Origin of the sequence: Methylobacterium sp. J-067 (assembly GCF_022829465.1) — a bacterium.
Classification (GTDB): Bacteria; Pseudomonadota; Alphaproteobacteria; order Rhizobiales; family Beijerinckiaceae; genus Methylobacterium; species Methylobacterium litchii.
In genome coordinates this window covers 1-110,502 of record NZ_JAKSXZ010000143.1, presented here as the reverse complement: position 1 = coordinate 110,502, position 110,502 = coordinate 1, and the positions used below count along the sequence as shown (strand labels likewise).

Here is a 110,502-nt window from a genome sequence, read left to right as displayed (position 1 = left end):
AGTACGGTGTCCAGAACGGCCGGGTGCTCGACACCCAGAAGTTCAACTACACCGCCGCCCAGGTGAACTCGGGTATCCCGGTGAAGACCATCACCAGCACCGACGTCTTCCAGGCGCGCTTCCGCGTCCAGCGCGACTTCTGATCACCAATTGCGATCGGGGTTCTCCAAAGTCCCGATCGTGATGTCCCCGTGCAAAAGGGATAGAGACTGCCCGGCCCCCGTGCCGGGCATTTTTTTACGCGTGGCCCGCCTCGGCGAGATAGGCCCAGGCCGAGGCTTCGTCCTTGAGGTCGAAGGTCTTCGTCTCAACCGGCAGGACCAGCCCGGAGAGCTTGATCATCGCCTCCGCGAAGGCCGGTGCGCCGACGACGACGTAGTGCCGGATATGGGCGACCGAGCGCGCCTTCACGCTGTTGGCGTAGCCGTCGAACTTCGTGCCGAAATCCGAACCCTCGTAGTTCGACATGATGAGGAGCATGTCGATCTTGTCGTGCGTCTGCATGGCCCGATCCGTCACTGCCGACATCCATTCGATGTCCGCCTTGGTGATCGTGTCCTTGATCTCGAAGGCCACGAGATCGGGGCGCGGCGCGTCCCGCTGGATGACCGAGCCGTCCGGTGCTGCGTTCATGTCTCTCTCCCAGTCACGACCGTCGTCGTACCACCTGCGGCCGAATCAGCGCTCGGCGCGCAGGCTGCGGATGAACTTCCGGGCGATCTCCCGCACGGCCTCGTCGTCGCGCGCCTCGCCCTCGGACTTGTCCCAGAGATGCCTGAGGCTCCCGTCGAGCTCGTCCAGCAGCTCCGGATGGCGCTGCGCCAGGAAGCGGATCGTGCCGAAGAGCAGGTGCTCCACGGCCATCTCGCGCCGACGGGCGTCGGCGACCTGATCCAGGGGGGCGGGCGAAGGCTGATCTGTCATCAGCCCCCAACGGGATACGCCGGGGTTGGTTCGATCACGGCGCGACATGCGACGTTTTGGGAAAGGCGGCGCGGCCGGGCGGGATTAAGCCCGGCGAGCGCCCGTTCACTCCTCGGCACGCACACCGTCCCGTCGCCGCTGTCACTCACCGCTGTCGGCCGGCGAGGAGGGGTGTGGCCCATCAACAAACACGAGGAAAACGATGCGTTCACTTGCGTTCGGCGCCATCCTGGTCGCCCTCACCGGCCTGTCGGCCCAAGCCCAGGACGCCGGCGATGTCGCGGCCGGTGAGAAGGCGTTCGCGCCCTGCAAGGCGTGCCACAACTTCCAGAAGAACGGCGTCGGCCCGGACCTGAAGGGCGTCGTCGGCCGCAAGGCGGGCACCTACGAGGGCTACAACTACTCGGCCGCCCTCAAGAACTCGGGCCTGACCTGGGACGAGGCCAACCTGCGCGAGTGGCTGAAGAACCCGAAGGCCAAGGTGCCCGGCAACAAGATGATCTTCCAGGGCATCGCGGACGACAAGAAGCTGACGGACCTGATCGCCTACCTCAAGTCCCAGTCGTAACGGCGCCCGCGCGTGCGACGGCCGAGGCGGGTTGCCATCGCGATCCGCCTCGGCTCGGTTTGCGCCTCAGGCCGCCCGCACCGAGGCCAGGAACCGGCCCATCTCGCCGGCCAACTCCTCCGATTGGCGCGACAGGGCGGAGGCCGCCCCGAGCACCTGGCTCGCCGCCGCGCCGGTATGTTCCGCCGCGCTCGCCACGCCGGCGATGTTGCCGGTCACCTCGCCCGTGCCGGCGGCGGCCTGGGTCACGTTGCGCACGATCTCCTGCGTGGCCGCGCCCTGCTGCTCCACGGCGGCGGCGATCGAGGTCGAGGTCGCGCTGATGTCGCGGATCCGCTGGGTGATGCTGGCGATGGCCGCGACCGCTTGGCCCGTCGAGCCCTGGATCCGCCCGATCTGGACCGAGATGTCCTGCGTCGCCCGGGCGGTCTGCCCGGCGAGCTCCTTCACCTCGGCGGCGACGACCGCGAAGCCCTTCCCCGCCTCCCCGGCCCGCGCCGCCTCGATGGTCGCGTTGAGTGCGAGCAGGTTGGTCTGGCCGGCAATGGAGGAGATCAGCCCCACCACGTCGCCGATCCGCTCGACGGTCTCGCTCAGTTCGTGGACCAGCACGCCGGTCCGGTCGGCATCGGTCACGGCCTGTCGTGCGATGGTCGCGGAGCCATCGACCTGCCGGCCGATCTCCTGGACGGAGGAGCCCAGTTCCTCGGCCGCCGCCGCGACGGTGTTGACGTTGCTCGCGGCCACCTCGGCCGCCGAGGCCACGGCCGAGGATTGCGCGGCGGTCTCGGCGGCGGTGCCGCTCATCGCGCCCGCCGTCTCCTGCAATTCCGTGGCGGAGGCCGAGACCGTCGCGATGATCCCGCCCATCGCGGATTCGAAGCGGTCGGCCAGCTGGCGCATGCCGATCTTGCGCTGTTCCTCGGCGGCGAGACGCGCCTGCGCCGTCTCCTCCTCCAGGTGGCGCATCCGGATGAGCCCGTCCTTGAAGACCCGGATCGCCTCGGCGATCGTGCCGATCTCGGTGGTGGCGCGGTAGGCGGGGATGCGCGCGTCGAGGTCGCCCGCCGCCAGAGCGGTCATGGGGCGGACCACCGAGGCGATGCCGCGGCCGATCCCGCGCACGATCACGATGGCGAGGCCCGCGCAGACGAGGAGGCCGCAGGCCAGCACGCCGAAGACCACCTGCCGCACCTGGGCATAGTCCTCGTCCGACTGGACGCGTGACGCCTCCGCCCCCCGGACGTTGAACGCCACGAGGTCCTGGATCGCCTGCGTCGCCGCGATCTGCAATTCGTTCAGCTTGCCGCCGAGGGTTTCGATGGCCTGGGCCTGCTCGCCGTCGCGGGCGAGCGCCATCACGGGCTCAACCTCGCGGTGATAGGCCGTCCAGGCCGCCTTGAGCTTCTCGAAGGCCTGCCGCTCCTCCGCCGAGTCGACGAGGCCGTCGTACTGGCCGATCAGCTTCTGGATCTTCACGCCGAGATTACCGACCAGGGCGTCCATCTTCAGCCGCGTGCCCATGCCGTCGGCCGTGACCTGCCGGAAGCTGGCGATGGTGTAGCGGGCGAGCGTCGCGTTGATTTCGCCGGCCTTCTGCTCGCTCGGCAGCCAGTTCGTGTTCACCCGCACGAGTTGCGCGTTGATGGACGCGGTCGCCGTGAGGGCGACGCAGCCCATGCCCAACAGGAGCAGGGCGACGACGCTGAATGCAGCGATAAACTGCGTGCGAATGGAGAAGCGTTGCATACGCAGAGGTATCCTGACGACCTCCGCACGATGCGGGGTCGGTTCTGGCGTTCCGCAGCGTCGTACAAACAGATTAAAGACTGATCACAACTTCGGGACCGCATGAACAGAGGCGGTGTCTCGGACGCCACGGCAAGCACTGCCGGTTCGGCGACGGGGCGATGGAGAAACCTGCTTATGCGCCGAGGGCCGCCGAGTTTGCAGTCGTCGCGCTGGCGGCTCGGCCTGTTCACGCTCCTCTACCTCTATCAGGGGCTGGTGGCGGGGTTCGCCCTGACAGCGCTGGCGAACCATTTCGCGGCGGCCGGCGCCACCACGGCGGAGGTCGGCCGCCATCTCGCCCTCGTCGGCCTGCCCTGGGTGTTGCAGCCGCTGCTCTGGGGGCCGGTGATCGACCGCGCCACGCCCCATCGCATGGGGCCGCGCCGCTTCTGGCTCGTGCTGTCCCTGGCCGTCGCGCAGGTCTGCCTCGCGGGCCTCCTTCTCCTCGGGGCGGAGCCGGGGCTCACGGCGGTGAGCGCCGTCCTGTTCCTCCACAGCCTCGCCGCCTCCCTCGCCGATACCGCCACCGACCGCATGATCGCCGGCACCGTGCCGGCCGACGAGTTGGGACGCACCAGCGCGGGCACGCGCGCGGGCTTCGTGATCGGCAGCGCGGCCGGCGCCGCGATCTTCGCGTGGCTTCTCACGACCGTCGGCTTTCCCGGCGCGGCCGGGGCCCTCCTCGCCCTGACCCTGCCGCTGGCGCTGATGCCGATCCTCGTGCGCGAGACTCCGGACGACCAGCTCCTGTCGCTGCGCCGGGACGCCCCAGCGCGGGGGGCGGAGCGGGGGCGGCTCGATGAGTCCTTTCGCTTCGCGCGCGGGCTCCTGGCGTCGTTCCGGGGGCGCGACGCGGCGATCCTGCTGGCGATGTGCTTCGCCATCGATTTCGGGCTGGCGCTGTTCCAGGTGCCGTTCGCCGTCGCCCTGGTGCAGGTCCATGGCTGGGACGCGGACGACCTCTCCCGCCTCCAGGCCGGGCTCGCGCTGCTCGGCGGGACGATCGGCGCGGCGGGCCTCGGCGCCGCCGTCGACCGGATCGGGCCGCACCGGGCCCTGCGCGGCCTCCTCGTCGCCTGCGCGGTGGCGTTCGGGGGCGCGGGGGCGCTGATCGGGGCCGGGTGGGAGCCCGTGGCGGGGCCCGTCATCCTGGGGCTCGCCAGCGTCGTGCCGGCCCTCCTCTACGTCGCGCTGCTGCCGACCGTGCTGCTGGCGAGCCGCACGGGACAGGCCTCGGCGACGCAGTTCCAGGTCTACATGGCGGCGATGAACTTCGGCGACGTGGCCGGCTCGGCGCTGGCAGGCCCCTTCGCCGCCGGGGTCGGCTCGACGCTCACCGCCGCCGCCGTCGCGGCGCTGTTCCTCGCCTGCGCCGTCCGTGGCGTCCCTGCGCGCACGTAGACGCCAAACCCCGTCTGTGGTCTCATCCATTCGCGTTTCATCTGGCTTGGGTCATGGAGCTTCGGCATCTCCGGTATTTCACCGCCGTGGCGGAGCACCTGAGCTTCACGGCGGCCGCCAACGCCCTTGGCGTCTCTCAGCCGCCCCTGAGCCAGCAGATCCGCGATCTCGAACTCGAAATCGGCGTGAACCTGTTCGAGCGGACGAGCCGGCGGGTGGCCCTGACGGCGGCGGGAGAGGATTTCCTGCGCAATGCCAGGGCGATCCTCGTCCAGGCGGCCGACGCCGTGGACCGGGCGCGCACCATCGGCACCGGCACCGCCGGCATCCTCAACATCGGCATGACGAGTTCGGTGCTGGTCGGCCCCCTCGGCTCCCTGATCCGCGCCTTCGAGGAACGCCACCGGGGCGTCGACGTGCGCATCCACGAGATGTCGCCGGGCGATCAGATCGCGGCATTGAAGGCGCACCGCACCGACCTCAGCTTCCTGCGCAGCCCGCCCGACGATCCCGACCTGACCGGCGAGGTCGCATGGCGGGAAGGGCTCTGCGTCGCCCTGCCGGTGGGGCATCCCCGCGCCTCGGGGCGCAGCGTCCCGGTGGAGATCTTCCGCACCGAGCGGCTGATCTCCCTGCGCCTCGACAGCTCGCGCTTCGCGGAGGAGATCCACCGAGCCTGCGTCGCGCGGGGCTTCACCCCAGTCATCTCGCAGCAGGTGCGCGAGGCCTCGTCGCTCGTCAGCCTCGTCGCCGCCGGGTTCGGGCTCGCCATCATCCCGGAATTCGTCGGGCGCCTGAACCATCCCGGCGTCATCGTCCTGCCCTTCGATCCGCCGTTCCTGTCGGCGGATGTCCACGCCCTGCACCATCGGCGGAAAAGCCCGGTGGTGGACACCTTCCTCGCCCTGCTCCGCGCGGAGGCCCCAGACCTGGCCGCGCGCTTCCAGGGCGCATGACCCTTCCGCCAAACCTATCAATCGAGCCGAACAACATATTGGACCAAGGCTCGATGGCCGGCTTATCATCGTCTGGGACGGGGGATCACGCCATGGTCCCCCGCCGTCCCGTCCGGGATCGCCGACGCTTCTTCCAAGGCTCGACACGGGGCCGGTGAGGCTTCACGCGGCGCGGCGCACACGAGAAGGCCCGGCAACAGGGCTGCCCCACCACCAGGGAGACACGCGATGTACGCACACGTGGAAGCGGCCGGGATCAGCGCCGCCGTGTCGGACGGGCCGGAAACCGTCGTCATCAAGCCGGGCTACGATCCCGACCTCGTCAACGAGGACCTTGCGCCGCTGCGCAAGCAGACCTGGGGCACCTACAACATCTTCGCCTTCTGGATGTCCGACGTGCACAGCGTCGGCGGCTACGTCACCGCCGGGAGCCTGTTCTCCCTCGGCCTCGTGAGCTGGCAGGTGCTGATCGCCCTCCTCGTCGGCATCGTGATCGTGCAGTTCTTCTGCAACCTCGTCGCCAAGCCGAGCCAAGTCACCGGCACCCCCTATCCCGTGATCTGCCGCGCCTCCTTCGGCGTGATGGGCGCCAACATCCCGGCGATCATCCGGGGGCTGATTGCGGTGGCGTGGTACGGCATCCAGACCTACCTCGCCTCGGCGGCGCTCACGGTGGTCGCCCTGCGCTTCTACCCCGAGCTGATGCCCTACGCGGACGTGGCGCGATACGGCTTCGCGGGCCTTTCGGCTTTGGGCTGGTCCGCCTTCATGACCCTCTGGGTGCTGCAGGCGCTGGTGTTCTGGCGCGGGATGGAGGCGATCCGCGTCTTCATCGATTGGGCGGGGCCGGCGGTCTACGTCGTCATGATCGCGCTCGCCGCCTACCTCGTCGCCAAGGCCGGCTTCGACCGGATCGGCCTGAACCTCGGCGCCGTGAAGTACACCGGCTGGGACGCGCTGCCGGTGATGATCAACGCCGTCGCGCTGGTCGTGTCCTACTTCTCCGGCCCGATGCTGAACTTCGGCGACTTCTCCCGCTACGGGTCGAGCTTCGCGGCGGTGAAGAAGGGCAATTTCTGGGGCCTGCCGGTGAACTTCCTCGGCTTCTCGCTCCTCACCGTCATCACCGCCTCGGCCACCGTCCCGGTCTTCGGCCACCTCATCACCGATCCGGTCGAGACGGTGAGCCGCATCGACAGCACCTTCGCCGTGGTGCTCGGCGCCCTCACCTTCATGACGGCGACGATCGGCATCAACATCGTCGCGAATTTCGTCTCGCCGGCCTTCGACTTCTCGAACGTCTCGCCGCGCCGCATCTCCTGGCGGATGGGCGGGATGATCGCGGCCGTGGCCTCGATCTTCATCACGCCGTGGAACCTCTACAACAATCCGGCGGTGATCCATTACACGCTGGACGTGCTCGGTGCCTTCATCGGCCCGCTGTTCGGCATCCTGATCGCCGACTTCTACCTCGTGAAGAAGGAACAGGTCGTCATCGACGATCTCTACACGATGAACCCCGCCGGCACGTACTGGTACCGGAACGGTTACAACCGCGCGGCGATCGCGGCGATCGTGCCCTCGGCCTTGATCCCGGTGCTCTGCGTGATCCTGCCCGGCCTGGAGAGCGTCGCGAACTTCACGTGGTTCATCGGCTGCGGCCTGGGCTTCGTGCTCTACGCCCTCATCATGCGGCGCCGCCCGGCGTCGGTTGCGCGCCCCGCCTGAGAGACGAGACCCCGATGCGGATCCTCCTGCTCAACCCGAACACCAGCGTCTCGGTCACCACCCTGGTGGCCGACCGGGTCGCGGCGGTGGCGGGCGACGCGGCGACCTTCGTGCCGGTGACGGCCCGCTTCGGCGCCGCCTATATCGCGAGCCGCGCGGCCCTGGCCATCGCCGGACACGCGGCCCTCGACGCCTTCGCGGAGCATGCGGCGGGGTGCGATGCGGTCTTCATCGCCTGCTTCGGCGATCCCGGCCTCCTCGCCCTGCGCGAGATCTCGCCGGTGCCGGTGGTGGGGATGCTCGAAGCCTCCTGCCTCGAAGCGCGGCACGGCGCGGGCCGCTACGGCATCGTCACGGGCGGTGCCCTGTGGAAGCCGATGCTGGAGGAGATCGTCGCCGGGTTCGGGCTCGGCGACGGCCTCGCCGGCATCCGCACGGTGGAGCGCACCGGCGGGGAGATCGCGAGGGACCCGGACGGGGCCCTGGCGGCCCTCGCGGCGGCCTGCCGCGACTGCGCGGAGAAGGATGGCGCCGAGGCGGTCATCCTCGGCGGCGCGGCCCTGGCCGGCTTGGCGTCCCGGCTGCAGCCGCAGGTGCCGGTGCCGGTCCTGTGCTCGGTGGAGGCGGGCGTGCGGGCCTGCCTCGCGGTGGCGCGCGCGCCCTACGCCCGCCCGGCCCCCGTCACCATGGAGACCGTCCATCTCGCTCCGGCGCTCAGTACGCTGCTCGGCTAGGCCGTCATCCCAAGATATTTGATGTCCCGATCTTTTCCGAGGCGCGAAGGCAACAACTTGTAAACGCCTGCTGGCCGTAATGTAGACAGTATTGTACTCGTCTAGCACTTGCGGAAACTTAACCATGATGGGGCCGAAGGTCGGAGGGGCATCTCTCGTCTGGCGGGCCGTCACGGACCCGGCCGAACTCTGGCGCCTCAAGCCGGACTGGGATGCCCTGTGGCGCGTGGCGGACGGCGCCCACGTGCAGACGGAGCGGGCCTGCTTCCATGCGTGGCACAATGACAAGGACCCGTCTCCCCGCCGGCTCTGCGCCCTCACCGGCTGGCAGGACGGCCGGCTCGTCTTCCTCTGGCCGCTGGTGATCCGGCGGCGGCACGGGTTGTGGAACCTCGCCTCCCAATTGGGCCCGCAGGCCGCCGAACTCACCGCCGTGCTCACCGAGCCGGGGCCGGAGCGCGAGGCGCGCACCCAGGCCGCCTGGGACTTCCTGCGGCAGACCGGGCAGGCCGACATCGTCTGGCTCGACTACATCACCCTCGGCTCGCCCCTCCACCACGTCATGACGGAATCCGCCGACAGGCGCGGGCAGGCCGGGGCGAACCCGGATGTCGCCCCCTACCTGCGCTGGGACGAGGGCACCGGCTGGGCCGAATACTATGCATCCCTCAGCGCCTACACGCGCAAGATGCAGAACAAGAAGCATAGGGGTCTCGCCAAGACCGGTGAGGTGACGTTCGAGGCGGCGTCCGATCCGCAGCGGCGCTCCGCCCTCGCGGGCTGGCTCCTCGAACAGAAGCGCCATTGGGCCCGCAAGACCGGCAAGGACGGCCCCTGGCTGACGGCGCCGGAATACGACCGCTTCCTGCGTGAGCTGGCCGGCGATCCCGGCGCGAAGGATTGCGTCGTCTACACCCTGTCGGTGAACGGCGCGGTGATCGCCGCGCTCCTCGCCAGCGTCGGCACCCGCCACGTGGACTGGATCATCGCGGCCTTCGATCCCGCCTGGGGGCAATACTCGCCCGGCTTGCTGTTGAACGAGTATTGCGTGCGCTGGGCGATGGAGCGCGGGCTGGCGGTCGAATTCGGGCGCGGCCTGGAGAACAACAAGAGGTTCTGGAGCCGGGGAATCTGCCACGACGTCCTCTGCTACCGCGTCCCGGTCTCGCGCCGCGGCGCCCTGGTCGAGGCGGCGCGGCATCGGTGGGCTCAGGCGCGGGCCCTCGGCGGCCTCGTCTTCGGGGATGTCCCCGTCGAAGCCGGCGAGGTCCCCGCCGCCGAGGCGCCGGTCGGCTCCGAGCCTAAGCCGGCTTGACGAACTTGCACTTGCCCCGCTGCGACCACGGCCCCTCGACGCCCTGCTCGGCGCAGAAGGCATCGACGGCCCGGGTCACGCCGGGGAAGCGGCCGCCGAGGCGGTCGTAATCGTCGGCGATGAGCAGGCCGCCCGGCCGCAGGATTGGCCACCACGCGCGCAGATCCGCCACGACGGAGGCCTCCTCGTGGCCGGCATCGAGGTGGATCACGTCGGCGGCGACGCCGCGCAGCCGCAGGAGTTCGGCGGCGTTCACGGAATCGAGCGGCAGCGGTAGCACGCGCCCGGTCATGCCCTCGCGCACCACGTTGGCGAGGAAGGTGCGGTAGAGGCTGGGGAAGCCGTGCTCGGTGGCGAGTTCCGCGAAGAGGGATACATCGGCCCAGTGATCGACGGCGCCGAGCCACGTATCGACGGCGATGACCGTCCCCTCGACGCCCTGCTCGGCCATGGTGCGGGCGAGGTAGAGAGCGCTCGCCCCCTTCCACGTGCCGATCTCGACGACGACTTGAGGGCGGAACTCGCTCACGGCTTCCGCGAGATAGGGGTGCACGCTGCGCCAGCCCTGCAGGTCGAGGGGGCGGAGATCCGCCGGGGGATCGGCGAACGGGTCGCGTCCGTGCCAGAGGGCGGCGATGAGGTCCTGTCGGGTCATGTCTCGCTTGGGATCAGGTGTTGGGCATAGAGCGCCTCGCAGCGGTCGAGCCACAGGTCGCGGGTGAAGAGGCGCAGGACCCGCGCGCGCGGGACTGTCCGGGGGATCGCCAGAGCCTCGCCGAGGGACGCGGCCAGCGCGTCGTCATCGCCGCAGCGGACGAGGCGGCCCGCCTCGCCGACGACTTCGGCGGCGGCGCCCCTGGCGAAGCCCGCCACCGGCAGGCCGCAGGCCATCGCCTCGACGGCGGCGAGGCCGAACGGCTCGTCCCAGCAGGGGGTGAACAGGAACACCGACGCGCGGCCGATCTCCGCCGCGAGATCCGGGCCGGCGAGATGGCCGCCGTAGCGGATCGCCCCGCCGAGTGACGGCGCGATTCGCTCCGCCCAGTAATCCGGCTCCTCGATGGGGCCGAACAGGGTGAGGGCGAGGCCCGCGCGTCGCGCCGCCGCGATGGCGTGATGCGCCCCCTTCACCGCCGCGAGCCGCGCGCACCAGACGGCACTGCCGTCGCCTTGCGCGACGAAGGGCCAGGCGGCCGGATCGATGCCGTTGTGGAGCACAGAGGCACCCGGCGGCGGGCCTTCCGGCCACCAATCCCGCAGCAGCGCGGCCGAGGTCGCGGTGATGCGGTGCCCCGGCACGGCGCTCGCGTGAACGAACCAGCGCAACGCGTCGTAGGGCGGCACGTGCAGCGAGGTGACGGTCGGCGTCGCCGCGAGACGCCGGGGCTCCAGCGGCAGGCGGCTCAGGCTGTTGTTGTGCAGGACGTCGAACCCGCCCGCCGCGATCCCGTCGCAGGCGGCGGCGTATCCCCCGTCGAGATGCGCCCTAAGGCCCGCGTCGCCCCGGTGTTCGAGACCGGGAAAGCGAGCCTCCTGATGGACCGGGATCACCGGATCGCGGGCGAAGCGCGGGTCGCTGTCGCCGGAGGCGAACAGCACTACGTCGTGGCCGCGCGTGCTCAAGCCCTCGGCGAGGTGCCAAGTATAGGATTCGAGCCCCCCCGCGAAGGGCGGGGCGATCGGGTGGCGGAGATGAGCGAGGAGCGCGATCCTCATGCCGTCAGGGCGGCCTCCCGCGCCTCGATGGCCCGGATGACCGAGGCGGAGTTCGTATAGGGCTGGTCGCTCTGCTGGCCCGTGAGGGCGAGGTCGGCGGCGTCGGGGCGGCGCAGGATCGTGATCGGCCGGTCGGGCGTGTCGTCGATCAGGCCCATCACGCGGAACGCGTAGAGCCAGTGGCCCATGGTGCGGTAGCCCCACTTGGCCTCGAACAACTCGGCGTTGCGGACCACGCTGTCGAGATGGTGGACCGGCGGCATGTGGTGGGGGTGGTACTGGTGATAGGCCCGCGCGCCCTTCGTCCAGGCGATGGGGATGCCCTGCGTGTCGAGGATCTTGCCGAAATCGGTGTCCTCGCCGCCATAGCCGACATAGCGCTCGTCGAAGCCGCCGGTGGCCGCGAAGGTGGTGCGGCGGATCGCGAAATTCAGCGACCAGAAGCAGCGGTAATCCCGGCAGATCTCGATGCCGGAGGCCGGGGGGCCGCGCCGGTCGGAATGCCGCTCGGCGACCCCGTCGAGATCGGGGTAATCCCAGGCGCCGGCCGTCGCGCGCTCGGGCAGGTGCAGCACCTCGCCCATCATGAGGCCGTCGAGCTCATCGAGGGCCCGCGCGTAGTCGGTGACGAAGTCCGGCGCGGGGATGCAATCGACGTCGAGGAAGGCGACAATGTCCCCGCTCGCCGCCGCCACGCCCTGGTTGCGCGCCGCCGCCAGGGGGAGTTCCCGCCCCGGCACAAGGATCTGGCGTACGGGGAAGCGCGTCTCCGGCAGGTCGTAGGGCGCGTCCTGCATCACCGCGACGATGAACTCGACGGGGGGCTGGCTCTGGCGTTCGAGGCCGAGCAGCACGTTGCGCAGGTGCGCCGGCCGGCCCTTGGCAAGGGTCACGACGGAAACGGTGGACATGCGGGCCTCGGGCTCCGATGGGGGCGGGCAGGGGGCGGTCATTCGGCCGCGACGGAGTGGAGCGGGGCCGCCTCGGCCCCGTCCCAGAGGGCGTCGGTGAGGCCTTCGAGCCAGGAGGCGGCGTGCGCCGCCGCGTCCGGCGCGTAGAGGCTGCGCAGGGCGGTGCCGTCGAGGCCCCGAGCGCGGTCGAGGAGATCGCGCCAGCCCTGGAGGTCGCCCGGCCAGACGGGGGCCTGCACGGCGGCCCCGAGACGGACCAGCGCCTCGGCCTTGCGGGTCTGCTCGGCGAAGTAGCGCCATTCGGGCATCACGACGAGGCGCCCGCCGACGCGGGCGACCTCGTGCACCGTGTTGTCGCCGGCCGAGGCGATCACGATGTCGGCCGCCGCGAGGTAATCCGTGACGGAGGGCACCCAGCCGAGCTCGCGCAGGTTGGCGAAGTCTGTCTCGTGGCCCTCGCGATGGGTCGGGCCGAGGGTGAGCCAGAGGGCGTCCGGCGCGGCGCGGGCCGCGACCGTCAGCGGCGCGTAGGGCGTGCCGCTGCCCCCGCCGCCGGTCACGGCCACGACGATCTCCCGCGCGGGATCGAGGCCGAGCCGCGCCCGCGCCTCGGCGCGCTCCGGCACGCGGTCGACGCTGGTGCACAGGCCGCCGCTGTAGAAGGTCTTGGCGCGCAGGCCCGCCGGGTAATCGTCCTGCTCCAGGCGCTCGTCAAAGGGGGCCAGCATCCCGACGCAGGCCTCGTAGGCGCCGACATGGCCGATATCGGAGCGGTCGCCATGCATGCGGATCTGCACGGCGGGCACGCTGGCGATGCGGGACAGGAGCGCGATCTCCGCCGAGACATCGACCACGAACAGCCCGACGCCCCGGTCGTCGAGATGGTCGAGGATGGTCCGCATGGTCCGGCGCATGGGGGTGAGGCCCAGCGGCACGCAATGCATCACCTGCGGCGTCGGCTCGGCATAGAGCCGTGGGGTCGGCACGGCGGCTCCGATCATGTTCGGCAACGGCACGATCTCGATGTCGCGGGAAAAGCCGTCGAACAGGCTCGGATCCGCCGTCAGCACCGAGACCGGGCGCTCGCGGGCGAACTCGCTCACCACCGCCCTGGTGCGGTTGGCGTGGCCCCGTCCCTGGTGGTGGACGAAGAAGGCGATGGGCTTGGTCATGGGGCTCGCGGTCAGGAGAACAGGGCGTCGGGCCGCAGGGCGGCGGCGATCTCGGCCTCGGTCGGAGGGCGGATCGGGCGGATTGCGGAGGCGTCCTCGTCCCAGGCGATGAGGCCGGCGTCGCGGAACTGGCCAAGCCAGTAGGTCATGCACCAGCGCCCGTGGCGGGCATGGAAGCGCGCCGCGTTCGCCAGGATAGGCGTGAAATGCTGCAACGGCGGCACGTGGACCGGGTGATGCTGATGGTAGGCGCGGGCGCCCCCGACCCAGAAAGTCGGCAACCCCGTCGCGGCGAGCCGCGCGGCGAAATCGGTCTCCTCGCCGCCATAGCCGTCATAGGCCTCGTCCATGCCGCCGACCGCGCGCCAGTCCGCCGCCGCCACCGCGAAGGACAGCCCCCAGAGCTGGCCGGCATCGGGTTCCGGCCGGAGGCCCGAGGCGGGCGGCGCCGGCCGGGCGGGATGGGCCTGCGCAAGCCGGTCCAGGGTCGCCGGATCGTGGGCCGACGCGCCGGGCGGCAGGTAGACGACTTCACCCAGCAGCAGGCCCCGCGCGGTGGCGGCGGCCTCGGCATAGGCCGCGACCAGCGTCGGCGAGGGGATGCAATCGACGTCGAGGAAGACGAGCAGGCCGTCGGACGCGGCGTCGGCGGCGCGGTTGCGGGCCGCCGCCAGGGGCATCCGCTCGCCGGGGACGATCACATGGCGGACCGGGCAGCCCAGATCGGGCAGGTCCGGCGCCGGCTCCGGCTGCATCCAGGCGATGACGAGTTCGTGCTGGCGCAGGGTCTGGCCCGCGAGGCCGCGCATGAGGTTGCGCAGGCACTCCGCCCGGCCCCGCACCAGGGTCAGCACGCTCGGCGCGGCGTCAGCCGACATGCGCCAGCATCCGCCGGAAATGCGAGACGCCTTCGATGATGCCGCGCGCATGGGTCCGGCGGGCGACGTAGGAATGCTGGAGGGCGGCGTTGCTCGCGAGGTCGTCGGAATAGTTCGCCACGATGATCGCCTGGGTGCGGACCCGCAGCATCTCGATGTCGTTGCCGGAATCGCCGGCCACGAACACCGCGTGCTCCGGCAGGGCATAGAGCGCGCGGACGTGATCGACGGCGGTGCCCTTCGAGGCGGCGGCCGGCAGCACGTCGAGATAGCGGCCGTGGCTGTGGATGACGCGGGCGGGAAGCCCCGCCTCGTCCAGCAGGTCCCGCACCCGCCGGGCCACCGCCGCGTCACCGAAATAGCTGAGCTTCAGCGCCCGCTGTTCCAACGGACCCTGGGGGACGAGCCCGTCGAGGCCGCACAGGGCGTCGTGGACCCCCGCCCGGTCCCATCCGGCGGAGATGGTCTGCCGCCAAGCGAGGTCCACCGTGTAGGTCACGCCGTTCCCGTCGAGATGGTAGATCTCGGAGCCGACCGACGTGATCATCACCTGCGGCCGGGGGCTCTCCTGCTGCTCCAGCACCGCCATGGCGCTGTGGAAGGAGCGGCCGGTGGCGACCCCGAAGGCGAGCCCGGCCTGCCGGCTGCGCCAGCGGCGGAAGATGCCGAGGGCCGCCTCGCAGCCGATCAGCGTGTTGTCGATATCGCAGACGAGGAGCTGCCGCGTCGGCGGCGCGACGGGTCGCGGGGCCAGCAGATCCCGCAGCAGCCCATGGTAGCGCGCGGCGTGCCGATCCCAATCGTAGGTCGCCGCAGCCCGCGCGCCGCCGGCCACGCAGCGCGCGTAGAGGGCGGGATCGCCGAGGATCCGCAGGCAGGCGGCGGCGATGGCGCCGGGGGCGCGGGGATCCACCAAGAGCCCGTTGCCGCAGGTCTCGACGATGTCGTTCGGCCCGCCGCTGTCGGTGGCGACCAGCGGCAGGCCGGCGGCCGAGGCTTCCAGCAGGGTCAGGCCGAAGGGCTCGTTGAGGGCCGGGTTGACGAACACGCCGCCCCGGTCGCGGGCATAGGCGTAGATCGCCGGCACGTCCTCCGGCCGGTGGGTCTTGGGGTAGGCGACGCGGCCGTACAGGTCGTAGCGGTCGATGAGGACCAGCAGGTCGCGCATCGTCTCGGCCATGTCGCCGTCGAGGGCGTCGATGTCCTCGCGGGTGCCGGCGACGATCACGAGGTTGGCCCGCGCCCGGAGCGCGGCACTCTCGCCATAGGCCCGCACCAGCGCCGCGAGATTCTTTCGGGCGACGGGCCGTGCGAGGGCGAGGATCGTGGGCTTGGCCGGGTCGTGCAGGAAGCGGTCGATGGCGGCATCGACGCGGGGATGCGGACGGGCCGCCGCGAAGCGGGCGAGGTCGCTGCCGGGGGGCAGCACGCGGACCCGGCCGGGATCGTAGGTATCATAGCCCGCGTATTGCACCTCCGCCTCGTCCCGCGAGGAGGCGATGACGAGGTGGGCCCGCGCCAGGGCGTCCTCCTCGGTGGCGATGCGGCGGGCGAGATCGGGGCGCACGGGGGACGCGCCCAGCATCATCGCCTTCACCTGCCCGAGGGAATGGGCGGTGAACACGAAGGGGATGCCGAGGCGATCCTCCACCAGGGCCGCCACCGTGGCCGCGTCCGCGTAATGGGCGTGGATGAGATCGGGGGCGCAGTCCTGCGCGGCGATCCAGGCGACGAGGTTGTCCGCGAAGCACGCGACCTCGGCGTGCATCTCTTCCTTCACCCGGTATCCCGGGGACGCGCTCGCGAGCCGCACGAGCGTGGCCTTGTCGGAGAGCCGCTCTTCGGGCACGGCGTAGGCGGCGCCGAGCGGGCCGGTGAACCGGCGGGTCGCCACCACGATCCGCGTCACATCGCGATCCTGCGCCGAGGCCGCGACGAGATCGAGCAAGTACCGGATATGGCCTCCGGTATCGGCGGTGAGGCCGTAGACGACATCGTCGCCGCGCAGGCAGCCCTGCAGGGCGATGTGCAGGACGAACATCAAGCGGACGCTTTCACACGTCTCCGACGACTTAACCTATGTAAAGAGCACCCCGTGATTCGCGTTGCCCAAGTTGCGCCTAACATTTTTCCTGTTCCCCCAAATCATCACGGCGGCACAGAACGAGTTGTGCACGATCTATGTGTGGCATTGCGAAGCTTGGGCATTGAAATAACTCTTTTTGCGCCATCGGACAGTGCGACAGACTTACCTCGCATCGGTGATTATCCGAGCTTGTCGGCCTTCGAACGGGTGCACGGTCGCGTCGCGCCGGGTGTCCCGGCCGCCCTGGATGCCCTGCAATTGGAAGCACTCCGCCTCCGTCTTGGGTTGTTCGACATCGTGCATTGCCATGGCGAGTTCGCCCATGCGGCGCTGCTCGGGCCGCATCGTCGCCGCAGCCTGACCACGGTGCATTGGCGGGTGGACGAGCTCGACCGGGCGCTGTTCTTCGCGGGGTTTCCCGATTTGCCGGTGGCCGCCATCTCCGCCGCGCAGGAGGCCGGCATTCCGGCGGCGAACCGAGCGGGCGTCGTGCATCACGGCATCGACCGGGACCGCTACGCTTTCTCGGCGCGGCCGGGCGACCACGTCGCCTTCGTCGGCCGGATGACCGACCAGAAGCGGCCCGATGTCGCGATTCGCGTCGCGCGGGCGGCGGGGGTGCCGATCCGCCTCGGAGGCACGATCGACGTCGGCAACCCGGAATATTTCGACCGGCAGGTGAGTCCGCTGCTTGGGCCCGACGCGACCTATCTCGGGCCCGTGGACGACGCCGCCAAGGGCGCCCTCCTCGGCGGCGCCCGCGCCCTGCTGTTTCCCATCGACTGGCCCGAGCCGTTCGGCCTCGTGATGATCGAGGCGATGGCCTGCGGCACGCCGGTCATCGCCTGGAACCGGGGTTCGGTGCCGGAGATCGTCGAGGACGGGGTGACGGGCTTCATCGTGTCGAGCGAGGACGAGGCGGTCGCCGCCCTCGCCCGCGTCGGGGGGCTCGACCGCGCCCTTGTCCGCCGCCGGTTCGAGGCGCGCTTCACCGCCGAGCGCATGGCCCGCGACTACCTCGCCGTCTACCGGCAGCTCCTCGCTGCCTGATGCGCACCGCCCTCCTGGCCTGGGATTATCCTCCGGCCCCGAGCGGTCTTTCGACCGCTGCCCGCGAGATCGCCGAAAGCCTCGCCGAGGCCGGCGCCGAGGTCACGGTCTTCACCCTCGACCGGGCCGGCGAGGCCAGGGCCGGCGGCGTCACCGTCGTCGGGCTCGCCCTGCCGCCCGGCGGGGCGCTGGCGCGGCTGCGCCTGTGGGGATCGGCCGGGCATCTCGCGGCGCCCCTCGCCTTCCGTCGCGCGGTGCTGGACGCCCATGCCCGCGCGCCCTTCGCCATCATCGAGGCGACGAACTGGTACGCGCCGGCCGCGCTGCTCGCGTCCCGCCCCGGCCTGCCGCTGGTGACGCGCAGCTCGACCCCCGCCGCCTTCACCCGCGACCGGGCCACGACGCTGCGCAACCGCCTCGACGGGTGGACGGCCGACGCCCTCGAACGGCGGCAGGCGCGGGGCAGTGCCGGGCTCATCGCCAACACCGCCGCGCACGGGGCGGTGATCGCCCGCGCCTACGGCCTCGACGGCGGGCAGCCCGAGGCAGTGATCGGCCTCAGCCTCCCGCCGGAGATCGCGGCCGGCGCGAGCGGTGCCGCCTACCCCGACGCGGCGGAGCCGGTGCGCCTGCTCTTCGTCGGGCGGGCGGAGGCGCGAAAGGGGTTCGACGCGGTGATAAGTGCGGTGGCCCTCCTCGCCGAGGACCATGCGCGGGGGGCCGTGCCGGCCTTCCGGCTCGACTGTGTCGGCGTGGCGCCGGGCGATCTCCCGGCGGACCTCCCCGAGGCGGCGCGGCGGCATCTCCGGGCCTGCGGCCGCATCGACGGGCCGGCGTTGGCGCGGGCCTACGCGGAGGCCCATGCGGTGGTCGCCCCGTCCCGCTACGAGAGCTTCGGCCTCGTCTATCAGGAGGCGATGGCCTATGGCCGTCCGGTCGTCGCCTGCGCAGAGGATGCGAGCGCCCGCGCCTTCGTCGGCGAGCCAAGCGCCGGCCCCCTCGCCGAGGCTGCGACCGGAGTCGCGCTCGCGGACGCCTTACGCCCCCTCCTGCGCGATCCCGCCCTGCGCCGCGCCTATCGGGACAAGGCCCTCGCCGCGGCCGGTCGCTTCAGCCGGGACAGCCTCGGCCGGGACACCCTGGCGCTCTACCGCCGCGCCATCGCGGCCTCCCGTCACTCGGCGTAGGGGCGCAGCAGAGCCTCTTCCTCCTCCGGACGGCCGCGACCGGGGTCGAGGGCTTCGTAGCGGCGGGACCGCGCCCGCACATGCGCGCCGCTCAGGTGATGCACGATGGGGCCGTGCAGGCTGATGAAGCCGCGCGGCCAGCCGCCCTCCAGGACCGGCCGCTCGTGTACCCGCCCGGCAAAGCGCACGCTCCTCCGGTTGAGCCGGTACTGCACGTCCGGGAAGACGTCGGACAGCACGCCATCGACGTGGTTTGCACGTGCGAACCCGACCGAGACCCCCTCCCCTGCCTCGGCCAGGGTGGCGAGGGCCGGCATGAGAAGGCCGGTCTCGGGGCTGAGGGATTCGTCGGCGTCGAGCTGCAGCATCCAGCCATGGCGCGCGAGGTCCTGAAGGGCGTTCCGCTGCGCGGCGAAATCGCCGTCGAGGGGGCGGGCGGCCACGCGCACCGCCCCCTCCGGGAATCCCGCCACCGGCACCGAGCGGGGGGGGCTCGCCGGCCTGTCGAGGAGGATCGCGACGTCGTCCGTCCAGCCCCCCTGCCCCGGCAGGGCGGCCAGGACCGCGTCGCATTCGGCCGGGCGGCAAAGGAGCCCGAGGGAGACCGGGCGCCTCCCCTCCCCCGCGAGGGCGGCGAGCCCGGCCCGCGCCGCATGGTCGTCGTGGGGATGGCGCAGGGCCGCGTGTCCCGCCGCGTCGAGGGGGCGGATGCCGAGCCCGAGGCGGGTCGCGGCGGTTCGCAGCGTGTAGAGGTCGAGGCCGTAGGGCGCCTCCGGGTCTGACACGAAGACCGGCGCCGACAGGCGATGCGTCAGGTGCTCCCGGCACGCGGAGCGGTCCGCGTCGTCCGCCAGCAGGACGCCGCAGGATTGGCAGGCGCGCCGGAAGGCGCGCGCGCGGCCGTCGGAGAAGATCAGCCGGCGCGTGGTCGACCCGATCATGGCGGCATCGCAGACGAAGCAGCGGCGCATGATCGTCAGGCCGCGTGGGGCGATTTCGCGCCAATCGGGTTGTCGGAGGCCCGCGCCCTCCCCCGGCCGCACCCTCCGCGCCTTGCCCCTGATGTCATCGACCACCGCCCTCCCCTCCCCCGACACCCTCGGCCTGCCCACCGGCCGGACCCTCGCCATCGTCGGCAACGCGCCGGGGATCGGTGATGTAGGGCGAGCCGTCGATGCGGCGTCCAGTGTGATCCGCTTCAACAACGCCGCCGGGTTCGGCGGGTCGACAGGCCGGCGCGTGACGCATCTCGCCCTCGTCAATCGCGGCGGGCAGACGCGGGAATGGCTGGAGGATCCCGGTTTCCTCGACCGCCCGGTGATCCGCGCGGCGGAGAGCTTCATTCTGCCCTTCCCGATGCTGCCGGCGGAGCAGAACGTCCCCGAGCCAATTTGCTGGACCCGCGAGATGCTGGCCCTGCTGCGACCCCTCGGGCGGCCGATCCACATCTTATCGGAGGCCCTGCACGGGCATGCGCACGCTCTCCTCGCCGCCGGGACGGAGGGCGAACCGAACCCGAGCACAGGCTTCCTCGTCACCCTCGCCCTGATTCTCGGCCGCCCGGCGCAGGCGGCGGCAGCGGAGGCCTACGGCTTCGGCTTCGATGGCTGGCCAGGCCATCCCTGGGCGGCCGAGCGGGCGTGGTTCGCCGCCGCCGAGGCCGCCGGGCAGATCCGTCTCCACCCCCTGAAGGACTGAACCCGATGGCCACGCTGATCACCGTCCTGAAGGGCGGCGGGCGCTACGACGCGACCTGGGTCGAACGCCTCGCGTGGGGTTTCAGCCGCCATGCGCCGGCCTTCACACGAATCCATTGCCTCACCGACCTCCCCCTGGCGGTCGAGGGGGTGGAGCGGGTGCCCCTGCTGCACGACTGGCCGGTCTGGTGGGCCAAGATGGAGGCGTTCCGGCCCGGCCTCAGCGAGGGGCCGACACTCCTCTGCGACCTCGACACGGTGCTGACCGGCCCGGCCGATGCCCTGGCTACACCGGGCCTCGCGGCGATGGAGGATTATTTCCATAAGGAGAGGCTTTCCAGCGCTCTGCTGCGCTGGTCCGGCGATGACCTCGCATCGCTCTATGAGACCTTCGCAGCCGAGCCGGAGCGGTGGATGGCGCCCGGCTCCTGCGGCCCCGTGCCGAACGCGGTCCACGGCGATCAGGTCGTCATCGACCATCTGCTTCGCCGTTGCGGCCGCCGGCCGGATTTCATCCAGCGCCTCCACCCGGACCTGCTCGACTTCTACGATCCACGACGCGACGCCCACGGGCCGGTCGTGATCTTCATCGGCGACTCGAAGCCGGATACGGCCACGGGCTCCGTCCATGCGGCGTGGACAGGCTGACGCGCGGCCCCCTCCTCCCCATATGCGGAGGATGGCCTTGCCGCGCACACTCCTCGACCCGAAGCGGATCTACCTAGAGCCCGCCATCCGGTCGTATGAACGGGGCCGCGCTGTGCTCGCGCGCTTCCCCGACGCCGAGCTCGTCGAGGTGGCGAGCCACTGGAAGATCCCCGAACTGACGGACGACCCGGAACTGGCCGGCGATTGGCTCCGCATGAAGCGGGACGTCCTCGTGCTGGGCGTCAAGAAGGGGCTCACGATGCGGCCGAACGGTCGCTCGGCGGATTTCATCGCGCCCTCCTCCTCGAACGGCTGCGCGATGGCCTGCTCCTATTGCTACGTGCCGCGCCGGAAGGGCTACGCGAACCCGGTCAGCGTCTTCGTCAACGTGGACGAGATCGCCGCCGCCATCGGCCGCCACGCCAAGCGCCTGGGGGTGAAGCCGGAGCCGAACACCATCGACCCGGTCGACTGGGTCTACGACCTCGGGGAGAACGGCGACCTCTCCCTCGATGCCACCGTCTCGGACAACATCCGCGATCTCGTCGCGGCCTTCCGGGGCATCCCGAACGGCAAGGGCTCCTTCGCGACGAAGCTCGTCAACCGCGACCTCCTCGACTACGACCCGCAGGGACGCACCCGCATCCGGTTCTCGCTCATGCCGGAGGCCGTCTCGAAGGTGGTGGATGTCCGCACCTCGCCCATCGGCGAGCGCATCGCGGCCATCAACGACTTCGTGGAGGCCGGCTACGAGGTGCATGTCAACTTCAGCCCGGTGATTGTGCACGAGGGCTGGGAGCCCGAATGGCGGGCGCTGTTCGCCGAGATCGACGGCACCCTCTCCGACCGGGCGAAGGCGCAACTCAAGTGCGAGATCATCATGCTCACGCACAATGAGGCGTTGCACGACACGAATCTCGCCTGGCACCCGAAGGGCGAAGACCTGCTCTGGCGCCCGGACCTCCAGGAGACGAAGTGGAGCCAGAGCGGCATGCGCAATCTGCGCTACCGGTCGGGCTGGAAGCGCAAATGGCTTGACCAATTGCTTGCCTGGCACGGGGCCGCCCTCCCCTATTGTGAGGTGCGGTACGCGTTCTAGGTCGCGGACTCATAAAGTTCGAAGCCAGACGCGGACGGCTGCGAGCTTGACGCTGGCGAGGAAGTTTTCCGGGTCCTTGTTGTAGCGGGTTGCGACCGCACGGAAGTGCTTGATCTTGCTGAAGAACCGCTCGACCTGATTGCGGTACTTGTACAGGAAGGCACTGAAGGCGGGCACGTTCTTGCGGTTGGGCATCGGCTTGACGTTGGCCCAGGCCCCTTGCTCGGCCAGACGCTCGCGCCGCGCGTCGCTGTCGTAGGCCCGATCGCCCAGAAGGGTCTGCCCCGGTCCAAGACCGCCGAGCATGTCGTCGGCGGCCCGGCCATCGTGCGCTTGGCCTTCGGTGATCTTGAGCGCGATGGGCCGGCCCTCGGCATCCACCAACGCGTGGATCTTGCTCGTTAGACCACCCCGTAAGCGACCCATGCCACGGGATCGATCGTCTTTTTTTGGGCGCAGCCGGCGTGCTGATGCACCCGCACACTGGTGGCGTCGATCATCTGCAGATCGCCCTCGTAAACCTCGGACACAGCTTTTAAAAGTCGATCCCAGACGCCACGCTTGCGCCAGCGCCGGAAGCGGTTGCTGCACGTCGTGTGCGGGCCGTAGCGCGCTGGAATGTCAGCCCAGGGCGCCCCGGTGCGCAGACGCCAGAAAATGCCGTTCAGCACCCGCCGGTCGTCCGCCCGTTCCTTGCCGCGCACGTCCGTTGGAAGAACCGGCTCAATCGCCGCCCACTCCGCGTCCGTCAGGTCAAATCGCGCCATTCACAACCCTCCATGGCTGAAGGATCAACGATCAGGCTGCGAAGCCGTGCCAACCGTTATGAGTTCGCGACCTAGGGCGCAGCCCACGCCGATTCGCCCACAGGCGAGTCTCCGGCCAAGCTTGCCTTCCCGCGACGGGGGACTCGACTCTCGCTTGCGAATCGTGGCTGCTTAGGGTCAGTTGCAGTTTGTTCGCCATTCTGGCGCTTTTTCTGCAAGCGGGGCCCGAGAGGATGAACCAGCATACGGGCGCGCACAGCGTCGCCCCCCCTCCCCCCGTGTCGCCTGCCGCCATGATCGGCGGGCATGCCACGATCCTGCGCGAGCAGCTTCAGGCCATCTCGTCCGGCCTGTTCCCGCCGAGCTCGGCCAAGACCCTGCGCCGCTTCACCTCGACCGAGGTCGCGCGGATGGTGGGTGTCACCGTCTCGCGGATCCAGCAACTCGCGGCCGAAGGGCTCGGCCCGCAGCCGGAGGTGTCCTCGACCGGTCGCCGGTCCTACAGCCTCGCCGATGTCCACGCCCTGCGCGCCTATCTCGATGAGAACACCCGCGGCGGTCGGCGCTACCAGCCGCGACGGGGCGAGGACGATCACCTGCAGGTTATCGCGATCGCCAACTTCAAGGGCGGTTCCGGTAAGACCACCACCACCGCCCATCTCGCCCAACATCTGGTCCTCAAAGGTTACCGGGTCCTTGCCCTGGATCTCGATCCACAGGCCAGCATGTCGGCTTTGCTCGGCGTGCAGCCGGAGCTGGAAGTCGGCGAGAACGAGACCCTGTACGGCGCGATCCGCTACGATGCGGAGCGTCGCCCGCTCGAGGCGATCATCCGGCAGACCTACTTCACCGGGCTCGACCTCGTACCTGCCAACCTCGAACTGATGGAGTTCGAGCACGAGACCCCCCGCGCCCTCGGTGAGCGGCGCCCCGGCGAGCCTCTGTTCTTCGACCGGGTGGCGCGCGCCCTCGAATCGGTCGAGGACCGCTACGACGTGGTGGTGATCGATTGCCCGCCGCAGCTTGGCTACCTCACCCTCTCCGCCCTCTGCGCCGCCTCGGGGCTCCTCGTGACCGTGCATCCGCAGATGCTCGACGTCGCCTCGATGAGCCAGTTCCTGGCCATGACGGAGGACCTGCTCGGCGTGGTGACGGAACACGGGGGCAAGCTGCAATACGATTGGCTGCGCTACCTCATTACCCGCTACGAACAGCACGACGCGCCGCAGACTCGCATCGTCGGGATGCTGCGCACGCTGTTCGAGGACGCGGTGCTGACGGCGCCGATGCTGAAATCGTCGGCGGTGTCGGATGCCGGCCTGTCGAAGCAGACGCTCTACGAGATCGGCCGGGAGGGCGTGACCCGCTCGACCTATGACCGGGCGCTCGAAGCCCTCGATGCCGTGAACAGCGAGATCGAGAGCCTGATCCGCGCCGCCTGGGGGCGGGCATGAGCCGACGCTCCAATCTCGACGCCCTGTTCGGGGCCAAGCCGGCGCCGAAGCCGGCCGCGAGCCCGGATGCGTTTGCAGATGCAAACCCGGAGGAGAAGGCGACGGAGTTTGCACCTGCAAACCCCCCTGCCCCGCCGCCCGAGCGCCGTCGCAGCGGCGCCATCGGCGCGATGAGCAACACCCTTCGCGGGCTCGCGGCGAAGGCGGATGCCGCCGCGATCCTCGAACAGGGCGCGGCGGTCATCGACCTCGACCCGAGCCTGATCGACGCGTCGTTCATCGCCGACCGCGTGGCGGATGCGAACGATGTCGGGCTCGGCTCGCTGGTTGAGAGCATCCGCGAGAGCGGGCAGCAGGTTCCCGTGCTGGTGCGCCCTCACCCCACGGCGAGCGGCCGCTACCAGATCGCCTTCGGCCGCCGGAGGACGCGGGCCGCCCAGGTGCTGGAACGGCCGGTGCGGGCCATCGTCCGACCGCTCACGGATGCCGAGCTCGTCATCGCGCAGGGCAAGGAGAACCTGGAGCGGCGGGACCTCAGCTATATCGAACGCGCGTTCTTCGCCCTGCGCCTGGAGGAGCACGGTTTTCCGCGCGAGACGATCACCGCCGCGATGGGCGTGGGCAAGGGCGACCTCTCGACCCTGATCTCGGTCGCGCGCAGCGTGCCGGAGGATGTCCTCACGGCGATCGGCCCGGCCCCGGCCGCCGGACGGCCGCGCTGGATGCTGCTGGCCGAGCGCATCAAGGGTGCCGAGCGCGCCGTGCTTACCCGCCTGATGGGCGATCCGGCGTTCCTGGCCAAGGGCACCGACGAGCGCTTCGCGGCGATCTTCGCGGCCCTGGCTCCGAAGCAGGAGCGCAAGCCCAAGGCGCAGGTCTGGAAGGACGACCGGGGGCGGAAGCTCGCCCGCGTGGAGCGTTCGGCCGACCGGGTGGCGCTCGCCTTCGATGAAACACTCGAGCCGGGTCTGGCGGACTACGTCCTCGACCGGCTTCCCGAGATCCTTGCGGCCTACCGGCAGAGCAAGGGCTAACCCCGACCTGCGGCACCAACGAAAGGAGACGAGATCACCGCAAAAAGAAAGGGCCCCCCGAACCGCGTCCGGAAGACCCTCTCTCGTCCTAAGCAAACGTAGAGAATCACATCTCCCGGCACATCGTCAAGCAGTTTGACGTCGATTCGGCGAACGCCCGGTCTTTGCCCGGTGCTCGGCCAGACGATGAACCTGCATCTCACGACGCCCTTTGGGCGGCGTCCGCTGACGGCTGCGCAGATCGATGCGCAGGCGAAGGCGGCCGGCTGCCCGGACGCGATCACCGTAAACAAGTGGTCCGTCTTCCGTGACATCGCCGCCGCGCGGGCGAGGCTCGGCCTGTCCGACCGGGCGCTCGCCGTCCTAGACGCGCTCTTGACCTTCCACCCCGATACGACGCTGACGCGCGGGGAGGGGTGCGAACTCGTGGTGTTCCCCTCGAATGCCGCCCTGTCCCTGCGGGCGCATGGCATGGCCGAGCCCAGCCTTCGGCGGCACCTCGCGGCCCTGGTCGAGGCCGGCATCGTCATCCGTCGCGACAGCCCGAACGGGAAGCGCTACGCGCGCCGGGGGCAGGGCGGTGAGGTCTCGCAGGCCTTCGGCTTCGACATCACGCCCCTCGTCGCCCGCGCCGCCGAGTTCGCAGCCGAGGCCGAGGCGGTGCGTGCTGCAGCCCTGGCCCTACGGATCGCCCGTGAGCGCCTGACGCTGCTGCGGCGGGACTGCATGAAGCTGATCCTGGCCCTGGAGGAGGCGGAAGGCGGGGAGGGGAGCGCGGAGCCCCTGCGGACCCGGTACCGGACCATCCTCGCGGCCCTCGGTCGGTCGGCCGGGCTCACCGATCTCGGCACGGCGGCGGAGGCCCTGTCCTCGTTGAGCGTCGATGTGGGCAACCTGTTGCTCGCGCACGCGGATGTGCCGAAAACGAGCGGCAATGCCCCTCAGGATGAGCGGCACAAACAGAATTCAAAACCCAACCTCCCTGATTCTGAACCGGCCTTCAAAATGGTGAAGAAGGAACCGTCGGCGGGTGTCGAACCGAAGGCGGCGGAAGCGGGACGCTCCGGCGGGGTGAGGGGGGACACGTATCCCCTGGGCATCGTCCTCGATGCCTGCCCGGACATCACCGACTATGCGCGGGAGGGCATCCGCACCTGGCGCGACCTCGTGGAGACGGCCAATGTCGCCCGCTCCGCCCTGGGGATCAGTCCCCAGGCGTGGCGCGAGGCGCAGGACGTAATGGGGGCGGATACCGCCGCCGTGACGGTGGCGGCGATCCTGCAGCGCTGCGAACAAATCAAGAGCCCCGGCGGCTATCTGCGGTCGCTGGTGGAGCGGAAGAGGGCAGGGGAGTACAGCCTCGCTCCGGTCCTGCAGGCCCTGATCCGGGCGCGGTTGAAGGGGCGGGAGAACCCCGTGCCGGCGGATGCAGTGAATCGGCATCTGGGGCGTTAGCGTGGGCAGAACACGGGTGAGGGCGATGGAACGGTCAACGCAAGCCACGGGCACGACCCCGGAAATGGACGATCGACGGGACGGGCCGGTCGAGGCGGCGGAGGATGCCGTGCTCGAGCCGTTGGCGGATTTCCCGCGCATCAACCTGCGGGCCGGCGTCGAGCCGTGGGACAAGCGCCGCGCGGCCGGCAAGTCGCTGCGGATGGAGATCCCGCACGCCGCCCATGCCATCCTCGCGACCGGTCCGGACCGGCCCGATCCGGTGAGCCTGATCGAGGCGGCGCATGAGGGGCGGCAGGCGCATCTCCTCCCCTTGCGCGTCGCGCGCATGGCCTCCTCGCCCTTCGCATTCCTGCGCGGGGCGGCGCAGGTCATGGCGTGGGATCTGGCACAGGGCCCGCGCACCGCGATCAGCGTGGTGATGAACGGGGACGCCCACATCTCCAACTTCGGGCTTTTCGGCTCGCCGCAAGGCGACGTGGTGCTCGATCTCAACGATTTCGACGAAGTCACGGTCGGCCCCTGGGAGTGGGACCTGAAGCGGCTCTGCGCCAGCATCGAGGTCGCGGGGCGCGACGCTGACCTCCCCGTCGCCGAGCGCCGGGAGGCGGTCGTGAGCGCGGTCTCGGGCTACCAGTTCACCATGGACGACCTGGCGCCCTGCGGGTCGCTCGATGTGTGGCGGCGGGCGTCACGGGCGGACGACCTCACCTTCGCCGGCGTCGAGATCGATGCCCGCTCCCAGGCCGTCGTGGCGAAAGCCGTGGAGAAGGCGCGGCGGAAGAACAACAAGAGCCTCCTCGACCGGGTGGGCGAGCGGCGCACGGACGGGGGCTGGCGCTTCCGCGAGGAGCCGCCGATCCTCGTCCGCGTCGATGAGGCCACCCGCGAGGCCGTCACGACGGGCCTGGAGCGCTACGCCGAAACCCTGCCCCGCGAGCGGCGCTTCATGCTCAGCCGCTATCAGGTGGTGGATGTGGCGCACCGGGTCGTCGGCGTCGGCAGTGTCGGCACCCGGGCCTATGTCGCCCTGCTCTTCGGCAATTCGGACCAGGATGCGCTCTTCCTCCAAGTGAAGGAGGCCGTGCGCCCGGCCCATGCGCCCTACCTGCGCGGCATGCCGGAACCCTATGCCAGCCACGAGGGTGAGCGGGTGATCTACGGGCAGCGCCTGTTGCAGGCGGTGGGCGATCCGCTCCTCGGGTGGACCACGATCGAGGGGCGCCCGTTCTACGTGCGGCAGATGAAGAACATGAAGGGCGAGATCCCGATCGCCCGGATGACGGGGCAATCCCTGCTCTACTTCTCCCACGCCTACGGGGCGCTGCTGGCCAAGGCCCATGCCCGGACGGGCGACGCGGCGGCCATCGCGGGCTATTGCGGCCATACGGGGCGCGTCGACCTCCGGGAGGCCATCGCCGACTGGGCGAGCCTCTATGGGGACCGGAACGCCGAGGATTACCGAACCTTCCTCGACGCCATCGCGGCCGGACGGCTCGCGGCGGCGGACGATCCCGTTCTCTGACTGGCGTTTGTTCGCGATGTGTTCGATTCAGCGGGGAGCCGACATGGATGTCTTCGAGCGTTTGCGGGCGGCGGCACCCGACGAATGGGCCGCTTACGTCGAGCATCCCTTCGTGCGCCGGCTCGGCGACGGGACGCTGCCCGAGGCGGCGTTCCGCGCCTATCTGGTGCAGGATTACCTGTTCCTGATCCAGTTCGCGCGGGCCTATGCGCTGGCCGCCTACAAGAGCCGGACGACGGAGGACATCCGGGCCGCCCAGGCCGGGCTCGCCGCCATCCTGGACGAGACGGAGCTGCATATCCGGCTCTGCGCCCGCTGGGGCATCGGGGAGGAGGAACTCGCCGCCACGCCGGAGGAGGCCACGACCGTCGCCTATACGCGCTTCGTGCTGGATTGCGGGGCGGCGGGCGACCTCCTCGACCTGCACGTCGCCTTGGCACCCTGCGTCGTGGGCTACGCCGTGATCGGGGAGGCCCTGGCGCCGGACGGCGTCGCGGCCCTGGCGGACCACCCGTACCGCGAGTGGATCGGCGAATATGCCGGGCATCCCTATCGCGCCGTCGCGGCGCGGGCCCGCGCGCATCTCGATGCCCTCGCGGCGCGGTCCCTGACGGAGGCCCGCTGGCCCGACCTCGTGGCGACCTTCGCCGCCGCCTCGCGGCTGGAGGCCGACTTCTGGCAGATGGGCCTGGACCGGGGCGCATCCCCGTGAGGCGGGGGGAGAGGAATCCGGCCGGGATGCCCTACATGAGGCCGGTCGGGTGAAGCGGGCGAGCGGGGACGATCCATGAGCGACCTGACCGGATTGCCCCCCGAAGCCTTCGCCAAGCAGGACGAGACGCCGGACACCCTCTTCTACGCGCAGCCGCGCTTCGTCACGCATATCGACGATGCGGCCATCGCCGCCGTCACCGACCTCTACCGCACCTACCTGCCGTCCGGCGGACGGATCCTCGACCTGATGTCGAGTTGGGTGAGCCACCTGCCGGCGGAAGCCGTCTACGACGCCGTGATCGGCCATGGCCTCAACGCGCGCGAGCTTGCCGCCAACCCGCGCCTGACGCAGCGTTTCGTGCAGGATCTCAACGCCGATCCGATCCTGCCCCTCGACACGGGTGGCGTCGATGCGGCCCTCGTCTGCGTCGGGGTGCAATACCTTCAGGATCCCGTGGCCGTCCTGCTCGAGGTCGCGCGGGTGCTCGTACCGGACGGCCGCGTCGTCATCACGTTCTCCAACCGGTGTTTCCCGACCAAGGCGGTCGCCATCTGGCGCGCCGTCGGCGGCGACGATCAGGCCCGGCTCATCGAGCTCTATCTCCGGCAGGCCGGGTTCACCGGCATCGAAGCCTACGCCGTCCTGCCCGACGGCGGCCCCGGCGACCCGCTCTGGGCGGTGATCGGCCGAACGGCGGCGGCACCCATGGCCGGCGGGTAACGGCGCATCGGAGCGTCGAGGCGGGACGAAACGTAGCCGTAGGCGTTGAAGGTGGGCGTGCCGGTCTGTCGTCGGCGGCCAGGAGTTCAGCGTATGCCGGTCGACGTCACCGAGATCCCCAAGCCGCCGGCGCAAGTTCCCCCGCCCCTCGTCCCCGGATTGCGCGGCTTGCTGACCCTCGCCGTCGGCGTCGTGATCGTCGAGGCGTTGTATTACGGGCGGGAGGTGTTCATCCCCCTCGTGCTGGCGGTGCTCCTCAGCTTCGTTCTGGGGCCGGTGGTCAACCTGCTGCGCAAGGTGAAGCTCGGGCGGGTGCCCTCGGTCATCATTGCGGTGCTGCTGGCCCTCGGGGTCATCGGCGGCATCGGAGCCGTCATCGGCACCCAGGTCGCGGGCCTGGCCGGCAACCTGCCGCAGTACCAAGCCACCGTGCAGAAGAAGTTCTCCGGCCTCCAGGAGGGATGGCTGGGGCAGGCCAACCAGCTCATCGCGAAGTTCAGCCGGCAGGTCGAGACCGCCACCCAGAAATCCGAGGCAGCCGGGGCCGCCGTGGCGCCCGGGCCGGGCGGCGACGCTCCTCAGGCGCAGCTCGTGCGCATCCAGGAGCCGGAGATCTCGCCCCTCGGCCTCGCCCAGAAGGTGCTCGGCCCGGTCTTCGAGCCCCTCACCACGGTGGGCATCGTCCTCGTCGTCGTGGTGTTCCTGCTGCTCCAGCGCGAAGACCTGCGCAACCGAATGATCCGCCTGTTCGGGTCGAGCGACCTCCACCGCACCACGGTCGCGATGGACGACGCGGCGCGGCGGCTCGGGACCTACTTCCTGGCGCAGCTCGGCATGAACGCCGCCTTCGGCGTCATCATCGGGGTGGGCCTCTGGTTCATCGGCGTGCCCAATCCGCTGCTCTGGGGCGTGTTCTCGGCGCTGATGCGCTTCGTGCCGTATATCGGCGCCTTCATCTCCGGCATCTTCCCCGTGGCCCTGGCCGCCGCGGTCGATCCGGGCTGGTCGATGGTCATCGCCACCGCCGCCCTGTTCCTCGTCGCCGAGCCCCTGTTCGGCCAGGTGGTGGAGCCGCTGCTCTACGGCCATTCCACCGGCCTCTCGCCCTTCGCGGTGATCGTCTCGACCCTGTTCTGGGGCTTCCTGTGGGGGCCGATCGGCCTGATCCTGGCCACCCCGTTCACCGTCTGCCTCGTGGTGCTCGGCCGCCACGTCGACAGCCTGGAATTCCTCGACATCCTGCTCGGCGACCGCGCGCCGCTCACGCCCGTCGAGAACTTCTACCAGCGCATGCTGGCCGGCGACCCGGATGAGGTGCGCGAACTCGCCGAGGGCATGCTAAAGGACCGGTCGCTGTCGTCCTACTACGACGAGGTGGCCCTCAAGGGCCTGCAGCTCGCGGCCAACGACTACGCGAGAGGCGTCGTGACGCCTGTGCAGCTCGAGAACATCCGCGCCTCGTCGCGGTCCCTCGTCGAGGATTTCGAGGACCACGAGGATGCCGAGCCCAGCCGGGACGGCAAGGCGGTCAACCCGAGCGCGACTCCGACCCTGGCCGAACGCACCCACCCCCGGAACGAGGCCGTGCCGGGTCAGGCGCCGCCGCGCGACGCGCGTTCCGAGTCCTGGCGGGGCGAGGTCCCCGTCCTGTGCCTTGCGGGCCGAGGGCCCCTGGACGAGGCGTCCTCGGCGATGCTGGCGCAATTGCTGCGCAAGCACGGGCTCGGGGCCCGCGTCGTGCCCCATGCCGCTGCGTCCCGCGAGGGCATCTGCGACCTCGACGTGGGCGGCGTGGCGATGATCTGCGTGTCCTACCTCGACATCGCGGGTAATCCCTCGCACCTGCGCTACCTGCTGGAGCGGCTGAAGCGCCGCGCCCCGGGCGTGCCGCTCCTGGTCGGCCTCTGGCCGGTCGGCGAGAAGGTGCTCACCGATGCCGCCGTGGGGCGCGAGGTCGGCGCCGATGTCTACGTCTCCTCCCTGCGGGACGCGGTCGAAGCCTGCCTCAGGACCGCCGGGGACACGGAGAACGCCGGCCGGGATGCTGCCTGAACCCCGCCGCCGGACCCGGCGCCGCCGCAATCGTGGGTCATCCGGGTCCGGGTAGGATTTGGTAAACCATTATCCCGCCCTGCCTTACCGAGGTGTGTCGCGGGGATGCCGGTGTACGTGACGTTCTTGGGAAGAGGGGGGACCATGCGGGGAGTCGCGGCCGTCGCCGCCCTCACGCTGCTGGCCGGGTGCGCCGGCCGCCCGACCGGGGTGCTGCTTCCCGTCTCCGCCGTCGAGACCGTCCCCGGCACCTCGCGGGTCGACATGCTGGTCGCGACCACCCGCAAATCCGCCTCCGACCGTGGCGTGCTGTTCTCCGGCGAGCGCGGCGACGCCGTGACGTACACGGACCTGTCCGTATCCATCCCGCCCGATGGGACACGCCAGCCCGGTTCCGTGCAATGGCCCCGGACGCTGCCCGGAAACCCCGCCACCGATTTTGTCGCGCTCCGGGTCGAGCCGGTCGCGCGGGCCGACGTCCCCGCCTGGACCGGCCGGGCCGTCCGGCGCGGGGCCAAGCGCCATGTCATGGTGTTCGTCCACGGCTTCAACAACAAGTTCGAGGATGCCGTCTTCCGGTTCGCGCAGATCGTGCACGATTCCGGGGCCGAGGTGGCCCCGGTGCTGTTCACGTGGCCGTCCAAGGGCTCCGTCCTCGCCTACGGCTACGACCGGGAGAGCACCAACTTCTCCCGCAACGGCCTGGAAACCGTGCTGAGGGATCTCGCCCGGGACCCGAATGTCGGCGAGGTCACGGTGCTCGCCCATTCCATGGGCAACTGGCTGACCCTGGAGAGCCTGCGCCAGATGGCCATCCGCGACCGGCGGGTCGCCCCCAAGATCCGCAACGTCATCCTCGCCGCGCCGGACGTGGACATGGACCTCGCCCGCGAGGCGTTCCGCGACATGGGCCCGAACCGGCCTCGGCTGACCCTGATGGTGTCCGGCGACGACCAGGCCCTGGCGGTGTCCCGGCTCGTCTGGGGCGACAGCGTGCGCCTCGGGGCCATCGACCCGGCGGCCGAGCCGTACAAGTCCGAGCTGGAGCGCCAGAACATCGGCGTCCTGAACCTCTCGACCGTAAAGGGCGACGATCCGCTCAATCACGGCAAGTTCGCCTCCGGGGACGTGGTCGCCCTGCTGGGCAAGCGCCTCGCCGACGGCCAACCAATCTCGGACGGGCAGATCGGCATCGGCGACAGGCTGGTGAGCACGGCGGCCGGCGCCGCCTCCACGGTGGCGACCGGCGCGGCCCTGGCGGTCGCGGCCCCGGTGGCCCTCGTCGATCCGCAGACCCGCGAGACCTACGGCGAGCACCTGTCCCATGTCGGCTCGGGGCTCCGGGACACGGTCGGCTCCACGGTCGACCTCGCCGGCGCACCGGTGCAGGCCATGACCGGGGCGCGCTGACACACGACGACGAGGCCGGGCTCGCCGGCACTTTGGGGAACGACGATGACCAGCAAACTCGCATGGGCCGCGATGGCGGCGACCCTGGCCTGGACGGGGGCCGCGCACGCCCAGGGGCTCGAACGCGGCGCCCGGGACGGGGCGAACCGGGGCGAGATGATCGCCGGCCCGCTCGGCGCCGTCGTCGGCGGTGCGGTCGGGGCGGCGGTGGGCACGGCCAACGGCATCCTCGGCATCGACCGGCGCGAGCGCTTCCGCATCTACGCCACGGGCGAGCGCCGTCCGTCCTTCGCCTATCCGGGCCGGGTGAGCGTGGGCACCGTCCTGCCGGAGGACGGCGTCGTCTATTACGACGTGCCCCCCGAATTCGCCCTGCCGAGCTACAACTACACGGTCGTGAACGACCACCCGGTGCTGGTGGACCCGCGCACGCGCCGTGTGGTCGAGGTCATCGACTAGGCGGCCTGCTCCTTCTCGATCACGGAGACCTTGCCGTCCCGTTCAACGATGGCGACGGCGACCTTCTGCAGGTCGTCGAGCCCCTGCTGGCGGGCCGCCGTGCGCACGTCGGCCTGCTGCATGCGCAGGCGCCGCATGTTGGTCTCGTCCCAATCGCCGTCGCGATAGACGACGATGGGCGTGCCATCGACGATGCGCTCGAACCAGACAAAGCGCAGCTTCAGCCACGACACCGAGACGTGCATCAGCCCGACGGTGAACAGCGCGCTCATGGCGCCCGTGAACGAATGGTCGTCCCCCAGGATGGCGCTGACGCTCAGGCCGCCGAACAGGAACAGCACCACCATGTCGATGGGCGCCTGCTGGCTGGCCGTGCGCCGGCCGATCAGCCGGATGACGAACAGGACAACGAGATAGGCGGCGGCGGCCTTGAGGACGGTGTTCATGGCTACGGCACCGCGTATTGCGACCAGGACAGGGTCTCGCCCGCATCGAGGCGGGCGGTGAGGTTCACCCCGCCCCGGAAGGCTGGCGACCCCGTGAAGCGGATCAGGGCGTGGCGCTCCCCGGCCTGGACCGGGAAGACGAGCCGGATGCCGCCGCCCGCGACCTGCCAGGTGGCGGGTCGCGGCGTGATGCTCTCCAGCCCGAACTGATCGACGAGATCCTTGGCGATGGTCACGGCGACCTGATCGCCGCCGGGCGGGACCCGCGTGTCGAAGCGGATGATCGTGGGGGCGCCGAACCGCACGACCGGCTCGTAGTGGATGCGGATCGACCCGTCGCCGTTGGCGAGTTCACGCTCGCTGAACGGGCCGTGCCCGAGGAGGCCGGCGGCGCAGACGAGGACGAAGCCGAGCATGATGAACCGCCCCGCGAGTTCCGCCCTGCGCCATCGCCCCTCGAACGCCGGGTAGAACCCGTTCGCGATCTCCTGCGGCATCGGCGGGTCGTCGTGGATGACTTCCAACGCGTTCTCGCTCCCTCAACTCTGCCGTGCCCGGGGACGGAACGCCGGCCCGGGCACGGTTGTGCCGCCTCAGGCGGCGACGGGCTTCACTTTGCGGATCGTGCCGTCGAACGCGACGTGGAGTTCGTGGCGGCCTCCGTCCTTCGTGCCGACGATCTCGAAGTGCTTGGGCTTGCGCTTCGGCTCGCCCTCGACGGCGTATCCCTCATCCTTCGCCGCCGCGATGGCGGCGGACGGGTCGGCCTCGTCCTGATCCGGCTTCGCCGGCCATGTGATTGCGCGGGCGGCGTCCTGGTTCAGGGTGATGGACGTCACCTTGATCTCAGTCGGCTTGCGCTCGCCCTTGAGGGAGACCGTGTCGCCAACGGCGACCGTCAGGCCCTCCGCGCCTTTCGGGCCGAGGTCGGCGAGGAAGCGCCCCCCGGTTCCCTCGATGGCCAGGCGATGGCCGAAGACGGCCCAAACCGTCCCTGAGACTTCCTGCGTGTCGTTCATGTGAGTGGTGTTCTCCAAAGGGGATGCGGGCCGCCACGGACTACGCGGCCCTGTCGGATTCGGTGTCAGCGCGCGTCGGCGGGCTTGAGGGTCGAGAGCTTGTCGAGGAGCTGCAGCGTGATGTCGGCGCAGGCCTTCATCGGCTCGTCGTCGGCGCATTTCACATCGATGCGCGCGTCGCCCCGCTCGAAATTGAAGTGCGCGCCCTTCGACGGGGGCGGCGGCGGGGGAGGGGGAGGGGCGTCCGGGCCGCGACGGGGACCGCCGGGGGGCGGGGGCGGGGCCTCGGCGCGGCCGCGCGGGCCGTCGGGCGGGGGCGGGGCCGGCTGCGCCACAGCGGCGGTGGCGAACAGCAGCGCGGTGGCGCCGAGCAGGGCGGCGGTCTTCGTCATCATCCATTCCTCAAGGAAGGGCGCATCGCTACGCCGGGGTATCGAACGTGCGAGGTCACTCCGGGATCGCCGGGTGAGCCCGATTGATGGATCACGTTGTCGAAATCGGTCCTGAACCGCGCCGTTCAGCCCCGGTTAGGGAAACCTGGCCCCGGCGGAGCCCCCCGCTTCACGGACGATGGTCCGCTTCGTGCTTGCCCGCGAGGGCCAGTCCCGGCCGTGCCAGCCCCTCCCGCCGCTTGTCGCGCGGACGGGTGACGGGGCCGCGCTCCGTCTCACCCCGATCCGGTTCCCCATGCCCGAATGCCTCGTCTTCCGCGTGCCCGCGCAGCATCCCGCCGATGTCTCCGGGGTGATGGACCTCGTCAGCTCCGGGGCGGTGGGCGCAACCGAGATCGTCGCGATCTTCGGCAAGACCGAGGGCAATGGCTGCGTGAACGACTTCACCCGCCAACTCGCGGTGATGGCGCTGGAGACGGCGCTCGCCGGCGCCATCGGCTGCACGGCGGCGGAGGTCGGAACCCGGATCGCCCTCGTCATGTCCGGCGGCACGGAGGGCGGGCTGTCGCCGCATTTCCTCGTCCTCGCCCGGCGGGAGGGCCCTGCGGCGGGGGAGGGGAGGGCGCTGGCCATCGGCACGGCCTTCACCCCGGAGTTCCGGCCGGAGGAGATCGGCCGGATGGCGCAGGTCGAGGCGACCGCGGCGGCGGTCGGCCGGGCCATGGCCGAGGCGGGGCTCACCGACCCCGCCGACGTGCATTTCGTGCAGGTGAAGTGCCCGCTGCTGACGAGCGCCCGGATCGCCGAAGCCGCCGCCCGGGGCCACAGCGTCGCGACGCACGACACCTACGCCTCGATGGGCCTGTCCCGGGGCGCCTCGGCGCTGGGCATCGCCGTCGCCCTGGGAGAGGTCGATCGCGACGCGCTCTCGGATTCGGCCATCGGCGCCCGGCGCGACCTCTTCTCCGGCCGCGCCAGCGCCTCGGCGGGGATCGAACTGATGCGCAACGAGATCATCGTGCTCGGCAACGCGCCGGGCTGGACCGGCTCCCTCGCCATCGCCCACCGGGTCATGGAAGACGGCATCGACCTGTCCGCGATCCTGGGGGTGCTCACCGATCTCGGCTTGCCGGGGGCGGGGCAGCTGCCGCCGGAGGCGTCGGTGCGGGTGATCGCCCTGCTCGCCAAGGCCGAGCCGTCCCACGACGGCCTGATCCGGGGGCGGCGCCACATCATGAACGACGACAGCGACATCAACGCCACCCGGCACGCCCGCGCCCTGGTGGGCGGGGTGGCCGCCGCCGCCCTCGGCCGGACGGATCTGTTCGTCTCCGGCGGCGCCGAGCATCAGGGTCCGGACGGCGGCGGCCCGGTGGCCATCATCGCCCGCGTGAGGAACTGACGCCGTGCCCGAGTTCGACCTCGCCATCCGCAACGGCACGGTGGTGACCGCCGCCGACACCCTGCGCGCCGATATCGGCATCCGCGACGGGCGCATCGCCGCCGTGGCCGAGCGGATCACCGATGCCGCCCGCACCGTCGACGCCTCCGGCCTCCTCGTGCTGCCGGGGGGCATCGACAGCCACGTCCACATCGCGCAGGCCTCCGCGCCCGGCATCGTCATGGCCGACGACTTCGCCTCCGCGACACGGGCGGCGGCGGCCGGCGGCAACACCTGCGTGATGCCCTTCGCCCTCCAGCCCCGGGGCGCGTCCCTGCGGCAGGCGACCCACGCCTACCGGGCGCTCGCCGAGGGCCAATGCCACATCGACGTGGCGATCCATCTCATCGTCTCGGATCCGACCCCGGCGGTGCTCGGCCAGGAGCTGCCGGCCCTGATCGCGGAGGGCTACACCTCGTTCAAGGTCTTCATGACCTACGACGACCTCGTCCTGAACGACCGGCAGATCCTCGACGTGTTCGACCTCGCCCGCCGGGAGGGCGCCCGCGTGATGGTCCATGCCGAGGGCTACGACACCATCCGCTACATGAGCGAGAAGCTGGAGCGGGCCGGGCAGACGGCGCCCTACGGCCACGCCCTGTCGCGGCCGGAACTGGTGGAGCGCGAGGCGGCGCACCGGGCGATCTCCCACGCCGAGCTCGTGGACCTGCCCATCGTCATCGTCCACGTCTCGGGGGAGCAGGCGATGGAGCAGATCGCCTGGGCCCGCGCCCGGGGTCTGAAGATCCACGCCGAGACCTGCCCGCAATACCTCACCCTCACCGCCGAAGACCTGAAGGGCCGGGGCGAGGCCGACCCGATGGCGGGGGCGAGATACGTCTGCTCGCCCCCGCCCCGCGATACGGCGAGCCAGGCCGCAATCTGGCGCGGGCTGCAGGGGGGCGTGTTCGAGATCGTCTCCTCGGACCATTGCCCGTTCCGCTACGACGACCCGCAGGGCAAGCTGAACCCACGGGCGAAGGAGTCCTTCCGCTACGTCCCCAACGGCATCCCCGGCATCGAGACCCGGCTGCCGATCCTGTTCTCCGAGGGCGTCTCGGCCGGGCGCCTCTCCCTGAACCGCTTCGTGGAACTGACCGCGACGAACCACGCCAAGCTCTACGGCCTCTATCCGCGCAAGGGCTCCATCGGCGTTGGCTTCGACGCGGACCTGACCCTGTGGGACCCGAACCGGAAGGAGACGATCACGCAGGCCAACCTCCACCATGGCGCGGACTACACCCCCTGGGAGGGATTCCCGGTGACGGGCTGGCCAGTGATGACCCTCGCCCGCGGCGAGGTCGTGGCCGAGGACGGCCGGGTCGTCGGCGAGCCCGGACGGGGCCGGGTGATCGACCGGTCCGTGCAGGCCACACCCCCGCTCTGATCGCCCGATTCCCGGCCCGCTCGGGGGCCGACTGGCCCGTCCCTTGCTGGGCTGGATGCGGGGAGAATGGCATGGATGTGGAGCTGATCAGGCTGACCAAGCGCTACGGCCAGACCGTGGCGGTGGACGGCATCGACCTGAAGGTCCGGTCGGGGGCCTATTGCTGCCTGCTCGGCCCTTCGGGCTGCGGCAAGACCACGACCCTGCGGATGATCGGCGGGCACGAGACGGTCTCGTCCGGCGACGTGGTCATCGGCCCGAAGGCGGTGGGCGACGCGACGCCGGCCGAGCGCGGCACCGCGATGATGTTCCAGAGCTACGCCCTGTTCCCGCATCTCAACTGCCGGGACAACGTCGCCTTCAGCCTGCGGATGCGCGGCGTTGGCAAGGCCGAGCGGCGGGCGAAGGCCCTCGCCATGCTCGACCTCGTGCAGATGGCCCACCTCGCCGAGCGCCTGCCGGCCCAGCTTTCCGGCGGCCAGCAGCAGCGGGTGGCGCTCGCCCGCGCCCTCGTCACCGGCCCCAAGGTGCTCCTCCTCGACGAGCCGCTCTCGGCCCTCGACCCATTCCTGCGGGTGCGGATGCGGACGGAGCTGAAGCGGATCCAGGCCGAGCTCGGCCTCACCTTCATCCACGTCACCCACAGCCAGGAGGAGGCGATGGCCCTCTCCGACCTCGTGGTGGTGATGAACGGCGGCCGCATCGAGCAGGCCGCCGACCCGCGCACGGTGTTCGAGCGCCCGGCCACCGCCTTCGTCGCCCGCTTCATCGGCGGCCACAACGTCATCCGCCTGCAAGACGCCACCGAGATCGCCGTGCGCGCCGACAGGATGCGCCTCGGCCCGGAGGCCGGCGTCGAAGCGGTGCCGGCCAAGGTCGTGTCCATCGAATACCAGGGCACCAGCGTGCATGTGGGCTTCGAGGCCGACGGCCTCGGCGGCGGCGCACCCGCCGCCCTCACGGCGGTGATCGCGGACGGCGCCTATGCGGGCCGTCCCCTCGCCCTGGGGCAGACCGTGCCGCTCGGCTGGGACGCGGCAGCCGCCCACCGCCTGAGCGCCTGATTTCCTGAGAGTTCCAACGCGTCGAGGACCCTGCGCATGACCACCACGATCAAGCTCAGCCGCCGCACCCTGCTCCGGGGGGCGGGAGCCACCGGGCTGACCCTCGGCGCCGGGCCGATCACCGGCTTCCCGAACGTCATCGCCGCCGAGCCCGTGACCCTGCGCTACCTCGGCACCGCCGTGAACCAGTCCGCCGACATCGCCCGTAAGGTGAAGGAGGATCTTGGCATCACCATCGAGTACATCCCCGTCGTCACCGACGAGGTGACCAAGCGCGTGGTGACACAGCCGAACTCCTTCGACCTCCTCGACACCGAGTTCTTCAGCCTCAAGAAGCTCATCCCCTCGGGCAACATCCAGGGCATGGACGCCCGGCGGATCAAGCAGGCGGACAACATCACCCCGGTCTTCACCAAGGGCGAGGTCGGCGGCAAAAGGATCGGCGACCAGGGCACGGCGCCCAAGAAGGTGTTCTACCTGGAGGGGCAGAACTCCAAGAGCTTCGCCTCTTCGCCGACCGAGTGGATCACCCTGATCCCCACCACCTACAACGCCGACACGCTGGGCATCCGCCCCGACCTGATCAAGCGCCCAGTCACGAGCTGGAAGGAGCTCCTGAACCCCGAGTTCAAGGGCAAGGCCTCGATCCTCAACATCCCGTCCATCGGCATCATGGATGCCGCCATGGTGATCGAGGCGACCGGCGACTACACCTATCCCGACAAGGGCAACATGACGAAGGCCGAGATTGACCGCACCATCAAGGTGCTGATCGAGGCCAAGCGCGCCGGCCAGTTCCGCGCCTTCTGGCAGGACTTCAACGAATCCGTGAACCTGATGGCTTCGGGCGAGACGGTGATCCAGTCCATGTGGTCGCCGGCTGTCACGAAGGTGCGCTCGCAGGGCGTGGCCTGCACCTACCAGCCCCTCAAGGAGGGCTACCGCGCCTGGGCGACGGGCTTCGGCCTGCCCAAGCCGCTCGCGGGCCGCAAGCTCGACGCGGCCTACGACTTCATCAACTGGTTCCTCTCCGGCTGGGCCGGCGCCTACCTCAACCGCCAGGGCTACTACTCGGCGGTGCTCGACACGGCCAAGGCCAACATGGAGCTCTACGAGTGGGCCTACTGGATGGAGGGCAAGCCCGCCGAGAAGGACATCAAGGGGCCGGACGGGAGCGTGCTGGAGAAGGCCGGCGCGGTGCGCGACGGCGGCTCCTTCGAAACCCGGATGGGGTCCGTCGCCTGCTGGAACGCGGTGATGGACGAGAACACCTACATGGTCCGCAAGTGGAACGAGTTCATCGCCGCGTGACCGACGCCGTCCTGCCGGCCCTCGCCGAAACCCCGGCCGCGCCGGCCGCCGCGAGCCTTACCGCCAAGACCCGGCGCCGCCGGGCCTTGGTCTATGTCCAGGCGGCGCCGATGGCGTTCGTCTTCGCGGCCTTCTTCCTCGTGCCGCTGCTGCTGACCCTCATCGTCAGCTTCTGGGAGTACAACGAGTACGAGATCATCCCGTCCTTCACGGTGCAAAACTACGTCGACGTGTTCGACGGCTGCCTCAACGTCGCCGACCCCTGCACGACGGTGAGGACCTACCTTTCGACTCTGAAGTTCTGCGCGCTCACCTGGGCCTTCACCCTGCTGATTGGCTTCACGGTGGCGTATTTCGTGGCCTTCCACGTCCGCTCGGCGACCATGCAGATGGCGCTGTTCCTCGTCTGTACGATCCCGTTCTGGACCTCGAACGTGATCCGCATGATCTCGTGGATCCCGCTCCTCGGCCGCAACGGCCTCGTCAACGACAGCCTCCTGGGGCTCGGGCTGATCGACCGGCCGATCGAGGGTCTGCTCTATTCCGATTTCGCGGTGGTGCTCGCCTTCGTGCACCTCAACACGGTCTTCATGATCGTGCCGATTTTCAACAGCATGGCGCGGATCGACCGCTCGCTGATCGAGGCGGCCTACGATGCCGGGGCCTCTGGCTGGCAGACCCTGTGGCACGTCGTGGTCCCGCTGACGAAGCCCGGCATCGCCATCGGCTCGATCTTCGTCATCACGCTGGTGATGGGCGACTTCGTCACCGTTGGCGTGATGGGCGGCCAGCAGATCGCCTCCGTGGGCAAGGTGATCCAGGTGCAGATGTCGGCGCTGCAACTCCCCGCGGCGGCGGCGAACGCCGTGGTGCTGCTCGGCGCGGTGATGCTGATGATCGTCGCGATGACCCGGCTCATCGACCTGCGCAAGGAGCTGTGAGCGCCATGCGCGACCGCCCCCGCTCCCTGGCCTTCTACGGCCTCGCCGCGTTCTTCGCCCTGTTCGTCGCCTTCCTCTACGGGCCGACGCTGACGATCCTCGTGCTCAGCTTCCAGGGGCCGCAGGGGGGCCTGACCTTCCCGATGAACGGCGTCTCGACCCACTGGTTCGCGAAGCTCTGGGCGGGCGTCGGCATCGTCGACATCTGGGGCGCCCTGTGGCGCTCCCTGCGGCTGGGCCTTGTGGTGATGACGCTCACCGTAGGCATCGCCTTCTTCGCGGGCCTCGCCTTCCGCAAGCGCTTCGCGGGGGAGGGGGCCCTGTTCACCGTGGCGGTGGCGAGCCTGATCGTGCCCTCCATCGTCGTGTCCCTCGGCATCGGGCTGGAATTTCGCCTCCTCGACGAGGCGGTGAACGCGGTGGCCGCCGCCACCGGCTGGGGCTGGCTGCAGGATCACGGCACCCTGATGGGGCTCTACACCTCGGCGCTCGGCGCCCACCTCACCTGGACCCTGCCCTTCGGCCTCCTCATCATGTTCGCGGTCTTCAACCGGTTCGATCCGGCCTACGAGGAGGCCGGGCGGGACCTCGGGGCGACCGGCCCCCAGATCCTGCGCCACGTCGTGGTGCCGATTCTCGGGCCGTCGCTGGTCGGCGTCGCCCTGTTCGGCTTCACCCTGTCCTTCGATGAACTGGCCCGCACCAGCCAGGCCATCGGCGGCCGCAACACGCTGCCGCTCGAATTGCAGGGCCTGACGACGACGGTGACGACGCCGGAGATCTACGCCCTCGGCACCCTCACCACGGGGATGTCCCTGGCGGTGATCGCCACGGCGCTGGCCACGAGCCTGTACCTCCAGCGACGCAAGGCGAGGCGCGGGTTGCGCCTCGGGTGAGGGGCCGCGCCCTTCGTTGCCCTTTGTCCTTAGTCGACCGAACGCACGCCGCGGCTACGGGGCGAACCCCATCTCTCTCGGAAACGCATCCTTCAGGTACCGCCGGTCCTTCGGCGGTACCTCGCGCGCGTCCATGAACTCGCCCAGCCGTCGCGCGGCCTGGAGGATGCGCTCGCGGATCGCCTGTGCCTCCCCCGCGTCGAGGCGGAAGGCCGTATGCGCACGCATCGCGGCCTCGACGTCCCATGCGGGCGACATCCCCGGCGCGGGCGCCGGTACGTGCCGGGCGCGATCCGGATGCGGGACGAGGTCGAAGACCGGGGAGAGCGTCCAGCCGTCGCCCCTGTCGAGGAAGGCGTGGTTCCTGAGGTGGTCGTCGGTATTGTGGAGATACGCGTTGAGAAGCAGCCGCCCGAAAACGGAGGCTGCCGCGTTCTTCACCCCGATCGCCTGGGCGACCGCTGCGATGTCCGTGTAGGTGCGCGCGGTGGCGTAGCTGGCCGACGCCTGCTTCAGGAGCGTCGCCGCGCTAAGATACGCGTATGGCCGCCCTTCGATGCCCTCGTCCCGGTCGAAGCGCTCGACGAAGAGGGCGGCGCGGCGGCCGGCGACCACGATCTTTCGGCGCGGAACCGGGAAGCCGGCCGCTTCGGCCACGTCGAGACAGGCCGCCTCGACCCGGGGGTCGTCGAACTTGTCCATGGAGGTCGGGAACTTCGCGATCCACTGCCGGCCTTCGGACCGGATCCTGGCCTTGGGCCGGGCGCCGCCGACATCGCTGTTGCGGAAAAGGAGCTTGAAGTGATGCCCCTCGGCATCGCCCGCCTCGACCGCGGCGGCCGCATCCATCAGCGCACCGAGGTCGTCGGACTCATCCGGCAGGTCCACGAGCGGCGCTTCGGGGGGCGTCCACGTCACCGGGCCGCTGGTCGGCGTCGGGCCGAATGCGAGGTCGCCCGTGCGGCCGAGGCCACCGAGGGCGAGATATTCCGGCATCGACAGGACGCTGGTCGGGAACGCCCGCGTCAGGATCTCCTTCCCCCAACCGTCGGGCCCGGCATCGTGGAAGGCCAGCGGCACCTCCTCCGGTGCGGCGGCATACGATTTCCTGACGAGCGGCAGGCCGACCGGATCGATGGCCTTCGCCCCGTCCTGGCCGAGATACGAAGACGCATAGCGGAAGCGCCCGTTGCGTCGCGGCCCCGAGCCTTCGAACGTCAGGTCGCCCACCGGCCCATAGCCGTCGCCGCGCCAGCGGTAGACGACCAGATAGTCGAGCCGTCCGGTCCTAGAAGTCTGCCACATGGGACCTGCTGCCCGCGCGCTTCCGGCCGGAGGCCGTCTCCATCCCTTCGCCGACGGGGTCCGTCGCGAGGAGGTCGCCGATCCGCTCGGCATAGCCGAAGACGCTCAGCGCCTTGATCGCGACGGCCAGCGTCACGCCGGGTCGGCCCTTCTCCAGGTTGATGACCGTCGGGCGATGTACGCCCATCCGTTCGGCCAACTCGACCTGCGACAGGTTCCGGCGCAGGCGCGCGAGGCGGACGCGCTCGCCGAGCCGGCGAAGGCTCTCCAACTCCTCAGTCGATAGGATGGCCGTTGTGTTCATGCTGCTAGCATTGACATTGAGGCACTTAATGTATGCTCTAGCCTGATAACAGGCAATTGCGGCGTCAGGGACGCGGTGCCGTCCCGCCCTCGTCGGATTGCGCGAGCAGGAAGGCGATGAGGTCCGCCCGGTCGAGGGCATCCGGGACGCCGGGAAATGTCATGCTGGTGCCCGGCGCCATGGTCGCCGGCGCGGCGAGCCATCGGTCCATTCGCTCCAGGGTCCACACGCCGCCGAGCGCCCGGAGCGCCCCGGTGTAGGCGAAGCGCCGGCTGTTTCCGGCGATGGGTTTGCCCATCACCCCGTGCAGGGCGGGCCCGTTCTTGTCGCCGGCCCCCAGCCTGATCGAATGGCAGGCGGCGCAGGCTCCGAACAGACGGCTGCCCCGCTCCGCGTCGGCCACGCGCATGAGCGCTGCGAAGCTCGGCGCCTCGCCCAGCGCGCGGCGCCGCTCCGCCCCGTCGTCCGAACAGGCCGCGAGGAGGAGGGCGAGGACCGGCAGCCAAAGGCGCTGCGTCCACGCGGTCTGACGGGTGTCACCTTCGGTGGGGGAGGCTGCATGATAGTGCTGCGTTCGCAATTTCTCGCCTCTGGTATATTGAATACCTGTACGGATCGTGCAGGATGCAGCCGCGCGAGCTCGAAGAAGCCACCGCGGGAGGAAGCCAATGAAACACCGATCAGCCCTCGGCTCACCGGCGGTACACCCCGACACCCCGAGAGATGCCGACTCCGCCAAATGGTGGCAACTCGCCTTCGGCGTGGTCTGCATGGCGATGATCGCCAACCTGCAATACGGCTGGACATTGTTCGTCGATCCGATCGACAGCAAGTTCCACTGGGGCCGCGCCGCCATCCAGATCGCTTTCACCATCTTCGTCGCCACGGAGACTTGGCTCGTTCCCATCGAGACGTGGTTCGTGGACCGGTACGGTCCGCGCCTCGTCGTCTGCTTCGGCGGCTTCATGATCGCCTCGGCCTGGGTGCTGAACGCCTACGCCGATTCGCTCGCCATGCTGTATCTCGGCGCGGTGGTCGGCGGCATCGGCGCGGGGTCGGTCTACGGCACCTGCGTCGGCAACGCCCTGAAGTGGTTCCCCCATCGGCGCGGTCTCGCGGCCGGCGCCACGGCGGCGGGCTTCGGCGCGGGCGCCGCGATCACCGTCGTGCCGATCGCCAAGACGATCGCGTCCAGCGGCTACGAGACGGCCTTCCTCTATTTCGGGATCGGCCAGGGCCTTGTCGTCGTCCTGGTGTCCTTCCTGCTGCGCAAGCCGTCCACCCTCAGCCCGGTGCAGAAGCGCAGCGTGCGCGTACCCCAGACCAAGGTCGACCGCACGCCCAAGCAGGCGGTGCGCACGCTGGTCTTCTGGGTCATGTACGCCATGTTCGTCATGGTGGCCTCGGGGGGCCTGATGGCGGCGGCGCAGATCGCCCCCATCGCCCATGATTTCAAGGTCGCGGGCGTCCCGGTCAGCCTGTTCGGTCTCCAGATGACCGCCCTGACCCTGGCGATCTCCCTGGACCGTGTCTTCGACGGCTTCGGCCGCCCGTTCTTCGGCTGGGTCTCCGACAACATCGGCCGTGAGAACACGATGTTCCTCGCCTTCAGCATCGCGGCGATGGCGATGATCCTCCTGCTCAACCTCGGCACGAACCCCTACGTCTTCATTCTGGCGACGGCCGTGTATTTCGGGGTCTTCGGCGAGATCTACTCGCTGTTCCCCGCGACCTGCGGCGACACGTTCGGATCGAAGTTCGCGGCGAGCAATGCGGGACTCCTCTATACCGCGAAGGGGACCGCCGCCTTCCTCGTGCCCTTCGCGAGCATGGTCTCGGCGAGCTTCGGCTGGTCGGCAGTCTTCGCCCTGATCATCGGCCTCAACATCGTGGCCGCGTCGCTGGCGATGTTCGTCCTCAAGCCCCTGCGCCGTCGCTACCTCACCGAGGAGCCCGCCGGCACCGCCGAGGCCGCGAAGGTCCAGGCCGCCCGGATGGCGTAATCACCGGGTGCGCGCCGGCGCGCGCCCTCCCACCGCACCACCTTGTCGCCATTTCTGGTATACATTATGCCAACAGCCGGTTCATCGAGCCGGCCAACATCGACCCAAGAAACCTGCTGGGAGGCCCTACCAATGACCGCAGTGGCAAAGAAGATCGACATGTCGGCCGCCGACGTTGCCATCAGCGAGTTCTACTCGCCGACGGAGCTGACCGACGGGTTCCACCTCGTGATCGATGCCCTCAAGCTCAACGGCATCACCACGATCTACGGGGTACCCGGCATCCCGATCACGGACCTCGGCCGCATGGCTCAGGCCGAGGGGATGCGCGTCCTGTCGTTCCGGCACGAGCAGAATGCCGGCAACGCCGCCGCCATCGCGGGCTTCCTTACCAAGAAGCCGGGCATCTGCCTCACGGTCTCGGCGCCGGGCTTCCTCAACGGCCTCACGGCGCTCGCCAACGCCACCACCAACTGCTTCCCGATGATCCTGATCTCGGGTTCGTCCGAGCGTGAGATCGTCGACCTGCAGCAGGGCGACTACGAGGAGATGGACCAGCTCGCCATCGCCAAGCCCCTCTGCAAGGCGGCCTTCCGCGTGCTCCACGCCTGCGATATCGGCATCGGCATCGCGCGGGCGATCCGCGCCGCCGTCTCCGGTCGTCCCGGCGGCGTCTACCTCGACCTGCCGGCCAAGCTGTTCTCGCAGGTGATGGATGCCGAGGCGGGCGCGAAGTCACTGGTGAAGGTGATCGACGCGGCGCCGGCGCAGCTGCCGGCGCCCTCGGCCATCGCCCGTGCCCTGGACGAGTTGAAGGCCGCCAAGCGCCCGCTGATCGTGCTGGGCAAGGGGGCGGCCTACGCCCAGGCCGACGAACTCGTCCGCGAACTGGTGGAGCGCAGCGGCATCCCCTACGTGCCGATGAGCATGGCCAAGGGGCTCTTGCCGGACACGCATCCGCTCTCGGCGGGTGCCGCGCGCTCGACGGCGCTGAAGGACTCCGACGTGGTGCTGCTGGTCGGCGCGCGCCTCAACTGGCTGCTCTCGCACGGCAAGGGCAAGACCTGGGGCGAGCCCGGTTCCAAGCGCTTCATCCAGATCGACATTGAGCCGCGCGAGATGGACTCGAACGTCGAGATCGTCGCGCCGGTGGTGGGCGATATCGGCTCCTGCGTCGCCGCCCTGCTCGACGGCATGCGCGACGGCTGGACGGGGGCGCCGGCCGAGTGGGTCGAGACGATCCGCGCCAAGCGCGAGGCCAACATCGCCAAGATGGCCCCGAAGCTCATGAAGAACACCGCGCCGATGGACTTCCACTCCGCCCTCGGCGCCCTGCGCACCGTGATCAAGGAGCGGCCGGACGCAATGCTCGTGAACGAGGGCGCCAACACCCTCGACCTCGCCCGGAGCATCATCGACATGTACCAGCCGCGCAAGCGCCTGGACGTCGGCACCTGGGGCGTCATGGGCATCGGCATGGGCTTCGCCATCGCGGCGGCCGTCGAGACGGGCAAGCCCGTGCTCGCGGTCGAGGGCGACAGCGCGTTCGGCTTCTCCGGCATGGAGGTCGAGACCATCTGCCGGTACAAGCTGCCGATCTGCATCGTCGTCTTCAACAACAACGGCATCTACCGCGGCACCGACACCGATCCGACCGGCCGCGACCCGGGGACGACCACCTTCGTCCCGGATTCCCGCTACGACCGGATGATGGAGGCCTTCGGCGGTGTGGGCGCCCAGGTGGTCACGCCGGACGAGTTGAAGCAGGCCGTCGAGGCCGCGATGGATTCCGGCAAGCCGACCCTGATCAACGCGGTAATCGACCCCTCCGCCGGCAGCGAGAGCGGCAACATCGGCAGCCTCAACCCGCAGAGCGTGATCAAGCGCAAGTGAGGGCGGACGCCATGGGGCAGTCCCGGTGACGGACCCCAAGCTCGCGGGACGGCTCACCGTCCCGCTCCGGCTCCCGACGGAGGATCCCCTTCCGCCGGGCAGCCACATCCTCGGCCTCTTCGCCGAGCGCGACGCGCGGCTCTACGTGCCGGAAGGCCTCGCGCCGCGCCGGCCCGTCCCGCTCGTGGTCCTGTTCCACGGCGGCGGGGGCAGCGCCGAGAAGATCATGCCGATGCTCGCGGTCCACGCGGAGGCGCGCGGCTTCCTGCTGCTCGTCCCGCAATCGCTGCATCCGACCTGGGATCTGGTCATCGCCGGCAACGGCCCCGACCGTGACCGGCTCGAACACGCGCTCCAGGCGCTGGGTTCGCACTTCCTGCTCGATCCGGGCCGGATCGCCTTCGCGGGCCACTCGGATGGGGGGAGCTACGCCCTCTCCCTCGGGCTCACCAACGGCGACCTCGTCAGCCACGTCATCGTATCCTCCGCAGGGTTCATGTCGGTCCAAACGCAGGTCGGCGCGCCGCGCGTCTTCATCTCGCACGCCACGCGGGACGAGCAGATCCCCATCGACCGCAGCGGCCGGACCCATGCGCAACTGCTGCGCGCGGCCGGCTACGACGTCACCTTCGTCGAATACGACGAACCGCACGCCTACGACCCGGCGGTCGTGCGGCGCGCGGTCGACTTCTTCATGAGCGAGGGGGAGCCTCCACGCGCGGCTTGATCTTCAACTGGTCGATGGCCCACAGCCACGTCCCGTCCGCCTGACGCCGCGCCGCCTCGACGGACAGCACGCCGTTCGCGAGCCGGGCGAAGGTCAGCGCGAGACCGTCCTTGACGAGGGCGGGCAGGGTTTCCGCCTGCGGAAAGTCGGACTTCCGGGCGAGAAGGTCCGTGTAGAACCGGCGGATCTCGTCATGGCCGGTGGCGACGACTGCGCCGGCCGCCAGCACCGCGTCGGGTTCGTAGAGCGCCACCAGACCCTCCACGTCGCCGTCATTGGCGCGGGCGTTGAACAGGCCCGCGAGCGCGCCCGGCTCCGTCGCGCCGTCCCTCGTCCAAGCGTGATCGTCCATCGATTCCTCCCGGTGGTTCATCGCAAGGGCACTCCGTGTCCGTCCCGCACCGCCACGGTGACGGGGATGCCGGCCTTCACGCTCTCCGAGACGGTGCAGAACCGCTCGAACTGGGCGAGCACCTGCTCGATCCGGGGCATGGCCTCGGCGGCGGCGCCCAGGGTGATGTCGACGGCGATCCCGCCGATGCGCAGGCGCTTCTCGGCGTTGCGGACGATGGCGGCCGACGCCGTTGCCGTGACGCCCCCGCCGTCCTGCCCGAACTTGCCGAGGGCGAATGCGAGGCTGGCGCAGAGGCAATTGCTTACCCCCGCGATCAGAACCTGCTCCGGTGAGGGGCCGGATTCGCGCCCGATGGGTTCCGGCTCGTCCGTGGCCAGCGTGGGGAAGGCGGCGCCGAAATCGACGACGAACTTGAAGCCCTCGATCTGGGTGATCGTGATGCTGGGTCCGAGCGTCATGCCGGCCGCCTCCTTCCCTGATCGTCGCGCGATTTCGGCAACGCCGCGTCGCCTATTCGGCTTGACTGCCATTCGATATGTGGCATACCAAATACCAATCACCGAGTCACCCGTCGGGAGGGAGAGCCTCTCGTGCAGGAAGCAGGGGAGAGAACGCCATGACCGAGCCGAGCGTCGCAGACCGGCCGAGCGCTTGAGCGCACCATGGCACAGGATCTCGATCTGTCCGGGCTTGTCGATGCCGTCGGCGACGCCATAGTGGTGTCCGATCCCGACGGGGCCATCGTGGTGTGGAACCCGGCCGCCGAGCGGATCTTCGGCTTCTCCCCCGCCGAGGCGCTGGGCCAGCCCCTCGATCTGATCACCCCCGACCGCCATCGGCGCCGCCACTGGGATGGCTACGCCAACACAATGCGTACGGGGGTCACGAAGTACGGCACGAAGCTCCTGCGCGTGCCGGCCCTGCACAAGGACGGGCACAGCCTGTCCATCGCCTTCACCGTCGGCCTCCTCAAGGACGAGGACGGCACGGTGACCGGAATCGTCGCCGTCATCCGCGACGAAACCGAGCGCTGGAGCGAGGAGAAGCGCCTTCGCCAGCGAATTTCGGACCTAGAAGCCGAAAGCAAAGAGTGCATTCCGACCTGAAAGACGAAGTTTTTCGGGTGTGAGTATTCCAATCAACGGGAGGAACGAAAATGACCCAACCGCTCGAAGGCATCAAGATCATCGACTTCACCCACGTCCAGGCGGGTCCGGCCTGCACGCAGCTCCTCGCGTGGTTCGGCGCCGACGTCATCAAGGTCGAGCGCCCCGGCGCGGGCGACGTCACCCGCAACCAGCTCCGCCATATCGAGGATGCGGACGCCCTCTACTTCACGATGCTGAATTCCAACAAGCGTTCGCTGACCCTCGACACCAAAACCAAGCAGGGCAAGGAAGTCCTGGAGAAGCTAATCCGCGAGTCCGACGTGATGGTCGAGAATTTCGGCCCCGGCGCGCTGGACCGCATGGGCTTCTCCTGGGCGCGGATACAGGAACTGAACCCCGGCATGATCCTCGCCTCGGTGAAGGGCTTCTCGGACGGCCACCATTACGAAGACCTGAAGGTCTACGAGAACGTGGCGCAATGCGCCGGCGGTGCCGCCTCGACCACCGGCTTCTGGGACGGTCCGCCCACCGTGTCGGCCGCCGCGCTCGGCGATTCCAACACCGGCATGCACCTCGCCATTGGCATCCTGACGGCGCTCCACCAGAAGACCAAGACCGGCAAGGGCCAGAAGGTCGCCGTGTCGATGCAGGATTCGGTGATCAACCTCTGCCGCGTGAAGCTGCGCGACCAGCAGCGCCTTGATGCGATCGGCTACCTTGAGGAATACCCGCAATACCCGCACGGCACGTTCTCGGACGTGGTGCCGCGCGGCGGCAACGCGGGCGGCGGCGGCCAGCCGGGCTGGGTGCTGAAGTGCAAGGGCTGGGAGACCGATCCGAACGCCTACATCTACTTCACCATCCAGGGCCATGCCTGGGCGCCGATCTGCAAGGCCATCGGCCGCGAGGAGTGGATCGAGGATCCGGCCTACAACACGGCCCGCGCCCGCCAGGACAAGATCTTCGATATCTTCAACACCATCGAAGGCTGGCTCGCCGACAAGACCAAGTTCGAGGCGGTCGACATCCTGCGCAAGTTCGACATTCCGTGCTCGCCGGTCCTCACCATGAAGGAGATCGCCGAGGACAAGTCGCTCCGCGAGAGCGGCACGATCGTCGAGGTCGCGCATCCGAAGCTCGGCAAGTACCTGACCGTCGGAAGCCCGATCAAGTTCTCGGACCTTCAGGTCGACATCAAGGCCTCGCCGCTGCTGGGTGAGCACACCAACGACATCCTGGCCCAGCTCGGCTATTCTCAGCAGCAGATCGCCGAGCTGCACGACGCCAAGGCCGTCTGAGTCCTTCAAGGCCCGGCGGGGGCGGACCCGGTCCGCCCCCGTTTCCTGTCCCGCGGCACGGAACGATGATGACCCGCTTCCGAGACCGCTTCGTCCCCCGCCTCGCGCCGGTCAGCCTCCTCGAACGCGCGCGCTCGGCCTGCGGCGCGCTGCTCGGCCTCCTCTGCACCGGCCTGATCGCCCGCGCCGCCGTCGGGTCGGGGGCGGACCTGCCGATCCTCGTCGCCCCGATGGGGGCCTCGGCGGTGTTGCTCTTCGCGGTCCCCGCGAGCCCCCTCGCGCAGCCCTGGTCGATCCTCGGCGGCAACATCGTCGCCGCCTTGGTCGGCGTCACCGCCGCCGCCCATATCGGTGACGCCATGTTCGCGGGCGCGGTCGCCGTGTCGGCGGCCATCGCGGTGATGATGCTGCTCGGCTGCCTGCATCCCCCGAGCGGCGCGGTCGCGCTCACCGCCGTGCTCGGCGGCCCCGCCATCCGCGACCTCGGCTACACCTTCGTCCTGTGGCCCGTCGGGGCGAACTCGCTCCTGCTCCTGATCTGTGCGCTGCTGTTCAACAACCTGACGGGACGCCGCTACCCGCACGCCGCGTCGGTCGCCGCGCGGGACGCTGGCGAGCCCGGCGCCGCGATGGGATCCGGCCTGACCACGGCGGATATCGACGCGGCGCTCGCGCAATTCGACGAGGTCCTCGACATCGATCCCGGCGACCTTCAGGTCATCCTGCGCCGGGCGCAGGTCCACGCCTCGCTGCGCCAATCCGGCCAGACCACCTGCGGGGCGCTCGTCACGCGCGGCATCCGCGCCATCGCCCCCGATACGCCCCTGCGCGACGCCCTCGCGAGCCTGCGCCAGCACCGCGTCACGATGGTGCCGGTGACGGACGAGAGCGCGCGGGTCCTCGGAATCGTCACGCAGGACGACCTGATCGACAAGACCATCGGCTGGGAGCGCCGGACCCCGCGCCTCGGCTTCGGGCGGCGGCTCGCCCTCATGCTCCAGCGTGGCCGCGCCCCGCAGGGGACGGTGGCTGATGTGATGACGACGGGCACGGTCACCCTGCAACCGCACACCGCCGCCGGGCAGGCGGCGTGGCTGATGATGCAGGGCGGCCTGCGTCAGGCGCCGGTGGTCGGCGCGGACGGACGGCTGATCGGCATCGTCGATCAGATGGACCTGATCGGCGCCATGCTGGCCGACATCGCCCACGACCATGCCGGGCACGCCTCGCCCGAGCGCCGTCAGGCGGGACGGCGCGCCGGCTAGGGCTCACGCCTCAGTCGAGATGGTTGCCGTAGGTCTCGACATGGGTCGCGAGGCCGAGGCCGTGTTCGCGGACCAGCCGCTCGGCGAGGTCGGCATCGCGCGCCTCCAGCGCCTCGATGATCTTCACGTGCTCGCCGATGGATTTCGAGGCGCGGTCGCCCTGCCGCAGAGCGGTGTTGCGGATGCCCCGGACATGCATCAGCAGATTGCTGCACAGGCCGTCGATCACCTCGCACTGGCCCAGCGATAGGATCTTCTGGTGGAAGCGAATGTTGGCTTCCGAATACTCATCGAGATGATCTTCCGGCTTCTGGTCGAAGAACTCCGGAAACATCCGCCGGATGCAGGCGAGGTCGTCGTCCGTCGCGCGGGTGCAGGCCAGCCGTGCGGCCATGCTCTCCAGGGCCGTCCAGGCCTGGATCATGCCGACGATCTCCTTGCGGGTCTTCTTCACCACGAAGATGCCGCGCCGGGGCTCGTTGCGCACGAAGCCCTCCTGTTCGAGCACCGTCAGCGCCTCGCGGATCGGCGTGCGGCTCACCCCGAGGGACTGCGACAGGCTCCGCTCGTCCAGGCGGATGTCGCCGGCCTGGCCGTAAATATCCATCTGGGTGATTGCGGATTTGAGGGCTTCGTAAGCGAGCGTACGGAGACTTGTCGCCGGAACGATCGGGCTGATCGCAAGATTCTGCATGCTGATCTACAACACTTCTGCGCTGACGGGGGAGCGACGCTGGCAGGTAGGCGCCGCCGCGCAACGCCCCGGAGGATGCTCGTTCGGCCTGTAAAACACAAGGCGAACCCGTCCCCGCCGCGCAAGGCCCCGTTCCGCTGTTGACAACAGGTATTCAGTATACCAATCTTTGTCGAGGAACCGCTCCGAGAGGGCGGACCCGAAGGAGGAGCGTGATGGCCAGCCGAGCAGGCGGGACCCACGACGCCATGGCTACCGACCGGGTCGCCGCGCCGGATTCGTGTCCGATAACCGACATCGCCAAGCAGAAGATTGCCGTAGAGCACCCAAGGCATGGCTGATCGTCCGCGTGAGACCGCAACGGAGCCGGCGAGCGACCCGATGAAATACCTCACCATTGTGGAATGTCCGGTCGTCTATGCGGCCGAGAACGAGCATGCGCTGGCCAGCAAGGACATGCTGCCGCGCTTCGGCGTGACCTCCGGCTTGGAAAGCCAGCACATCCGAGTATTGGATACCCGGATCACCTCGGTTTGCATCTGGAGCAGCGAGTTCCAGGCGAAGAAATACTTCGGCAAGGACTGGGCCGAGAAGGCCGATGCGATCTGGGGCGACCAGTACCAGATGCGGTTCGAGGCGATCGACGCCGCCTCCGCCGCCTGATCCGGTGTCGGGCGAAACCGGTTTCCATGCCTGGAATCCTGGTCTCGCCTCCGGTTTACCCCGTCACGTCCATCCCCTGGCGACGGTTTTTCGCGACGAGAACACGGAGACGTGTTTCGCGGAGAGCGAGGAGCTGAGTGACGTCTGTGGGATTCCCGCGAGCCGGCTCAGCGTGTTCCGGGCGGAGCGCCTCGTCGTCCACGAGCTGCTGGTGCGGGTCATGGCGGATCTCTCGATCCCCCTCGGCACGGTCTATGCCGATCTCGGCGTGAACTTCCGCCGGATCGTGGCGACGATCTGGCGCGCCGGGATCGAGGGGCACCTGCCGGAGATCCGGGACGCGTTGCGCGCGATCCGGGAGGAGGCGGATACCCTGCTCCGGCGGGAGATCGCGCTCCTCCTCGACGGGCCGGAGCGCGAGACCGTGCCGAACCGGCGGGGCTGGCTCAGTTTCAGGTTGCACGCGCGGACGCCCGATCCGGTCGAGGCGCCCGCCCGGCGCGATCCGGCCGAGCCCGGCAGCCTGGAGCGGGCGGTGCAGGACGCCCTGGCGACGGTCACCGCCGGCCTCGTCGCGCGGCATGGCCATCTGCCCCGGAATGCGGACCTGCTGCGCAAGCTCGCCGCCATCCTCGTCTCGAACGGCTATGGGAGCCGCCGGATCGGCGAGATGATCGCGCCCTGGTTCGACGCGGTCGCCGCCGCCGAGGGCTATCGCCGGGTCCGGGCGCAGGAGCGTCCCGTGGTCATGAACGTGAAGGGCGCCTCGGCCTCGGGCAAGAGTACGATCCGCCCCTACCAGCGGGCGCTGGCCGAGCGGACGGGGGCGGATTGGCAGGACTTCGCGGTGATCACGCCGGACGTCTGGCGCAAGTATCTCCTCGACTACGACAGCCTCGGGGCCGCGCGGCGCTATGCCGGGCCGCTCACCGGCTACGAGGTGGAGATCGTCGACGAAAAGCTCGACCTCTACATGAGCCGGAAGGCGGCCGAGGGGCGGATGTCCCATCTGCTGATCGACCGTTTCCGCTTCGACAGTTTCGCGGTCGATGCGGCGGCGGATCGGCCGGGTCAACTGCTCACCCGGTTCGGCCACACGATCTATCTGCAATTCATGGTCACGCCCCCCGAGGCGACGGTGGAGCGGGCCTGGAAGCGGGGCCAGGAGTTCGGCCGCTACAAGGCCGTCGAGGACCTGCTCGCCCACAATGTCGAGGCCTTCGCGGGCATCCCGCGCCTGTTCTTCCTGTGGGCGCTGCGGCGCGACAAGGTCGTCGCCTTCGAGTTCCTCGACAACACCGTCCCGAACGGCGAGGTGCCGCGTACCATCGCCTTCGGCGGCAACGATGCGATGATCGTCCTCGACCCCGTGGCGCTGCTCGACATCGAGCGCTTCCGCAAGATCAACGTCTATGCGGAGACGCCCGCGCAGGTCTACGCGGGCATCGACCACGCGCCGGAATGCAACGTCGGCTTCCTGAAGGCCTGCCTCGGCCGGCTCGGAGAGGTCCGGTTCGCCGAGCGCGGCACGGGGCACGTCTACGCGCGCTTCGAGCGCGGACGGCTGGTCGCCCGCGACCGGGCGACCCTCGACCGCCTCTGCACGGACGCCGCGATGCGGGCGACCTGTGAGGCCATCGGCCTGTTCGACGGAGGGCTAGAGGACGAGAGCGTCCCCAACGGGCCACCGGTCACGGCCGAACTCACCCTCGGCTCGGGAGGGCTGCACGCCGCGAGGCCGGCTTAGTCCCCGTGTTGCCATGCACAAATTGCATGCGCCAGATTGGTATTTTGCACTTGGTATACAAGGCAGCGGGTTCTATATCGGGGCTACCGCAGCGCAACATAGGCCCCGGAGACCACGATGCTCGCCACTGCCCTCGCCGCCTTCGTCCTCTTCGCTTCCGTGCAGTGCCTCCTGGTCGTCTACGTCGCCGACAAGCTGACCCCCGGCGCCGCCGACGAGAGCAACAGCCGTCAGCGCCCGGCTGCCAGCCACGCCCGCTACGCCTGAGGCCAGCCTTACTCCGCGGCGATCTTCGTGGCCGGGCCCATCGCGCCCGACCACAGGATCGCGTCGATCTCGGCGGTGGAACAGCCGAGCACGTCGCGCAGGATCTCGTCGGTATGCTCGCCCAGCAGCGGCGAGCGTTCGATCGCGACCGGGTTCGCCGACAGGCGGATCGGATTGCCGACCGTGAGGTAGGATCCCCGCGTCGGGTGATCGACCTCCACTACCGTTCCGCTGGCGCGCAGCGCCTCGTCCTCGGCGATCTCCTTCATCGAGAGGATCGGCCCGCAGGGTATGTCGTAGGCGTTGAGGATATCCATCGCCTCGAACTTGTCGTGCTTCATCGTCCACGCCTCGATGCGCGTGAAGATCTCGTTGAGATGCGGCAGGCGGGCCTGGGGTGAACTGTAGTTCGGGTCCGTCGTCCAGTCCGGCTCACCGATGATGTCGCAGATCGGCTTCCACACCGCCGCCTGCGCGATGAAGTAGATGTAGGCGTCCGGGTCCTGCTCCCAGCCCCGGCATTTCAGGATGCGGCCGGGCTGCCCCCCGCCGGAATCGTTCCCGGCCCTCGGGACGGCCTCGCCGAAGGGCACGCCCTCGCCGAACTGGCTGTATTCCGGGAGCGGCCCGCGCGCGAGGCGCTGCTGGTCGCGCAGCTTCACCCGGCAGAGGTTGAGCACGCTGTCCTGCATCGCACAATCGACCCGCTGCCCGCGTCCGCTCTGCACGCGGTGATAGAGGGCTGTGACGATTCCCAAGGCGAGGTGGAGCCCGGTCCCGGAATCGCCGATCTGCGCGCCCGTCACCATCGGCTTGTCGCCGCGCCAGCCCGTGGTCGAGGCCGAGCCGCCGGCGCATTGGGCGACGTTCTCGTAGACCTTGCAATCCTCGTAGCGGCCCGGCCCGAAGCCCTTCACCGAGGCGAGGATGAGGCGGGGGTTGGCCTCCTGCAGGGCGTCCCAGGTCAGGCCCATCCGGTCGAGGGCGCCCGGCGCAAAATTCTCCACGAGGACGTCGCATTCGCGGATGAGGCGCCAGAGCACATCCTTGCCGGTCGGGTGCTTCACGTCGATCGTGATCGACCGTTTGTTGTGGTTCAGCATCGTGAAGTAGAGGCTGTCGACGCCGGGGATATCCTGCAATTGCTGGCGCGTCGCGTCGCCGCCATCGGGGCGCTCGATCTTGATGACGTCAGCGCCGAACCAAGCCAGCAACTGTGTGCATGTCGGGCCGGACTGAACATGCGTGAAGTCCAGAACCTTCACGCCCGCGAGCGGCGCGCCCATCATGGCTTCCTCCGTCGATGTGAGCCTATCTGGCTTCGATTCACGGGGGCTTGTTCGCCTTGTGCCGTGAAGCGTCCGAGGGAGCCTGCGCCGCGTCCATCATTGTCGCGGGGCATGGGCGACCATCCGACACACGAAGAATGATGGCATACCAAATACCAATAGTCAAAATGGGGTCGTGACCGCTCGCGCCGGAGTGCCGTCCTGCACCGCGTTCCCCGAGCGGAACGCGGCCAGCGGCGCCTCGATGGTGAAGGCGAAGCCCTCGGGCTTATAGGCAAGGGCCACCTCGCCCCCGACCTGACCGGCCAACCCGCGCTCGATCAGCCGGGTGCCGAACCCCTTCCGATTGGGCGGGGCGACGGGTGGCCCGCCGCGCTCGGTCCAGGCGAGCCGCAGCCGCGTCCCGCCTCCGGCCTCCCGGATCTGCCATTCCACGGCAACGCGCCCGGTGACGTTCGACAGGGCGCCGTACTTCGCCGCGTTCGTCGCCAGTTCGTGCAGCATCAGCGACAGCGACAGGGCGACCTGACCGCCGACCAGGATCTCCGGTCCCGAGACGTCGAAGCGCCCGGAGGCATCGGCATGCAGGTGGAGGGCGCGGGTGACGACGTCCCGGATGGGGCTCGTCGCCAGCTCGCCGTCGAGCAGCAGATCGTAGGATTGCCCGAGCCCCGCGAGGCGGCCCGCCAGAACCTCGCTCGCCCCGGTGAGGTCGTCGGCCGAGCGCAGGGTCTGTGTGGCGATGGCCTGCACCATCGCGAGCAGGTTCTTGAGGCGGTGGCCGACCTCGTGGGTCCGCAATTGCTGCTGCTCCTCCGCCGCGATCCGCATCAGGGCGAGGCGCGTCCGATCCGCCACGGCCTTGGCGAAGGCGACCTCCTCCCCCGTCCAGGCGCGGGGCCCGGATTCGTGCAGGCAGAGCACCCCGACGAGGTGCTCCCCGGCCATCGCCGGCACATTGACGAGCGCGCCGATGTCGAAGCGCCGCAGCGCGTCGAGGCTCGCGGCGGTGCGCGGATCGGTGCGCACATCCGCGATGACCACGGTCTCGCCCCGGCGTAAATCGTCGATGTAGCGCCCGTAATCCGCGTAGCGGTGCCGCCCGACGACGCTGCGCTGGCCCTGCCGCGTCCAGCCCCGCTGGAAGTCGATGCCGCTCTCGGCGCGGTCCACGGCGCCGTAGGCCGCGCGCGACAGGCCCAAAGTCTCTCCGGCCGTCGCGGCGGCGAGGGCCGAAACGGAATCGGTCTCCGCGAGGCTTCGGATGTCGTCGCCGAGGCGCGTCAGGGCGGCGAGCCTCACGGAGGCCTGCCGTTCCGTGGTCCGGTCGCGCGAGACCGCGAGCAGCCGTTCCGGCCGGCCGTCTCCGCCCCGTATGGGGGTGACGGACACGTCCCAGTATCTCACGACGCCGCGCAGGGTGTGCGCCCAGCCCTCGAAGCGGCCCTCGCCGCCGGCGGCGGCCCGCGCGACGGCCGCGCGGGCCTCGTCCTCGGACGGCCCCGCCCAGAAGCGGGGCCAGTAAGCGCCATGGATGGTGGCGAAATCGTCGACCTCCATGGCGACGAGGCCGGGGCCGTTCATGAAATCGAGGCGCCCCTCCAGGTCGAGCACTTTGATGCAGTCGGGCGAGGCGGCGAGCACGCTGTGCAGGAAGGCCGCGCTCGCCCGCAGCCCTGCCGCCTCCTCCTCGCGGGCCAACAGGGCGCGGCGGGCCTCGAACAGCGCCATGACCTGATCGGCCAACCCCCGCAGGAAGTCCGCCTGGGATCGCGTCAGGCCACCCTCGCGCGGGGTGCGGTCGATGACGCACACCGCGCCCAGCCCGTGGCCGCAGGCACTGCGAAGGGGGGCGCCCGCGTAGAAGCGGAAGGCGGAGGGACCCGTGACGGCGAGGTTGTCCCGGGTGCGCGGGTCCCGCGTCAGGTCCGAGATGACGAGGGCGTCCGTCTCCGGCAGGGCGTGGACGCAGATCGACCGGTCGAGGCCGGTCTCGGCCTCTTCGAAGCCGATGCGGGCCTTGAACCATTGCCGCTCGGCGGCGACCAGGGTGATCATCCCGACCGGCGCGGCACAGGCCTCCGTCGCGAGGCGAATGAGGCCGTCGAACGTCTCGTCACCCGGCGTGCCGGGAAGACCGTAGCTCGTGAGCGCCGCCAGGCGTCCCGCATCCCCCGCATAGGCCGCGGGATTCTCGGGGCGCGCGGGAATCATGCCGGGTGCGCGACGGCCCCGCGCCGGCCGGCACGGTTCCGCTGCAAGCCGGTCAAAGTCGCCCTGGCTCGGTCCCCCCGATTCCGCACGTGGTCCGCCCCCGTCGCCGCGAAGCAGCGTCGGCCAAGATTACGGTGCCCGCGTCGCCAGGGGAAGGACGGTTCGCCGCGATCCGCCCTCGGGTCAGGCCGCCATGCTGCGCGAGGCGTCACGGACGAGGCGCGTCGCGGCATCGACCTCCCGGGTCGAGGAGGCGATCACGCCGACGCTGTGGCTGATCTCGGAGACCGCGCCGGTCATGGCCTGCATGTTGACCGACATCTCCCGCGCCACGGCGGCCTGCTGCTCCACGGCCGAGGAGATGGCCGAAGAGATGGCGTTCACTTCTTCGATAGTCTCGCCGATGCCGGTGATGGCGGAGGCCGCCCGGTTCGCCGCGTCCTGCGTTTCGGCGATCTGGCCGCCGATGCTCTGCGTCGCCTTGGCGGTCTGCGCGGCGAGGTCCTTCACCTCGGCGGCGACCACGGCGAAGCCCTTGCCGGCCTCGCCGGCGCGGGCCGCCTCGATGGTGGCGTTGAGCGCCAGGAGGTTCGTCTGCGAGGCGATGCTCGAGATCATGCCGACCACGTCGCCGATGCGCTGGGCTGCTGAGGCGAGCCCGGCCACGACGGTGGAGGTGGCGTTCGCCTGCTCGACGGCGCGTCCGGTGACCTGCAGGGCGCGGCTGACCTGCCGGCCGATCTCCCCGACGGACGAGGCGAGTTCCTCCGCGCCCGCCGCGACGCCCTGGGTGTTGCCCGAAGCCTGCTCGGCGGCGCTGGCGGCCCCCACGGCCTGCTGGGAGGCCTGGAAGACGGCGGCGGCGATGCCATCGAGATCGTGATCGATGCTGCGGTGCAGCTCCGCCCGGCGCAGGCGCTCCTCCACGGCGGTGGTGATGTCGGTGGCGAACTTGACGACCTTCACGAGACGGCCGGCGGCGTCGCGGACGGGGTTGTAGGTGGCCTGGATCCACACGGCGCGCCCGCCCTTGGCGATGCGCTTGTATTCGGCCTGCTGGAACTCGCCCCGGCGCAGCCCGTCCCAGAACGCGCGGTAGGCGTCGCCCCCGCGCTCGGCCTCATCGACGAAGATCGCGTGATGCCGGCCCTGCACCTCGTCGAGTCCGTAGCCGACGATCGCGAGGAAGTTGGCGTTCGCAGTCAGGACGGTGCCGTCGAGGGCGAACTCGATGATGCCCTGGGAGCGGTCGAGGGCGTCGAGCTTGCCCGCGTTGTCGGCGTTGCGCAGCTTCTGTTCCGTGGTGTCGGTGGCGCATTTGAACACGCCGTAGGGCTTGCCGTTGCGCCCGATGAGGGGATTGTAGCTCCCCTGGATCCAGACCTCGCGGCCGCCCTTGGCGATGCGCTTGTATTCGGCCTGCTGGAACTCGCCCCGGCGCAAAGCCGCCCAGAACTGCCGGTAGGCGTCGCTCTCGCGCTCGGCCGGGTCCACGAACATCCCGTGGTGCTGCCCCCGGATCTCCTCGATCCGGTAGCCGAGGGCGGCGAGGAATTTGGCGTTGGCGTTCACGACCCGGCCGTCGAGATCGAACTCGATCAGTGCCTGCGAGGCGTCCAGCGCGTTCAGCTTCGATCTGAACTCGGCATTGGGGAGCAGCATCTCAAGTCTCCACGGGGAAGGAGGATCGTCTCCTGTGTTCCCGCCATTTTGCACGGTGACGACTGCCACGGCCTCAAGCCGATCCGTGAATAGCGGGTCAAATCGATGAGGATTCGATTAAATCGATTGTGTTTTCGGCTGGCCGCCGGGAACTACGATGATCGAATTCGCAGCGGCCGTTTGTCGCCGCTCACGCGGCCCGGATCTTGGTCAGGAACCGCGTGACCTCGCCGCCCAGGTGCTCGGACTGACGCGACAGGTCCGAGGCCGCCGTCAGGACCTGCGTGGCCGCCGCGCCGGTCTCCTCTGAGGCGCGGGCGACGCCGGTGATGTTGCTCGTCACCTCGCCGGTCCCGGCGGCGGCCTCGGTCACGTTGCGCACGATCTCCTGCGTCGCCGCCCCCTGCTGCTGCACGGCGGCGGCGATGGACGAGGCGACCGCGTTGATCTCCTGGATGCGGTGCCGGATGCCGTCGATGGCCCCCACGGCGCTGACGGTCGCCCCCTGGATGCGCCCGATCTGCTTCGTGATGTCCTCGGTGGCGCGGGCGGTCTGGTTCGCCAGCTCCTTCACCTCCGCCGCGACGACGGCGAAGCCGCGCCCCGCCTCGCCGGCCCGCGCCGCCTCGATGGTGGCGTTGAGGGCCAGGAGGTTGGTCTGGCTCGCGATAGCCGAGATCATCGACACCACGTCGCCGATCTTGCGCACCGCCTCGCTGAGTTCCTGCACCAGCATCGCCGTCTGGTCGGCCTCGGTCACGGCCTGCCCCGCGAGGTCCTCCGAGCCGGACACCTGCCGGGCGATCTCGTCCACCGAGGCCCCGAGCTCCTCGGCGGCGGCGGCGACGGTGTTGACGTTGGCTGCGGCCTGGTTGGCGGCGGCGGCGACCGTGGTCGACTGGCGCGCAGTGTCGGCGGCGATCCCCGACATGCTGGAGGCGGTGGCCTGCAACTCCGCCGCCGCCGAGGCGACCGAGGAGAGGACGGCGCCCACCGTCTGCTCGAAGGCGTCCGCGAGCTGCGCGAGTTCGGCCTTTCGGCGCATCTCGGCCTCGGCCCGCTCCCGGGCGGCCTCCTCCTCCAGAAGGCGGACGCGCTCGCGCTGCTCGACCTGCACAGTGACGTCGATGGCGAACTTCGTCACCTGCACCGGCCGCCCGTCCGCGTCGAAGACGGGGTTGTAGCTCGCCTCGATCCAGACCTCGTGGCCGCCCTTGCCGATGCGGCGGAACTGCCCCGCCTGGAACTCGCCCCGGCGCAGGGCCTCCCAGAAGCGGGCATAGTCCGTGCCGGCGCGCTCGGCGGGATCGACGAACATCCCGTGGTGCTGGCCGACGACCTCCCCGGCTGTGTAGCCGACCGCGTTCAGGAAATTCGCGTTCGCCTCTAGGACGTGGCCGTCGAGGTCGAAGCTGATCACCGCCTGCGACTTGCGGATGGCATCGACCTGCCCCCGCAGCGCCGCCGCCTCGACCGTCTGCGCCGTGACGTCGGTGGCGTATTTCACCACCTTGGCGACCTTGCCCGCCTCGTCCCGGATCGGGTTGTAGGCGCCCTTGATCCACACGGCCTTGCCGGCCTTCGTGATCCGCTTGAACGCGGCGACCTCCGCGCGTCCGGCGCGCAGCCCATCCCAGAACACGGCGTAGTCGCGGCTGTCGCGATAGGCCGCCTCGACGAAGAGTCCGTGATGGCGGCCCCGGATCTCGTCCAGGGTGTAGCCCATCAGGTCGAGGAACAATCCGTTGGCCGTCAGGATCGTGCCGTCGGGCAGGAATTCGATCACCGCCTGCGCCGCCTCCACCGCCGCGAGGCGGCGGGCATGGTCCCCGGCTTCCAGGCGGGGCGCGGCGTCGCTCCAGGCGAGGGACTGGCCCACAGGCTCGCCCTCGACCGTCACGGGCGCCGCCGTGACGTCGTAGACGCGCTCGCCGAGCATGGCCACGGCCGTCGCCCCCCGCTTGTCCAGGGCGGCGAGGGACCGTCCGTCCGTGTCGCGGCAGAGGCCATCGATGTGCCGGCCGACGACCTCATCCGGCCGGATTCCGGCGAGGAGGTCGGCCATGGCCGGGTTGATCGCAGTGACGAGGCCCTTCCCGTCGAGATTCAGCACCGGCGTGCGGAGGGCCGCGAGCGTCGCGGCACGCGTGACGGCGTGGCGGCGCCGGGCGACGAAGTCGAGCATGACGGGATCCCTGTTGTAGGCGGCGAGCCCGGCGCCGCGGGGCGGCCGCAAGGGGCTCGGTCGTGGCCTCATGATCGGCCCAGGGCGCTACCGAAGTCTGAATTCGATCGTCCAAAGCCCGCGGCGAACACATCATTCGGGGACGATAATGCACTAACAAACGATGATTTATTGATGTGTGGCGGCGTCGTGGAAGAAATCATACCAAGCCGCGCAGGTTTTGCCACGGAGCCCTCGCGTCCCCCGGTCCACCGGGGCCGGGGCAATGCGTGGTACGATCTTTGCTTTACTAACCGAGGTTAGACTTGCCGATCCCATGTACCGGCCGTTGCCTATGGCCGAAGTTGGTTGCAACGGCCCGGGATCGTCCATTATTTTCGGAACGCTTCCTCCGCGACATGGCTTCATTCCGTGAAACCGCGTGGGAGATGCGTAATGCGCCAGACACTGACCACCGTTGCTCTGCTGACCCTGTTGGGTCTGAGCCCGGTCGCCGCCCAGACCACCGTGACGGGCAAGCCTGCCCCCGATGCCACGACGAGCGAGTCGTCGGGCGGCCAGAAGGCCGTCGCCCGGCCCAACACCGACCGGCCGGACGCCCATAATCCGAGAACGACCGCGACCGCCTCGGGCGCCAAGCTCGAGGAAGGCGCCAACAGCTTCACCGAGGCGCAGGTCCGCCACCGTCTGGACGAGGCCGGCTTCAAGGACGCCAAGGACCTCAAGAAGGACGACAAGGGCATCTGGCGGGGCACCGCGATGATGAACGGCAAGGCCGTGCCCGTCGGCGTGGACTTCAAGGGCAACGTCGCCGCTCCCCACTAGCGGCACCGGACGGCCAGCACCCCGAAATCCTGTCAGGAGGCCACCATGGCACAGCAGACCATTACCGCCCTGTTCGACCGCTACGACGACGCCGGAGAGGCCGTCGCCAAGCTGGAAGCCGGCGGCATCCCCCATGCGAACGTGAGCATCGTCAGCAACAACGAGGGTGACCGGCACGCGGGCCGCCTCGGCTCGGGGACCGATCACGACACCAAGCAGGGCGCGGAGACCGGCGCGGGCACCGGGGCGACCCTCGGCACCGTGGCGGGCGGCGCGGCCGGATTGCTCGCGGGCCTCGGCCTCCTGGCGATCCCCGGCGTGGGACCGGTGGTGGCAGCCGGCTGGCTGGTCAGCGCCCTCACCGGCGCGGGCATCGGCGCGGCGGCGGGCGGTCTCGTCGGCGGTCTGGCGGGTGCCGGGCTCAACGAGAGCGACGCCCATGTCTACTCCGAGGGCGTGCGCCGGGGCGGCACCCTCGTGACGGTGCGCGCGGACGACTCGCGGGCGCCGATGGTGATGGACATCCTCGAGCAGCACGGCTCCATCGACATGGACGAGCGGACCCGGAACTGGAAGTCGGACGGCTGGGAGATGCCGGCCGCCACCGCCTCGACCCAGCCGACCGACCTGCAGCCGTCGCCCTCCGGCACCGGCCTGTCCTCGGCCGGCATGGTCGACGGGCGCAGCCGCGTCCGCGCCTACCCGAGCGCCGAGAACATGCCGTAAGGCAAGTCGACAGCACTGCGGCACGGACGGCGAAAGCCCGTAGGCTGAACGCCGTCCGTGCTGTAAGGACCCGCAGGGCGTGGGGCTTGGCGGGAGGCGACGATTTCTGACGATGGTTGGGGTACTTTCGTCGGGTTGTTCGCCGTCCTCGCCCTCGTTCTCGCGAACGGATTCTTCGTGGCGGCCGAGTTCGCCCTGGTGGCGGTCCGGCGCAGCCGCGTCGCCGAACTCGTCGCCGAGCGGCGCCTGAACGCCAAGGCGCTGCTCTGGGCGACCGACCACCTCGACGCCCATCTCGCGGCCACCCAGCTCGGCATCACCATCTCGTCGCTGGCCCTCGGTTGGGTCGGCGAACCCGCCCTGGCCCGGCTGATCGAGCCCGTCCTGGCCTGGCTGCCCGATACGCTCTCGACCGCGGCGGCGCACACGGTCGCGGTGGTGATCTCGTTCACCATCATCACCGCCCTGCACATCGTGCTCGGCGAGCTGGCGCCGAAAAGCCTCGCGCTCCAGCGCAGCGAGCGCACGGCGCTGGCGATCATCCGGCCGCTCAGCCTGTTCCTAATCCTGTTCCGCCCGGCCATCTCGTTCCTCAACGGGCTCGGCAACGGCGTCCTGCGCCTGTGCGGCCTGCAACCCGGCCACGGGGAGGGCGGCCACCACTCGACCGCCGAATTGAACCTGCTGGTCGAGGCGAGCCGCGAGGCCGGCCTCCTCCGCGAGGCGCAACAGGAGGCCGTGGAGCGCATCTTCAAGCTGGGAGATCGCCGGGTCCGCGAGATCATGACGCCGCGCCACGAGGTCGAATGGGTCGATCTCGACGCGCCGCCGGACGCGATCCTCCGGGCGGTGCGGGCCTGCAGCCACGCCCACGTCGTCGTCAGCCGGGGCGGCATCGACGAACTCGTCGGCGTGCTACGCAAGCAGGACCTGCTCCACCAGATCCTCGACGGCCAGCCGCCCGACGTCGAGGCGGCGACCCAGCCCCCGAACGTCATCCACGAAACCCTGACGGTCCTGGCCGCCCTGGAAAGCTTCCAGCGCAACCCGGTGCAGATGGCGGTGATCGTGGACGAGTACGGCAGCCTCGAAGGTCTCGTCACCCAGACCGACCTGCTGGAGGCCATCGCGGGCGACATCCCCGAACCCGGTGAGGATCCGTCGGTGGTCGAGCGGGAGGACGGCTCGCTCCTCATCGACGGCATGATGCCGGCCGCCGAGGCCTTCGAGCGCCTCGCCTTCGCCGAGCCCCCGGCCATGGACGATTACGCGACGCTCGCCGGCTTCATCATCAATCGCCTCGGACGCATTCCGGCGACCGGCGACACCCTCGTGGCCGAGGGCTGGCGGCTGGAGGTCATCGACATGGATGGCCGCCGCATCGACAAGGTCCTCGCCGCGCCGCTTCCCGACCGGCCCGTGGCGGCCAGCGGAGCGGATTGACCGGGTTTGCCGTTAGGCTTCCGGGCTTCGGGCCCCGACCGGTTGCGGGGGAAGCGTATTGCGGACATTGGCGTTGCCCGGCCTCCGCGAGGCCCTGCTGCCCCTCGGCCTCGTGGCCTTCTTGGTCTTCGGCGGCGTCGCCGCCTACTGGCTGACCCGCCCGACGACGCTGACCCTCGCGGTCGCCCCGCAGGGCGGGACGGAGCCGGCGCTGCTGCGGGCCTACGCGGCGGAACTCGCCCGGCGGAAGCTCGGAATCCGGCTGAAGGTCGTGGGCTTCGACGGCGTGCGCGAGAGCGCGGAGGCGCTGAAGGCCGGACAGGCCGACCTCGCGGTGGTCCGGCCGGACGTGGCGCTGCCGGGCAACGGCCTCACCCTCGCGGTGCTGCGGGCGCTGGCCGCCTTCGTCGTCGCGCCGGGAGCCTCCGGCATCAAGGCCATACCGGACCTCGCGGGCAAGCGGCTCGGCATGCTCGCTGGGCGGACGGCAGACCGGACGCTGCTGCGCAACCTCGTCGCCCATTACGGGCTCGACCTCCTCGCCGACGCGCCGGCCGGCGACATCGGCCCGAAGGCCGTCGCCCTCGTCCCGGTCGAAGAGGCGGACGTCACCGCCGCCCTCCGGGACGGTCGCATCGACGCCCTGGCCCTCGTGGCGACCCCCACTTTCCCGGCGGCGCGGCGGGCGGTCGGCGCCGTCGCCGACGCGGCCGAGGGCGGCGAGGTCGACCTCTTCGGCGTGTCCGACGCGGCGGCCGTGCTGGCGCGCTGGCCGCGCCTGCAGCCGGTCACGGTGCCGGCCGGGCTCTATGGCGGCCATCCCCGCCTGCCCGCCGAGGACGTCGCCACCGTGGGCTCGTCCTACCGCCTGATGGCGCGCGCCGGCCTGTCGCGCAGCGTCGCCGCCGAGGTGACGCAGCACCTGTTCGAGATGCGTTCGACTCTGGCGGAGACCGTGCCGGCGGCCGAGGACGTCGTGCACCCGGATTACGAGGACACGGCGGACGCCACGAGCGCCCGCCTGCCCATCCATCCAGGGGCCATCGACTATTACGAGCGCGAGCAGGAAACCTTCATCGAGCGTTACGAGAGCTGGATCTACCTTGTCGCCATCCTCGGCGGCGGCCTCGGCTCGACGGCGGCGTGGCTGCGCCAGCGCCTCGGACGGATCCGCCGGGAGCGGATCGAGGTGGCGACCGCCCGGCTGCTAGAATTGCGGACGGAGGCGCGGCGCGAGACCGACCGCGTGCGCCTGGGGGCGATGGCGGGGGAGGTGGACGACCTCGCGGGCAGCATCGCGCGCCACGCCCTGAACCGGCCGACCGAACCACGCACGCTCGGCGCCGCCACCGTCGCCATCGAGGCGGCGCGCTCCACCGTGCGGCGGGCGCTCGACGCCGCCGCGCCGCCCGCACGATCCGGGACGACGGACGTTATTCAGTCATGATCGGACGGCATCGCGTCGCGGATCACCGCCCGAGCCGGCAGATCGCGGCCGAAACGTCGTGCGTCCCGCGCCGCGAAACGCTATTCAGACCATCTGCCCTGGCTCGGGCCCGATCAAGAGGACCCACCTTGGCACGCGTCCGGTTTTTCCTGTTCGCCTCGTACTGGATGGGGTGGACAGCTTTGTTCCTCGCGCCGCTGGCGGTCTTCGCCCTGGCCGGATCGCCGACCCGTCCGATCCGCGCGGCGACGCGCCTGTGGGCCCACGGCATCCTCTTCGGCCTGCGCCGCCTCGTCGGGCTGAACTACGTCGAGGAGGGGCGGGAGCACATCCCCGCCGAACCCTGCCTGATCGTCGCGAACCACCAATCCGCCTGGGAGACCCTGGCCTTCCTCGTGCTCGTCCCCGACGTCGCCATCATCGCCAAGCGCGAATTGCTGGCGATTCCCGTGGTCGGCTGGTTCCTGCGCCGCTCGCCGATGATCGTCATCGATCGCGCCAACGGCACGCAGGCCCTGCGCACGATGATCGAGGGATGCCAAGCGGCCGTCGCGTCGGGCCGCTCGGTGCTGATCTTCCCGGAGGGGACCCGGGGCGAGATGGCCGATCCCGTGCGGTTCAAGCGCGGCGTCGAACTGCTCTACGGCCGCCTCGGCCTGCCGGTGGTGCCGGTCGCCGTGAATTCCGGCCTGTTCTGGCCCGGCGGCGGCCCGGCCCGGGCCGGCACCGTCGTGGTGAGCTACCTCGCCACCCTCGACCGGAACCTGCCGACCGCCGAGTTCCTGCGCGCCACCGAGGGCGCCATCGACCGCGAGCTCGACCGCTGGCGCCCCGCTATCGCCGGAGCATGAGGCGGATGGCTGGCCAGGCGCGTGAGGGCGTGTCATGGGCCGGACCGTGACCGATCATCCGACCGCCCCCCAACCTGTCGACCTTGCAAGTCTGGGTTGGTCAGATTTCTTCGAAGACCAGCGCGAGCCCCACGAGGCCGATCTCGCCCCGATGCGGATCGCCGCGATCCACCGCTCTCGCCTGACCGCCCTGTCGGAGGCTGGCTCGGTCGAGTTGACGCTGGCCGTCCGTGCCAACGCGGGCGATTTCACGGTGGGCGATTGGATCCTCGTCGATCCCGAAACCCGGACCCTGCATCGCCGTCTGGACCGCCAAACGGTGATGGAACGACGCACGGAAGGCAGCAAAACGCTTCAAGCTGCGGCGGCCAATGTCGACACGCTGTTCATCGTCACGTCCTGCAACGCCGACTTCAATCCCGCGCGCCTGGAGCGCTACCTGGCCCTGGCCAATCAAGGCGGCACGCAACCCGTGCTCCTGCTCACCAAGGCCGACACGACGGACAATTTGGAAAGCTACCAGCGTGAAGCGTCCGCGTTGCAACGCGGGCTCGCCGTGATGACGGTCAATCCCCGTCTCCCCACGGCTGCCGACACGCTGGCTCCGTGGTGCGGGATGGGACGGACCGTGGCGCTGGTCGGCTCCTCCGGTGTCGGCAAATCGACTCTGGTGAACACGCTGGCGGGTCCCGATCAGGCCCTTCCCCAGGAGACCGGCGGCATTCGCGAGCATGACGCGAAGGGACGCCACACGACCACCGGCCGTTCGTTGCATCGGATTGCCGGCGGTGGCTGGGTTATCGACACGCCGGGAATGCGAACGCTGCATCTCGGTGGCGCCGCGGAGGGGCTCGACATCGTGTTTGCCGAGATCGTCGAACGCGCGCCCTCGTGCCGATACCGCGACTGTACCCACGCCCACGAGCCCGGCTGCGCCGTGACCGCCGCGGTCACCGAAGGCACGATCAAACCGGAGCGATTGGCCCGGTGGCGCAAGCTCTCCGAGGAGAACCGGGACAACACGCCCGTATCGGTTGGGCCGCGCGGGCGCCACCGCACCCACAGCTGAGCGACTGAGACGCGTCGTCAGGCCCAGCGCGCGGGCGAGACAATCTTCGGTAACAATGAGGACCAGATTAGACCGGCAGCGGCATCGGAGGTGATTTTCCTGCCACGAAAGAGGTCAGTCCGGTTGCGAAATAAATAGTTTTCGATCCGATGAGTGGCCGATGTAGCCTCCTTTCATCGATCCGTTTGAGGGTTCCGCAGCGGACAACGTTCATGATGGCGTGACGAGGAGGCAACCGTCCTCTTCCGCCCGGAAAGAACTCCGGGCCCGCTTTCGAGCGCCGCCGATCGCGGCGTGAGGTTCACCTCCATGAGCGAGATCATCCTGCCGGCGGACGTCGACGACGCGCCCCTTCGCGACGAGGACGCGCACCTCCACGAGGCGACACGCGCGACCATGCTCGCCGAGACCCTGCAACTCGGCCGGTACTCGGCGGTGACGCAGGGCGCCCTCGTGCTGATGCTGGCCGGGATCTTATGGAACATCGCCTCGCAGGCCTACCTGTACGGCCTCGCGGCGGCGGTGACCGCCCTCTGCGCGGCGGCCTTCGTCGCGCTGGCCCGCTACAGCGGGCGTTTCGGTGAGCGTGCGGTCGCCCGCGAAGCCTTCGTCGTCCTCCATGTCCTGGCGCTCGGCCGGGGGCTCGCCTGGGCGAGCATGCCGGCGGTCCTGTTGCCGTAGCTCGACAACGCCTACCGGCTCGTGGTCGGGGCCGTCTGCGCCGCCCTGATCTCCCATGCCTACGTGGTGGGTCCGATCTTCTCGCTGGCGCTCCTGGCCGTCGTGCCGGTGGTCGTGGGCATGTTCGTCGGCCTCGCCGGCTGCGAGGGTCCGGTCGGCCAGTACGTCGCCTTGTTGCTGTCGCTCTATGCGACCTTCGTGTTCTTCACGTCGCGCCGGATCTGCCGCCACGCCTCCCAGCGCATCCTCGACCGCGTAACGGTGCAGGCGCAGAGCGAGACCATCGGCTTCCTGCTCAAGGACTTCTCCGAGGGCACCCGCGATTGGCTGTGGGAGACCGACAAGCTCGGCCGGATCCGGCAGGCCCGCGCGGACCTCGCCGGCCTGCTCGGCGTGAACGCCGCAGAGCTTCGCCACCGGACGCTGCCGGCAATCCTGCGGGCGTTCGCCCATCCGGACGGCGATGGCGCGGACGCCGAAGCGCTCGCCGCCGCCATCGAGTCGCGCGCGCCCTTCCGCGACCGGACCGTCCGCTTGCAGACGGACGGCGGCACACGGTGGCTCACGCTCAACGGCAAGCCCGTCCTCGACGCGGGAGGAGCCTTCGCGGGCTATCGCGGCGTGGGGTCGGACACGACCGAGAGCCGGGAGGCGCAGGCCCGCATCGCCTTCCTCGCCGGGCACGACAACCTGACGGGATTGCCCAACCGCAGCGGCTTCCAGGACGTGCTGACGACCCTGTGCCGCGAAGCCAGTTCGACCGGGCGCAGCAGCGCGCTGTTCTACCTCGACCTCGACGGCTTCAAGGCCGTCAACGACAGCCGCGGCCATCTCGTCGGCGACCGCCTCCTGCAAAAGGTCGCCGGGCGCCTGACCGCCATCGGCGGTCCGCACGGTGTTTTCCGCCTCGGTGGCGACGAATTCGCGATGGTCGTGCGCGACGTCGGGTGCTCCGATCCCGAGGCGCTCGCCTCGCGGATCGTGGACGAGCTGAGTCGGCCGTTCCAGATCGACGAAGCCCGGCTGGAGATCGGAGCCAGCGTCGGCATCGCCTACGTGCCCGACGAGGGTATTGCGCCGGAGACCCTTCTCATGCGCGCCGACCTCGCCCAGTACGCGGCCAAGGCGGACGGCAAGGGCTGCTGGCGCACCTTCGACCCCTCGCTGGAGCAGCGGGTCGTCCGCCAGCGCCAGCTCGACGTGGACATGCGCGTTGCCCTCTCGGCCGACGCGATGGAGTTGCACTACCAGCCGCTGGTCGACATGCGGAGCGGGCGCGTCGCCGGCTTCGAGGCCCTGCTGCGCTGGAACAGGCCCGGTGACGGCTGGGTCTCGCCGGCGGAGATCATCCCCATCGCCGAGGCGACCGGCTTCATCGTGGACATCGGCCGCTGGGCATTGCGGCGCGCCTGCACGGATGCCAGAGGCTGGCCCGATCTGCGGGTTGCCGTGAACATCTCCTCCCTGCACATCCGGATGCCGGGCTTTCACGCGGAGGTCGCCGCCATCCTCGGTGAAACCGGGCTCGCCCCGGACAAGCTCGAGATCGAGATCACCGAGTCGGTCCTGCTCGATCACGGGCCGGAAGTGCTGGAGAACCTGAACCGCCTCCGCGCGACGGGCGTGCGTATCGCGCTGGACGATTTCGGCACGGGCTATTCGAGCCTGAGCTACCTGACCGAATTTCCGTTCGACAAAGTCAAGGTCGACCGCTCGTTCGTCCGCGATCTCCAGGGGCGGCCCGAGAAGGTCGCCGTCGTGGAGGCGATCGCGCGGATGGCGCGGGCCCTGTCGATGACCGTGACGGTGGAGGGCGTGGAGACGCGCCAGCAGCTCGACGTCCTTAGGGACAAGCGCTGCGACATCGCACAGGGCTTCCTCTACAGCCCCGCGCGCCCGGCCTCCGAGATCGCATCACTCGTGGAACGGATCGAGGCGTTGGTCCTGCCGACCGTGCGCATGACCGATCCGGACGACGGATCGGGCGTCTCCGGAAGCGGCCACCCCCCTGGTGGCCGCCCGGCTCTCTCTCTGGTCCGCGCCTCCTGAACGAAACCGGCGTCGCCGCGACGGCGGGATCAGTAGCCGACGTAGCCGCCCGCACCCTGGCTCGGACGCGCCATGCCATTGCCGGTCACGGGCTGCGCCACCGGTCGCATCGGCGGGGCGACCTGCCGGTTCCGCGCCTGCCGGTTCGCGAGGGCCCGACCCGCCGCGCATCCGCCCAAGGCCCCGAGTACGCCGTGCCCGGCGTAGTGACCGGCGATGCCGCCGACGATGGCGCCCTTGATGCAGCCCTTGGCCTCGGCCGCCTGGCTGGCGACCAGCAGAGAACTCGCGGCCACCGCGGCCATAGCGACACGCTTCATCATGGTAATCATGTCCTTCGCGGCACCGCCGCCGCGTGCATGATGTAAGGGGTTGCCCGGCGGCTTGAAGAGGTCGTCCTCCGATTTTTTATAGTCTTTCGCGTCTAAAATTTTTGGATCGAGAGATTTGCATTGGAACAATGATCGAACCACCGGTCAGCAGAGCGCCGGCCGCGCTTCGCGGGTCGGTTACCGATCCGGCCGGCCGTGTGGAGTGTCACTTACGCCGTCGCGGTTTTGCAATGAGGGCGATTTGCACGGGGCGGGAGGTCGGGCGGCCGAACACAGCTCACCCGACGACCCTCTCGATGCTATTTCTTCATCGGATCCTTGGACATGCTGTCCTTGGCCATGTGATCCTTGGCCATGTGGTCTTTATCCATGTGATCCTTGGCCATCGCATCCTTCTTTCCCATGGAATCTTTGGCCATGGAGTCCTTGGCCATCGTATCCTTGCCCATGGCTTCGGCGGCGATCACCGGGCTCGCGGCCACCAAGGCCGCCACGAAGACGGCTGAGGCGAGACGGAACAGATTGGTCATTTCTGAGCTCCTGCAGTTCAGTGCCGCGTTGGTGGCACTCAGCAGAGTTCGTTACCGCATCCTCCCGGTTACATTGCTATACCGACGAATTCGGGCGTCCTCGGCCAACGAGCTTCGATAATGTCCACGAAGCTGTTCCACGGGTCTTCGCTTGTGGGATGCCCCGTTGCGCGGGACCCTCGGTGAGCTGTCATAGAACGTTACACGGCCGGCCCGGCGGGTAACATTCTCGCCACGTCGGAAGGCGACTCTGATGTCTCCGCCGCCCCGACGACCGCGCGGCGATGGGGGTCGCAGATGTCCGATGCTGCCGAAATGGTCCACGTGACGTGGGGTGTGAGCCGGGCGGATACCCTCCGTGAAGCGCTCCGATCGCAGGGCGACGACGCGCGCGTCATCGCGCTCTCGGGCTCCCTGAATTACGGCCCCATCAATCCGCCGGACCCGGATGTTCGGCACGCTTGGCTCAAAGCCGTCCTGCGGCCCGATCCCTACGCCGATCAGCGGGAGGTGGAGGAGCCTTGGGCGGAAGCCACCTCGGCTCGGGTGCATCCCATTTACTGGGTCTGCAAGAGCGACGCGGGCGAACACGCCAGTTTTCTCGAATTCGCGTTCCGGATGAATGGCCGTTCCTTCGACATCATCGACGCCACGGACCTCGATTTCGTCACGCGCGACGGCATCCGAAGGCCCTGGTCGCTCGGGATCATGCGTCGTGAGGACATCGTCGCGTCTGGCCTGGGGGACAAGCGACGCGCCTTCTCACGGGCCGAGTGCGCTGCCGCCGCCGCTGCGTGGGCGGCATTGAGGCGCGAGGATGCCCCATTGCGCATCGTGCACGACGGCCGCTTGGTGTCGGCTCCACTGACGCACTTCGACGCTGCGCTCATCTCCCAAGCCACGGGAGACTGGGAAGTCGCTGCGAGAGTGATCGGGCGCACGATGCACCATCTGGCCGTCGAGGTTGACCCACCGGGCCAAGCGGTCAGCGACATCGTTCTGTTCGGCCGTATCCAGGCTCTCGGAGATGCGGGCGGTCTGGAGATGAGAGGGCCGGGACCCGGCATGCGCGACTACGAGGTCAGGACGCCCAGCACCGGCTTATCGGCCTGAGAGGCCGATGTGAGTGTAAGGGGCGTGGCGCAACCTCGGCTGCGGACCGAAGACAGGCGTCTCCCCTCCCGCTTTCGTGTTTTGTTCGCCCTGGCAAAGCCAAAGCCCTTCCGCAGCCACAGCATGGCCTCGAAGCCGCAGATCGTAAAGCACAGAAACGGTTATACGGACTGTGTTCCCGCGTCGCTCCCGAGTGGTTTCACATTTTCAGACGCCGCATTTCTTACACTTTCCATGAAGATAAAACGTGATCCTTCTAGGAATGAGATGACGTCATCCGAAATTGTCTGCGAGAGATTTTGCGGAATAGGCCATCCATAGACGAATTTGCGGATCGCCAGATAGAATACCTTCCCATGCATGGCCCAGGCGGCTTCGATTTCCCGCTCCGTCAAGGGTACGATCTCCGGGGCCGGGAGGCCGAGATCGGCCCGGACCTCCGCGCAAATCGGATGAATGACCCGCTCGCGGATGATCGTGAGGTAACGGGGCGCGATGTCGTAACCCTTCAGACCTGAGAAGACGAAGATCCGGACCCACACGAAATCGAAGATTTGCTCGGTGTATTCCGCGTAAAAGCGGACGATCCTGTAACTGAGCGGTTGAGACCGATCCCTGACCAATCCCGTCCAGGCCGGATTCCAACGCTTGACGTAGACGTGTTCGTAGACGCGGTCGAGCAGCGCCTCCTTGGTCGGAAAATACCGGAAGATCGCCGAATGGGTGATGCCCAGTTCCTTCGCCAGTTCCCGGGTCTGACCGCCGAGTCCGTGCTCGGCGAAAAACTGCGCGGCGGCCTCCACGATCTGCTGCTCGCGCTCGGCAGCGGGGAGGCGGCGCCGGATCTTCTTTGCCTTGGGAGACTCGGGGTCGTCGACGGTCGGGGCCATGCTTCGTGACCGATTGGTTATTTCGCTTGACGGCGCGCTCCGGCCCTCGATAGCTTGTAACCAAGTGGTCAACAACGATTGATCCGGCAACTGGCGGCCTGGGAGGGACGCACATGAAGGCGCGGGCCTTCGATTACCGCCGTGTGACGAGCGTCACGGAGGCGCTTGCGGCCTATGCCGGTTGTAGGGGCGAGGCGCGCTATCTCGCGGGCGGACAGAGCCTCCTGCCGGCCCTCAACCTGCGCCTGGATGGCCCGGACTTGCTCATCGACATCGGCCGGATCGATACCCTGCGGGGGATCTCCGTCGAAGGGGATGCCCTGCGGATCGGCGCATTGACCCGTCACGCCGAGACCTTGTCCTCCCCTCTGATCGTCGCCCATGCGCCGATCCTGACGGAGGCGGCGGCCTTCATGGCGCATCCGGCGATTCGGAACCTTGGGACGATGGGCGGGAGCCTCGCCCTGGCGGATCCGGCCTCCGAGCTGCCGGCCTGCATGCGGGCGCTCGGTGCCGTGATCGAGATCGCCGGGCCCGCCGGAACGCGGAACGTCGCCGCGGACGATTACTTCCGGGACCTGTTCGAGACCGTGCTCGCCCCCGGCGAGCTCCTGTCCGCGGTGCGGGTTCCGCTCGCCCGCCCCGACATACGGATGCGCTTCGACGAGATCGCCCGGCGCCGGGGCGACTACGCGATGGTCGGCCTTGCGGCGCACCTCGCCTTCTCAGGCGATGTCGTCGAGACGGCGAGACTCGCCTTCTGCTCCGTCGGCCCGACCCCGATGCGGGCTCCGGCGGCCGAGTCGGCCCTGGCCGGTCGATCCCTAGGCCCGGAGAGCATTGCAGCGGCGAAGGCGGCGCTTGCCGCCGATCTCGCCCCCGATGACGATGACGCCCTCTCGGCCGCGGCACGGATGCACCTCGCCCGGGTCCTCCTTGGCCGGGTGCTCTCCGCCCTCGGGGACGGACCGCAGCGGGCGGAGGCCGCATGATCGCACCGCAGCCTGTCAATCTCACAGTGAATGGCGCGCGGGTCCGGCGCTTCGTGGAGCCCCGCCTGTCGCTGGCCGATTTCCTCCGCCAGGATCTCGGTCTCACCGCCGTTCACCTCGGCTGCGAGGTCGGCGCCTGCGGGGCCTGCATCGTCAACCTCGATGGGCAGCCAGTCCATGCCTGCCTGATGCTTGCGGTCCAGACAGACGGGATGCGGGTCGACACCCTCGAAGGGCTCTCGGATTCGGAGGCGGTCGCCGCGCTGCAAAAGGCCTTCCACGCCCGGAACGCCCTGCAATGCGGCTTCTGCACGCCGGGAATCCTGGTCGTCGCCCTCGGCTTCCTGAAGGGATGCCGCCCCGGTGAAACCGCGCCTTCGCGGGAGGCGATCCGAGACGCCCTGTCGGGCAATTACTGCCGCTGCACCGGCTACGAGGCGATCGTTGACGCCATCGAGCGTGTCGCGAAGGCCGCCTGCGCCACGCAGGAGGCGGCATGAGCGCGGCCACCGACAGCCCCGGCCGGACCCGCTACATCGGCCAGGGCCTTCCCCGGCCCGGCGCCAAGCGCCTGTTGGCGGGCCGAGGGCGCTATACCGACGACGTGGTGCTGCCCCGCATGCTTCACGCCGCCTTCCTGCGCAGCCCTTACGCCCATGCGCGGCTGGGGGCGATCGAGACAGCCGACGCCGCCGCGATGCCAGGCGTGCACGCGGTGCTGACCGGCGCCGACTTCGCGAAAATCTGCACGCCCTGGACCGGCACTCTCAGCCATTTCAAGGGGATGCGCTCGGCCCCGCAGATGCCCCTTCCGGCGAACAAGGTGGTCTGGGCGGGCCAGCCCGTGGTCATGGTTGTGGCCGAGAGCCGCGCCGAGGCCGAGGATGCCCTTGAGCTGATCGGCATCGACTTCGAGGAACTGGAGCCGGTCGTCGGCCTCGACGCCGCCCGCGCCCCCGACGCTCCCCGGATCGACGCGGACACCGCCGACAACGTCCTGTTCCGCACGCGGATCGAGGCGGGCGAGACGGCGCGGGCCTTCACGGGCGCCCGGAGCGTGGAGGTCGACCTCCGCTTCGGCCGGCACACCGCCGTCACGATGGAGCCCCGATCCCTCGTGGCCGACTACGATCCGGCAGAGGAACGGCTCACCGTCCACCAGTCGACTCAGACGCCCTACCAGTTCCAAGACATTTACGCCCGGCATTTCAGGCTCTCGGAGGCCAGAGTCCGAGTGATCGCCCCGGATGTCGGCGGCTCCTTTGGGATGAAGCTGCATCTCTACCACGAGGACATGGCGGTGGTGGGCGCGAGCCTCCTGCTCAAGCGGCCGGTGAAGTTCACCGCCGACCGGATGGAGGCCTTCGCCAGCGACATCCACGCCCGCGACCACCGCGTGCGCGCCCGCCTCGCCTTCGATGGCGACGGGCGGATGCGGGCGATCGAGGTGGACGACGTCACCGGCGTCGGCCCGTTTTCGGCCTATCCGCGCACCAGCGCCGTGGAGGGCAACCAGGTGGTTCGCCTGATCGGGGCGCCCTACCGGCTCAGCGATTACCGGGCCGACCTGACCGTCCTCGCCCAAAACAAGGTGCAGATGAGCCAGTACCGTGCGGTCGGCCACCCGATCGCCTGCGCGGTGACGGAGCGGCTGGTCGATCTGGTGGCAGGGGAGCTCGGCCTCGATCCGTTCGAGATCCGGCGGCGCAACTACGTGACCGACGACATGTACCCGCACAAGACGCCGAGCGGGTACACGTTCGAAAAGCTCTCGCTCGCGGTGTGCCTCGACAGGCTCCACGAACTCATGGACTACCCCGCCCTGCGTGCAGAGCAGGCAGCCCTCCGGGAGAAGGGCATCCACCGGGGCATCGGTATCGCGACCTACGTGGAGATCACCAACCCGACGCCAGCCTTCTACGGCGTCGGCGGTGCCCACATCTCGGCGCAGGACGGATGCGTCGTCAAGCTGACGCCTGCGGGCGACGTGGCCTGCGCGATTAGCATCACCGAGCAGGGCCAGGGCAGCGAGGCGATCGTCGGCCAGATCGTCGCCGAGGGCGTCGGGCTCGACCGCGACCGCGTCCGCGTCCTGACTGGGGACACCGAGACGACGCCCTCCGGCGGCGCGACCTGGGCATGTCGCGGGGCCGGGATCGGCGGCGAGACCGCCCTTCAGGCCGCGCGCAAGCTGAAGGCGCGGATCCTGGAGATCGCCGCCGCCATCCTCCAGGCCGAGGCGGGCTCCCTCGACATCCGTGAAGGCGCGGTCACCGATGCGGACGGCAGCCCGCGCATGACGCTGACCGAGGTCGCCAACCTCGCCTATTACCGCTCCGACCTTCTGCCGCCGGGGGTGTCGCCCGCGCTCACCGTGGCCCACCACTTCGCCCCCCGCGGCTACCCCTTCGCCTTCACCAACGGCATCCACGGCAGCCTCGTCGAGGTCGATACCGAGACCGGCCTCGTGCGCATCCTGAAGCACTGGGTGGTCGAGGATTGTGGACGGGTCATCAACCCGCTCCTCGTGGACGAGCAGATCCGCGGGGGCGTGGTACAGGGGCTCGGCGCCGCCTTCTTCGAGGAATGCCGTTACAGCGAGACCGGCCAACTCCTGAACGGATCGATGACCGATTATCTCGTGCCGATGGCCTGCGAGATGCCCGACATCGTGATCCGCCACGTCGAGACCCCGACGAAGGACACCGAACTCGGTGCCAAGGGCTGCGGCGAGGCCGGCACCGCTGCCTCCAGCGGTGCGGCCCTCAACGCCGTCAATGACGCGCTGCTTCCCTTCGGAGCCGCGATTTCGCAACTGCCGATGACGCCCGAGCGCATCCTGAGGGCGCTCGGCATGATCTGACGGATTTCGATCGGTCGCGACGTAGGCCGGCCTTCAAGAGCCTCGCGCGAACACAGGAGGAATGGGTGATGGGTCAGGGTACGCTGTCGCGTCGGACGCTCGTCGCCGGCATGGCCGTGGCGGGCGCCCTCGGCGGGATCGGTCGGGCGCGCCCGGCGGGCGCCGCAGAGACGATCCGTATCGGCTTCCCCACACCAGTCACGGGACCGTTCGGCGCGGAGGCGAAAGACCAAGTCCGCTCCGCCGAGCTGGCGATCAAGCAGTTCAACGACGCCGGGGGCCTGGACGGGCGGATAGCCGAGCTTCTCGTGCGCGACGATAAACTCAACCCCGGGGAGGCGGCGACGCGCACCCTGGAGTTGATCGAGAAGGACCGAGCCCATTTCATCGTCGGAGCACTATCGAGCGCGGTGCAATTGTCGGTCAACGAGATCACCCGCTCCCGCAAGGTGCTCTACGTGTCGATCAGTCAGTCCGACACGATCAACGAGGCCAAAGATTTCAGCCGCACAACCTTCCACGAGGCGCTGAACCCGCACATGACGACCGCCGCGGTCGCCAAGCACACGTTCAAGAAGGGGGTGAAGGTCGCCTACCTCGTGGCCGACTACGCCTACGGCCACGAGATGCTGCGGGGCTTCAAGCGCGCCGCCGCCGCCATCGGCGCGGAGACTGCGGGCGAGATCCTGCACCCGTTCGGCGCGGCGGATTACTCGACCTTCATGCCGCGGCTGCGCTCGATGAGGCCCGACATCCTCTGCATCTGCAATTTCGGTCGCGACCAAGCCAACAGCATCAAGCAGGCGAACGATTTCGGGCTCAAGAAGGTCGCCAGGATCGTCGTGCCGGTCCTCCTGCACAACCAGCGCCTCGCCGCCGGGCCCGACGCCTTCGAGGGGGTCGTCGGGGCCAGCAACTACTACTGGCGCCTGGAGGACACCGTCCCCTCGGCAAAGGCGTTCAACGACGCCTTCCGGGCGGCCTATGGGGGTGCCGTGCCCACGGATTACGGTGCCTATGGCTACGCCGCAGTCCGCTCGCTCCTCATGGCTCTCAAGGCGGCCGGCAGCACCGACACCGGTAAGGTCGTCGATGCCCTCGAAACCCTGAAATACGACGTGGCCAAGGGGCCGGAGCATTACCGCGCCTGCGACCACCAAGCGGTCCAGTCGGTGCTCGTCATCGAGGCGAAGAGGAAGTCGGAGATGGCCAGCGAGGCCGACCTCTTCAAGATCCTGGAAGTCGAGCCGGGTTCGGAGGCGGCCCTGCGCAGTTGCGACGAACTCGGGCACCGCGCCTGACCAGGGAGCGGGAGACGGCCATGGATTGGGGATCCCTCGACCTCGAACTGATCGCCATGCAGCTCTTCTCGGGGGTGGCGCTCGGGGCGGTTTTCGTGATGCTGGCGCTCGGCCTGTCGATCATCTTCGGCATGCTCGGAATCGTGAATTTCGCTCACGGCAACGTCTTCATGGTCGGCGCCTATGCGGGCGTGTTCGTCATGGAGCGCACCGGCAGCTTCTGGGCCGCCCTCCTGCTCGGCCCGCTCCTCGTCGGGGCCCTGGGCCTGCTCGTGGAACGGTTCCTGATACGCCCCCTGGCCGGGCGGCCGCCGGACGACGCGCTGCTACTGACTTTCGGCCTCGGCTACGTGCTCGTGGAGGGCGTGCGCATCCTGTTCGGCTCGGACGGCCTGCCCTTCGCCACCCCGGAGGAACTCTCCGGCGTGGCCGATCTCGGGGTCGGCTTCTTTCCGATCTACCGGATCTTCGTGATCGGCGTCGTCGCCCTCGTCTTGGTCACCCTGTGGGTCGGGCTCGAGCGGACGAAGCTCGGGCTGATCGTGCGAGCGGGCGCCCGCGATCCCGAGATCCTGCGGGTGCTCGGCGTGGATATCGAGCACCTGTGGCTGTGGGTCTTCGGCCTCGGCATCGCCTTGGCGGCTCTTGGCGGCGTGCTCGCCGCACCGATGCGCTCGGTCAACCCGGAGATGGGCAACGTCGTGCTCGGCGAGGCCTTCGCGGTCACGGTGATCGGCGGGATGGGCTCCCTCCTGGGCTCCGTCGTGGCGGGGCTCCTCGTCGGCATCGTGGTCTCGATGACCGCACTGCTGGCCCCCGAGATGGCGAGCATCGCCATGTTCGCCTTCATGGCTCTGGTGCTCCTCATCCGGCCCCAGGGACTGTTCGGCAAGCCCGGCTTCGGTGTCTGAGGGAGAGTGAGGATGCAGCCCCTCGACCAAACTGTCCTGGCCACCGCACCGCCGGTTCCCCGCCGGTCCGCCCTCGCCGAGGGGGCTCTTTCACGGTGGCGCGCACCCCTGTCGATCCTCGCGCTGCTGAGCCTGCCTTTCCTGCTCCCGTCCCAGGCGCTCGCGGTCAACGTCCTGATCTACGGGCTCTACGCCGTCGGCTACAACCTGCTCTACGGATATACCGGCCTGCTCTCCTTCGGGCATGCGGCCTTCTTCGGGACCGGGGCCTACGTCACCGGCATCGCCATCGGCACCTACGGGCTGCAACCCCTCGCCGCGATGGGGCTCGCGGTCGCCGCCGCCGGAGTGCTGGCCCTTGCCATCGGCGCCGTCTCGATCAGGTCGCGGGGCATCTACTTCGCGATGGTGACCCTGGCCCTGGCGCAACTCGTCTACTACGCGGCGCTCCAGGCGTCCGGCTGGACCGGCGGCGAGAACGGCCTGCGGGGCTTCACGGTCGCCAGAATGGGCTTCGGCCCCGTCGCCTTCGACATCCTGAACCCGCTCACCAAGTATTTCGTGGTTCTGGCCTTCGTCGGCGCGGCCCTGATGATGATCTCGCGGATCCTCGCCTCTCCCTTCGGTGCGGTGATCGAGGCGATCCGCGAGAACGAGACCCGCGCGCGGGCCTGCGGCATCGACGTGGAGCGGACCAAGCTGCTCGCCTTCGTCCTGTCGGGCCTGTTCTGCGGCCTCGCGGGCGCCCTCTTCGCCATCCACTTGTCGATTGTCCCGCTGGACAGCCTCGCCTACCACACCTCTGGCATGGCGGTGGTGATGACGCTGGTCGGCGGTGCGGGGACCTTCTTCGGGCCTTTCGTCGGCGCCCTGGCGGTCCTCGTGCTGGAGGATGCCCTGAGCCTGTGGACGCCGCACTGGCAGCTCGCCCTCGGCACCGTCTTCATCCTCTTCGTGCTGTTCCTGCCCCGGGGCCTCTGGGGCTCGGCCCTGACCCGGCTCGCCGCGCTGCGGGGGGGCCCATGACCGGCCCCGTGCTGCAGGTCGAGAACCTCGGACGCCGCTTCGGCGCCTTCACAGCCCTGGAAGGAATCAGCGCGACCCTCGGCCGCGAGCGCATCACCGCCGTCATCGGCCCCAACGGTGCGGGCAAGAGCACCTTCTTCAATCTGCTTTCGGGGGTCCTGAAGCCCACGAGCGGATCCCTGCGCTTCGGTGACCAGGATCTCGCCCGCCTGCCGCAGGCCCGCTTCGCGCATCTGGGCATCGCCCGCTCCTTCCAGATCACCACGGTGTTCCCGCGGCTCACCGCCCACGAGAACGTCCGCACGGCCCTGCAGGCGCGGGCGAATCGCTACGATTTCTGGAGCCGCCGCGACCGCCTCGCGGGCCATTCGGACCGGGCTGACGCACTTCTCGAGTCCGTCGGTCTCGCCAGCCGCCGGAGCCGTCCGGCCGCAGCCCTCGCCCACGGGGAACAGCGGGCCCTGGAGATCGCCATCGCCCTGGCCGCCGATCCGAAGCTCCTTCTCCTCGACGAGCCGACCGCTGGGATGGGGCCGGAGGAGACCAAGGCGATGGTAGCCCTCCTCCATCGCCTGTCGGATGCCCGCGCCATCCTGCTCGTCGAGCACAAAATGAAGATGATCCTCGGCCTGTCGCAGCGCATCCTCGTCCTGCACCATGGGCGCCTTATCGCCGATGGCAGCCCCGCCGAGATCCAGGCCGACCGTGAGGTCCGGCGGGTCTATCTCGGCCAGAGCAGTGGATACGGCCATGCTTGAGATCGACGGCCTCGATGCGTGGTACGGGGCGAGCCACGTCCTGCACGGCCTCACCTTCGCCGTCCGCGAGGGCGAGATCCTGGCCCTGATCGGCCGCAACGGCGCGGGCAAGACTACGACCATGAAGGCCGTCATGGGCCTGATAACCAAGGTCGGCGGCCGGGTCCGTTTCCTCGGGCAGGACCTCCTCGGCCGCCCGGCCCACGGGCGCTTCTCCCTGGGGCTCGCCTACGTTCCGGAGGATCGGCGGATCGTGCCGGGCCTGACCGTGCGCGAAAACCTGAAGCTCGGATTGCTGCGGGCACCGTCCGCGATCCGCGAAGGGCCCGCGATCGCCGAGATCGCCGAAACCTTTCCCCGCCTGGCCGAGCGCCTCGACCAAATCGCGGTGACGATGTCGGGAGGCGAGCAGCAGATGCTCGCCATCGCCCGCGCTCTGATATCTCGGCCGAAGCTGATCCTGCTCGATGAGCCATCCGAGGGCATCATGCCTGTCCTCGTCGAGGAAATGGGCAGACTCTTCGTCTCGCTGCGTGAGCGGGGTGTGACGCTCCTCCTCGTCGAGCAGAACGTCGAGTGGGCGCTCAACCTCGCCGATCGAGCCGCAATCATCGACCAAGGGGTCGTGGTCCATGAAAGTTCGGCCGCGATTCTGCGTGCCGACAGCGAGATCCAAGACCGGTACTGCGCGGTCTGAAGATTGAGATTCAAAGGAAGGACACGATGGACATCACCGGCGAATACCGCATCGCGGCGCCGCGTTCGGCCGTCTGGGCAGCCCTCAACGATCCAGATGTGCTCGGGCGCTGCATCCCCGGCTGCAAAGAGCTTACTCAGGCCTCGTCGGACGAATTCGCGGCCAAGGTCTCGCTGAAGATCGGCCCCGTCTCGGCGACCTTCGCCGGCACTGTACGGCTCGAGGATGTCCGCGCCCCGGAAGGCTATACCCTGACCGGTCAGGGAAACGGGGGCATGGCGGGCTTCGCCAAGGGCCGTGCCTTAGTCACGCTCCGGGAGGAGGGCTCCGAAACCCTTCTGAGCTATCAGGCAAAGGCCGAGATCGGCGGCAAGATCGCCTCCCTCGGCGGTCGCCTGATCCAGGCGACATCGCGCAAGCTCGCCGACCAATTCTTCGGTGCCTTCGCCGCCGAACTCGGTGCCCCATCACCCGTCACGGATGCAGCAGAAGCGTCCTAAGGGTCACGAATTCCAAGAAAGCCGTCGAACGCAGCTGAATGAGGTCTGCCATGCGTTCGAGGCGGTCATTCATAACCGCCGCACTGATTGTCCAAACCGTACGCTTCACTCTCGAATGTTGGAGAGCCAAGACACGCGGTGTGCATCAGGGGGCCTCTGCTACGGTTCGCTCGCGAGTGGCGGGATATGGCGCCACCAATCGTGTGCTTGCTCGTACTGGTGCGCGAACCGGAGCAGCATGTCCTCGGCGAAGGGCCGGGCGGCGATCTGCAGGCTGATCGGCAGGCCGCGCCGGTCGAAGCCGCAGGGCAGCGCGATAGCAGGGAGTCCCGTCAGATTGAAGGGATAGGTCAGGCGCCAGGACGCCGCGAGGATGCTCTCCGGTCGCCCCGCAAGCGCGACGGTCGTCTCGTCGGTCCGCCATGCAGTCAACGGAGCGGTGGGGGCGACGATCACGTCCGCATCGTCCAGCGCGGCGGCCATCTCGGCCATGATCAGCCCCCGGGCCTGCTCGGCCCGGAGGTAATCCGGACCGGTCACGAACCGGCCCATCTCGACGAGGTTCCGGACATCCTCGGCGAAACCAGCGACGTGGCCCTGCGCAAGGCTGCGATCGTGGTAAGCCGTGGAGGAGGCCAGCTCGATGGCATAGATGGCGCCGAGCCCGTAGCGCAGGGCGGGCACCGTGACGTCGCGCACCGTACAGCCTTGCCCGGCGAAGAAGCCGATCGCATCCTCGACCGCAGCGGCAACATCCGCGTCGATTGCCTCGAAGAAGTGGTTGCGGATCACCGCCACCCGCAATCCGCGAACCGGCTTGCCGAGCGCGGCCGTGTAGTCCGGCACGGGGGCGGTGGTGGCCGCAGGGTCCGCCGGATCGGGGCCCGCCAGGATCTGGAGCAGGAGCGCCGCGTCGGCCACCGTCAGGGTCAGCGGCCCGGCATGGTCGAGGGACCAGGAATGCGGGACGATCCCTGAGCGGCCGATCCGTCCGTAGGTCGGCTTGAGGCCCACGACGCCGCAGAGGGCCGCCGGGATGCGGATGGAGCCGCCCGTGTCCGAGCCGAGCGCCGCCGGACAGAGCCGGGCTGCCACCGCCGCTCCCGAGCCGCCGCTGGATCCACCGGGCACCCGCGCGAGATCCCAGGGGTTGCGCGTCGGCGGTGTAACCATGCCCCAGGCAAATTCGTGCATGCGCAGCTTGCCGAGGATCACGGCGCCGGCCGCCCGCAGCGTGGCGACGCAATGGCTGTCTTCCCGCGGGAAGGTCAGGGCCTCGACCGAGGTGCCCGCCCGGGTCGGCAGGTCGGCGGTCGTGTAATTGTCCTTGATGCCGATCGGGATGCCGTGGAGCGGTCCCCGCGGTCCCGTCCGTCCGATCTCCTCGTCCGCCGCCCGCGCCGCGTCGAGAGCCGTTGAGGACAGGCATACGAAGCTCTGGAGGTCGCCGTCGAGGCGCCCGATCCGGTCGAGATAAGCGCCGACGAGCTCGACGCTCGACAGCTCCGATGCCGCGATCCGCCGGGCGAGCTCCGTGATCGGCAAGGACCAGATGGCGTCAGTCATGGGGCACCCGGCGATAGGGAAGGCTCGGGTCGAAGACGACAGGGGGATGGACCGCCTCGAGATCGAGGTCGCGCAGGGTTTGGATCTCGGCCAGGACCGGCGCGAACTGCGCCTGCAGGTGCGCAACCCGTCCGGCGGCTTCCGGGGGCAGGCCGACGATGTCCTGCGGCTGGTTCATCGCGCCTCCCGCGGCCGCGCCGGGCCGCTCAGCGGGTGACAGGAGCAGCATCGCGGCCACATCCTCCTGCAGCGCCCCAGCCGCACCGTCCTTCCGCGGCATTCCAGCCACGAAGGGCACAAGCTGCTGTCGGGCCACGGCGAGGACCCGGCGCAACTCGGCGACGGGGGCGGCATGCTCGTCGACCCGCAGGTCGAGGTACGGATAATCCTCGCGGGCGACGATCTTCAGCGCCGCCGATTGCTTGCCGCGCCGATCGCCGCCGGCCTCGTCGCCGGCCTCGAGCGTGCGCATCAGCCGTTCGTCGAGGTCGCAGCCAGCGCAGTTCTCGAAGGCATGGGCCATAGCGTCGATCACGCCAGGGGTGACGAGCATATTGCCCTGTACGGCGAAACCCGGCCCGGTTCGGTGCCCGGCCTGTGTCGTGCAGCCGGCGCCGGTCCAGGCGGCGGCGGCCCCGCCTGCATCCACAAGCCCGATCTGGCGCAGGTCCGACCGATCGTCGGTCTCAAGCGCGGCAGCCAGGGCGGCGTCCGACGGCTGCCCCCCGGCGAGCCCGTCGAGGATGCGCAGCGCGAGGTAGGGGTTCACCCAGGATTGGGTCGAGACGGCCCCAATCCCCGCCCGTATGTACGGGCAAAGGCCGCCCACAGCCGGCACGGCACTCGCCACCGCGACGCCGAGCTGCCCGGTCCGGGAACAATGGGCCGCGATGGAGAAGGTGTTGAGTTCCATCATGCCTCACACCGCGAGATGGTCGATGACGCGGGCTTGCGCATCCGGGGCCTTGGCCGAGCCGCGATCGACGATCTCGCCGAGCTTGAGCACGGCGTAACGGTCGGCGAGGCCGAGGGCGAAGGCGACATGCTGCTCCACCACCAGCATGGACAGGCCTGCTGACCGCTCATCCAGGAGCACCTTGCGCAGGCGCTCAACCATCGAGGGCTGCACGCCCTCGGAGATCTCGTCGATCAGGAGGAGGCGCGGGCGCAGCATCAGGGCCCGGCCGAGGATCAGCATCTTCTGCTCGCCCCCCGAAAGGGTTCCGGCGCGCTGGGCGAGGCGGTCCTTCAGGAACGGGAAATGGCCGAACAGGCGCTCCAGCGCCTCGGGCAGGTGGCGGTCCGACGGCACCGCGAGGCGCAGGTTGTCGCGGATCGATAGGTCCTGGAACAGCGGCTGCTCCTGGGGGGCGTAGCCGACGCCGAGCGCTACCAGCTTGGCGGGGGACAGGCCGGAGAGCGATTGGCCGCCGATGGTGACCTTGCCGCCGCGCGGGGTCACCATCCCCAGGATGGTCTTGAGGAGGGTGGTCTTGCCCATGCCGTTCTTGCCGAGAAGAGCGACGATCTCGCCCGCTCCCACCGCCAGGGACACGTCCTTCACGATCGAGACAGCGCCGTAGCCGCTGGAGACGGCATCCAGTGAGAGCGCGGGCTCCGCCGGCCCGGCCCCTTGTGCTGCCTCAGCCATGGGCGCCTCCCGAATAGATGGTGCGGACCAGCTCGGAGCCGACGACCTCGTCCACCGTGCCGTCGAGGACCAGGCGGCCCTGGTGCAGCACCACGATCCGGGACGAGATCTCCCGAACGAAGTCGAGGTCGTGCTCGACCAGCACGGCGGCGATCCGGCGCCCGATCGTCAGCGCCTTGAGGACGGTCCCGATGGTGGTGCGCTCGGCCTTGGTGAGACCGGCGGTGGGCTCGTCGAGCAGGATCAGCCGCGGCTCCAGCGCCACCACCATGGCGAGTTCGAGCGCCTGCTTCTGGCCGTGGGACAAGAGGCGCGCGGGCCGGGTCAGCAGACGGTCGAGGCTGGTCATCCGCAGAACGTCCAGGGCGGCCTGCGGCAGGCCGAGCGTCGGGTCTTGGCCGACCGGGTTCAGCCCGTCATGGGGCGCCCGGGCGAGCCGCAAGCAATCGGCCACCGACAGGCTCTCGAACACGCTCGCCACCTGAAACTTGCGCCCGACCCCGAGCGCGACGATCCGGTTCGGCGTCAGCCCTGTCGTGGAGGTGCCGCCGATGGCGATCGCGCCGGTGAAGGGCTCGGTGCCGTCGCTGAGGCAGCGCATCAGCGTGGTCTTGCCGGCGCCGTTGGGCCCGACCAAGCTGACGAGCTCGCCTGCCCGGATCTCCAGGTCGATGTTCTCGAGTACGGTCAGGCTGCCATAGGCCTTGGCCAAGCTCTGCACCTGGAGGATCGGGGTATCCGTCGTCGCCGCGTGCGCCTCGGCCTCCCGCGTCACCAGGGCGGGGGCGGCGCGCTCGGCCCGGCCGAGTGGCAGCATGCGCCACAGCCGGCCGACGAGGTCGGCGAGGCCGCCCGGCAACAGGATGATGATCGCCACGAAGGCCGTCCCCAGCAGGAGCTGCCAGAGGAAGGGCAGATCGCCCGAGAGGTTGGCCGCGAGGTAATCGATGGCGATCGTGCCCAGCACCGGGCCCAGCAGGGTGCCGCGGCCGCCGAGCGCCACCCAGATCACCAACTCGGTGCCGAACAGGAAGCCGGCATTCTCGGGAGCGACCACGCCGGAGGCGTTGGCGAACAGGAAGCCTGCGAGTCCGGCCACGGCGGCGAGCGCGGCGGTCAGGCGGATCTGCAGGCGCCGGGGGTTGAGGCCGAGATACGCGCAGCGCACCTCGTTGTCCCGCAGCGCCACGAGGGCCCGTCCGGCATCCGACCGGACCAGGATCCAGGCCGCCAACGTGACGGCGATCAGGACCAGGGCCGCCAGGCGGAAATAGCCCTCGATCTCGAAGGGCAGCACGTCGAACCCAACGAGGCCGCTGCTGGAGCCGGTCCATTCGCCACCGGAGTAAATGAGCTGCGTCACGACGATCGGGACGACCAGCGAGATCACCGAGGCGTAGAGCGGCGTCGAGCGGTGATAGAACGACAGCCACCCCACCGCGAGGCCGAGCAGGGCCGGCGCCGCGACGGCGGTGGCGATGCCGGCCGCGATCCCGAGTGGGGTCGCCCCGTAGGCGCCCAGGATCATCGCGGCGGCGTAGGCGCCGGCGCCGAAGAAGGCCGCCTGGCCGAAGGTGAGGATGCCAGCAAAACCCCAGAGCAGGTCCACCGTGACGGCGAGCACCGCGTAGATCATCGAGCGGGTCAGCACATTGACCGCGAAGGTATCGAGGACAGCCGGTGCGACCCAGAGCGCCGCGGCCGCCAGCGCCGCGACCACGAGGGGAGCCACCCGGGAGAGGCGCCGACCGGACGGGTCGGTGCGCGCCGCGGCAGGGATCGTGTCAAGCACGGGAGAAACCTTTCGGGCTGACGCGCAACACGAGGGCCGCGAGCACCGCGACGGCGATGCTGCCCAGGATTGGGCTCACGAAGGTGCTGATCAGGACCTGCGCGGCCCCGAAGACGAGGCAGGCCGCCGCGAGCGCCAGGAAGGACGCGTCGGCGACCATGACCAGCATGAAGGCCCCGATCAGCCAGCTCACCCCCATGTTGGGATCGACGCTGGTTAGGGGCGTCAGGAGGACGCCCGCCAGCGCCGCGAGGCCGGCGCCGATCATGAACACCACAAGGCGCACCCGCCCGGTATCGATGCCAAGGCTACGCGCCAGGGTCTCGTTCATGATCACCGCCCGGGCCGACAGGCCGAGCCGCGTCCGCTCGATGGTGAGCGCGAACAGGATCCCGATGACGAGGGCGATGCCGAGGGCTACGAGCCGGTATGCGGAGTACTCGACGCCCAGGACAGCGACGGTGCCCGCGTAGAGGTTCGGGGTGAGCTGGACGTCGCGGCCGAAGGCCAGGGTGATGAGCTGGCCGAGCACGATCCCGAGCCCCCATGTGGCGAGGATCGCGTCCAGCGGCCTGCGGTAGAGCGGGCGGATGATGAAGTGCTCCGCCAGCCCACCGAGCGCTGCGCCGACCACGAAGGCCAGCGGCAGCGCCGCCCAGGGATTAAGCCCGAGCCGGGCCGTGACCACGGCGCAGTAGGCACCGACCGTCAGCCACGCGCCGTGGGCGAAGTTGATGATCTTCAGGACCCCGAAGATCGCGAGCAGGCCGATCGACACCACGAACAGGATCGCGGCGGTGGTCAGGATGTCGAGGGTGAGCAGCATCGGGGCTTCCGGATGAGCGGCGTCTTCACGCGGCGTGGACGGACCGGCCCGACGGCCGATCACGGACGCTCCCTCCCCGGCGGAGGGGGAGGGAGAAGCGCATCACGTCACGGCAGCTTCGGGCACTGCTCGCCGGGATCGACATCCTTGAAGGTGCCAGCGACCTTCACCGATCCGTCCGCCTGGATCTGGCCGAGATACATGGTCAGGGGTGCATGGTGCTGCTTGTTCATCTGGATCGTGCCGCGCGGCCCGGTCACGCTCACGGTGGGCAGCGCCTCGATCACCTTGGCGGTTTCGGTGCCCCCCGCCTTCTCAACGGCGGCCTTGTAGAGGTAGATCGCCTCGTATTGCGGCACCGAAAGATCGTTGGGCGTCCGCAACTCGGCGCCGAACTTCTTCTTCATCGCGGCCAGGAAGGTCTTGTTCTCCGGGCTGTCGATCCCGGTCACGTAAGAGGCCGAGAGGTAGACACCCTCGGCGTCGGCGCCCATGCTCTTGGCGGTGCCCTCGTCCAGGGCGAGGTTGGCGAAGGGCAGCGACACGCCGGCACCGCGCAGCTGCTTGGTGAGCGTGACGTTCGGTGCGCCGCCGGCGGTGGAGGTGATCAGCGCGTCGGGTTTGGCCTCCTTCAGCTTGGAGATGATCGCGGTCCAGTCGCTGCCGTCCATCGGCAGGTACTCCTCGCCCACGACCTTGCCGCCGGTCTTCTCGGCATAGCTCTTGGCGAAGCCGAGCATGCCGCGGCCGAAGGCGTAGTCGCTGCCGATGAGGAAATAGGTCTTGGCGCCCTTGGCCTTGAAGGCGTCCACCACCGGCGGAACCTGCTGCTCCGGCACCCAGGCATCCACGAACATGTTCTTGTTGCAGGAATGCCCCTCGTAGAACGAGGTGTAGATGTACGGCACGCGGCCCTTGGTGACGGCGGGCAGGCCGGCATTGCGGGCCGCGCTGGTCTCCATGGAGATCAGGACGTCGACCTTCTTCTGGTAGATCAGCCCGTCGAAGGCCTTCTGGGCGCCGGCCGCGCCGGAGGCGTCGTCGGCTACCTCCAGGGCGAGCTTGCGGCCGAGGACGCCGCCCTTGGCGTTGATCTCCTCGACGGCGAGCTCGGCCGATTGGACCACCGAGGGGGCGACGACGCTGTTGGCCCCCGACAGGCCGATCGGGATTCCGATGACGATCGGCTTGCCGTCGGCGGCCTGCGCGGCCGAGGCCGCGAGCACGAGGGCGGCGGCGGTGAGAGAACGTGTCACCATGAACGGGCTCCTTGGGAAGACGACGATTTCGCGGAGAGGGATCAGCCGTAGATGTCGGTCCGGCGGTCGCGCAGAAGAGAGTTGAAGGTGTTCAGGTCCTTGCGGCCGGCCTCGTCGAGATTGACCACCGCCGAGAGGGTTTCGGTCCCGTCGCGGCTCGCCGGGCCGGCCAGCGGCCAGCCCTTGGGCCCGATGATCAGGCTCTGCCCCTCAAAGGGCTGGCCGCGCTCGACGCCGACCCGGTCGGCGCAGGCGATGAAGATGCCGTTCGTGTGGGCGGCGGCCCGGTGCAGGGTGTTGGCCATGGCGGCCTCGCCCGCGGGCTGGTCGGGCATCGGCACCCAGTTGGTCGGGATGCAGACGATCTCGGCGCCCCCGAGGGCGAGTTGCCGGAAGGTCTCCGGAAACCAGCCATCGTAGCAGATCGCGAGACCGATCTTGCCGAGTGCCGTCTCGAAGACCGGGAAGCCGAGATCGCCCTTGGCGAAGAACACGTTCTCCTGGTCCCAGAGATGCGCTTTCCGGTAGGTGCCGATGTAGCCCTGCGGCCCGACGATCACGGCGGCGTTGTAAAGGCCCCCATCCGCGCGCTCGGCGATGCCGGTCACGATGTGTACGCCGAGTTCCACCGCGAGCGCCGCCCAGGCTTGGGTCGTCGGCCCGCCCGGCACTGGCTCGGACAGGGCGGCCGCCTCCGCCTCGGATTCGAATACGTAGCCGGTGCTGGCGAGCTCTGGCAGGACGATCAGCGCGCTGCCCTCCGTCGCGGCGGCGCGGATGAGGTCGGACGCGCGGGCGATATTGGTGGCCACGGCGCCGAAAAGCGGCTCGAACTGGATGCAGGACACCCGAAGCGGCAGGCGTGCGGGATCACTCGCTTGGATCATGCTGGCTCCAAAACGCAAAAAGCCCCTGGACGCGGACGTCATCCGCGGACCAGAGGCTCCAAAGCCGAGATGTGATGCAGCACTGCTGCTGCGGGGCAACCTTGCCCGATCAGTTTACGATACGCGCCTACAGATGGGCCGCAAGATGATATTTGCAGCACGTCGCTGCATTCAGGTCTTTTCCGCCAATGCGATGCGCAGACCCAGGCCGCTCATCGCCTCGCAGGCCGAGACGACGCTCTCGGCCACGCTCGCCATCGGCACGCGGGACGCGGTGGCCCGGTCCCGGAGCATCTTGTAGGCGGCCTCCTCGTCGATCCGGTTGAGTTCCACCAACAGCCGGACCGCCTTCTCGACGGTGCGGCGGCCCTTCATGGTCTCCTCGAGCCGGTTGATCTTGCTGGTCAGCCGGCCCTCGTAGCCGCGCCGGTAGCGGGCCAGGGCGAACTGGGTGAGCACGCCGCGCGGGTGGAGCGGCTTGTTGAGCACGCCGTGGGCGTTGACGTCGGCGATCGCCTTCAGGGACGTCGGGCTCTCGTAGGCGACGATGGCGATGACGGCGGGCTCGGTCTCCTCGATCGACGGCAGGAGGTGCATCACCTGTGCGTCGTCGAGCTGGATGAACAGCGTGTCGATGTCCTGCGGCAGGGCGGCCGGCGGCGGCCAGACGAGGGAGACCGCGCAGCCGAGGCGCCGGAGCTGCTCCAGGAGCGCGGCGCCCTCCTCGTCGTTCGGGTGGATGACGAGGGCGCGGGCCCGCCTCAAGTCGTCCAGGATCTTGCGAGCGGGCGCCGTCACGCGGCCATCCCCTCGTCCAGCCAGTTCGTTTCGAACCGGGACCAGGCGAGATACGGATCGGGCCGCACCGGCCGGTGCGCCCGCCAGACCACGTCGAACTGCCCGTCGGCGCGGGCGACGCCGATGCCGGGGGTGAGCCAGACGTGCCGCGTCTCGCCATCGAAGCCGAGTTCGCCCTCCGGGGCCGCGAGGCGCTGCCGCAGAGCCGCGGCGCCGAGGCGTCCGGCATCGAGGGTGCCGGCCTCCGCCAGCGCACGGGCGAAGAGGTGCACCTGCGCAAAGGCGGTCTCCGACCACATGCTGGTCGGCCGCTCGGGCCCGAACCGAGCTTGGAAAGCCGCCACGAAGGCCGGGGTCGAGGCGATGACGCATATCCTCGCCAAGAAGCTCGGCCCGAAGCGGATCACGGTTAACGCCGTCGCACCGGGCCCGGTGGCGACGCGCCTGCTCCTCGACGGCAAGACCGAGGAGCAGGTGGCCGCGGTCACGACGATAATTCCGCTCGGCCGCCTGGGCGAGCCCAACGACATCGCCGCCGTGATCGCGTTCCTGGTCGGGCCCGACGGCGGCTGGGTGAACGGGCAGGTACTCCGCGCGAACGGCGACGGTGTCTGAGGAGGCGGATCATAGCGCTCATCGCCCTCGTCACCGGTGCATTGAGCGGGTTCGGGCGGATGATCGCCCAGGACCTCGCCGGAGCCGGACACATCGCCTACGCCTCGATGCGTGACGCCGACGGCAAGAATGTCGCCGAGGCCGTACAGGCGGCGCTGGCCGGCACTGTCCCCGCCGAGGCCGATCCTGGCGCGGTCGGCCGGGCGGTGGTGGAGATCGTCAGCCGCCCGTTCGGCCGCCGTCCGTTGCGGGTGTTCGTCGATCCGGCGGATGACGGCGCAGCTGTGGCGTTCGCGGTCATGGATCGGGTGCGCGGCGAGTTCCTCCACCGCATCGGGTACCCACAGCTCCTGCGACCGCACGGCCGCCACGGGGAAGCGACGTAGATGCGCAGTGTCTCCGCTTCCGAGGTCACGGAGAGTCCTGTGCGGCCAGCAGGTGTCAGGCTTGGCCCCTGGGACCCGGAGACGGGTCGCCGAGCCCCCGGAGCATGAGCGCGAGGCGGCGATCGAGCGCCTTCGCCCGGTCCGGCTCTCCGTCGAGATGTAGCGGGGACGCCAGCATCCGGCAGGCGAGGAGGATATCCTCGCCGGTGAGGTGCGGGTGCAGCGCCCCACGGGCCTTGGCGGCATCCAGGGGGCCTTGCAGGGCCTTTACCATGCGGTCTTGGTTGGCGGCGAAGTCGTAGTCCTCCATGTCGCTCAGGGCGACGAGGAACTTGTCGTAGACCGACATCAGCTCGGTCGTCCGCCGGATGAAGGCGAGCGGGTCGGCCTCGCCGTCCTCGGCGATGCGGGCCATCAGTTCAGCGAGATCGTTCTCTAACACGGCCTCGTAGAGCGCTTGGCGGTGGGGGAAGTTGCGGTAGAGCGTGCCGCGCGTAAGGCCCGCCCGCTCGGCGATCACCTCCATCGGCATGTCACCGCCGCTCTCGCGCATGGTCGCGCCCGCGGCCTCGATCAGCTTCCGCCTATTCCGCTCCGCGTCCTTGCGCATCCGCTCCGTCGCCGCCCGAGCCGCCCCACGCAAACCGAGGGAGATGCGGCCGGTTGCGCACGGCCATCGCGGTTTCTGCGCGTGGGCGCAACAGCAGACGTGTCCACGGCCTCGGGCGGGGTCCGGTCCAGCTATCCGACGCGGTAGACCTTGTGTTCGAATCCCATCGTCCCCGGTCCCGCCGGGCGGACGCGGCCTTCGCCCACGAAGACCGTTCGGTTGACCCAGGCATGGCGGGGGTCTCCGGTTTCCAGGAGCCAATGTGTGCGGATCGACTGGTCGGCGAAGCCGGAGGGCTCGTTGGCCGCGAGCGCCTGCCGCATGGCGTCGCTGGGTTGGGCCGGCCCGAAGTAGCGAATCGCGACTAACGCACCGTCATCCGTGCGCAGGAGCAGGCGGACGTCCATCCGCATCAGGCCGTCGGGCTCGGTGATCATCCAGTCGCTTTCCGGACCCACGAGGTCGCCGGAGAAGCGGTCTCCGTCGATGCGTCCGCCGGTCATGGTGTAGCAACGGCGCTCGCCGAGCGGCCCGGCGCCGATCTCAAAAACCTCGCCGCAGGCAACGCGACAGGTGAAAGCATGGGTCAGGGTGAGGGTGTGATCATCCATCGCCGTCCTCTGGATTTCACCGCGAAAGCAATACGCCGGCCTCGCCCTCGGACCACGCCCCGGCGGCGAAACGCAGCAGTGCGTCGGAGATGGCAACATGGTCGTCCGCGCTGGCGGGGAGGGCGGGTGAAGGAGCCGCCAGCCTCGCGTCAGGCCGGCCGGGCATCGCCGAACTCCATCTCCAGGCCGTAGATCTGCTTGCCGACCTCCAGGCAGGCGCCGGTCTCGATGCGCGTGCGCGCCTGCATGCCACGCTCGAAGCCCGCCACCGCTTCCGCGATTCCGGCGGCGGGGTCCGTAGTCAGGGCGTCGGCGAGTTCGAGGGCGTCGAGCAGGGCCAAGTTCACGCCCTTGCCGGTGAAGGGCGGCATGGCGTGGGCGGCATCGCCGAGGATCGTCAGGCCGGACTGCGTGTCCCACCGGTGGTCCGGGGGCAGCACTGCAATCGGCCAGCGCTGCAAGTCGCCCTCGACCTGCGTGACCATCTCCATCACCTCGGGCGACCAGTCGGCATAGGCGGCCCGCACCGCGCCGAGCACGGCTTGCGTGTCGGTGAGGTCGAAGGGCTCGCCCTCCGGCCAGTCCTGCGGCACGTTCAAGGAGTAGTACAGCATGATCGCGTCGCGGGCGCAGCGCTGCACGAAGACGGTCTTGCCGCTGCCGGCGAACATCACCGAACCCTCGCCGAGGATCTCCGACAGCCTTGAGCCGCGCCACTGATCGCGGCGGATGTCGGCGGTGACCATGGTGATGCCGGTATAGGCTGGCTGGACCGGGGTCAGGCGTGCTCGCACGCGGGATCCGACGCCGTCGGCGCCGACGACGAGGTCGGCGACCACCGATTCTCGATCCCGAAAGTCGAGGCGCCAACGGCCATCCTCCGCCTCGCGGACGGCCTCCAGCCGGTGGTCCCAGTGGAGGACATTGGCCGGGAGCGCGTCGAGGAGCAGGTTGCGGAGGTCGCCGCGGTCGATCTCGGGGCCGGCATCCTGATGCGTGTCGTCGCCTTCGTTCGGCATTTCCCGGCCGGTGGAGTCGAGCATCCGGAACGCCTTGGCGTCCTCTCGGGACTCGGCCCGGAACGCATCGAGCAATCCCGCCGCGTCCATCGCGCGCTGACCGCCATCGGCCCGCAGGTCGAGGCTACCGCCCTGGGACCGCGCCTCCCGCGAAGCGTCGCGCTCGTACACGTCGATGTGGAAGCCGCGCTTGAACAAAAGGTGGGCGAGGGTCAGGCCGGCGGGTCCGGCGCCGACTATGGCGATGCGGCCGTGGACTTGCAGATCGTAGCAATGTCTCATCGCAAGGCTCCGATGGGTGAGCGCGCGACACATCATCCGCTCGCCGGGCAGGCGAACTGTGTTTTGAAATGACGGCGCAGAGATCGATGGTGTGACGGGGTAATAACCGTACACTGATGTATAATTTCTGATCAGTCTCTGTGCCAGGATGCCGCATACTATCGAGCGTGGCCGTTGCGCTGATGTCGCCGTCGCGCTACGCTGACGATGTCGGAAAAGGCAGACTTGGTTTGGTAAGCCCAAGTCCTTCCGGTAACGGAAGCTCTGGTCTTTGGCCCCGTGCCGCAGATCCCCGCGACGAACGAAGGACGCTCTTGCGCGTCCGGCCGTTCGTCCGCGCGGATCTCGGGCTCGGGAAACGCTCCGGTCGAACAACGACCCTGGAGCCCAGCTATGTCCGCTTCCCCCACGCTCTACGACACGATCATCGCCGGCGCAGGTCCCGTGGGCCTGGTCCTCGCCTGCGAGTTGTCCTTGGCCAGCTGCTCGGTGCTGGTTCTCGAACGGGCGCGGGATCCGTCCTCGCCGTTGAAGCACGCCCCGTTCGGGTTACGCGGCCTCTCCGTCCCGACCATCGAGAGTTTTGATCGCCGCGGCCTGCTGGACCCGATCGCGGCCCAGGCGGCCGGCCCCGGCACGCCCGGAACGGCGCACTTCATGGCGCAAGCCCGCCGTCCGGGTGGTCATTTCGCCGGCATCCCCTTCTTCCACGACCGGATCGACACCACGCGATGGCCCTATCGCCTGCCCGGCCCGGTGAGCAGCATCGCCGCCGAGTTGGCGCGCATCGAAGCCGTCCTGGCCACGCGGGCGGAGGCGTCGGGCATCACGATCCTGCGGGGCGAGGGTGTCGAAGGCTTCAGAGAGACCGATGAGTCCGTGGTCGTCCAGGCCGGCGGCCGATCGTTCCGGGGACTTTGGCTCGTCGGCTGCGATGGCGCCCGCAGTGCGGTGCGCAAGGCCGCCGGCCTCGGCTTCACCGGCACCGAACCGGAGTTCACCGGCTACTCCGTTCAGGCAGAGCTGGCCAACGCGGACGCTCTTAAGCCCGGCCGCCACTACACCGCCCAGGGCATGTATCTGTTCACGCCGCCCGGCACGCTCGCGATGGCTGATTTCGACGGGGGCGCCTTCCATCGCGCCGCGCCGATCACCCGCGAACACGTCGAGGGGGTTCTGCGCAGAATCTCGGGCGCCGACGTCACGGTGACCGACCTCCACCTTGCCACCACTTGGACCGACCGCGCCCATCAGGCGAGCGCGTATCGCCACGGCCGTGTGCTGCTCGCCGGCGATGCGGCGCATATCCATTCTCCGCTCGGCGGTCAGGGTCTCAACCTCGGGATCGGCGACGCGATGAACCTCGGCTGGAAGCTTGCGGCCACGATCCGCGGTGATGCGCCGGCCGGTCTCCTCGACAGCTACGAGCGCGAGCGGCACCCGGTTGGAGCGCGAGTCCTCGACTGGTCCCGGGCGCAAGTTGCGCTGATGCGGCCGAGCCCGAGTTCGCGCGCACTCGAGGCCATCGTGCGCGACCTCATCGAGACGCCGGACGGGGCCACCTATTTCGCCGAGCGCGTCTGTGGCGTCTCGCTCCGCTACGATCTTGGCGAGGATCACCCGCTGATCGGGCGCAGCGTTCCCGACTTCGCGCTGAGTGACGGGCAGCGGGTCGGCACCCTGATGCGCAACGGCAAGGGGTTGCTCCTGGACTTCACGTCGAGCCCGTCGCTTCGAGCCCTCGCACAAAGATGGCCCGCCCGGATCGGTTATGGCGCAGGGACCGCGCAGGATGGGATGGGCCTGCAAGCCGTGCTGCTGCGGCCCGACGGGATCGCCGCCTGGGCCAGCGACACCGTTCCCGACGAGGCGGCCCTCGGCCGAGCCGCGACGCGATGGTTCGGCGATTGATGGGCGGCCCCCGAACGGCCCCGCCCGCTCCTAGCTGCGAAGAATTGATACGCACGGGTCGCATTTCCGGACAGGTCAGCGGTCAGCCTCGTCTTGATCCGAGATGAGGCTGCCATGGCTGACGCTTGCCCCGTGCTGTCCCCCGAGCAGATGCGCGACGAAGTCCTCTCCGCCGGCCTCGATCCCGCGCCTCCGCCCAAGGCGGACTTCGTTTCCGTGGTCCATCAGCGGACGGACCTGACGCTCTGTGGCGCCACGGTCGGCACGTTCGAGGGCGGGGATGCCAGGAAGGCGATCGGGCTCATTCGGAACCAGCAGATGATCGCGCACCGATACCGGGGTGCCGACATCGCGGTTACGCCGAAGGCGCAGGAAGAACTTCCCGGCTGCTCGGCCGGTGCCACCCCTCCCGTCGATGGACAGCCATGAGCGCCACCGCGACCATCATCGAGCGCATCGAACGCCTCGCTCGGATCAGCGCGTATCCGTGGAACCTGACCCGGCGGGTCTTCAGCCCGGAACAAACGGAGGCCGAAGGGCTCGTTCGCGGTTGGATGGAGGAAGCAGGCCTGACGACCCGGCGCGATCCCATCGGCAACCTCATCGGCCGGGTCGAGGGATCGGTTCCGGGTGGTCCGGCCGTCGTCATCGGCGGGCACATCGATACGCGAAAGGATGCCAGCCGCTACGACGGCACGCTCGGCCTCCTGACGGGCATCGCTGCCGTCGGGGACGTGATCCGCGGGGGCGCACCCTGGCGACACGCGATCGAGGTCGTCGCGCTCGTCACGGATGCGGCGGGGCGGTTCGGCTTGCCACGGCCCGGGAGCAGGGCCGTCGTCGGACGGCTCGACCGGGACGCCCTGGACTTGGACGACGATTACGGCGTCACCCTGCACGAAGCCCTGCAATCGCAGGGGCTCGACCCCAAGATGCTGCCGGGCGCGAGGCGGTCCGCCGACGCGATCGTCGCCTATCTCGAAATCGCGGCCGAAGCCGGTCCGGTGCTGGACTGGGCGGGATCGCCGGTCGGGATCGTTCCCGCCCTGTCGGCGTCGTCGATCCTGCGCGTCGCGCTGACAGGACAAGCCGTCGGGGCCGCGACGGTGCCGACGTCGGGCCGGCGCGACGCCCTTTCGGGCATGGCGGAATGCATCCTCGACGCCGAGCGGATCGGATCCGCGCGGAAAGGTGTCACGGTCACGGTCATGCGCGTCGACGTCGAATCCATGTCGACTTTCACGGTCACCGGTCGCGCAACCTTCGGGGTGTGCATCCTGTCCTGTGACGATGCCGAGCGCAACGCGGCCGTGACCGATCTCGTCGCGGCGTTCGAAGGGATCGCGGCGCGTCGCCGGCTGGAGATCGGCATCGACATGGGCATCGACCCCGACGCCACCCGCTGCGAGCCCGGGATCGTGCGCCTGTTCGAGCGCGCCGTGGAAGCCGCCGGACATCCCCCTGTAAGGCTGGCGCAGGGTGTCGCCACCGACGCCGCGAACATGGCCCTGCTGGGACCGGTCGGCTTGGCGCTCATCCGATGCCGTGGCGGCGTAGGGTGGGGGGCGGCGGGCGTCGTCGAAACGGCCGATATTCAAGTTGGCCTGAACGTTCTGACTTCTGTACTAGCAACATTGACCAGTGGAACGAGCGCGCCGCCATGAGGAGTCTGTGCTCGCCGTATCCGTAGACGAGCCCGGGGGGAGGACGTCATAAGCTTGACAATGCGCCTGCACGCGGGCAGGCGCCGTCATCTTTGTTGGTGATGGCGTGGTCCGGGTGCGCTGGATCTCCTGTAGGGTATCGACGAAGCGCAAGTTCTATGCTTGGCGCTCGATTTCGCCCATGTCCGCTTTGAGAATGTCGCTGGAAACCGCCGAATGACCGGGATGGGCGCATAGCAGAACGTCTGGTTTCGAAGGGTGCGTTGCAGCTGAATAAGATTTACCGCCGACGGTGGCGTGACAAGTAGCACCCGGATCTAAAAAATTATTTAGCTAGCTCAATGACATAGGTATTCGCATTTTTGTTTGGACTAGCGCGCCAGCGGTATCAATCACTTAGCTGAAAATCGCGATCCGTCTCACACAGGCGTCTGACATAGCCGATGATCGGCGTGGCTTAAACGGTTGGCCCACGCAAGCGCATGACGCCTCCTGCAGGAGCGCAGGGCGCCGGAGAGTCGAACCGACAAGCTCATTCGGCGTTGCCGCGCTGATGCCACCTAGCGCGGCCTCCATTCCGAGAACCCAATGACGTACACCCTTCAACGGCTCGCCCCGGGCAGCTTCGATCTACTTCTCGAAGGCGAGGTCGTCGGCAGCCTCGTTCGCGAGGTGTCCAAGGACGGCTACGAGGGCGACTGGGTGGTCGAGACGCTGACCGAGAATCCGCCCTACCCCTTCCCGTTCACAGCCGAGACGCACAAATTCGGGACGCTGAAAGCTGCAGCGGATTGGCTTGAGGCCGAGGTTCCTGACCTCTGATCCGGGCTGCGTCGGGTGAGAGGGCGAGGTAGCGTTTACTCGGCCTCTCGCCGCCAGCAGTTCACCCATCTGTGTTGTGTACCGCAGTGCGGGCATCTCGAACTTTGTGGTCCAGTCCCGCCCGCGCCCGCACCACCGCGCGTTGCAAGCGTCCATCACCGCCATCAATAGCGCGACGCGATGCTGATAGAGCAGGTGCAAGCAACTTGTGGAGCAGCACCAAAAGCTCTGTCGTTCAGTCCTACTTTACAGGGAGATCACCGGCTCAATGCTCGGTCCGGTACGCCGCGATCATCTCCGGCGCGACGTCTTTCGCGTAGCAGAGAGGTGCATAGCCACCCGGTCGGACGTAGGCGGCGCGCTTCCCGCATGATCAGCCTTTGCGGACGCGGTGCCCCCCATGGCGGGCACCTTGGATAAGGCGTTCAGTACGCGGCTAGATTTATCGAGCCGACTTGCTTGGGTCGTCGGCGGGGTTGATGTAGTTCAACCCGAAGGGCCCGGAGCCGTTCACCTGAAGCTCCACAGACTGCTCGGTGGTCCAGAGCGAATGCGGCATGTCCTTAGGCAGGAACACGAAGCCCCCCGCACGCAACTCCTTGCCTTTCGCGTTGTCGATGGTCGTGCCGTGCTCGTGATAGATCGAGCCCGAGAGGATCGTCAGCGTCTCGGCCTCGGAATGGGTGTGAGGCGCGATCACCGTGTTGGCGGGAAACTTCACCCGCAGGACAAAGGGGCCGGGCTTGCTCGGATCGCCCGAGACCATGCTGATTTGCGTGCCCTTCGGCAGGTTCGGCGGTCCCGGCTGGTAGGTCGCGCTCGCCGCATCCGGCAGGGTGATCGCGCCGCGCGTTCCATGGTCCTGCGCGAGGCCCACGCCCGTACTGGCGATCAGGGCCGTGAGACCGGTGGCGATGGTCCGAAGGCGTTTGGTCATGGATCGTCCTCCCCGCCCGTTCGCGGCGGGCTCGATAACCACTTAGCGCACAATCGAGTCTTGGCTAATCAGGCGGTGTCGAGGACCATCGTCTCGCACCACGCGGTTCGCTCTGAGGTTGCGTTAGTTGGGCCGCTAGTCAATTAGGGCGTGAAGTATTTCCCCCGAAGCAATCCTATTTTTGCAGGTCACTCAGCTCGCTATGCGATATTTGATTGCACAGTTGCGAGCAGCACACAGCTAAGCTCGGCTTGAGGCGGTATCGTCGGGCATGGACAACGTGATTCGCCCGACTTTCCGCCGCTTAGAGGCCGAAGCGCCTCCCGAGACCGTGGACGCCTTCAGCCCGCTTCGGGTCTACGGGACCGCTGTCGGCCACTTCGTGGCGCTGATCCGCGCCGAAGATGAAAAGGTCGGCATGACGCTGCAGCTGATCGTCGGGGGTGAGGGCGGCGAGAACGCCGAGTCCGTGGCCATCTTTCCCGACTCCGCCGAGGGTGAAGCGGATGCGGAGTCGACCGGATTTGCGATCCTGCGGTCGCTTACGATCGTGAAAGAGGCGATGGTCGTCGGGGCGGCAGAGGCGTCCTTTGACTGAGGCTTAGGAGCCCGGACGCTCTCGGCGCCGCACGATCCGCGCCCGCTGCCGGATTGTCGTTTCGGTGTCCGGCCACAGCCTGCAGACCACCTCGAATGCCGCCTCTGCCATGTCGAGCCGGTACAGTTCGGCGAGGTGAAGTTCGATCCCGCCGCCCTCGATGTTCCACGTCTCGACGGTGTAGGGCATGCCGCCTGGGGTCGGCAGGCTCGTCGTCGGATGCGTGGGCATCGTGATCTTGGCTTGGCAGACGGCGATGTACTTGCGCAGCTTCGGCGCGCCGGGCGCCTGCTGGTGCCGGCACGAAGCGCTCAGGATCCGCAGGAGGTCCAGCACCTCGACTTCCAGCCCGAACCGGACGTGCAGGTTACGCACGTCGTAGCAGCCGAGCCGCCGGCAGGTCAGGCATTCGACCCGCACCTGTCCCCGAGCGTAGTCGCCGAGCCGGTCCACCGTGAGCCCTCCGCTTTGGAACAGAGGCAGAACAACCAGGCTGGCGGTCGAGGCTCAACCCCCTTGGGAATAGCCTATGGAGATCGCGGTGGAGCGGTGTGGATGGCGCCGGAAAAGCCGAACGCCTATGCGCAGTTGGCGGGACCGGACCGTTCGGCCCCGCCCCGATCCGATCACGAGGCGGGGGAGCATCCTATTTCACCAGCGGGGGCTAGGGTGTGAACCGAACCAAGGCATTGCGGTGTTTGGTAGTTTGTGATTCCAGGCGGCCGTTTGCGGCCTGGAGGTGACGATGGCGAACCTGTTCTGGCTTGATCTGCGCCCACGAGGTGGTCCAAGAGCAAAGTTATTGTGCGGTGGGCCGCTCCACCATGGGTAGCTTGGTCGGCGCAGCCGGTCGGACGAGCGCAGCCGGCCAAGCGGTGAAGGCTGGCACGAACACCTCCGGGGCTGGCGGGCGGTATCCAAGTGACCCATGGGGGCGAACGGTGTTGTAGTGCCGTCTCCAGCTCTCAATCACGATCTGTGCCTCCTTGAGGGTTCAGAAGATCTCACCATTCAGGAGTTCGTCCCGCAGGCGAGCGTTGAAGCTCTCGACATAGCCGTTCTCCCACGGTGAACCGGGGGTGATGTAGGCCGTCTTGGCACCGACCCCGGTGATCCAAGCCTGCACCGACTTGGCGATGAACTCCGGACCATTGTCCGAACGAATGTGCCCCGGCACCTCACGCAGGATGAACAGATCAGAGAGCACATCGATCACGTCGATCGCCTTCAGCCTGCGAGCGACGCGGATGGCCAGGCATTCGTGCGTGAACTCGTCGACGACGTTGAGCATCCGGAACTTGCGTCCGTCATGCGTGCGGGCCTCGACGAAGTCATACGACCAGACGTGGTTGCGGCACTCCGGGCGAAGACGGTAGCAGGAGCCGTCGTTGTCCCAGATGCGCCCTCGCTTGGGCTGCTTGACCGGGACCTTCAGGCCCTCACGCCGCCAGATCCGTTCGACGCGCTTGTTGTTGACGAGCCACCCGGCCGCCTTCAGCAGCGCGCTGATCTTGCGGTAGCCATAGCGTCCATACTGTTCGGCCAACGCCACGAGGTCGGCCGTCAGTGCTTCTTCGTCATCACGGCCCCGCGGGACCTTGCGCTGTGTCGAGCGATGCTGACCGAGGGCCCGACAGGCGCGACGCTCGGAGACGTGAAGGACGTCGATGATGAGCTCGACACAGGCGCGTCGGCGCGCGGGGCTCAGAAGTTTCCCCGGGACGCCTCCTGCAGGATCAGCTTATCGAGCGTGAGGTCGGCGATCGCCTTGCGCAGCCGCTGGTTCTCAGTCTCCAGATCCTTCATCCGGCGCACCTGATCGCTCTTCAGGCCACCGAACTCACGCCGCCACCGGTAGTACGTCACTGAACTCACGCCGATCGCGCGGATCGCGTCGGAGACGCTCTGACCCTGCGAGATCAGCACATCCGCCTGTCGTAGCTTGGCGACGATCTCCTCGGGCTTCGGATGCTTGGCCATGTCGTCCGTCCTCCAGGCTCAAAAGCCATACGAAAGGGCGGACCACTTCAATGGGGGCGGATCATCAAACCTGAGATTTTAGAAGCATTCTGCTCTTATCTGAAAAGCGAAACGCTGTATTACTATTACGATGGAACTTCCGCGCGTGGGAGGTTCAATGAGGCATCATGGCGACATGAGTATAAGATCAAAGAAAAGAAGTGGAAGACGATTTTAGCTGACGGTTCGAATAGTCTTTCAATCAAGCGCAATCCTGTTCTTCGAGCTCAAGAGAATGACGAAATATGTCTCAGTGGTTTTGGTCCCAAGAGCCCAAAATTTGATTTCGCAGGAATTTTTATAAGTTTTAACAAAGATTAGCTATCCATGATAGCAGAGGCGTCTTGACCGTCTGCGCAGAGTCGTGAGCAGGCAGGGCGGCAACGTCCGCTTCTATGTCTGCCGGCTCGAAAGCGGACCGGCGGAAATCCATCCGACCTTGCCTCGCGGCCGCCATAGGCGGTTTTCCAAAGCAGCCGCTCGCCGCCCCATCGGCAGCATCAACCCAGGAACATTAAACCCTATCCGAGCGCCGTACCGGTCGGGCGCGCGGACGATCATGCCGTCACGACCTCGCGAGGATCTGTGCAGACAAGGGAACGCATCTCTACCCGCCGGGCCTACTTGCCTTGGTTAGGGTGGCCCTGGCCGCGCACAGTATGGAGAAGCAATGATGCCTAAGTTTCTGCCTGCAGCCCTTGCGCTGGCATTGCTCGCTGGTCCGGCCCTCGCCCAGGGCACCACGAGCCAAACAGTCCCGGCCGCTTCCTCCGCCACCTCTGCGAAGGCCCCCAAGGCTGACCGCACGGCCAAGTCCAAAGAGTGTTCGGCCGAGGCAGATCAGAAGGGCCTCCACGGCAAAGCGCGGAAGCATTTCCGCAGCGCATGCAAGGCCGGTAAAGCGTAGCGACACGAAGGCTCGTCCTTTCACAAGGACGGGCCGATTAGAACCATGCAGACGAGTGGTACGGCGAGTAAAGCGGACGGCTTCCTTCCGGCCCATACTAGCCGTCAGGATCTCCGCTCATGACTTCCGAAAGTGGCAACTCGACAAAAAACCCTATAGCTCCGGTCCGACACCGGCCTGCCGCTACACGTGCGGCAGTTCAGACCGGATGCGCCTCTTGCTTGCTCGCCCCGTTCACGCAATCGCCGTCGCCAAAGGCTTGAAGACACGGACAAGATCCATATCCAGGCGGCCTGTCATGCGCTCTAGGATGCCGTAGGCCTTCTCGGCCGGCATCGGATCTTTATAAACGCGGCGCTCAATTAAGGCCCCGAAAATATCGCAGATCGTCGTAAGCCTCACGAGATCCGGAATTTCGTCTTCCTTTAGGCCATCGGGATAACCGGAACCATCCAATAGCTCGTGATGGGAGCGAACGACCGCGAGCGTTTCCTGCGGAAAGTCGTCATACTTCAGCATGTCATAGCCCTTTATGGCGTGAGTGCGCATGACGGTCATTTCCGCTGGCGTGAGGAAGCTCGGTTTGTTGAGAACCGAAAGCGGAATCTGGGTCTTGCCTACATCATGCAGCAAAGCCGCCTTAGTCAGTCGATAGCTTTCCAGCGTGCCGAAACCCAGATTCGTGGCGAAGGCAGCCGCCAATCCCGCTACCAGCAGGCAATGCTGATGGGTGGCATTGTCGAAACGTTGGACCGCGAAGACCCAATGCCGAATGCCGCTCTCCCTGACGGCTCGCGCGATGAGATCGGATCCCGTTGTCGCAACAGCGGGCGTGATCGTGTCACCCGAAAAGAAGGCTTCGACGAGAAATTGGCGCGCCTCGGCCGCGAGCCGGCGGGCCTGTATCCTCGGCGACGCTCCCTCCTGATGGTAGATTTGAACGGCACGTTCCCACCCTTGGTTCGGAGGCACAGTGCCTGAAAACGTCTCGCTGGCACCGATGACCCGCGCGAGTGCTTCGGCGCGGGCGGTATTGGCAAGGGTGATGAGCAGCAACGGTACCTCGGGGCCACGTACCTCGCTCAAGGTAGAGCGCAGGCGAGACACGGCCGCCGAGTCGAGGTGTGCGACATCGACCAGGATCGTTCGCGGCTTGAAAAACAAATGGATGTCTTCGTAGAAATCCCACAGCTGCATCTGCTCAACAGCATCGAGATCCTGTATCAAACGATTTGTCCGGGCAAGATCGTCAGTCATTACCAGAAGCATGACAGGTCCACTGAACGATGTTCGGGCTAAGTATTTCTAGGAAAAAGGTGCTTCGATTGAATATTCGATGAATTGGAGCGACTATCGCCCCCGCGTACTTGTTCGGGGCGATACCGTCGCCTTCAACCGGGATCATCGCACCGCGCGGGCGACATCACGCACCTGGCGCGTGGCGGCATCGACCGTCTCGCTCGTGCGCGCGATGGTGTTCATCCCGGTCGCAATCGCAGCCACGCCCTGAGCGGCCATCTGCATGCTCCCCGATATTTCCCGGGTCACGGCGGACTGCTCTTCCACAGCGGCCGCGATCGCCGCCGAGACATGGTCCAGCGACTGTATCGTCGCCTGGATCGAACTTATGGCATCGACGGCCTCGCGCGTGGCCCCCTGAGTCGCCACAATCTGCTCACGAATCTGGCTGGTCGCGCGGGCCGTCTGCTCGGCGAGGGCTTTGACCTCCGAGGCGACGACTGCGAAGCCCTTTCCGGCAGCGCCGGCGCGGGCCGCCTCAATGGTCGCATTGAGCGCGAGGAGGTTGGTCTGTGCGGCGATGCCCTGAATCATCGTCACCACTTCGCCGATTTGGGCAGCCTGTCCGCTCAGGCCTTGGACGATTCCTCCCGTGCGCTGGGCCTCGGTCACGGCTTCACCGGCCATACGCGCCGCGTGAGTGACCTGCTGGCTGATTTCACCGACGGACGCGGACAGCTCCTCCGCTCCGGATGCGACGGACTGGATTTCTTGCGAGACCTTGCGGGCGGTGTCGACTGCGGCTGCGGTCTGCTGCGTGACATCCTCGACCGCAGCCCCGATCGCATCGAGATCCGTCCCGATCACTCTCTGCGCGTCGACACGCCGCTGTTGTTCCCGAACCTGCGCCGTGATGTCGGTGGCGAACTTCACGACCTTGAGCACACGGCCGTCCACGTCGAGGATCGGGTTGTAGGACCCCTGGATCCAGACATCGCGACCGCCCTTGGCGACGCGGCGGAACGCATCGGACACGAATTCTCCGCGCCCAAGCCTTTCCCAAAAGTCGGCATAGGCCTCGTCGGCCTGCTCGGCCGCATCTACGAATAGGCGGTGATGCTTGCCCTGTACCTCCGCCAGCCGATAACCCATCAAATCCAGAAAACTGTCATTCGCATCGAGGATGGTCCCGGACAGGTCGAACGAGATCACCGCCTGCGAGCGATGGAGCGCCGTCACCTGACCGTCCAAATCCAGGGCCTGTTGCTTCAGGGCCGTGATATCGGTCGCGACCTGGACGACCCTCTCCAAACGACCGGAGCGATGGGCGACCGGAACGTAGGTCGCCTGGATCCAAACCTCGCGACCGCCTTTGGCGACACGCTTGAATTCGCCGCTGCACGGTCTCCCCGACCGCAACGTATCCCACAGGCGCTGATCAGCTGCTTCGCCGACAGGGGTCCTCGGGCACAGGACGCCGTGAGGGCATCCATCCAGTTCGCCGGCGACATAGCCGAGGAGCGCAAGGAAGGGACCGTTGGCCGTCAGGAACAGTCCATCCACGCCGAACTCAGCAAGGGCCTGCGCATCAGCGAGTGTCTCTAGGTAGCGGAAGTCGCGCCCAAAGCGAAGGTTGAACATGGAAGCGCCTCTATATCGGTGAAGAGCGAAAACTGTTTTTCAGCTTCTTGGAATCTCTTGTAGCGAACTTGTCGCTTATATATTGATAAAATTTAGTTAAATTATAATATTCGCAATAATTACAGCGCATGCGCAATTATTACATAATCGGCATGAACCCCATATCGCCCCGCGAAAATTTGATTCTGAGGTCTCTTATCCGCTAAGCTCAGGTTAACTCAGTGCGATCCGGCGCGCTCCGGTTTCTCCTTATAGTTCGACATTTAACAATGCCCCTTGATCAGCTGCATGTAAGTCAAAATATCTGGCGTCCACAGCCACGCCTTTCTATCGCCATTTCTCCACGCGGCCAGATCAATAATTTCAATGATACAGGTGGAATTGCGGTATACATCGACACCGATCGGTCAATCGAGCCGGATATCGAGATTTCGGGTAGTCAAAACGCTGCCTTGAGCTTCTGGGAGACGTCATCGGCGAGCGGTTTTGTCAGCAAGCCGAAATTCGCCGCAGGCCTCCTGACACTTCGGTTCGTCATGTCTGGCCGTATCGTCTATCGCCTTCGGCATGGCGAAGTGATCGCGACCCCGTCTATTGCCGCCCTGACGGGGTTCGAAGACCTATCCGAGGTTCGCGCCTCGTGTGAGATCAGGACTGTCAGTGCCACCCTCGGCATCGACGCACTCGCGGCCGCGCAGGCCGCTCTGACCGGGCAAGACCAACACAGTTTGCCCGCCCTCCAGCCAATCGCCGATATGGGCGCGCCCGGGATGGGGGCTCTCTTCGGCACGATTCGGCTGGTTCAAAGGCGCCTGCCGAATCCCGAAGGGCACGCCGACCTGATGCTGCCCCTGCTGCAGGAAATTGTCAGCTATCAGTTGCTATCCGCCTGGCCGAAGCAGGTCGCCGCGACCGTGTCGACGCCGCATGATTTGCACTCCCGGCATCTTCGGTTCGCTATCGACTACATCGTGGCAAACCTATCGACATCCCTGACCCTCGCTGACATTGCGGCGGCAGCCGGAACCAGTGTTCGCTCGCTTCAAAGCAAGTTCAAGCAAGAGCTGGGCCGCACACCCATTCAGTTTATCATCGAGCGTCGTCTATCACGGGCGCACGACGATTTGATCTCGAGTGCGAAGGCGGATTGGTCGATCGCCGACATCGCGCGGCAACACGGTTTCGTGCATCTTAGCGACTTCTCGCAGCGTTACCGCCGCGAGTATGGCAATTCGCCCACCGAAACGCGCCGCCAAGCTGCCCTTTCGAGGTGAATGACCCGGCACCCTCATCGGTATCCCCGACCCTGAAAATGCGATTGCGACGTCAACTCCAACGCATGGCTGCTCAACGGCATACCAAGAATAAGCCATCCTGAGCGGTCGTCCCGCTACTGACCCAACCCGGCCGTGTGAGCAGCCCTCAGCCATTTCTAAAAGCAGCCATTAGGTGGCCGGCTACCCCTGATTAATGTCTCGGACGGCGGCCAGCTTGATGCTCGAACAGGGAGCTTCGAATGTGCCCTTCTCTGCAACTATCGAGTTATCCACTCCGGTGCGCTGAGGTCCATTCCCGGGCCAATCCCCGGAGATAATGCTCTTTCGGAAGGACAAGGCCTGTCTGGCCTGCCCCCTGGAAAGTGGTCCTCCCTGAGTTATGGCTTTGAGCCATGTTTGGAGTTGACCCCGTTTGTGGTGGACGGCCTATGCAAGTTCTCGGGCTGTGACAGCTTGGTTGGCGAAGGCTCGGGGCGTCAAGCCGCCCAAGGCCGTATGAGGTCGGTCTTCGTTAGAGTGGCACCTCCAGTCCTCGATGCGCTCACGGGCATCGGTCAGCGACAGGAACCACGAGGCGTTCAGACCGGGTGAAGGCATCGAGCACCTGCGGGTCGGTATAGTCCGACCAATTGTAGATGTTGACGACCTTCTCGTGCGCCGGACGCGCGGCGCCGGCGAACAGGGCGGTGCCGAGCGACGCCGCGAGGCAGGCGCCGAGATGAACGCCGCCTGGGACGCCTGGGTGTCGAAGGAGAACCCACCGACCCGCGCCACCGTCGAGGCGAAGCTCGCCGCGCCGGAATACCTCGTCGAGATCGTCGTCGTCGCCGCGCGGGCGGCCTGAACGTGGCG

General features: G+C 68.8%; 105 protein-coding genes and 5 pseudogenes. 63 read left to right on the top strand and 47 right to left on the bottom strand.

What is annotated here, in order from left to right; genetic code table 11:
* Positions 1 to 237: 237 nt before the first annotated feature.
* A complete protein-coding gene (locus MKK52_RS22670; protein WP_243958029.1) occupies positions 238 to 633 on the bottom strand; it encodes an STAS/SEC14 domain-containing protein in 396 nt (131 codons plus the stop codon).
* A gap of 45 nt (positions 634 to 678) precedes the next feature.
* Entirely contained in the window at positions 679 to 924 is a 246-nt protein-coding gene (locus MKK52_RS22665) for a hypothetical protein (RefSeq protein WP_243958027.1), read from the bottom strand.
* A 202-nt stretch (positions 925 to 1,126) separates the two neighbouring features.
* On the opposite strand from MKK52_RS22665, the gene MKK52_RS22660 reads away from it, so the two are divergent.
* Positions 1,127 to 1,492: a c-type cytochrome gene (locus MKK52_RS22660; protein WP_243958018.1), complete on the top strand. Its 366-nt coding sequence runs from the start codon at positions 1,127 to 1,129 to the stop codon at positions 1,490 to 1,492.
* A 66-nt stretch (positions 1,493 to 1,558) separates the two neighbouring features.
* Here MKK52_RS22660 and MKK52_RS22655 read toward each other — a convergent pair whose 3' ends face one another.
* Positions 1,559 to 3,247 (bottom strand): methyl-accepting chemotaxis protein, encoded by a 1,689-nt coding sequence (locus MKK52_RS22655; RefSeq protein WP_409564725.1) that lies wholly within the window; start codon positions 3,245 to 3,247, stop codon positions 1,559 to 1,561.
* 192 nt (positions 3,248 to 3,439) lie between these two features.
* On the opposite strand from MKK52_RS22655, the gene MKK52_RS22650 reads away from it, so the two are divergent.
* The 5 genes from MKK52_RS22650 (at position 3,440) to MKK52_RS22630 (ending at position 9,417) form a co-directional block, all read left to right on the top strand.
* Positions 3,440 to 4,684 carry an MFS transporter gene (locus MKK52_RS22650; RefSeq protein WP_243958014.1) on the top strand — a complete coding sequence of 415 codons (1,245 nt, stop codon included), beginning with the start codon at positions 3,440 to 3,442 and terminating at the stop codon, positions 4,682 to 4,684.
* 53 nt (positions 4,685 to 4,737) lie between these two features.
* Complete coding sequence (locus tag MKK52_RS22645) at positions 4,738 to 5,640, top strand: LysR family transcriptional regulator (protein ID WP_243958012.1); 903 nt, start codon at positions 4,738 to 4,740, stop codon at positions 5,638 to 5,640.
* Between the two features lie 228 nt (positions 5,641 to 5,868).
* Complete coding sequence (locus MKK52_RS22640; protein ID WP_243958010.1) at positions 5,869 to 7,368, top strand: NCS1 family nucleobase:cation symporter-1; 1,500 nt, start codon at positions 5,869 to 5,871, stop codon at positions 7,366 to 7,368.
* Between the two features lie 14 nt (positions 7,369 to 7,382).
* Positions 7,383 to 8,102 carry an aspartate/glutamate racemase family protein gene (locus MKK52_RS22635; RefSeq protein ID WP_243958008.1) on the top strand — a complete coding sequence of 240 codons (720 nt, stop codon included), beginning with the start codon at positions 7,383 to 7,385 and terminating at the stop codon, positions 8,100 to 8,102.
* Positions 8,103 to 8,226: 124 nt separating this feature from the next.
* Entirely contained in the window at positions 8,227 to 9,417 is a 1,191-nt protein-coding gene (locus tag MKK52_RS22630; RefSeq protein WP_243958006.1) for a GNAT family N-acetyltransferase, read from the top strand.
* On the opposite strand, the gene MKK52_RS22625 is transcribed toward MKK52_RS22630, so the two are convergent.
* Genes MKK52_RS22625 through MKK52_RS22600 form a run of 6 tightly spaced genes read right to left on the bottom strand, consistent with a single transcriptional unit; the run spans position 9,404 to position 16,135 of the window.
* Positions 9,404 to 10,072: a class I SAM-dependent methyltransferase gene (locus MKK52_RS22625; protein WP_243958004.1), complete on the bottom strand. Its 669-nt coding sequence runs from the start codon at positions 10,070 to 10,072 to the stop codon at positions 9,404 to 9,406. The genes MKK52_RS22630 and MKK52_RS22625 overlap by 14 nt on opposite strands.
* Positions 10,069 to 11,133, bottom strand: a complete 1,065-nt coding sequence (locus tag MKK52_RS22620; RefSeq protein WP_243958002.1) for a glycosyltransferase — start codon at positions 11,131 to 11,133, stop codon at positions 10,069 to 10,071. The genes MKK52_RS22625 and MKK52_RS22620 overlap by 4 nt, the downstream gene beginning before the upstream one ends.
* A complete protein-coding gene (locus MKK52_RS22615; protein ID WP_243958000.1) occupies positions 11,130 to 12,044 on the bottom strand; it encodes a glycosyltransferase family 2 protein in 915 nt (304 codons plus the stop codon). Before MKK52_RS22615 ends, MKK52_RS22620 begins: the two co-directional genes overlap by 4 nt.
* A gap of 38 nt (positions 12,045 to 12,082) precedes the next feature.
* Positions 12,083 to 13,216 carry a glycosyltransferase gene (locus tag MKK52_RS22610; protein WP_243957998.1) on the bottom strand — a complete coding sequence of 378 codons (1,134 nt, stop codon included), beginning with the start codon at positions 13,214 to 13,216 and terminating at the stop codon, positions 12,083 to 12,085.
* A gap of 11 nt (positions 13,217 to 13,227) precedes the next feature.
* Positions 13,228 to 14,094 carry a glycosyltransferase family 2 protein gene (locus MKK52_RS22605; RefSeq protein WP_243957996.1) on the bottom strand — a complete coding sequence of 289 codons (867 nt, stop codon included), beginning with the start codon at positions 14,092 to 14,094 and terminating at the stop codon, positions 13,228 to 13,230.
* A complete protein-coding gene (locus MKK52_RS22600) occupies positions 14,084 to 16,135 on the bottom strand; it encodes an HAD-IIB family hydrolase (RefSeq protein WP_243957988.1) in 2,052 nt (683 codons plus the stop codon). The genes MKK52_RS22605 and MKK52_RS22600 overlap by 11 nt, the downstream gene beginning before the upstream one ends.
* Before the next feature lie 54 nt (positions 16,136 to 16,189).
* Between MKK52_RS22600 and MKK52_RS22595 the strand changes: the two genes are divergently transcribed.
* The gene (locus MKK52_RS22595; protein WP_243958053.1) at positions 16,190 to 17,230 is read left to right on the top strand and encodes a glycosyltransferase family 4 protein; all 1,041 of its coding nucleotides are present in this window, start codon (positions 16,190 to 16,192) and stop codon (positions 17,228 to 17,230) included.
* Positions 17,230 to 18,417: a glycosyltransferase family 4 protein gene (locus MKK52_RS22590; protein WP_243957986.1), complete on the top strand. Its 1,188-nt coding sequence runs from the start codon at positions 17,230 to 17,232 to the stop codon at positions 18,415 to 18,417. The genes MKK52_RS22595 and MKK52_RS22590 overlap by 1 nt, the downstream gene beginning before the upstream one ends.
* Here the strand turns inward: MKK52_RS22590 and MKK52_RS22585 are convergent.
* Positions 18,405 to 19,388 (bottom strand): hypothetical protein, encoded by a 984-nt coding sequence (locus MKK52_RS22585; RefSeq protein WP_243958050.1) that lies wholly within the window; start codon positions 19,386 to 19,388, stop codon positions 18,405 to 18,407. The two genes, MKK52_RS22590 and MKK52_RS22585, sit on opposite strands and share 13 nt — an antisense overlap.
* 91 nt (positions 19,389 to 19,479) lie before the next feature.
* Between MKK52_RS22585 and MKK52_RS22580 the strand changes: the two genes are divergently transcribed.
* From MKK52_RS22580 to MKK52_RS22570, 3 genes are read left to right on the top strand one after another with little or no spacing between them, the layout of a single operon-like run.
* Positions 19,480 to 20,115, top strand: coding sequence for a hypothetical protein (locus tag MKK52_RS22580; protein WP_243957984.1), 636 nt, complete (start codon positions 19,480 to 19,482; stop codon positions 20,113 to 20,115).
* A gap of 5 nt (positions 20,116 to 20,120) precedes the next feature.
* Positions 20,121 to 20,762 carry a hypothetical protein gene (locus MKK52_RS22575; RefSeq protein WP_243957983.1) on the top strand — a complete coding sequence of 214 codons (642 nt, stop codon included), beginning with the start codon at positions 20,121 to 20,123 and terminating at the stop codon, positions 20,760 to 20,762.
* Positions 20,763 to 20,793: 31 nt separating this feature from the next.
* Entirely contained in the window at positions 20,794 to 21,861 is a 1,068-nt protein-coding gene (locus tag MKK52_RS22570; RefSeq protein ID WP_243957980.1) for a spore photoproduct lyase family protein, read from the top strand.
* A gap of 9 nt (positions 21,862 to 21,870) precedes the next feature.
* Here the strand turns inward: MKK52_RS22570 and MKK52_RS22565 are convergent.
* Positions 21,871 to 22,628: pseudogene (locus MKK52_RS22565) on the bottom strand (IS5 family transposase).
* Between the two features lie 233 nt (positions 22,629 to 22,861).
* On the opposite strand from MKK52_RS22565, the gene repA reads away from it, so the two are divergent.
* The 9 genes from repA to MKK52_RS22520 all read left to right on the top strand — a co-directional run bounded on the left by repA (position 22,862) and on the right by MKK52_RS22520 (position 33,452).
* A complete protein-coding gene (gene repA / locus MKK52_RS22560) occupies positions 22,862 to 24,082 on the top strand; it encodes a plasmid partitioning protein RepA (RefSeq protein WP_409564722.1) in 1,221 nt (406 codons plus the stop codon).
* Positions 24,079 to 25,116: a plasmid partitioning protein RepB gene (gene repB / locus MKK52_RS22555; protein ID WP_243957978.1), complete on the top strand. Its 1,038-nt coding sequence runs from the start codon at positions 24,079 to 24,081 to the stop codon at positions 25,114 to 25,116. The genes repA and repB overlap by 4 nt, the downstream gene beginning before the upstream one ends.
* Positions 25,117 to 25,302: 186 nt before the next feature.
* Positions 25,303 to 26,571 (top strand): plasmid replication protein RepC, encoded by a 1,269-nt coding sequence (repC, locus tag MKK52_RS22550; protein WP_243957976.1) that lies wholly within the window; start codon positions 25,303 to 25,305, stop codon positions 26,569 to 26,571.
* 64 nt (positions 26,572 to 26,635) lie between these two features.
* Positions 26,636 to 28,096: a DUF2252 domain-containing protein gene (locus tag MKK52_RS22545; RefSeq protein ID WP_243957968.1), complete on the top strand. Its 1,461-nt coding sequence runs from the start codon at positions 26,636 to 26,638 to the stop codon at positions 28,094 to 28,096.
* A gap of 43 nt (positions 28,097 to 28,139) precedes the next feature.
* Complete coding sequence (locus MKK52_RS22540; RefSeq protein WP_243957966.1) at positions 28,140 to 28,808, top strand: TenA family protein; 669 nt, start codon at positions 28,140 to 28,142, stop codon at positions 28,806 to 28,808.
* Between the two features lie 75 nt (positions 28,809 to 28,883).
* Positions 28,884 to 29,531 carry a class I SAM-dependent methyltransferase gene (locus tag MKK52_RS22535; RefSeq protein ID WP_243957964.1) on the top strand — a complete coding sequence of 216 codons (648 nt, stop codon included), beginning with the start codon at positions 28,884 to 28,886 and terminating at the stop codon, positions 29,529 to 29,531.
* A gap of 93 nt (positions 29,532 to 29,624) precedes the next feature.
* The gene (locus MKK52_RS22530; protein ID WP_243957963.1) at positions 29,625 to 31,583 is read left to right on the top strand and encodes an AI-2E family transporter; all 1,959 of its coding nucleotides are present in this window, start codon (positions 29,625 to 29,627) and stop codon (positions 31,581 to 31,583) included.
* Between the two features lie 144 nt (positions 31,584 to 31,727).
* Positions 31,728 to 32,993: an alpha/beta hydrolase gene (locus tag MKK52_RS22525; RefSeq protein WP_243957961.1), complete on the top strand. Its 1,266-nt coding sequence runs from the start codon at positions 31,728 to 31,730 to the stop codon at positions 32,991 to 32,993.
* Between the two features lie 45 nt (positions 32,994 to 33,038).
* Positions 33,039 to 33,452: a DUF1236 domain-containing protein gene (locus tag MKK52_RS22520; protein ID WP_243957959.1), complete on the top strand. Its 414-nt coding sequence runs from the start codon at positions 33,039 to 33,041 to the stop codon at positions 33,450 to 33,452.
* On the opposite strand, the gene MKK52_RS22515 is transcribed toward MKK52_RS22520, so the two are convergent.
* The 4 genes from MKK52_RS22515 to MKK52_RS22500 all read right to left on the bottom strand — a co-directional run bounded on the left by MKK52_RS22515 (position 33,449) and on the right by MKK52_RS22500 (position 35,312).
* Positions 33,449 to 33,898, bottom strand: coding sequence for a DUF421 domain-containing protein (locus MKK52_RS22515; protein ID WP_243957957.1), 450 nt, complete (start codon positions 33,896 to 33,898; stop codon positions 33,449 to 33,451). The genes MKK52_RS22520 and MKK52_RS22515 overlap by 4 nt on opposite strands.
* A gap of 2 nt (positions 33,899 to 33,900) precedes the next feature.
* The gene (locus MKK52_RS22510) at positions 33,901 to 34,422 is read right to left on the bottom strand and encodes a hypothetical protein (RefSeq protein WP_243957955.1); all 522 of its coding nucleotides are present in this window, start codon (positions 34,420 to 34,422) and stop codon (positions 33,901 to 33,903) included.
* A 69-nt stretch (positions 34,423 to 34,491) separates the two neighbouring features.
* The gene (locus MKK52_RS22505) at positions 34,492 to 34,917 is read right to left on the bottom strand and encodes a hypothetical protein (protein WP_243957953.1); all 426 of its coding nucleotides are present in this window, start codon (positions 34,915 to 34,917) and stop codon (positions 34,492 to 34,494) included.
* A 65-nt stretch (positions 34,918 to 34,982) separates the two neighbouring features.
* A complete protein-coding gene (locus tag MKK52_RS22500; RefSeq protein ID WP_243958055.1) occupies positions 34,983 to 35,312 on the bottom strand; it encodes a hypothetical protein in 330 nt (109 codons plus the stop codon).
* A 292-nt stretch (positions 35,313 to 35,604) separates the two neighbouring features.
* Here MKK52_RS22500 and MKK52_RS22495 point away from each other — a divergent pair, with 292 nt between their 5' ends.
* The 6 genes from MKK52_RS22495 (at position 35,605) to MKK52_RS22470 (ending at position 42,349) form a co-directional block, all read left to right on the top strand.
* Entirely contained in the window at positions 35,605 to 36,711 is a 1,107-nt protein-coding gene (locus MKK52_RS22495; protein WP_243957951.1) for a ring-opening amidohydrolase, read from the top strand.
* A gap of 4 nt (positions 36,712 to 36,715) precedes the next feature.
* Positions 36,716 to 38,137 (top strand): dihydropyrimidinase, encoded by a 1,422-nt coding sequence (gene hydA / locus MKK52_RS22490; protein WP_243957949.1) that lies wholly within the window; start codon positions 36,716 to 36,718, stop codon positions 38,135 to 38,137.
* 71 nt (positions 38,138 to 38,208) lie between these two features.
* The gene (locus MKK52_RS22485; RefSeq protein WP_243957947.1) at positions 38,209 to 39,201 is read left to right on the top strand and encodes an ABC transporter ATP-binding protein; all 993 of its coding nucleotides are present in this window, start codon (positions 38,209 to 38,211) and stop codon (positions 39,199 to 39,201) included.
* Positions 39,202 to 39,237: 36 nt separating this feature from the next.
* Positions 39,238 to 40,512, top strand: a complete 1,275-nt coding sequence (locus MKK52_RS22480; protein ID WP_243957945.1) for a PotD/PotF family extracellular solute-binding protein — start codon at positions 39,238 to 39,240, stop codon at positions 40,510 to 40,512.
* A complete protein-coding gene (locus tag MKK52_RS22475; protein ID WP_243957943.1) occupies positions 40,509 to 41,453 on the top strand; it encodes an ABC transporter permease in 945 nt (314 codons plus the stop codon). Before MKK52_RS22480 ends, MKK52_RS22475 begins: the two co-directional genes overlap by 4 nt.
* 5 nt (positions 41,454 to 41,458) lie before the next feature.
* A complete protein-coding gene (locus tag MKK52_RS22470) occupies positions 41,459 to 42,349 on the top strand; it encodes an ABC transporter permease (protein ID WP_243957940.1) in 891 nt (296 codons plus the stop codon).
* A gap of 54 nt (positions 42,350 to 42,403) precedes the next feature.
* On the opposite strand, the gene MKK52_RS22465 is transcribed toward MKK52_RS22470, so the two are convergent.
* The 3 genes from MKK52_RS22465 to MKK52_RS22455 all read right to left on the bottom strand — a co-directional run bounded on the left by MKK52_RS22465 (position 42,404) and on the right by MKK52_RS22455 (position 44,460).
* The gene (locus tag MKK52_RS22465) at positions 42,404 to 43,654 is read right to left on the bottom strand and encodes a type II toxin-antitoxin system HipA family toxin (RefSeq protein ID WP_243957938.1); all 1,251 of its coding nucleotides are present in this window, start codon (positions 43,652 to 43,654) and stop codon (positions 42,404 to 42,406) included.
* Complete coding sequence (locus MKK52_RS22460; protein ID WP_243957930.1) at positions 43,638 to 43,958, bottom strand: helix-turn-helix transcriptional regulator; 321 nt, start codon at positions 43,956 to 43,958, stop codon at positions 43,638 to 43,640. Before MKK52_RS22460 ends, MKK52_RS22465 begins: the two co-directional genes overlap by 17 nt.
* 64 nt (positions 43,959 to 44,022) lie before the next feature.
* Positions 44,023 to 44,460, bottom strand: coding sequence for a c-type cytochrome (locus tag MKK52_RS22455; protein WP_243958046.1), 438 nt, complete (start codon positions 44,458 to 44,460; stop codon positions 44,023 to 44,025).
* Positions 44,461 to 44,626: 166 nt separating this feature from the next.
* On the opposite strand from MKK52_RS22455, the gene oxlT reads away from it, so the two are divergent.
* The 3 genes from oxlT (at position 44,627) to MKK52_RS22440 (ending at position 48,581) form a co-directional block, all read left to right on the top strand.
* A complete protein-coding gene (gene oxlT, locus MKK52_RS22450; protein WP_243957928.1) occupies positions 44,627 to 45,961 on the top strand; it encodes an oxalate/formate MFS antiporter in 1,335 nt (444 codons plus the stop codon).
* A 132-nt stretch (positions 45,962 to 46,093) separates the two neighbouring features.
* On the top strand, positions 46,094 to 47,854 hold the full coding sequence (gene oxc, locus MKK52_RS22445) for an oxalyl-CoA decarboxylase (RefSeq protein ID WP_409564721.1): 1,761 nt from the start codon (positions 46,094 to 46,096) through the stop codon (positions 47,852 to 47,854).
* Positions 47,855 to 47,879: 25 nt separating this feature from the next.
* Positions 47,880 to 48,581, top strand: a complete 702-nt coding sequence (locus MKK52_RS22440) for an alpha/beta hydrolase (protein ID WP_243957925.1) — start codon at positions 47,880 to 47,882, stop codon at positions 48,579 to 48,581.
* Here the strand turns inward: MKK52_RS22440 and MKK52_RS22435 are convergent.
* Both MKK52_RS22435 and MKK52_RS22430 read right to left on the bottom strand, forming a co-directional pair.
* A complete protein-coding gene (locus MKK52_RS22435; protein ID WP_243957923.1) occupies positions 48,547 to 48,933 on the bottom strand; it encodes a nuclear transport factor 2 family protein in 387 nt (128 codons plus the stop codon). The two genes, MKK52_RS22440 and MKK52_RS22435, sit on opposite strands and share 35 nt — an antisense overlap.
* Positions 48,934 to 48,950: 17 nt before the next feature.
* Positions 48,951 to 49,394, bottom strand: a complete 444-nt coding sequence (locus MKK52_RS22430; protein WP_243957921.1) for an OsmC family protein — start codon at positions 49,392 to 49,394, stop codon at positions 48,951 to 48,953.
* Positions 49,395 to 49,598: 204 nt separating this feature from the next.
* Here MKK52_RS22430 and MKK52_RS22425 point away from each other — a divergent pair, with 204 nt between their 5' ends.
* The 3 genes from MKK52_RS22425 to MKK52_RS22415 all read left to right on the top strand — a co-directional run bounded on the left by MKK52_RS22425 (position 49,599) and on the right by MKK52_RS22415 (position 52,608).
* A complete protein-coding gene (locus MKK52_RS22425) occupies positions 49,599 to 50,042 on the top strand; it encodes a PAS domain-containing protein (RefSeq protein ID WP_243957919.1) in 444 nt (147 codons plus the stop codon).
* 50 nt (positions 50,043 to 50,092) lie between these two features.
* Positions 50,093 to 51,343 carry a formyl-CoA transferase gene (gene frc, locus MKK52_RS22420; protein WP_243957917.1) on the top strand — a complete coding sequence of 417 codons (1,251 nt, stop codon included), beginning with the start codon at positions 50,093 to 50,095 and terminating at the stop codon, positions 51,341 to 51,343.
* A gap of 68 nt (positions 51,344 to 51,411) precedes the next feature.
* A complete protein-coding gene (locus MKK52_RS22415) occupies positions 51,412 to 52,608 on the top strand; it encodes an HPP family protein (RefSeq protein ID WP_313898771.1) in 1,197 nt (398 codons plus the stop codon).
* 10 nt (positions 52,609 to 52,618) lie between these two features.
* Here MKK52_RS22415 and MKK52_RS22410 read toward each other — a convergent pair whose 3' ends face one another.
* Positions 52,619 to 53,302: a GntR family transcriptional regulator gene (locus MKK52_RS22410; protein ID WP_243957898.1), complete on the bottom strand. Its 684-nt coding sequence runs from the start codon at positions 53,300 to 53,302 to the stop codon at positions 52,619 to 52,621.
* Between the two features lie 381 nt (positions 53,303 to 53,683).
* Here MKK52_RS22410 and MKK52_RS22405 point away from each other — a divergent pair, with 381 nt between their 5' ends.
* The 3 genes from MKK52_RS22405 to MKK52_RS22395 all read left to right on the top strand — a co-directional run bounded on the left by MKK52_RS22405 (position 53,684) and on the right by MKK52_RS22395 (position 55,979).
* Entirely contained in the window at positions 53,684 to 53,965 is a 282-nt protein-coding gene (locus MKK52_RS22405; protein WP_243957896.1) for a hypothetical protein, read from the top strand.
* Positions 53,901 to 55,712: a hypothetical protein gene (locus MKK52_RS22400; RefSeq protein WP_409564720.1), complete on the top strand. Its 1,812-nt coding sequence runs from the start codon at positions 53,901 to 53,903 to the stop codon at positions 55,710 to 55,712. Before MKK52_RS22405 ends, MKK52_RS22400 begins: the two co-directional genes overlap by 65 nt.
* Positions 55,713 to 55,829: 117 nt before the next feature.
* Positions 55,830 to 55,979 (top strand): hypothetical protein, encoded by a 150-nt coding sequence (locus tag MKK52_RS22395; RefSeq protein WP_243957892.1) that lies wholly within the window; start codon positions 55,830 to 55,832, stop codon positions 55,977 to 55,979.
* An 8-nt stretch (positions 55,980 to 55,987) separates the two neighbouring features.
* On the opposite strand, the gene frc (MKK52_RS22390) is transcribed toward MKK52_RS22395, so the two are convergent.
* The 4 genes from frc (MKK52_RS22390) to MKK52_RS22375 form a co-directional block, all read right to left on the bottom strand.
* Positions 55,988 to 57,265 (bottom strand): formyl-CoA transferase, encoded by a 1,278-nt coding sequence (frc, locus tag MKK52_RS22390; RefSeq protein ID WP_243958042.1) that lies wholly within the window; start codon positions 57,263 to 57,265, stop codon positions 55,988 to 55,990.
* Positions 57,266 to 57,430: 165 nt separating this feature from the next.
* Positions 57,431 to 59,482, bottom strand: a complete 2,052-nt coding sequence (locus MKK52_RS22385) for a GAF domain-containing protein (RefSeq protein ID WP_243957890.1) — start codon at positions 59,480 to 59,482, stop codon at positions 57,431 to 57,433.
* 183 nt (positions 59,483 to 59,665) lie between these two features.
* The gene (locus tag MKK52_RS22380; RefSeq protein WP_243957888.1) at positions 59,666 to 61,144 is read right to left on the bottom strand and encodes a PAS domain S-box protein; all 1,479 of its coding nucleotides are present in this window, start codon (positions 61,142 to 61,144) and stop codon (positions 59,666 to 59,668) included.
* Between the two features lie 190 nt (positions 61,145 to 61,334).
* Positions 61,335 to 62,948 carry a methyl-accepting chemotaxis protein gene (locus MKK52_RS22375; protein ID WP_409564724.1) on the bottom strand — a complete coding sequence of 538 codons (1,614 nt, stop codon included), beginning with the start codon at positions 62,946 to 62,948 and terminating at the stop codon, positions 61,335 to 61,337.
* An 816-nt stretch (positions 62,949 to 63,764) separates the two neighbouring features.
* Between MKK52_RS22375 and MKK52_RS22370 the strand changes: the two genes are divergently transcribed.
* The 8 genes from MKK52_RS22370 to MKK52_RS22335 all read left to right on the top strand — a co-directional run bounded on the left by MKK52_RS22370 (position 63,765) and on the right by MKK52_RS22335 (position 72,420).
* Positions 63,765 to 64,154: a hypothetical protein gene (locus MKK52_RS22370; RefSeq protein ID WP_243957884.1), complete on the top strand. Its 390-nt coding sequence runs from the start codon at positions 63,765 to 63,767 to the stop codon at positions 64,152 to 64,154.
* Positions 64,155 to 64,199: 45 nt separating this feature from the next.
* Complete coding sequence (locus MKK52_RS22365) at positions 64,200 to 64,880, top strand: hypothetical protein (RefSeq protein WP_243957882.1); 681 nt, start codon at positions 64,200 to 64,202, stop codon at positions 64,878 to 64,880.
* Positions 64,881 to 64,982: 102 nt separating this feature from the next.
* The gene (locus tag MKK52_RS22360) at positions 64,983 to 66,323 is read left to right on the top strand and encodes a hemolysin family protein (RefSeq protein ID WP_409564723.1); all 1,341 of its coding nucleotides are present in this window, start codon (positions 64,983 to 64,985) and stop codon (positions 66,321 to 66,323) included.
* Between the two features lie 73 nt (positions 66,324 to 66,396).
* Entirely contained in the window at positions 66,397 to 67,770 is a 1,374-nt protein-coding gene (locus tag MKK52_RS22355) for a TAXI family TRAP transporter solute-binding subunit (protein WP_243957877.1), read from the top strand.
* Positions 67,771 to 67,937: 167 nt separating this feature from the next.
* Positions 67,938 to 68,621, top strand: coding sequence for a lysophospholipid acyltransferase family protein (locus tag MKK52_RS22350; RefSeq protein WP_243958033.1), 684 nt, complete (start codon positions 67,938 to 67,940; stop codon positions 68,619 to 68,621).
* A 34-nt stretch (positions 68,622 to 68,655) separates the two neighbouring features.
* Positions 68,656 to 69,690: a ribosome small subunit-dependent GTPase A gene (gene rsgA / locus MKK52_RS22345; RefSeq protein ID WP_243957875.1), complete on the top strand. Its 1,035-nt coding sequence runs from the start codon at positions 68,656 to 68,658 to the stop codon at positions 69,688 to 69,690.
* 309 nt (positions 69,691 to 69,999) lie between these two features.
* On the top strand, positions 70,000 to 70,371 hold the full coding sequence (locus tag MKK52_RS22340) for a hypothetical protein (RefSeq protein WP_243957873.1): 372 nt from the start codon (positions 70,000 to 70,002) through the stop codon (positions 70,369 to 70,371).
* Between the two features lie 21 nt (positions 70,372 to 70,392).
* Positions 70,393 to 72,420 (top strand): putative bifunctional diguanylate cyclase/phosphodiesterase, encoded by a 2,028-nt coding sequence (locus tag MKK52_RS22335; protein ID WP_243957871.1) that lies wholly within the window; start codon positions 70,393 to 70,395, stop codon positions 72,418 to 72,420.
* 29 nt (positions 72,421 to 72,449) lie between these two features.
* On the opposite strand, the gene MKK52_RS22330 is transcribed toward MKK52_RS22335, so the two are convergent.
* Entirely contained in the window at positions 72,450 to 72,740 is a 291-nt protein-coding gene (locus MKK52_RS22330; RefSeq protein ID WP_243958031.1) for a hypothetical protein, read from the bottom strand.
* A gap of 311 nt (positions 72,741 to 73,051) precedes the next feature.
* Complete coding sequence (locus MKK52_RS22325) at positions 73,052 to 73,282, bottom strand: pentapeptide MXKDX repeat protein (RefSeq protein WP_243957869.1); 231 nt, start codon at positions 73,280 to 73,282, stop codon at positions 73,052 to 73,054.
* Between the two features lie 297 nt (positions 73,283 to 73,579).
* Here MKK52_RS22325 and MKK52_RS22320 point away from each other — a divergent pair, with 297 nt between their 5' ends.
* Positions 73,580 to 74,395 carry a DUF3658 domain-containing protein gene (locus MKK52_RS22320; protein WP_243957867.1) on the top strand — a complete coding sequence of 272 codons (816 nt, stop codon included), beginning with the start codon at positions 73,580 to 73,582 and terminating at the stop codon, positions 74,393 to 74,395.
* Here the strand turns inward: MKK52_RS22320 and MKK52_RS27270 are convergent.
* A pseudogene (locus tag MKK52_RS27270) lies at positions 74,356 to 74,541 on the bottom strand (hypothetical protein); the annotation flags it as partial. The gene MKK52_RS22320 and the pseudogene MKK52_RS27270 sit on opposite strands and share 40 nt — an antisense overlap.
* 15 nt (positions 74,542 to 74,556) lie before the next feature.
* A complete protein-coding gene (locus MKK52_RS22310) occupies positions 74,557 to 75,285 on the bottom strand; it encodes a TetR/AcrR family transcriptional regulator (protein WP_243957865.1) in 729 nt (242 codons plus the stop codon).
* Positions 75,286 to 75,398: 113 nt separating this feature from the next.
* Here MKK52_RS22310 and MKK52_RS22305 point away from each other — a divergent pair, with 113 nt between their 5' ends.
* The 9 genes from MKK52_RS22305 (at position 75,399) to MKK52_RS22265 (ending at position 84,333) form a co-directional block, all read left to right on the top strand.
* Positions 75,399 to 76,277, top strand: coding sequence for an FAD binding domain-containing protein (locus MKK52_RS22305; protein WP_243957863.1), 879 nt, complete (start codon positions 75,399 to 75,401; stop codon positions 76,275 to 76,277).
* Positions 76,274 to 76,777 (top strand): (2Fe-2S)-binding protein, encoded by a 504-nt coding sequence (locus MKK52_RS22300; protein ID WP_243957861.1) that lies wholly within the window; start codon positions 76,274 to 76,276, stop codon positions 76,775 to 76,777. Before MKK52_RS22305 ends, MKK52_RS22300 begins: the two co-directional genes overlap by 4 nt.
* Positions 76,774 to 79,140: a xanthine dehydrogenase family protein molybdopterin-binding subunit gene (locus MKK52_RS22295; RefSeq protein WP_243957859.1), complete on the top strand. Its 2,367-nt coding sequence runs from the start codon at positions 76,774 to 76,776 to the stop codon at positions 79,138 to 79,140. Before MKK52_RS22300 ends, MKK52_RS22295 begins: the two co-directional genes overlap by 4 nt.
* A 68-nt stretch (positions 79,141 to 79,208) precedes the next feature.
* Positions 79,209 to 80,441: an ABC transporter substrate-binding protein gene (locus tag MKK52_RS22290; protein ID WP_243957857.1), complete on the top strand. Its 1,233-nt coding sequence runs from the start codon at positions 79,209 to 79,211 to the stop codon at positions 80,439 to 80,441.
* 20 nt (positions 80,442 to 80,461) lie between these two features.
* Positions 80,462 to 81,352, top strand: a complete 891-nt coding sequence (locus MKK52_RS22285; RefSeq protein WP_243957855.1) for a branched-chain amino acid ABC transporter permease — start codon at positions 80,462 to 80,464, stop codon at positions 81,350 to 81,352.
* A 12-nt stretch (positions 81,353 to 81,364) separates the two neighbouring features.
* Positions 81,365 to 82,378 carry a branched-chain amino acid ABC transporter permease gene (locus MKK52_RS22280; protein ID WP_243957853.1) on the top strand — a complete coding sequence of 338 codons (1,014 nt, stop codon included), beginning with the start codon at positions 81,365 to 81,367 and terminating at the stop codon, positions 82,376 to 82,378.
* A complete protein-coding gene (locus MKK52_RS22275; protein ID WP_243957851.1) occupies positions 82,375 to 83,136 on the top strand; it encodes an ABC transporter ATP-binding protein in 762 nt (253 codons plus the stop codon). The genes MKK52_RS22280 and MKK52_RS22275 overlap by 4 nt, the downstream gene beginning before the upstream one ends.
* Positions 83,129 to 83,833, top strand: coding sequence for an ABC transporter ATP-binding protein (locus tag MKK52_RS22270; RefSeq protein WP_243957850.1), 705 nt, complete (start codon positions 83,129 to 83,131; stop codon positions 83,831 to 83,833). The genes MKK52_RS22275 and MKK52_RS22270 overlap by 8 nt, the downstream gene beginning before the upstream one ends.
* A 26-nt stretch (positions 83,834 to 83,859) precedes the next feature.
* Positions 83,860 to 84,333 (top strand): SRPBCC family protein, encoded by a 474-nt coding sequence (locus tag MKK52_RS22265; RefSeq protein ID WP_243957848.1) that lies wholly within the window; start codon positions 83,860 to 83,862, stop codon positions 84,331 to 84,333.
* A gap of 159 nt (positions 84,334 to 84,492) precedes the next feature.
* On the opposite strand, the gene MKK52_RS22260 is transcribed toward MKK52_RS22265, so the two are convergent.
* The 9 genes from MKK52_RS22260 to MKK52_RS22220 all read right to left on the bottom strand — a co-directional run bounded on the left by MKK52_RS22260 (position 84,493) and on the right by MKK52_RS22220 (position 93,411).
* The gene (locus MKK52_RS22260) at positions 84,493 to 85,899 is read right to left on the bottom strand and encodes an amidase (RefSeq protein WP_243957846.1); all 1,407 of its coding nucleotides are present in this window, start codon (positions 85,897 to 85,899) and stop codon (positions 84,493 to 84,495) included.
* The gene (locus tag MKK52_RS22255) at positions 85,892 to 86,815 is read right to left on the bottom strand and encodes a DUF1028 domain-containing protein (protein ID WP_243957844.1); all 924 of its coding nucleotides are present in this window, start codon (positions 86,813 to 86,815) and stop codon (positions 85,892 to 85,894) included. The genes MKK52_RS22260 and MKK52_RS22255 overlap by 8 nt, the downstream gene beginning before the upstream one ends.
* A 3-nt stretch (positions 86,816 to 86,818) precedes the next feature.
* Positions 86,819 to 87,550, bottom strand: a complete 732-nt coding sequence (locus tag MKK52_RS22250; protein WP_243957842.1) for an ABC transporter ATP-binding protein — start codon at positions 87,548 to 87,550, stop codon at positions 86,819 to 86,821.
* A complete protein-coding gene (locus MKK52_RS22245) occupies positions 87,543 to 89,342 on the bottom strand; it encodes an ABC transporter permease subunit (protein ID WP_243957840.1) in 1,800 nt (599 codons plus the stop codon). Before MKK52_RS22245 ends, MKK52_RS22250 begins: the two co-directional genes overlap by 8 nt.
* Entirely contained in the window at positions 89,335 to 90,168 is an 834-nt protein-coding gene (locus MKK52_RS22240; RefSeq protein ID WP_092047246.1) for a branched-chain amino acid ABC transporter permease, read from the bottom strand. Before MKK52_RS22240 ends, MKK52_RS22245 begins: the two co-directional genes overlap by 8 nt.
* 107 nt (positions 90,169 to 90,275) lie before the next feature.
* Positions 90,276 to 91,427, bottom strand: a complete 1,152-nt coding sequence (locus MKK52_RS22235; protein ID WP_243957838.1) for a substrate-binding protein — start codon at positions 91,425 to 91,427, stop codon at positions 90,276 to 90,278.
* Between the two features lie 41 nt (positions 91,428 to 91,468).
* Positions 91,469 to 92,314, bottom strand: a complete 846-nt coding sequence (locus MKK52_RS22230) for a nitrilase family protein (protein ID WP_243957836.1) — start codon at positions 92,312 to 92,314, stop codon at positions 91,469 to 91,471.
* A gap of 171 nt (positions 92,315 to 92,485) precedes the next feature.
* Positions 92,486 to 93,112, bottom strand: coding sequence for an ANTAR domain-containing response regulator (locus MKK52_RS22225; protein ID WP_243957834.1), 627 nt, complete (start codon positions 93,110 to 93,112; stop codon positions 92,486 to 92,488).
* Positions 93,109 to 93,411, bottom strand: a complete 303-nt coding sequence (locus tag MKK52_RS22220; RefSeq protein WP_243957832.1) for a transporter substrate-binding protein — start codon at positions 93,409 to 93,411, stop codon at positions 93,109 to 93,111. The genes MKK52_RS22225 and MKK52_RS22220 overlap by 4 nt, the downstream gene beginning before the upstream one ends.
* Here MKK52_RS22220 and MKK52_RS22215 point away from each other — a divergent pair.
* Entirely contained in the window at positions 93,410 to 93,727 is a 318-nt protein-coding gene (locus tag MKK52_RS22215; protein WP_409564719.1) for an SDR family oxidoreductase, read from the top strand. The two genes, MKK52_RS22220 and MKK52_RS22215, sit on opposite strands and share 2 nt — an antisense overlap.
* A gap of 59 nt (positions 93,728 to 93,786) precedes the next feature.
* The gene (locus tag MKK52_RS22210; protein WP_243957830.1) at positions 93,787 to 94,113 is read left to right on the top strand and encodes a hypothetical protein; all 327 of its coding nucleotides are present in this window, start codon (positions 93,787 to 93,789) and stop codon (positions 94,111 to 94,113) included.
* A 55-nt stretch (positions 94,114 to 94,168) separates the two neighbouring features.
* Here the strand turns inward: MKK52_RS22210 and MKK52_RS22205 are convergent, their stop codons facing one another.
* The 3 genes from MKK52_RS22205 to MKK52_RS22195 form a co-directional block, all read right to left on the bottom strand.
* A complete protein-coding gene (locus MKK52_RS22205; RefSeq protein ID WP_243957828.1) occupies positions 94,169 to 94,723 on the bottom strand; it encodes a TetR/AcrR family transcriptional regulator in 555 nt (184 codons plus the stop codon).
* Between the two features lie 131 nt (positions 94,724 to 94,854).
* A complete protein-coding gene (locus MKK52_RS22200) occupies positions 94,855 to 95,334 on the bottom strand; it encodes a DUF3237 domain-containing protein (protein WP_243957826.1) in 480 nt (159 codons plus the stop codon).
* Between the two features lie 149 nt (positions 95,335 to 95,483).
* Positions 95,484 to 96,635 (bottom strand): FAD-dependent oxidoreductase, encoded by a 1,152-nt coding sequence (locus MKK52_RS22195; protein ID WP_243957824.1) that lies wholly within the window; start codon positions 96,633 to 96,635, stop codon positions 95,484 to 95,486.
* Positions 96,636 to 97,028: 393 nt separating this feature from the next.
* On the opposite strand from MKK52_RS22195, the gene MKK52_RS22190 reads away from it, so the two are divergent.
* The 4 genes from MKK52_RS22190 to MKK52_RS22175 all read left to right on the top strand — a co-directional run bounded on the left by MKK52_RS22190 (position 97,029) and on the right by MKK52_RS22175 (position 101,032).
* Entirely contained in the window at positions 97,029 to 98,546 is a 1,518-nt protein-coding gene (locus MKK52_RS22190; RefSeq protein WP_243957820.1) for an FAD-dependent monooxygenase, read from the top strand.
* Between the two features lie 114 nt (positions 98,547 to 98,660).
* A complete protein-coding gene (locus MKK52_RS22185) occupies positions 98,661 to 98,975 on the top strand; it encodes a hypothetical protein (RefSeq protein WP_243957818.1) in 315 nt (104 codons plus the stop codon).
* Complete coding sequence (locus MKK52_RS22180; RefSeq protein WP_243957816.1) at positions 98,972 to 100,210, top strand: hydantoinase/carbamoylase family amidase; 1,239 nt, start codon at positions 98,972 to 98,974, stop codon at positions 100,208 to 100,210. Before MKK52_RS22185 ends, MKK52_RS22180 begins: the two co-directional genes overlap by 4 nt.
* A gap of 588 nt (positions 100,211 to 100,798) precedes the next feature.
* Complete coding sequence (locus MKK52_RS22175) at positions 100,799 to 101,032, top strand: hypothetical protein (RefSeq protein ID WP_243957814.1); 234 nt, start codon at positions 100,799 to 100,801, stop codon at positions 101,030 to 101,032.
* Between the two features lie 442 nt (positions 101,033 to 101,474).
* Here the strand turns inward: MKK52_RS22175 and MKK52_RS22170 are convergent, their stop codons facing one another.
* Positions 101,475 to 101,969: a cupin domain-containing protein gene (locus MKK52_RS22170; RefSeq protein WP_243957812.1), complete on the bottom strand. Its 495-nt coding sequence runs from the start codon at positions 101,967 to 101,969 to the stop codon at positions 101,475 to 101,477.
* Between the two features lie 271 nt (positions 101,970 to 102,240).
* On the opposite strand from MKK52_RS22170, the gene MKK52_RS22165 reads away from it, so the two are divergent.
* Positions 102,241 to 102,567, top strand: a complete 327-nt coding sequence (locus MKK52_RS22165) for a hypothetical protein (protein WP_243957810.1) — start codon at positions 102,241 to 102,243, stop codon at positions 102,565 to 102,567.
* A gap of 3 nt (positions 102,568 to 102,570) precedes the next feature.
* On the opposite strand, the gene MKK52_RS22160 is transcribed toward MKK52_RS22165, so the two are convergent.
* Both MKK52_RS22160 and MKK52_RS22155 read right to left on the bottom strand, forming a co-directional pair.
* Positions 102,571 to 103,020, bottom strand: a complete 450-nt coding sequence (locus MKK52_RS22160; RefSeq protein WP_243957808.1) for a hypothetical protein — start codon at positions 103,018 to 103,020, stop codon at positions 102,571 to 102,573.
* A gap of 346 nt (positions 103,021 to 103,366) precedes the next feature.
* A pseudogene (locus MKK52_RS22155) lies at positions 103,367 to 104,547 on the bottom strand (IS3 family transposase).
* A gap of 709 nt (positions 104,548 to 105,256) precedes the next feature.
* Here MKK52_RS22155 and MKK52_RS22150 point away from each other — a divergent pair.
* A complete protein-coding gene (locus MKK52_RS22150) occupies positions 105,257 to 105,493 on the top strand; it encodes a PsiF family protein (protein ID WP_243957806.1) in 237 nt (78 codons plus the stop codon).
* Positions 105,494 to 105,727: 234 nt separating this feature from the next.
* On the opposite strand, the gene MKK52_RS22145 is transcribed toward MKK52_RS22150, so the two are convergent.
* Complete coding sequence (locus MKK52_RS22145) at positions 105,728 to 106,762, bottom strand: HD-GYP domain-containing protein (RefSeq protein WP_243957804.1); 1,035 nt, start codon at positions 106,760 to 106,762, stop codon at positions 105,728 to 105,730.
* 132 nt (positions 106,763 to 106,894) lie between these two features.
* A complete protein-coding gene (locus tag MKK52_RS22140) occupies positions 106,895 to 108,373 on the bottom strand; it encodes a PAS domain S-box protein (protein WP_243957802.1) in 1,479 nt (492 codons plus the stop codon).
* Between the two features lie 269 nt (positions 108,374 to 108,642).
* On the opposite strand from MKK52_RS22140, the gene MKK52_RS22135 reads away from it, so the two are divergent.
* A complete protein-coding gene (locus tag MKK52_RS22135) occupies positions 108,643 to 109,647 on the top strand; it encodes a helix-turn-helix transcriptional regulator (RefSeq protein ID WP_243957800.1) in 1,005 nt (334 codons plus the stop codon).
* A gap of 429 nt (positions 109,648 to 110,076) precedes the next feature.
* On the opposite strand, the pseudogene MKK52_RS22130 reads toward MKK52_RS22135, so the two are convergent.
* Positions 110,077 to 110,232, bottom strand: a pseudogene (locus tag MKK52_RS22130) (integrase core domain-containing protein); the annotation flags it as partial.
* Between the two features lie 130 nt (positions 110,233 to 110,362).
* Between MKK52_RS22130 and MKK52_RS22125 the strand changes: the two are divergent.
* Positions 110,363 to 110,494: pseudogene (locus MKK52_RS22125) on the top strand (Rid family hydrolase); the annotation flags it as partial.
* Between the last annotated feature and the right edge of the window lie 8 nt (positions 110,495 to 110,502).

Bases quoted from the DNA above. Each gene is read 5' to 3' on its own strand.
- MKK52_RS22670 (WP_243958029.1), bottom strand. From the start codon at position 633: ATGAACGCAGCACCGGACGGCTCGGTCATCCAGCGGGACGCGCCGCGC.
- MKK52_RS22665 (WP_243958027.1), bottom strand. From the start codon at position 924: ATGACAGATCAGCCTTCGCCCGCCCCCCTGGATCAGGTCGCCGACGCC.
- MKK52_RS22660 (WP_243958018.1), top strand. From the start codon at position 1,127: ATGCGTTCACTTGCGTTCGGCGCCATCCTGGTCGCCCTCACCGGCCTG.
- MKK52_RS22645 (WP_243958012.1), top strand. From the start codon at position 4,738: ATGGAGCTTCGGCATCTCCGGTATTTCACCGCCGTGGCGGAGCACCTG.
- MKK52_RS22640 (WP_243958010.1), top strand. From the start codon at position 5,869: ATGTACGCACACGTGGAAGCGGCCGGGATCAGCGCCGCCGTGTCGGAC.
- MKK52_RS22635 (WP_243958008.1), top strand. From the start codon at position 7,383: ATGCGGATCCTCCTGCTCAACCCGAACACCAGCGTCTCGGTCACCACC.
- MKK52_RS22630 (WP_243958006.1), top strand. From the start codon at position 8,227: ATGATGGGGCCGAAGGTCGGAGGGGCATCTCTCGTCTGGCGGGCCGTC.
- MKK52_RS22625 (WP_243958004.1), bottom strand. From the start codon at position 10,072: ATGACCCGACAGGACCTCATCGCCGCCCTCTGGCACGGACGCGACCCG.
- MKK52_RS22620 (WP_243958002.1), bottom strand. From the start codon at position 11,133: ATGAGGATCGCGCTCCTCGCTCATCTCCGCCACCCGATCGCCCCGCCC.
- MKK52_RS22615 (WP_243958000.1), bottom strand. From the start codon at position 12,044: ATGTCCACCGTTTCCGTCGTGACCCTTGCCAAGGGCCGGCCGGCGCAC.
- MKK52_RS22610 (WP_243957998.1), bottom strand. From the start codon at position 13,216: ATGACCAAGCCCATCGCCTTCTTCGTCCACCACCAGGGACGGGGCCAC.
- MKK52_RS22605 (WP_243957996.1), bottom strand. From the start codon at position 14,094: ATGTCGGCTGACGCCGCGCCGAGCGTGCTGACCCTGGTGCGGGGCCGG.
- MKK52_RS22600 (WP_243957988.1), bottom strand. From the start codon at position 16,135: ATGTTCGTCCTGCACATCGCCCTGCAGGGCTGCCTGCGCGGCGACGAT.
- MKK52_RS22590 (WP_243957986.1), top strand. From the start codon at position 17,230: ATGCGCACCGCCCTCCTGGCCTGGGATTATCCTCCGGCCCCGAGCGGT.
- MKK52_RS22585 (WP_243958050.1), bottom strand. From the start codon at position 19,388: ATGCGCCGCTGCTTCGTCTGCGATGCCGCCATGATCGGGTCGACCACG.
- MKK52_RS22580 (WP_243957984.1), top strand. From the start codon at position 19,480: ATGTCATCGACCACCGCCCTCCCCTCCCCCGACACCCTCGGCCTGCCC.
- MKK52_RS22575 (WP_243957983.1), top strand. From the start codon at position 20,121: ATGGCCACGCTGATCACCGTCCTGAAGGGCGGCGGGCGCTACGACGCG.
- MKK52_RS22570 (WP_243957980.1), top strand. From the start codon at position 20,794: ATGGCCTTGCCGCGCACACTCCTCGACCCGAAGCGGATCTACCTAGAG.
- repA (WP_409564722.1), top strand. From the start codon at position 22,862: ATGAACCAGCATACGGGCGCGCACAGCGTCGCCCCCCCTCCCCCCGTG.
- repB (WP_243957978.1), top strand. From the start codon at position 24,079: ATGAGCCGACGCTCCAATCTCGACGCCCTGTTCGGGGCCAAGCCGGCG.
- repC (WP_243957976.1), top strand. From the start codon at position 25,303: ATGAACCTGCATCTCACGACGCCCTTTGGGCGGCGTCCGCTGACGGCT.
- MKK52_RS22545 (WP_243957968.1), top strand. From the start codon at position 26,636: ATGGACGATCGACGGGACGGGCCGGTCGAGGCGGCGGAGGATGCCGTG.
- MKK52_RS22540 (WP_243957966.1), top strand. From the start codon at position 28,140: ATGGATGTCTTCGAGCGTTTGCGGGCGGCGGCACCCGACGAATGGGCC.
- MKK52_RS22535 (WP_243957964.1), top strand. From the start codon at position 28,884: ATGAGCGACCTGACCGGATTGCCCCCCGAAGCCTTCGCCAAGCAGGAC.
- MKK52_RS22530 (WP_243957963.1), top strand. From the start codon at position 29,625: ATGCCGGTCGACGTCACCGAGATCCCCAAGCCGCCGGCGCAAGTTCCC.
- MKK52_RS22525 (WP_243957961.1), top strand. From the start codon at position 31,728: ATGCGGGGAGTCGCGGCCGTCGCCGCCCTCACGCTGCTGGCCGGGTGC.
- MKK52_RS22520 (WP_243957959.1), top strand. From the start codon at position 33,039: ATGACCAGCAAACTCGCATGGGCCGCGATGGCGGCGACCCTGGCCTGG.
- MKK52_RS22515 (WP_243957957.1), bottom strand. From the start codon at position 33,898: ATGAACACCGTCCTCAAGGCCGCCGCCGCCTATCTCGTTGTCCTGTTC.
- MKK52_RS22505 (WP_243957953.1), bottom strand. From the start codon at position 34,917: ATGAACGACACGCAGGAAGTCTCAGGGACGGTTTGGGCCGTCTTCGGC.
- MKK52_RS22500 (WP_243958055.1), bottom strand. From the start codon at position 35,312: ATGATGACGAAGACCGCCGCCCTGCTCGGCGCCACCGCGCTGCTGTTC.
- MKK52_RS22495 (WP_243957951.1), top strand. From the start codon at position 35,605: ATGCCCGAATGCCTCGTCTTCCGCGTGCCCGCGCAGCATCCCGCCGAT.
- MKK52_RS22485 (WP_243957947.1), top strand. From the start codon at position 38,209: ATGGATGTGGAGCTGATCAGGCTGACCAAGCGCTACGGCCAGACCGTG.
- MKK52_RS22480 (WP_243957945.1), top strand. From the start codon at position 39,238: ATGACCACCACGATCAAGCTCAGCCGCCGCACCCTGCTCCGGGGGGCG.
- MKK52_RS22470 (WP_243957940.1), top strand. From the start codon at position 41,459: ATGCGCGACCGCCCCCGCTCCCTGGCCTTCTACGGCCTCGCCGCGTTC.
- MKK52_RS22465 (WP_243957938.1), bottom strand. From the start codon at position 43,654: ATGTGGCAGACTTCTAGGACCGGACGGCTCGACTATCTGGTCGTCTAC.
- MKK52_RS22460 (WP_243957930.1), bottom strand. From the start codon at position 43,958: ATGAACACAACGGCCATCCTATCGACTGAGGAGTTGGAGAGCCTTCGC.
- oxlT (WP_243957928.1), top strand. From the start codon at position 44,627: ATGAAACACCGATCAGCCCTCGGCTCACCGGCGGTACACCCCGACACC.
- oxc (WP_409564721.1), top strand. From the start codon at position 46,094: ATGACCGCAGTGGCAAAGAAGATCGACATGTCGGCCGCCGACGTTGCC.
- MKK52_RS22435 (WP_243957923.1), bottom strand. From the start codon at position 48,933: ATGGACGATCACGCTTGGACGAGGGACGGCGCGACGGAGCCGGGCGCG.
- MKK52_RS22430 (WP_243957921.1), bottom strand. From the start codon at position 49,394: ATGACGCTCGGACCCAGCATCACGATCACCCAGATCGAGGGCTTCAAG.
- MKK52_RS22425 (WP_243957919.1), top strand. From the start codon at position 49,599: ATGGCACAGGATCTCGATCTGTCCGGGCTTGTCGATGCCGTCGGCGAC.
- frc (WP_243957917.1), top strand. From the start codon at position 50,093: ATGACCCAACCGCTCGAAGGCATCAAGATCATCGACTTCACCCACGTC.
- MKK52_RS22415 (WP_313898771.1), top strand. From the start codon at position 51,412: ATGACCCGCTTCCGAGACCGCTTCGTCCCCCGCCTCGCGCCGGTCAGC.
- MKK52_RS22410 (WP_243957898.1), bottom strand. From the start codon at position 53,302: ATGCAGAATCTTGCGATCAGCCCGATCGTTCCGGCGACAAGTCTCCGT.
- MKK52_RS22405 (WP_243957896.1), top strand. From the start codon at position 53,684: ATGAAATACCTCACCATTGTGGAATGTCCGGTCGTCTATGCGGCCGAG.
- MKK52_RS22400 (WP_409564720.1), top strand. From the start codon at position 53,901: ATGCGATCTGGGGCGACCAGTACCAGATGCGGTTCGAGGCGATCGACG.
- MKK52_RS22395 (WP_243957892.1), top strand. From the start codon at position 55,830: ATGCTCGCCACTGCCCTCGCCGCCTTCGTCCTCTTCGCTTCCGTGCAG.
- frc (WP_243958042.1), bottom strand. From the start codon at position 57,265: ATGGGCGCGCCGCTCGCGGGCGTGAAGGTTCTGGACTTCACGCATGTT.
- MKK52_RS22385 (WP_243957890.1), bottom strand. From the start codon at position 59,482: ATGATTCCCGCGCGCCCCGAGAATCCCGCGGCCTATGCGGGGGATGCG.
- MKK52_RS22380 (WP_243957888.1), bottom strand. From the start codon at position 61,144: ATGCTGCTCCCCAATGCCGAGTTCAGATCGAAGCTGAACGCGCTGGAC.
- MKK52_RS22370 (WP_243957884.1), top strand. From the start codon at position 63,765: ATGCGCCAGACACTGACCACCGTTGCTCTGCTGACCCTGTTGGGTCTG.
- MKK52_RS22365 (WP_243957882.1), top strand. From the start codon at position 64,200: ATGGCACAGCAGACCATTACCGCCCTGTTCGACCGCTACGACGACGCC.
- MKK52_RS22350 (WP_243958033.1), top strand. From the start codon at position 67,938: ATGGGGTGGACAGCTTTGTTCCTCGCGCCGCTGGCGGTCTTCGCCCTG.
- rsgA (WP_243957875.1), top strand. From the start codon at position 68,656: ATGGGCCGGACCGTGACCGATCATCCGACCGCCCCCCAACCTGTCGAC.
- MKK52_RS22340 (WP_243957873.1), top strand. From the start codon at position 70,000: ATGAGCGAGATCATCCTGCCGGCGGACGTCGACGACGCGCCCCTTCGC.
- MKK52_RS22330 (WP_243958031.1), bottom strand. From the start codon at position 72,740: ATGAAGCGTGTCGCTATGGCCGCGGTGGCCGCGAGTTCTCTGCTGGTC.
- MKK52_RS22325 (WP_243957869.1), bottom strand. From the start codon at position 73,282: ATGACCAATCTGTTCCGTCTCGCCTCAGCCGTCTTCGTGGCGGCCTTG.
- MKK52_RS22320 (WP_243957867.1), top strand. From the start codon at position 73,580: ATGTCCGATGCTGCCGAAATGGTCCACGTGACGTGGGGTGTGAGCCGG.
- MKK52_RS22310 (WP_243957865.1), bottom strand. From the start codon at position 75,285: ATGGCCCCGACCGTCGACGACCCCGAGTCTCCCAAGGCAAAGAAGATC.
- MKK52_RS22305 (WP_243957863.1), top strand. From the start codon at position 75,399: ATGAAGGCGCGGGCCTTCGATTACCGCCGTGTGACGAGCGTCACGGAG.
- MKK52_RS22300 (WP_243957861.1), top strand. From the start codon at position 76,274: ATGATCGCACCGCAGCCTGTCAATCTCACAGTGAATGGCGCGCGGGTC.
- MKK52_RS22295 (WP_243957859.1), top strand. From the start codon at position 76,774: ATGAGCGCGGCCACCGACAGCCCCGGCCGGACCCGCTACATCGGCCAG.
- MKK52_RS22290 (WP_243957857.1), top strand. From the start codon at position 79,209: ATGGGTCAGGGTACGCTGTCGCGTCGGACGCTCGTCGCCGGCATGGCC.
- MKK52_RS22285 (WP_243957855.1), top strand. From the start codon at position 80,462: ATGGATTGGGGATCCCTCGACCTCGAACTGATCGCCATGCAGCTCTTC.
- MKK52_RS22280 (WP_243957853.1), top strand. From the start codon at position 81,365: ATGCAGCCCCTCGACCAAACTGTCCTGGCCACCGCACCGCCGGTTCCC.
- MKK52_RS22275 (WP_243957851.1), top strand. From the start codon at position 82,375: ATGACCGGCCCCGTGCTGCAGGTCGAGAACCTCGGACGCCGCTTCGGC.
- MKK52_RS22270 (WP_243957850.1), top strand. From the start codon at position 83,129: ATGCTTGAGATCGACGGCCTCGATGCGTGGTACGGGGCGAGCCACGTC.
- MKK52_RS22265 (WP_243957848.1), top strand. From the start codon at position 83,860: ATGGACATCACCGGCGAATACCGCATCGCGGCGCCGCGTTCGGCCGTC.
- MKK52_RS22260 (WP_243957846.1), bottom strand. From the start codon at position 85,899: ATGACTGACGCCATCTGGTCCTTGCCGATCACGGAGCTCGCCCGGCGG.
- MKK52_RS22255 (WP_243957844.1), bottom strand. From the start codon at position 86,815: ATGATGGAACTCAACACCTTCTCCATCGCGGCCCATTGTTCCCGGACC.
- MKK52_RS22250 (WP_243957842.1), bottom strand. From the start codon at position 87,550: ATGGCTGAGGCAGCACAAGGGGCCGGGCCGGCGGAGCCCGCGCTCTCA.
- MKK52_RS22240 (WP_092047246.1), bottom strand. From the start codon at position 90,168: ATGCTGCTCACCCTCGACATCCTGACCACCGCCGCGATCCTGTTCGTG.
- MKK52_RS22235 (WP_243957838.1), bottom strand. From the start codon at position 91,427: ATGGTGACACGTTCTCTCACCGCCGCCGCCCTCGTGCTCGCGGCCTCG.
- MKK52_RS22230 (WP_243957836.1), bottom strand. From the start codon at position 92,314: ATGATCCAAGCGAGTGATCCCGCACGCCTGCCGCTTCGGGTGTCCTGC.
- MKK52_RS22215 (WP_409564719.1), top strand. From the start codon at position 93,410: ATGCTGGTCGGCCGCTCGGGCCCGAACCGAGCTTGGAAAGCCGCCACG.
- MKK52_RS22220 (WP_243957832.1), bottom strand. From the start codon at position 93,411: ATGTGGTCGGAGACCGCCTTTGCGCAGGTGCACCTCTTCGCCCGTGCG.
- MKK52_RS22210 (WP_243957830.1), top strand. From the start codon at position 93,787: ATGATCGCCCAGGACCTCGCCGGAGCCGGACACATCGCCTACGCCTCG.
- MKK52_RS22205 (WP_243957828.1), bottom strand. From the start codon at position 94,723: ATGCGCAAGGACGCGGAGCGGAATAGGCGGAAGCTGATCGAGGCCGCG.
- MKK52_RS22200 (WP_243957826.1), bottom strand. From the start codon at position 95,334: ATGGATGATCACACCCTCACCCTGACCCATGCTTTCACCTGTCGCGTT.
- MKK52_RS22195 (WP_243957824.1), bottom strand. From the start codon at position 96,635: ATGAGACATTGCTACGATCTGCAAGTCCACGGCCGCATCGCCATAGTC.
- MKK52_RS22190 (WP_243957820.1), top strand. From the start codon at position 97,029: ATGTCCGCTTCCCCCACGCTCTACGACACGATCATCGCCGGCGCAGGT.
- MKK52_RS22185 (WP_243957818.1), top strand. From the start codon at position 98,661: ATGGCTGACGCTTGCCCCGTGCTGTCCCCCGAGCAGATGCGCGACGAA.
- MKK52_RS22180 (WP_243957816.1), top strand. From the start codon at position 98,972: ATGAGCGCCACCGCGACCATCATCGAGCGCATCGAACGCCTCGCTCGG.
- MKK52_RS22175 (WP_243957814.1), top strand. From the start codon at position 100,799: ATGACGTACACCCTTCAACGGCTCGCCCCGGGCAGCTTCGATCTACTT.
- MKK52_RS22170 (WP_243957812.1), bottom strand. From the start codon at position 101,969: ATGACCAAACGCCTTCGGACCATCGCCACCGGTCTCACGGCCCTGATC.
- MKK52_RS22165 (WP_243957810.1), top strand. From the start codon at position 102,241: ATGGACAACGTGATTCGCCCGACTTTCCGCCGCTTAGAGGCCGAAGCG.
- MKK52_RS22150 (WP_243957806.1), top strand. From the start codon at position 105,257: ATGATGCCTAAGTTTCTGCCTGCAGCCCTTGCGCTGGCATTGCTCGCT.
- MKK52_RS22145 (WP_243957804.1), bottom strand. From the start codon at position 106,762: ATGCTTCTGGTAATGACTGACGATCTTGCCCGGACAAATCGTTTGATA.
- MKK52_RS22140 (WP_243957802.1), bottom strand. From the start codon at position 108,373: ATGTTCAACCTTCGCTTTGGGCGCGACTTCCGCTACCTAGAGACACTC.
- MKK52_RS22135 (WP_243957800.1), top strand. From the start codon at position 108,643: ATGCCCCTTGATCAGCTGCATGTAAGTCAAAATATCTGGCGTCCACAG.